Below are 114,965 nucleotides of genomic sequence, written 5' to 3' on the forward strand. Positions count from 1 at the left end.
TGTATTCGGCGATGGAGGATTTCAGCATAGACCTGCTGGTTGGAGAGGGGCCTTCGGCGCGGTCAATGAAAATCAATCTGGAAAAATTCACCCTTATCGGCGCGACCACGCGCACAGGACTTATAACTTCGCCTCTTTATTCGCGCTTCGGAATGGAATTGCGCCTTGAACACTACGAACAAAGCGAAATTGAGTTGATAGTCAAACGCTCGGCAAAAATAATGGAAGTGGAAATAACAGACGGTGCCGCCTCGCACATCTCACAAAGGTCGCGCGGAACCCCGCGCGTGGCAAACCGCCTTCTGCGCAGAGTCAGAGACTATGTGGAGGTTAAAGCGGACGGAAAAATTGATGAAACCCTCGCGCTTGAATGCCTTGATATGCTTGAAATTGACAACTTCGGACTTGAGGGAATGGACAGGGCAATCCTTGAAACCATTATACTGAGATTCGGCGGAGGACCCGTCGGGATTGAAACCATCGCCGCATCCGTAAGTGAAGACAAAGAAACAATTGAACAGGTCTATGAGCCGTTTTTAATCCGCAAAGGACTTATTGAGAAAACCCCCAAGGGCAGAAAAGCCGCCCTGCTCGCGTATTCACATCTGGGGCTGGAGAATCCGGACAAAAACCGAACCCTGCTCTAATCGCTACTGTTTGAGCGGAATCTCACGTATGAACTCGTCCCAGTGCTTGTGCCCGACGTGCAGGGCGTCCACTTTTTTGCGCGCTCCCCTGTATCCGCCCTCTCCGGGAAAAAGACGCTCATAGACGCCATCACGGATTTTCAACCACTTATCGACGGATTCATAGTTTGAAAAATAGACCACCGTTTTGTAAGTCCAAACAGGGCTCGCGGTGTGAAGACGCTGAGAAAACATTCTGTATCTGCCTTTTATAATTCCCATCTTGCGCATCTCTTCCCAGAACGGAAACAGCCGCATTCTGTAGATTTTCACAAACTCGTCCCCCTTGTCGTGCGGAACAACGTAAAAACTTTCTTCAATAACCGAGCGCGGGCTGTAATCAAACGCGTCCGCCCGAGCGTCTGAGCACAAAAGCAAAACAAGCAGCATCGCGGCAATTTTCTTCATAATAGTTACCTCCGGGATTTTCATAGTCCCAGCCTATAGTGTAGATTGCTCGGCGCGGGGCTTCAAACCCGATTCACTGATAAAATGCTTCTGACACTGGTAAGACACGGCGAGACAGAATGGAACAGGCTGCAAAAGTGTCAGGGCATCAGCGATATTCCGCTTAACGAAACCGGAATTTTTCAGTCAAAAAAACTCGGTAAAAACCTGAAGAGTGAAAAGATTGACGCGATTTTTTCAAGCAAACTCCGCCGAGCCTCCGACACGGCGAAGGAAATCGCGAAACATCACAACATTGAAGTGGACGTGCGCGCGGATTTACACGAGATGGATCAGGGGGATTTTGAAGGCGTTGAGTTCTCGGAGATAAGGGAAAAACACTCGGACAAACTCAAAGAGTGGACGGAAAACCCCGAACAGTTTCGCATTCCGGGCGGGGAAACCTTCACGAAAGTTCAGTCAAGGGCGATGAACGCCATAGCGCTAATTCAGGAAAAATGGGCGGACGGGAACGTTGTGGTCGTGAGCCACAATTTGACGATAGTGGCGATGCTTTGCAAATTCTGCGAGATTCCAATTTCACGCTTTCGGGAGTTCAAAATCAGCGAATCGTCAAAAACAGTTGTCATGTGCGAGGGCGGAAAATACACGGTCCGCAAACTCAATGACACCTCCCATCTTGACGCGGCGGCACCATGAAGGAAGATATAAAAGAGCGGGTTTTGGACGCGACTAAAGCCGTCTGCCCGGATGTGTCTTCGGGCGTGGAGTTTGAGATTGAAACCCCTAAACAAAAGGAGTTCGGTGATTTTTCAACAAACGCCGCGATGGCGCTCGCAAAAATCGCCGGAGAGCCCCCGCGCGACCTTGCGGCAAAGTTGGCGTCATTTCTCGCGGTGAACAATGCAGACATTTTTGAAAAGGTTGAAGTCGCGGGACCGGGATTTGTCAATTTTTTTATAAAGCCCGTAGCGATTGTGTCCAAACTGCCCGGAATACTGAAAGCGGCGGAGCGTTTTGGCACGGGGGAACGGAACGGAAAAAGCGTGCTGATTGAGTTTGTGAGCGCTAACCCGACCGGACCTCTTCATTTCGGGCACGCACGCAACGCGGTTGTGGGAGACGTGCTGGCAAATCTGCTTGAATTCGCGGGCTGGAAGGTCTTCAGAGAGTTTTACATTAATGACGCGGGCAGACAGATGGAGATGCTCGGCGAATCCGTCAGGGCGAATTTGCTGGGGTTATTAGGAAAAGAAGCGGAAATTCCCGAAGACGGCTACAAAGGGGAATACATAGCCGAAATCGCCCGCGAAATCTTTGATGGCTCCGATGCCGGAAAAGTGAAAACGGATGCTGATTTTTGCGCGGAGCGTGCTTATGAAAAACTGCTCGATGCGATAAAAAAGGATCTTCAATTCATAGGTGTGGAGTTTGACAACTGGGTTAGCGAAAAGGAGTTGCTTCACTCAAAAACCGGCGGCAAGAACATGCTTGACGGCGCGATGGAGAAACTGCGCGCGGTGAACGCGGTTAAAGACGAGGACGGGGCGCAGTGGTTCAAAGCAACCGAATACGGCGATTCTCAGGACTGGGTTCTGATAAAAAAAGACGGCTTGCCAACTTATTTTCTTGCGGACATTGCATACCACTCTGAAAAGTTTTCGCGCGGTTGCGACAAACTCATAAACATCTGGGGGGCTGACCACCACAGCCATGTGGCGAGAATAAAATCCGCAATCGGGGCATCGGGGCTGGACAATTCCGCTCTTGAGGTTCTGCTCATCCAGTTTGTTCGTCTTGTGCGTGACGGCAAAGAGGAATCAATGGGCAAACGCACGGGCAGTTACGTTACTTTGCGCGAAGTGTCCGAAAGGGTGGGAGCCGATGTAACGAGGTTTTTTCTTTTAATGAGAGCGGTGGAAAGCCATCTGGATTTTGACCTTGAACTCGCCTGTAAAAACTCAAACGAAAATCCGGTTTATTACGTCCAATACGCCCACGCGCGGATAGAAAGCATCAGACGCAACGCCGCTGAAGCGAAGGTGAGCGCGAACGGTGGGCAAGCTGCCCTGCTTGTTCTTGAGCCGGAAATTGAAATTGCCAAACTGTTGCTGGCTTTTCCCGATGTCGTGCGCGACAGCGCCCGCACCCTTGCGCCGCATAAAATCGCTTTTTATCTTCAAGGTATCGCCGCATCTTTTCACTCCTATTACAACGCCAACAGGGTTATCACGGACGATGAAGAATTGTCTTCCGCCCGACTTTTTCTGTGCGAATGTGTAAGAATAGTTATCAGAAATGGATTGGGTATTCTTGGCGTGTCGGCGCCGGAGAGAATGTAACAATGTTTCGGCTTCTTTTAAGCATTCATACGGCTGACGAAGCGGAGTCTGTAGATGCCGAAGTTGTGAGTGTGAAGAAGGGGGCGGATTGACATGACTGCATTCACCGGTTTCGTGTCCGACGTGATTGCTGTTGCTACGATTGGCGCGCTGTTTTTAGCCTTTTTTAGGATTCCTTGCAGACGTTTCAGGCAAAAGTAAAGACGACAAAAGAGAATGAACGAAGAAATAAACAACGAGATTTTCGACAGAAGCAAGGACAAAAAGGGTCCCGAAGGAACGAAGATTCTGGGGCGCGATGTCAAACTGCTGTGGCTTATGCTCATCAAACCCATTGAGGACTACCTCATCGGGAAAAAATGCCACCCGGACGCGCTGACCTACACCACGCTTATCGTTTCGGCTTTCACGGGACTGCTGTTTTCATTCGGATGGGTTTTTCTCGCGGGCGTTTTTCTGCTCGCCGGCTCAACGGCGGACATATTTGACGGACGGCTTGCGCGCGCGCTGGGCGTGTCATCGGCAAGGGGCGCGTTTCTTGACTCCTCAGTGGACAGGGTGGCGGAACTGTTTATCTACATCGGAATTATGAGCCACCTGCGCGATTCGGTTTTTATCTATGTAATTCTTCTCGTGGTCGGATCATCGGTTTTCGTAAGTTATATGAGGGCGCGCGCCGAAGCGCTTGGAATAGACTGCGCGGTCGGCGTTATGCAGAGAACCGAACGGGTTGTCTATCTGGGAGTCGCGTCTCTTTTGAACTTCTTTGTGGACGCGCTGGCACGGATGGCGGGATTTTACGGCGGGGACTACGGGCTCAAAATTGCGCTTGTCGCCCTGCTTGTGTTCTCCTCATACACGGCGTTTGAACGCTTGCGCCACACACTTAAAGAGATTGAAACTATGGAAGAAAAAACGCCGAAAGACAGCCCGTGGAAAACTCCCAGCTCTTAACCTTTCGACCTTTCCTTTATTCTGCTCGCTTTCTTGGAAAGTCCGCGCATATAGTAGAGTTTGGCTCTTCTGACCTTGCCCGGACGTTTGACTTCAACTTTGTTTATAAGGGGCGAATTGACAGGAAAAATCCTCTCAACCCCAACTCCGTAGGAAACCTTTCTGACCGTGAATGTGCGCCGTACGCCGCTGCCTTTGAGGCTGATGACCCTCCCCTCAAAAACCTGATTCCTTCTTTTGTCGCCCTCAAGAATGTTGTAATGAACGGCGATAAGGTCCCCGGAACGGAACGCGGGGACATCGTCCCTGATTGAATCTTTTTCAAACTGACTGGTTACTTCGCTCATTTGCGCGCTATCCTACCATTGTTTTTTTCAACTATCAAAACTCGCACGAGAAAAGCCTGTCCATTATCGCCGCCGCCGCGCACCGCACCGAAAGATGGTTGTAATTACCGTAGCTTCTGACGGGCTTGAGCGTGTGGTCCGCAGAGTCAAGAACTTCGCGCGCAATTCCCCATCCGGTTCCCAGAAGAAGAAGCCACGGGCGGTCTGCCTCCATAATCTTTTCCCTCATTTCCCCGTATCCGGTCATTTTTTCCACAATTCTCGCGTCTGTCGCAATAATTTCCGGTTTCTTCCCTTCCAGTTTTTCTATCTCCGCCGTAACATCCTCAAGCGAGTTTTTTATCTCCACAAGTCTCATCGCTTCGGAACGGGTTTCGTTGAAGCCCGCTCCGGCTCCAACCGTCCAGTGTTTAATGACCCTCTGCGCGAGCTCTCGTTGCCCTTTAACGGGACTGACCGGAAAAAACTTCCTCACTCCGTAGGTCCTGCACGCCCGCGCTATATCGTGGATATCAAGATTGGTAAAGGCGGAAGAAACTTTTTCAAGCCGGCTGTTGTAAACGGGATAATGAAGCAACGCGACATACGCCCTGTAATCGGGCGCGGCGGTTTCCCGCCACTCGCAAAGCGCGGCGGTTTCGTCTTTCGTGAGCGCCGCCCGGTCAAGAATGTCGGGGCGTTTTTTCAGGGTGTTCTTTATTCTCGCCTCCCTTCTCCACCGCGCTATCTCTCCATGATTGCCTGAAAGTAGCGCTTCGGGCACCGAAACGCCTTCGTATGTTTCCGGACGCGTGTATTGCGGATGACTCAAAAGACTGTCCGAAAGAGACTCATCTTCGGTGGACGCGCTGTTTCCCACAACGCCGGGAACAAGACGCGATACCGAGTCCGTTATGACCGCGGCGGCGTATTCCCCGCCCGAAACTATGTAGTCACCGATTGAAACCTCCATGTCTATATGCATGTCGCACACCCGCTCGTCAACGCCTTCGTATCTTCCGCAGACAATCACAATTTTCTCGTAATCCCGTAACTCGCGCACGAGTTTGCCGTCAAGGGGACGCCCCTGGGCAGAGGTGAGCAGAACAACGGTTTTTTCGTCACCCTCCTTCGCCGCCCCAATCGCTTTTCCAAGCGGTTTGGGAAGAAAAAGCATTCCCTCTCCGCCACCGTAAGGCTTGTCGTCCACAACTTTGTGTTTGCCTTCGGCAAAATTTCTGAGGTCGCGGATTTTGATATCCACAAGCCCCTTTTCACGCGCTTTGGACAAAATCCCGCACGAAAAAACCGAATCAAAAAACTCCGGAAAAATTGTGATGATTTCGTATTTCATAAGAGGAAATGAGTTTACTACAAGGAACTGTTTAGCCGAAATGTTGGCGAACTTGCTTCTCTATTTTCTTATAGTCGCTTTCAAAGGTTGAGGGGATCATCCTTTGAAGTTTTTCCCTGCCAGAAGAAGCCCTGTTTTTAACATCATTCAGAATTTTCGTCCTGTCTGAACTCGCTAGAAAACTCTTCCAAAGAAACGCAAAAATTCGTTAACAATCTTCGGTTTGTGTTTTTCATCAAACCTATACTTCGGTATAAAATCGCCATTCATGATTTCCTTAACCGGGAATTTTTCCGGCAAGTAAAACCACTGTTGAAAATTCTCCTTTTCTTTAATCCGTTCAAGTCCCGCTTTATAGTTTGCCTCGCGTCTTAACCAGAAGCCAACGGTTGAGCCGAGAACCCTAGCAAGCATCCTTCTCTTTAAGCGCTTCGGTATTCTGAACCGCCACCGTCCCTTTTTCAATGTCAACGCCCGCGATAAATTTTTCCACCATCGGAACAAGAATTTCTCCACCGTCCGGCAGGGAAATCACAAGCACGGACTGCATTCCGCTTTGCACAAGAGATAAAACACGGCCGATTTTTTCGCCGTCTTCGCCCACGGCTTCAAGACCTATGAGTTGAAAATTGTAGTATTCTCCCTCACCGGTTCCGGGCAGGTCTGATAAGGCAACCATCACCGTTGAACCCGCAAACTTTTGCGCGTCATCGCGGGTGTTCACACCGGAAAGTTTCAAGACCACGTCTTTTTCGCGCACAATTTTTCCGGTTATCTCAAAACTGTGTGGCTCGGAAGAGTCAGAGGATTTTATAAAAACGCGCCGGAGTTTTTTCAGCGAAGAGGTTTCGCCGCTGAACGGAATCACCTCCAAGCCGCCCTCAAGCCCGTGGCTTTTAGCAATTTTCCCGTAATCAATGAGCCTCATCGCATTTGCGGGAGGAGAAAAATTAATCAACTATGTCCAACGAGAACCAGATTCCCCGCTTTGCGGCGGCGGCGGAAAGCAAACCTCTAAGCGCTTTGGCAGTCTTGCCCTGTCTGCCGATGACCTTTCCCATGTCGGGTTGCGCAACCTTGAGGCGCAGAACGGTTTTTTCTTCATTCACAACCTCTTCTATTTCAATCTTGTCGGGATCGTCAACGATTGAAGAAACGAGGAACTCCAACAGGTCCTTCAAGCTTCCCATTTTTCAAGCCCAATCAGTTTCTTGACCGTGTTTGACGGCTTGGCGCCCTTTGAAAGCCATTCTTTGATTTTTGCCTCGTCGAATTTCAGTTCGTGCGGACGCTTGACCGGATCGTAGTAACCCAGAACTTCAAGAAATTTACCGTCCCGCGCACGCCGTTTTTCGGCGGCGACAATCCTGTAAAACGGCTTCTTCTTTGCGCCCAGTCTTGTGAGTCTTATTCTTACCAAAACACCTCTCCTCCCAGTCCGGCGAGCTTGCCCGCACGGCTACAAATCAAGTCTATATGACTCCGTCCGCAGTTCCAACCTCTCTAAGCAAGTCCGCGCGGAAGACCGGCGAGTTTTCCCATTTTGCCCTTGCCACCCTTTTTCATCATCGACTGCATCTTGATAAAATTTTTAATCGCCCGGTTCACTTCGGCGACCGTTGTTCCGCTTCCCGTTGCTATGCGTTTTCTTCTGCTTCCGTTGAGAATTCTGTGATTGCGCCTTTCTTTAGGCGTCATTGAGTCCACAATGGCGACCGTTGTTTTCATCGCCACGCGCGCCTTGTCCGTGGCTTCGGGATTTTTCAATAGCGAGCCCGAGCCCGGAATCATCGCCCCGATGCTTTCAAGCGGGCCCATTTTGCCGACCGCAAGCATCGCCTGCTTGAAGTCTTCAAGCGTGAAACGGTTTTTCATCAAGTTGCGGGTCATCTTCTCGGCTTCGGAATCCGTTACGGCAGTTTGCGCCTTTTCAATAAGGGTTAGCACGTCTCCCATGCCGAGAATGCGAGACGTTATCCTTTCGGGATGAAAAATCTCAATGTCCGAGGGTTTTTCGCCGGTTCCTAAAAACTTGACCGGCTTGCCGGTTACGGCGCGCATTGAAAGAGCCGCGCCGCCGCGCGCGTCTCCGTCCATTTTTGTAAGAACGACCCCGCTTATGTCAAGCGCGTCATTAAAGCCCTCCGCCGCTTTCACGGCGTCCTGTCCGGTCATCGCGTCCGCAACAAGCAAAATCTCTCCGGGGGCGGACGTGGTTTTTATCCGTTTCAACTCCTCCATGAGTTCTTCATCAATGTGAAGGCGTCCGGCGGTGTCAAAAATCACCGTGTCAAAACCTCCCTTGCGGGCGAAATCCACGGAGCCGGAGCAAATTTCCTCCGGACGCGCCCCTGCGGGCGGCTCATAAAAACCTGTGCCCGTCTGCGAAGCAAGTGTTTTTAACTGCTCGGCGGCGGCGGGTCTGTAAACATCAGCGGGAACAAGAAGGATTTTTTCTGTTTTCCCCGCGAGATTTTCTCCTGCGAACCAAACCGCGAGTTTCGCGCAAAAAGTGGTTTTTCCCGCGCCCTGAAGCCCCACCGCCATTATTGTAAAAGGCGGAGAACCCCTGCGAACAAGCCCCTCGTTTTGTCCGCCGAGAAAAGCGGTCAGTTCATCCTTGACCGCTTTTATGAAATGCTGTCCGGCCGTTATGTTCTTTTCCCGCTCCGCGCCGACGGTTTTCTGTTTTACAGACTCAATAAAATCCTTTGCGACCCGGAAATTCACATCGGCTTCAAGAAGGCTCATGCGCACTTCCCGAAGCGCGGAATCTATGTTTTCCTCCGTCAGGCGCGGCGTGCCTTTGACCTTGCCGAGTATGCCCGCGAATTTTTCGGAAATTCCCTCAAACATTTCCATGATTCTAACAGAAGAGAATTGGACAATGCAGACTTTGGGCTTAAAATAAGAAAATGTCCGAAACAGTGCTCTATCTGAAAAACGCTCTTTTCCATCCTCTCAAAACCGGAGCGGTGCTACCGTCTTCGGAGCGGCTGTCCAACAGAATTGTGGATGAGGCGCATGTTAGTAGCGCGGATGTAATCGTTGAGTTCGGGCCCGGAACGGGAGCGCTCACGCAAACAATTATTGAAAAAATGAGCCCCGAAGCCACGCTTGTGGCGATGGAAATCAATTCCGATTTCGCCAAGCGAATAAGAAAAAGGTTTCCGACCGCACGGGTGTTCAACGCCTGCGCGGGAGACACTTTGAAGTGCCTCAAAAGTGTTGGAATTACAGAGTGCGACAGCATAGTTTCCGGTCTGCCGTGGTCTGTTTTCTCTGACGCTTTGCAAAAAAAATTGCTCGGTTCGGTTTATGAAGTGCTCAACCCCGGAGGAATTTTCACCTCTTTTGCCTACACGCCCATGCACATGCTTCCGGGCGGAAGAAAATTCAAAAAAAACCTTGAAGCGGTTTTCGGCAAAATTAAAAAAACCGAAACTGAATGGCGCAATGTGCCGCCCGCGTTTATTTACCGCGCCGTCAAAAAAGACTGAAAACTCCCCTTTGACACCCCGCGCACAAAATCCTACAATTTCAGAGTATGCCCCCTCTCTATCTTATAGACGGCAGTTCCTACGTTTTCAGAGCCTACTACGCAGTTGACCGTAGTTTCTCAACCTCTTCGGGTTTTCCTACAAACGCAGTTTTCGGTTTTTCCAACATTCTGCGCAAGTTTATTAAAGACTTTGAGCCGCAGTTTATGGGGGTGGTTTTTGACTCAAAGGGAGAAACTTTCAGAAAGAAAATCTATTCCGAATACAAAGCCAACAGGGACGCGCCGCCGGAGGATTTGAGCCCGCAGATTGAAAAAATCATGGAACTCACCGAAGCGATGGGCGCACGCATGGTTCAAAAGGAGGGCTTTGAGGCGGATGACCTTATGGCCACAATCGCGGTGGCGGCGGAAAAACGGGGCGAGGAAGTGGTTCTGGTTACCGGAGACAAGGATTTCTGCCAGTTGGTTTCTGAAAAAATCACGATTTACGACCCGATGAAGGAGTCTAAAACCGGTGTTGCAGGCGTGGAGGAAAAATACGGTCTGCCTCCCGGAAAATTCGTTGATTTTCTCGCCCTTGTGGGCGACTCTTCGGACAACATCCCCGGAGTTGAGGGCGTGGGTCCAAAGGGCGCGGAAAAACTGCTCGCCGAATACGGTTCATTGGAAAACCTTTATGAAAACACCTCCGCGCTTAAGGGAAAGCAGAAAGAGAGAATTGAGCGCGACAAGGAAAAGGCGTTCCTGAGCCAAAAACTCGCGACCCTGAAAATTGATGTGGAAACGGAAATAAAACGTGAGAAATTCGCGTATAACGGCGCAAACACTGAAAGGTTGAATCTTCTCTACAAGGAACTTGAATTCGGTGGAAACGCGACCGAAGAGAAAAACGCCAACACCGCGCAATACGAACTTTTAACGGAAAGTGAAAAAATTGACTCGCTGTTTGCCGAAATCAAAAAAACCGGCGTTGTGTCTATCGATCTTGAAACCACTTCAAAAAATCCGACCGAAGCGGAAATTGTCGGCATCGCGCTGTCAACCACTCAGGGCTCGCACGGTTATATTCCGGTCGCCCATTCGTCGGGAAACGCCGATGCCGATACGGTTTTTGAAAAAATAAAACAAATCGCCGAAAATCCGGAAATTAAAAAAATAGGACAAAACCTGAAATACGAACACATCGTTCTGGCGGGGCGCGGAATTGAGTTGAAAGGCATTTTCTTTGACACAATGACCGCCGCGCATTTTCTGGACTCGTCGGGCTTGAGTTACGGGCTCGGCGAACTCGCGCGCAAACATCTGGGGCGTAAAATGACCACTTATGCTGAGGTTACTACCGAAGAAAAAAAACGCATTCCATTTGCCGATGTGCCTCTTGAAAAAGCCAAAGACTACGCCTGCGGAGATTCGGACGCGGCGATGGAGATTTACAAAAAACTGAGCGCGGAGATTTCCGGCGCGGGCGTTGAGGAAAATTATCGCGAATGGGTTCTGGAAATGACACGGGTTTTGTCCGCAATGGAGCGAAAAGGCATTTGTGTTGACACGAAGATGCTTGGGGAAATTTCAGTTGATTTCGGTGAAAAAATAAACGCCATATCATCGCAAATATATTCCGCGGCGGGTTTTGAACTGAACATAAATTCCACCGCGCAACTCAAAGACCTGCTTTTCGGAAAACTGGGGCTTGAGCCGGTCAAACGCACCGCGAAGGGTGAGCCGTCAACCGATTCCGAAGTGCTGAAAACCCTTGCGCCTCTCCACCCGATTCCGAAAATGATTCTTGAATACAGGGAAATTTCCAAACTCAAGTCCACCTACGTTGACGCTCTTCCGAAACTGGTCAATCCCGCGACCGGAAAAATTCACACCTCATACGGGCCCACCGGAACCTCAACGGGGCGGCTCAGTTCGAGCAATCCGAACCTTCAAAACATTCCGATAAAAAGCGAGGACGGAAGAAAAATACGGCACGCCTTTGTGCCGGCGGACGGATTTATTTTTCTGTCCGCGGACTATTCTCAGATAGAACTGCGCCTCCTCGCCCATTTTTCGGGAGACGAAAAACTGCTTGCGGCTTTTGAAAACGGCGAAGATATTCACTCCTCAACCGCGTCCGAAATACTCGGAGTGCGTGAAGCAGAGGTAACATCCGATATGAGGCGTCTGGCGAAAAATATAAATTTTGGAATTATTTACGGCATCAGCCCGTTCGGGCTGTCAAAGCAATTGGGCTCAAGCATGAAGCAGGCGCGCGATTACATGGAGACATATTTCAGCCGCTATCCCAAGGTCAGAACATATATGCACGAATACGCGGACAAAGCCAAAAACGCAGGATTTGCCGAAACAATTATCGGGCGCAGGCGTTTTATTCCCGAACTCGCGTCAAAAAACAAACTGAAAATCAAAAACGGCGAAAGAGCCGCCATCAACACGCCCATTCAGGGCTCGGCGGCGGACATAATAAATGTCGCGATGATAAAAATTCACGGAAATCTTGAAGAAATGAAGTCGTCTATGATTCTTCAAGTGCATGACGAGTTGATTTTTGAGACCGCTCTTGATGAAAGGGAAAAAGTCGCGGAGATAGCCCGCAATGAAATGGAAAACACCTCGTTTGATTTAAAAACGCGAATGAAGGTTGAAATAACCGAAGGAAAAAACTGGGGCGAACTAGCGTGAGAACAAAATCTCTTCAATCGCGGTTTTGACCTTTTCCCTTATAAAGTCCCTGACTTCCCGCGCCCGCTCTTTATCCATCGCTTTGGGGTCGGGAATTTGCCAGTCTTCGGTTCTTTTTGAGCGCACATGCGGACACGAATCCCCGCAACCCATCGTTACCACAAGGTCGTATTCAACATCGGAAATTTCATAAATGGACTTGGGACGGGCGTCTTTCATAGAAATTCCCAACTCCTCCATCGCGGCAACCGTGCCCGAGCCTACAGAGTCCGCCGGTTTTGAACCCGCGCTGAAACTTTTTATTTTTCCGCCGCAGAAATCATTCGCAAATCATTCCGCCATCCGGTTGCGGTTGGCATTTTCAACAACAAAAAAGAACAAACACTTCTCAACCTCTCCCTTTCCTTATTTTCGCAGGATGTAGTCAACCAGCAGCCTGACGCCAAAACCGGTCGCCCCTTTGGGATACCAGTCATTGCCCCTTTCCAGATAGGCGGGCCCAGCGATGTCCAAATGCGCCCACGGAACGCCGGAGACAAAATGCTCAAGGAAAAGAGCGGCGGTTATGGCTCCACCCCAGCGGTTTCCGGTGTTCTTTATGTCGGCAAAGTCGCTTTCTATGTCTTTACGCATATCGTCCGCAAGCGGAAGTTCCCATACCTTTTCGCCCGCCGACAGCGAAGAGCGTTTCATGTCTCGCGCGATTTTTTCGCTGTTACTCATAAGCCCCGCCGTGTGAACTCCGAGAGCCACAACGCACGCGCCCGTGAGAGTGGCGAGGTCTATAATCTCTTTTGAGCCTATCTCCACCGCGTAACTGAGCGCGTCCGCAAGAACAACACGCCCTTCGGCGTCCGTATTTACAATCTCTATGGTCTTGCCGTTCATCGCGGTTACGATGTCGTCAGGTTTGTAGGCGGACGGTCCGGTCATGTTTTCCGCCGCCGCCACTATTCCGTGAACGGTAACGCCGGGCTTCGCCACGGCGATTGCCTTCATCGCTCCCACCACGGCGGCCGCGCCGGACATATCCATCTTCATTGTTTTCATTGCCTCGGCGGGTTTGAGACTCAAACCGCCGGAATCAAATGTTATACCCTTGCCGACAATTGAGACGGAACGTGACCGGGCGGCTTTGGGAGAGTAGGTCATATGGATAAGACGCGGAGGGTTTGAACTGCCCGCACTGACCGCGAGCATTCCGCCCATTCCCCTCTCTTTCATCTCGTCCGGCATAATGACGGAACAGCTAAGCCCCTCTTCCAAACATATGCTTTGAGCGTAATCCGCGAGAACCGAAGGCGTGAGATGCGCAGGCGGCTCATTAACCATATCCCTGCAAAGACGCACCGCGCTTGCGACACTCTGCGATGCTCGCGCGGCTTTTTCGAAAGAGGTTTCGGACAATGTGGAATAAACCGCAACAGAGGAAACCGCACCCTCTTTTTTTGAACCGCTTTTGTATTTTGAGAAAACATAGGGACCGCAAAGAGCACCTTCCATAAGCGCACGCAACGCGTCCGCGCCGGATGCGGGAAAATCCATAACGATTTTTTTCACATGAGAGCCCGCGTTCTTCGCGGCCACCGAAGCGGCTTTGAAAAAATCAGATGGCGCGGAGAAAGATTTTTTATCTCCAAGCCCGACGATCATAATTTCAGAAGCGGGTAGTTTCCCCATTGTGTCCACCGTAAAAAAACTGCCGAGACGCAAGCCGCTCGCTCGCTTGCTTGCCCGTGAAATCGCACCGCCCAGTTTTTTGTCAATCGCGGAAAACCGCCGTTTTTCCCCTTCGTACGCTCCTATGGCGAGCAAATCCGCCTTTGTGCGATGAGGGTTGTTTACGCGAATAAAATCTGTCATTGAAAACTCCCTTTAGTCGTTTTTATCCAAGTAACTCAAACAATCTATCCGAAATTGCGCGGAATTCTTCAAGACTGAGCGTTTCAGCCCTGCGCGAACCGTCAACTCCCGTATCTTCAAGCGCGCGCGCGACATCGCGGGACGGAAACGCTGAAAACAGCGAATTTTTTACCATTTTTCTGCGCTCCGAGAAAGCGGCACGGACGGTTTTACGGTAAAACTTCTCGCTTTTGAGAGGCAACCGGGTTCCTTTGAAAGGAACAAGGCGCACAACCGAAGAAGTAACAGCGGGGCGGGGATTGAAAAGCACCGGGGAAACGTCAAAAAGTTTTTCCGCCTCAAACACCATCTGAATAACCGAGGACAGCGCGCCGTAGGATTTTCCGCCCGGAGGGGCAACAAGGCGCATGGCGACTTCCTTCTGGAGCATAATCACCGCGAGTGAAAAAAGGTCGCGGTTTTCCGTGAGTATTCGTAAAACTCCGGAAGATATTCCATAGGGCAGATTGCTTACCATTTTCAGAGAGCGCCCACGGGAAAAATGTTCAAACCCGATTTTCATCGCGTCTCCGTGGGTGAGCTCAAAGTTTGGGTCGGAAACAATGTCTGCGGGGAATGCTTCAACAAGCCGCCGGTCTTTTTCAATGGCACGGACTTTTGCGCCGGCCGCAAGAATGAAACGGGTCAAATCTCCACGCCCCGGACCGATTTCAACAACCTCGTCCGAGCTGTCAAGACGCGCGGCGGCGCAGATTTTTTCAAGAGTTCCCTTATCACGAAGGAAATTCTGTCCGAGTTTTTTGTTCGGCTTGAAGTCCGGCTGCATGTTACTGACGACGGAAGATAAAAATCTTTTCGCCCCTCTTTATAAGACCCAGTTTTTCCCTTATGAGTTGTTCGGCATGCTTTTCGTCCGCCTCGCCTGTCCGCACGGAGTTTGAAAACGCGTTCAGGCGATCGCGGCGTGCGGCGAGACGCTCTATTCTTTTCTCCACTTCGGTTCTTTCGTGCTTCAAATCAAGAAACTGTTTGAATTCAAGGGCGAAAAAAAGTGCGGAAACCACAATGGCTGAAAGAGCAAAAACTATAAAAATGCGGCGGTTTTTCATGGCGTAAACCGATTTTTTCTTATGATACTTGTTCGGAGTTTGAAAACCAAAGATACGGGGGCGCGTCGCTCTGATTGTCAAACAAAACCGCCTGTTGTATTATGGACTCGTATTCAGCGTCCGCACGGAAAATCTCGTAAGGTGTTGCCAAAATGAAAAAAACCGCACTTGTAACAGGAATAGCCGGACAGGACGGAGCCTATCTGGCGAAACTTCTGTTGGAAAAAGGCTACCGCGTTATCGGCGGAGACCGTAGAAACTCACGCGGCTCTTTGTGGAGACTGGAAGAAATCGGCATTCTGGACGATGTTGAAATCGTCTACCTTGAGATGGCGGAGCTTACAAACATCTATAGAACAATTGAGAAGTTTGAACTGTCTGAAATATACAACCTCGCCGCGCAATCTTTTGTCTCCGCGTCATTTGAACTGCCGCTTTTAACCAGCGAAGTAAGCGGTACGTCGGTTTTACGCATGCTGGAAGCCGTAAGACAAATCAACCCCGAAATAAAGTTTTATCAGGCGTCGACTTCCGAAATGTTCGGCAAAGTGGAACATTCTCCGCAGACGGAAAAAACCCGCTTTTATCCACGCAGTCCTTACGGAGTGGCAAAACTTTTCGGACACTGGATGACGGTAAACTACCGCGAGTCATACGGAATGTTTGCGGTATCAGGAATACTTTTCAACCACGAATCTCCCATGAGAAGCAAAGAGTTTGTAAGCCGCAAAATCACCTCGGGCATGGCGGAAATGAAGAACGGCGGGAAGACTCTTGAGCTGGGAAATCTCAACACAAAAAGAGACTGGGGTTTTGCCGGAGACTACGTTGAAGGAATGTGGCTTATGCTTCAGCAGCAAACGCCGGACGACTATGTGCTTGCCACCGGCAAAAACTATTCGGTGAGAGATTTTGTGAACATCGCCGCGCCATATTTCGGGTTTGATATTGAATGGGAAGGCGAAAACACCGAAGAAAAAGCGATTGACAAAAAAACCGGTCGGGAAATCGTCAGAATAAATCCGGAATTTTTCCGTCCCGCCGAAGTCTTTGAACTTCTGGGTGATTCGAGCAAAGCAAAATTGGAACTGGGATGGGAACCGAAAGTTTCTTTTGAAAAACTGGTGGAAATTATGTGCGTCAGTGAACTACGGAGAAATTCCTAGGAAATTACGGCGAACCACCGGAGACACTAATAAAAACTCAAAAACGGGTTTGATTCCCTTTCAATGCCGATTGTCGTTTCGGGACCGTGTCCGGAAAGCACTCTGTATGAATCCGGATAGACGAGCAATTTTTCATTTATTGAGCCCACAAGCTCCTCCATTGTCGTTCCGCCGGTCAGGTCAACCCTTCCTACACTTCCCGCGAAAAGCGTGTCGCCCGAAATAATCACATCCTCCACAACAAAGCAGATGCTTCCCCATGTGTGCCCCGGCACAAGAAGCACATCGGCTTGAAGTCCGCCTATGGCGATTTTCCGCCCCTCCTCAACATACTCCTCAACTTCGGGTGTCTCAACATCGCCGAATGCGGGATATCTCCGGCACGCCTCGGGAAGAATGTCCAGAACGGGCTGCTCTTTTTCGTGAATGCTGAAAGGAACGCCGAGAATGTTCTTCGCGGTCTGCACTCCGGCAACATGGTCTATGTGCGTATGCGTGTTGATTATGCGTTTTATTTTAAGGCCGGTCCTCTCAATTTCCGCCATTATTTCAACTATCTGCTCGCCGGGGTCTATTAAAATACCCTCGCCCGAATCCTCATCGCCAAGTATGTAACAGTTTGTGAGAAACATACCCCCTGGTACGCATTTGATTATCATATGACCGCTCCGTTTGGGGTCTAGACTACACTTGCGGCAGGGGCGCGTCAAAACTACGGGGGTCGTCAGGGCGAAATCTCAAAAAGAGCCCACTTGCCGTTGCGGACCACACTGTGGAACGGCCCCAGAGAGCTAAAACGGCTTATCCTCTCCCCTCTTGTGAGCAGGTACCTGTAACAGCATTTGTAATCCGCCGGGTTGTTTGAGCGGAGAACCGCAAGCATTTTCCGTGTTCGCTCCGAGTCGTTGTAGTGGATTGGGAACGCCGGCAAATTGTCTATGAAATACGGGAACACGCCGCCGCCAATAAGGAAGTGGTAGTATTCGGGAACATGATTGTGGAACTGATAGAAATAGACGGGGTCAAGGTGGGCGCTTTTCCCGTCCTCAACAACGGGTAACACGGCGGAGTTTTTTTCCATGCGCGAAATAACCGGGTGGGCTTCGGCTATTTCGTTTGACAGCTTGTAGTGTAACGCCCCCTGCCACAAAGCCGTCGAGACAATCAACACGGCGAAAACCCTCCCCGCGAAACGGCACATCGGCAGGCTTGAAAGAACAACCGCGCCGAGAAAATAAACAACTGCGACCAAGCGGATGTTGAAATACGTGTAAGGAGCGCCGGGGCTAAACGGAAGCGCAAGAAATCCCGCCGAAACAATTAGAAAAAGCGTGAGGTCGCGCCGAGAAAAACGTGTTTTTGAACCCGCACGCGCTAAGGCGTAAGCAAGAAAAACCCCCACGGCACCCCACAAGACAACAGAAATCCAGTCGGGTCCGTCCGTGATTTTCATCCCGGTGAACATGAGAAGGAAAAATTTTATGGTTGCGGAAAAAGACCACCAGTGCGGCTCAAACTCAAAGCCGCTGCGCGAACTTGAAAACAGATACCAGAGCGCGAAAAACAGCGCGAAGCCGCCCGTGAGAAAAACAGCGCGCAAAAACTCCCACCCGCGCTTGAACAGGCAGACCGCTCCCGCAAGAACAATGTAAATTGCGCAAGCAAACGGATGACAGAAGAAAATAACCGCCTGAAAAAACAGATGGCGCGAAAGGTTGCGCGGAGTAAGCCGCTTTTCCGTCACGGAATCAAAATGCCGCAAAGCGAGCATAAGAACCGGAACGGAAATGAAATATCCCATCAGCCCGATTATGTACAACTGGTTGAAGGAGAGCGGAAAAAGCGCGAGCAGAACCCACGGAACATTCTCCCGTGCGCGGGATTGTGACAGCACAAACGCCGTGACCAGACACACGTAGAGCGAGAGAAACAACCGTCCCGCCGCCTCTATACCGACATACGGCTCAAAAGCGCGGAGAAACCAGAAAGTGAAAGAGTATGGGCCGTAGCTGTTACGGAGTTCAAAAAAATCAGCCCAGTTGTAAGCCGGATTTTCAAAGGTTGAAGCGGCAAAACCAACCAGCATCCTCATCGGGTAGTCCTGAAGCGCCGGAAACTCCGGCAACCAAACAAGCGCAAGATAAAATGCCAGAAGAGCAAAAACAAAAACGCGGAAATCTTTCAGGCCTTCGCGGGTGGGCGCGAACGCGTATTTGAAAGCCGAATCAGGCAACTTCTAATTGCCCCATGTTTTTTTCAAATAGTCTTCCCTGCCCGACCCTTTCTTATATCTCCCGTAATGAACAGGGTTTTTCTTGTAGTAATCCTGATGATATTCTTCGGCGCGCCAGAAAAGGGTCGCGGGAACAATTTGAGTTACCACGGGCCGCGAAAACTTGCCCGAATCGGCAAGTTCCTGTTTTGATTTTTCCGCAAGGCGTTTCTGCTCATTGTCGTGATAAAAAATCGCCGTTCTGTATTGCTTTCCCTTGTCGGCAAACTGCCCGGTCGGGTCAGTGGGGTCTATGTTAATCCAGAAAATCTGAAGCAACTCCTCATATGAAATCTTTTCCGGGTCGTAGAAAACTTCAACCGCTTCGGCGTGTTCCGTGAGCCCGTATGAAACCTGTTCGTACGTGGGATTTTCCTCCTCGCCTCCCTGATAGCCGGCATGGACGTAAACCACTCCGTCGGCACGTTCAAAAGGCGGCTCCATGCACCAGAAACACCCGCCCGCAAAAGACGCACGGGAATAATTTTCAGAAAGTGAGACTAATTCACTCCGGGTTTTTTCCTCTCCCATTTTTTGTTTCTCTTCGCGGTCCGCGCCACAGGAAATAAAAAGCAGAAAAACCGGGGCAACGAGAAACACACTGAGAAAGGAGTTTCTCAAAATCCCCCCTAGTCGGGCTGCTGGGTGTAGCGCAGATACGGCTTTTTCGCGTCCCAGCCGTTTGGAAACAGTTTTTCCGCCTCTTCGTCCGAAACTGCCGGAATTATGATGACATCGTCCCCCTGTTTCCAGTTTGCCGGAGTCGCCACCTTGTTTTTGTCGGTCATCTGCATGCTGTCAAGAACGCGCAAAATCTCATCAAAGTTTCTTCCGGTGCTTGCCGGGTAAGTCAAAGTCAAACGGATTTTCTTGTTCGGGTCTATGATGAAAACGCTACGCACGGTCATCGTGTCATTGGCGGACGGATGGATCATTCCGTAAAGGTCGGCAACCTGCCTGTCCGCATCCGCAAGCATCGGGAAATTAACCGCCGCCCCTTGAGTTTCTTCAATGTCTGACTGCCAGTTTTTATGATCTTCAACACTGTCCACGGAAAGTCCGATAACCTTGACCCCCCTACGCTCAAACTCCTGTTTGATGCGGGCGACCTGACCAAGCTCGGTCGTGCAGACCGGAGTGAAGTCTTTGGGGTGTGAAAATAAAACCCCCCAACTGTCTCCAAGCCATTCGTGAAAATTGATTGTTCCTTCGGTTGATTCCTGAGTAAAATCAGGCGCTATATCTCCAAGCTGTAGTGACATGCCACACCCCCCTCTATTCAATCTGAAAATGTTAAGCGACTGTTACACTTTTTTCAAGGTAAACGTCCTGAACCGCGTGAAGCAGGGCAACGCCCTCTTTCATCGGTTTTTGAAACGCTTTTCTGCCGGTTATAAGCCCCATTCCGCCCGCTCTTTTGTTTATAACGGCGGTTCTGACCGCCTGTTGCAAATCGCCCCCGCCCGATGACGCGCCACCCGAATTTATGAGCCCTATCCTGCCCATGTAGCAGTTCATAACCTGATAGCGGGTAAGGTCTATGGGGTTTTCCGAAGTGAGCCGCGAATACACTTTGGAACTTGTTTTGCCAAATTTCAAAGCCGTGAAGCCGCCGTTGTTTTCGGGTTGCTTCTGCTTAACAATGTCGGCCTGTATGGTGGCGGCGAGGTGGTTTGCCTGCCCCGTAAGGTCGGCGGCAAGATGGTAGTCGGTTTTGTCTTTTTTGAACGCGGAGTTTCTCAAATACGCCCACAAAACCGTAACAAGCCCAAGTTCGTGAGCGCGCGCAAACGCGCCGGAAATCTCTTCAATCTGCCGTGCGCTCTCGTCTGAGCCGTAATAAATTGTCGCGCCAACCGCGACCGCTCCCATATCAAAAGCCTGCTCAACGCTTCCGAAAAGCGTTTGGTCGTATTTTTCGGGATAGGTAAGAAGTTCGTTGTGGTTGATTTTGACTATAAAGGGGATCTTATGCGCGTATGTTCTTGCCACAGTGCCCAGAACGCCGAGAGTTGAAGCGACCGCGTTACAACCGCCCTCAATAGCGAGGCGTACGATGTTTTCAGGGTCAAAATAGTCCGGCGCGGGCGCGAAAGACGCTCCGGCGGAGTGCTCAACCCCTTGGTCAACGGGCAGGATTGACACATAGCCCGTGCCGCCGAGCCGTCCGGAACCGAGAATCTGCGATAAGTTCCTCATAACGGCGGGCGAGCGGTCCGTACGCGAGAAAATCCTGTCAATGTAATCGGGACCGGGCAGATGCAGACCGGATTGCGGAACCTTGCATTCGTGATTGAGAAGCGCGTCCGCTTCGGAGCCGAGAAGTTCTGTTATGCGGTCTATTTGCGACATAGGGATAGGGTCGGAAACTGAACAGAGGTTACCACAATCACCCTTACTTTTCATCCAGAATGGAGATACCCGGCAGGCTGTCGCCGCCGAGGAAGGTTAGAGACGCTCCGCCGCCGGTGGATACGTGGCTGAGTTCGCTGCCGAGAACCTCGGCTTTGCGTATTGCGGCTATGCTTTCGCCGCCGCCCGCAACGGTTGTCGCTCCGCGCCATGTTGCCAGCGCCATTGCACGCGCCACCTGAGTTGTGCCGTTTGAAAATCCGTCAAACTCAAAAACTCCCATGGGTCCGTTCCAGAATATGGTTTTTTTACCCTTTATATGCGAAATGAACTGGACAATTGCCTTGGGGCCAATGTCAAAACCTTTGAGGTGGTCCGGAATATCGCCCTCAATAAGAACGGGGTTTTTTGAAATCTCTGTGTCCTCGACGGCGACATGGTCGCACGGAAGAGCTATCTTGTTGCCAAAATCCTTTATGGCGCTCCGCGCCCAGTCAACCATTTCATCCTCAACAATTGACTGCCCGATGCTGATTCCCTGAGCCTTGAGAAATGTGTAGGCGACTCCGCCGCCGATAATAATCTGGTCGGCTTTCTCAAGCAGGTTTTCAAGAGCTCTTATCTTGTCTTTGATTTTCGCCCCGCCCACAATAACCAGATAGGGTCTTTCGGGATTCTCAATCAATGTGTTGAAAAAATCCACTTCTTTGTCCACGACAAAACCGGCGAGCTTTTTCTCGAAATATTCGGCAACGCCGTAGGTTGAAGCGTGTCTGCGGTGAGAAGTGCCGAATGCGTCATTGACATAGATGTCGGCAAGCCCGGAAAGTTTGCGACAAAACTCCTGATCACACTGTTTCTCTTCGGGGTGAAACCTCAGGTTTTCAAGAAAAAGAACCTCGCCCTCTTCCAGAGACGCAACCTGCTTTTCCACTTCGCCATTGACAACCTTGCCCGGAAACTTTACGGGCTTGCCAAGCAACTCACCAAGCAATTCCGCCACCGGAACAAGCGAGAGGGATTGCGAAAATCTGCCCGCCGGACGCCCCAGATGAGACGCGAGAATAACTTTCGCACCGCGTTCAATTAGGTAGTCAATGGTCGGCAGAGAGCGCCGGATTCTGTAATCTTCGCTGATTTTTCCGCCTTTGATGGGAACATTGAAATCAACTCTGACGAAAAATCTCTTTCCCCGTATTTCTGAATCGGACAGGTCGGAAACGACCATTTTTGACTTCAATTTCCGCGCTCCGCAATAAGTGCGACAAGGTCGTTTACTCTTGAAGAATAGCCATACTCATTGTCATACCACGCAATAACCTTGACCAGATTTCCGTCCGTAACGGATGTGAGGTATGGGTCAAAAGCCGCAGACTCAGTGCTCCCGACCAAATCCGTTGAAACAAGTTCGCTCTCAAGATAGCCGACAAATCCCGCGAGTTCGTTCTCAGATGCTTTTTTGAACGCGCCGTTCACTTCCTCTGCGGTGGTCGGGTTTTTTACTTCGCATGAAAAATCCACAAGTGAAACGTTGGGAGTTGGAACCCTTATCGCCATCGCGGACAGTTTGCCTTTTAGTTCGGGAAAAACCACCTGAATCACTTCCGCCGCTCCCGTTGAGGTGGGAATGATTGACTGCGCGGCGGCACGCGCGCGGCGCAAATCGGAGTGCGGGGCATCATGTATGCGCTGGTCGCTTGTGTATGAATGGACGGTCGTCATCTCCCCTTTTTTGACGGTGAAATTTTTGTGAAGAACTTTCACGAGCATGCTGAAGCAATTTGTCGTGCATGAGGCGTTTGAGATAATGTGGTGTTTTTCGGGGTCGTAACTGTCGCCGTTGACTCCGAGCACGGTTGTGAGGTCAACCTCGCCCTTTGCCGGAGCAGTTATAACAACTTTGCCAACGGTTTCGCCGAGGTGGGCGGCGGCTTCGGAGCGGCTTCGGAATATACCCGTTGATTCAACCACGATGTTCGCTTCGCACTCGCTCCAATCTATGTCGGACGGGTTTCTTTCCGAAAAAATCCTTATGAATTTTCCGTCCACTTCCATTCCGCCGTCCCGCGCCGTCACTTCGCCGGGATACGTGCCGAAAACCGAATCGTATTTGAAAAGATGAGCCAGCGTTTCCGGCGGGGCAATGTCGTTGACGGCGACAAAATCAAGATTTTTGTTGTGCAGACCCGCTTTCAGAACGCTACGACCTATTCTGCCGAATCCGTTTATTCCCACCTTGGTTTTCATTGAAAGTATTCCGACCCGTGAAGAGTTCCAATATTATCACCCGCCACGCAAACTCTCAAATAATGGGAGCGCTTAGGATTTTCACTTCGGGCTTCCTCATGTAGTATCTGCTTTTATGAAAACAGTAAAAACAGCGGTTTTTGGAGCGAGCGGATACACGGGCGGCGAACTGTTGCGCCTGCTCGCCGGACACGCAAGCGCGAAAACCGTGTGGGCGACGGCGGATAAAAACGCGGGCAAGCGCGTCTCGGAGATATTTCCGTCTCTTGCGGGCGCGGCTGACCTCAAACTGCGCCCTTCGGACCCGAAACTTCTGCCAGACGGAATTGATGTGATTTTCACCGCGCTTCCGCACGGAAATTCATCGCGGATAATGAAGCGGCTTTTGAAAACCGGCGCCAAGGTTGTTGACCTCGGCGCGGATTTCAGGATTTCGCCCACGAACTACAAAAAATGGTACGGCTCGCACCCATGCCCCGAACTCATAAAAACCGCGTGCTACGGAATGGCGGAGCTCAACGGAGAAAAAATCGCGCGCGCGTGCCTTGTGGCAAATCCGGGCTGCTACCCGACAGGCGCGACTCTGGCTCTTGCGCCGTTTGTGAAAATGATGGCTGAAGACCGCGTAACCATAGACTCAAAATCCGGAGTGAGCGGAGCGGGCAGAACTTCTCAGCCTGAACTTATGTTTGGAGAGGTGAACGAATCCGTAACACCCTACAAAGTGAACTTCCACAGGCATATGCCCGAAATTGAGGAAACCCTTGCGTCCTTGCGTGGAAAGAAAACGGTTGTGGACTTCACTCCGCATCTTATCCCTATGGACAGGGGAATTCTTACAACCGCGTATATCCGGCTCAAAAACAAAACCACCGCGAACGCGCTTGCGGCGGCGGCGGAAAAGTTTTACAAAAACAGCCGTTTTGTGCGAATCTGTCTGGCGGGCAAATACCCTTCAACCGCCGCTGTGCGGGCGTCAAACTACTGCGACATAGGAGTCGCGGTATCGCGCGATGGCAAAACCGCGACCGTAATCTCCGCCATAGATAACCTCACCAAAGGCGCGGCGGGACAGGCAATTCAGAATATGAACCTGATGTTCGGTTTAGACGAAAACGAAGGGCTCAAAGGCGTACCGGTTTTTCCGTAAGAATTCAGCGTCTTTCCATTCTCGCAAGACACTTTTCAAGCGCATTTTTGAGTTTTTCAATATCGGCGTTTTTCGTAAATCTGCCCATGCTGACGCGCAGGCACGAAGCGGCTTTTTCCTCTCCGAGCCCCATCGCGAGCAAAACCTTGGACGGATCAACGTTGCCCTCGGAGCACGCCGAGCCATTTGAAACCGAAATGCCCTCAATATCAAGAGCGATAACAAGCGCCTCGCCGTCAATTCCGTCAATTCCAAAATTTGAAGTGTTGGCGACCCGCTCCACCGACTTTCCGTTTATCCAACTCCCTTCAATCCGGGAGAGAACAAAACTCTCAAAATCATCTCTCATCTCCGCGACTCTTTTCATATCCGCCGTGCTTTCACCGTGCGCTATCTCGCAAGCCTTGCCAAAACCCGCGATTGCCGCCACATTTTCCGTGCCGCTGCGCCTGCCCCTTTCCTGCCCGCCGCCGTGAATGAGCGGCTCCGGCACGACGCCCTTCCTCACAAAAACCACGCCCGCACCCTTGGGACCGTAAAGTTTGTGGGAAGACACCGAGGCTAAATCAACAGACAGGGTCGCCAAATCAACCGGTATTTTCCCGGCCGCCTGAGTGATATCGGCATGAAAAAAAGCGCCGCATTCTTTCGCGATTTCCGCAGCGCTTTCAATCGGCATAACCACACCGGTTTCGTTGTTCACATACATACATGAAACAAGCGCGGTCTGTTCGCTGACACAATTTTTTAGCACGTCCATATCGGCAACGCCATCCGAATCAACCGGAACAACAGTCACTCCAAACCCGCGCGCGCGCAGAAACTCAAACGCTTCGCGGCAGGACGAATGCTCAACCGCGGTGGTTACTATATGCCGCCGTTCTTCGCGCGCCAAAGCCGCGCCTTTTACGGCAAAATTATTGCTCTCGCTACCGCCGCTTGTGAACACGAAATCTGACGGTGCGCCGCCGAGAAAATCCGCCACTCTTTCCCGTGCGGCGTCAAGAGCGGCTCTCGCCTCGCGCCCGTGCGAGTGAACGCTTGACGGATTGCCAAAAGATTGCGCGAAAAAAAATTCCATCTCCTTCCGCACGCGCGGTTCAAGCGGAGTGGTCGCATTGTAATCAAGATATACAGAACCCATTTATCTGAACAGGTCTTCGGACGGCTTCCTCAAAAGCTCGCCCGCGCCGATGCCTTCCGGATTGAATTCAAGTCCTCTCACAACAACGACAGGAAGTCCCGAATCCTTTTCCATCAGGATGCCCGCCGCCGCCGCAATTTGGTCTGCGACAGCCATTTCCGTCGCCACGAGGGTCGCGCCGCGCATATCGCTTTTGCCCCTGTAATCCTCAAGCGCTTTGATTCCCGAACATCCTATTGCTATGTCAACAAGACCTTCCCTCCACGGCCGTCCGGCGGTATCGGAGATGATTACCGCGGAGCGAACCCCGGTGGCTTCGCGCAGTTTTGATGAGATGGAGTCCGCCGAAGCGTCCGAATCAACCGGCAGAAGAGTGGCTATGTCATCACCGCCGGTGTTTGAAAGGTCCACGCCCGAATTTGCCATAATCATTCCCGAAGCGGTTTCAGTTATAAGCCTGCCCTTGCCCGGCTCCCTGCCCCCGTCGCGCACAACACCTTTACGCACAACCCTTCGCGCCTCACTAAGTATGACTTCCACAAGGCGCGGGTCTTTGTCAACCTCACGCGCGAGTTCTTCGGCGGCGGCAGACGGCGTGACTTCGCGCAGATTGACCGCGCGCGCCTCGGATTTTGAAACTATTTTCTGGGCAATGACGAAAACATCGCCGTTTTGGACTCTCTCGCCCGACTGTTCAAGAGATTGTGTTATTAAACCCACGACACAATCGCCGGATTTGACCTCAGGTATGCCCTCAAGGGCGAACAAAGCAACTTTTTCAGAAGACAATTGCGGGAACCGGCGGCGCGCCAAAAGCTCAGTAGTAGTATCTGTACGTCTTGACTACTGTCTCTCTGTCGCCTTTTTTCTTACCCCATATCACAACCTTGCGTGAGCCACCTTCGTCTTGGGGCTTGGAACTGATAGCCCGGACGGTGAACGCGTTGCCGGTTTTTTTGTTTGTCCAGTTTGCTTCGCCTCCTCTTTCCAGACTGATTATCTTTTTTCTGAGATACGAAGTGTCGTCCGAATCCATAAGGAGTTTCACAACGTCAGCGCGCACATCTTTTGTGGTTGACAGCCCCGAAGAAGACAGTGGAACCAGACCTTCAAGTCCGGGGGGGCTTTCCTTTCCTAGAAAAGGAATTTTAGCGGAACAGGAAGCAACAAAAACAACGGCAATCAACAGAGCCGCCATTCTGAAGAAAGCAAAAAACCCGTTCATCTGAAAACCTCCTGAGAAAAATCTTTTGTAATAGTAGCATTTTAACGGAAAAATACAAAAGGTTACCGATGGAAAACGGCTATATATACCTTGACAACAATGCGTCTTCCCGCGCTTTGCCTGAAGTCGTGGAAAAAACGGTTGAGGTTTTGAAGCTTGCCGGAAACCCTTCAAGCCCCCATTCCTGCGGAAGAAACATCAGAAAAACCATCGAAGACGCCCGCCGCAGTTTCGCGGCGTTTGTGGGCGCGGAGACCGAATCCGTTGTGTTCACAAGCTCCGGCACCGAAGCAAACAACATGGCCCTAATCGCGCGGGCGAAAAAACCCGCGGGCGGAAAAACAAGAATTGTAACAACGCCGGTTGAGCATTCATCGGTGAAGAAAATGTGCGCAAGTCTCGAAATTGGAGGCGCGGAAATTGCGCGGACGCGGGTGGACAGCGGCGGGCTTGTTGATATACGGGAACTTGAAAAACTGATAAAAGACGGCGCAGAGATGGTTTCGGTTCAGTGGGTCAACAACGAAACCGGGGTTATTCAGGACATTGAAAGCATCTCCGCGCTGTGCGAAGAAAACGGTGTTCTTTTCCATACGGATGCGGCGCAGGCGGCGGGCAAAATGGCGGTTGACGTGAGTGCTCTCGGCGTTGATTTTGCCACTTTTACCGGACACAAATTCAACGCTCCGCTGGGTTGCGGCGCGATTTTCGCCAAAGACATGCTCAAACTCAACCAGATGCTGTTTGGAGGGTTTCAGGAGAGTGGTTTCAGACCCGGAACGGAGAACATGGCGGGAATAGCCGGAATTGGCGCGGCGGCGGAAATAAGAAGTCGCTCTCTTGCCGCAGACATAAAAAGGCTCGCGGAAATGAGGGATTTTTTTGAAAACGAAATCCTGTCCGCTATTGCGGACACCACAGTCAACGGAGACACGGAAAGGCGGGTTTGCAACACCTCAAACATAATGTTCGGCGGAGTGGACGGCGCGCAATTGACCGCCGTTCTTGACTCAACAGGCGTCAAATGCTCTCAAAGTTCCGCGTGCACCACTTCAGACCCTTCCCCGTCTTATGTGCTTACGGAGATGGGGTTTTCTCAGGAGCGGGCAAATTCAAGCATCCGGTTCAGTTTCGGCGTGGACAACTCAATGGATGAAACGCGGCGTGCGGTGGAAATAGTGATTCAAGCCTGCGGCAAATGCGCGTGAGTTTTTACCGCCCCGCGAAACGGCGCGCGGCGCGAAGCGCGGAGCTTGCCGAAACGCGTGTAACGATGAAGCTTTTCGCGTCATCAAGAAGAATGTAAAGCACCGGCACAATGAACAGCAGAATGACCGTGCCAAAAAGCAGTCCGAAGCCGAGCGCAATTGCCATCGGGGCCAGAAAAGAGGTTTCCCCCCGCGTCTGATACATGAGTGAAGAGAGACCGCCGAAGGTGGTCAGCGAGGTTATAATGATGGGCCTGAAACGGTATTTCGCCGCCACGGCGACCGCGAAAATCCTTTTCATATTGCGGCGGCGGCGGTTTATAAAATCCATTAGAACAAGACTGTCATTGACAACGACGCCCATAAGCGCAATCGTTCCTATTATCGCCGGAAGCGTGAACGGCTCTGCTCTGAGCAACACTCCGAATAAAACACCGATGAGCGCAAAAGGCATAACGCTCATGATTATGAACGGCTGGGAATACGAGTTTAGAATGGAGGCGAGGACGATGTATATGAGCATAAAAGCGATGATGGAAGCGCGGACAATGTCTTGCAGAGCGGCGGCGAAATCCTCTTCCTCCCCGCCGAATTCAAACGAGTATCCCGGATAGTCACCCAACAAGCCTGAAAGAAATTTTCCGGCTTCGGAGTTGGCTCTGTTTGAAGTTGTAATCGCCTGATCCACTTCGGCGGTAACGGTTGCGGTTCGTCTGTAGTTCACCCTTCTTATGTCAAGAAGAGCGGGTTGAACCTCAATGTCCGCAACGCTACCGAGGGTTATTCTCCCTCCCTGCGCGGTTTTTATCTGATGGGTGTTCAGCAGAGACACAACATCCGCCGGCGGACTTCTGTATTTAAGACGGATACTCGCCTCCTCCTTTCCCACGCGTGTGAGGGCGGCGTCAACACCGTCTCCAAGCGCCCTGACCTCTCTCGCTATTTTCGTCGTGTTGAGTCCCAGTTCGGAAGCTTTCTTCTCATCCACGTTGAGGTTGACCTCGCTCTTGCCCCAAATAAGGTCGCTACTGATACCGTAAACGCCCGGAACGTCCGCGAGAAACCTCTCCAGCCGCATGGAGATTTCTTCCAGAACCCGTGAATCCCCGCCCATTATCCGCACGTTAACGGGCTTGCCCACCGGCGGACCGACTTCCGCCACAAAGTCCGCAACCTCCGGCGCGGCAACCGAGTGCGCCACCCGGCCTCTGACCTTGTTCATAATCTCCTTGCCATTTTCGGAGCGTTTCTCAAAATCCTCGTATTCAACAAAAATAGTCGCCACGTGGTCGCCCGTAGTTGTTACGTCATCTCCTCCGCCCGAATCCACCCCCACAACGGACAAAATGTTTTTGAGAACATGCGGCGGCGTTTCACTTCTTGTGATTTCTTCAATGTGCTTCACCGAACTTTCGGTGTAGTCAAGGTTTGACTGCGCGGGCATCCTGACACGCACAATGTATTCCATCGTGTCGCGCAGATAGAAAATGACAACCGGCATCCTCGCCGCCACCGCGAGAGATACAAACAGCACAGCGAACATCACGGTCATTGCCGCATAGCGTTTTCTGAGAACGAAAACCAGCGCTTTCATATAGGTGGCGCGAAGCGCTATAACCCATTTCCGCGATTGGTTTTTCGTAACCGGCTTGAGAAACTCCGCGCAGTGCGAAGGCATTATCACAAACGCCTCTATCAGTGAAACCAGAAGAGCCAGAATCGCCACTTGCGGAATTATGGAGAGAAACTTGCCTATGAGCCCACCGGCTATAAGAAGCGGCAGAAACGCCGCGAGGTTGGTCAGCACGGTTGCCATAACCGGAACCGCGACTTCGCGGGTTCCAATGAGCGCGGCTTTGCTCGCTTTCATGCCGGAGGTTACGTATCTCTGCACGTTTTCGACCACCACGACCGCATCGTCAACCACTATTCCGATGACAAGAACCATGCCGAACATCGAGATTAGGTTGAGCGTTATGCCGAACATTTTCATAAGCACCAAAGCACCGAAAAATGAAATCGGTATGCCGGCGGCGGTGATGGCGGCGGCACGCGGATTGAGAAAAAGCGCGAGCACCACAAGCACAAGGACGAGCCCTATGGAACCGCTCTTGAGCATCGTGGAAAACCGTTTCTGCGCGACCACCGACTTGTCGTTTGTGATGAAAACCTCAATACCTTCGGGAAACTCGCCACGGGCGGCGTCTATTTCTTTGTGAATCCGTTTGACGGTCTCAACGGCATGGGCGTTTTTCTGCTTGTTGATAAGAAAAGAGACCGCCGGTCTGCCGTTGATGCGCGAGCGCGTAACCTCTTTTTCCGTCCCAATCCTCACCGTGGCTATACTGCTCACGGGCACTTGCCCGTTTCCGGTCGGGAGTGGAATGGATAGAATTTCGTTCTCCGAGCGCAATTTCCCCTTTGTCCTTATCAGATACTCAAACTCACCCTGACGCATTTTGCCGGCGGGCAGGTCTATGTTTCTTCCCTCTATCGCCTCTTTTACCTCTCCTATTGAAAGGTTGTGCTGGCGCAGTTTCAGAGGATCTATTTCAACCCAGAACACGGGGTCGCTCATGCCCGAAGTGGTTAGAGAGCCGACTCCCTTGACGAGACGGATTTTGTCCCTGAGTTTCAGCGCTTCCGCACGCAGAATAAGAGGGTCAACCGTGCCACCTATTGAGACGTTGATAAGCGGGAAGTTCGGTTCAAACTCTTTAACAATCGGCTCCTCAATGCCTTCGGGAAGCCGCGAGCGCACTTGGGAAACGCGGGATTCAACATCCTGCGCGATCTTCACAGGGTCTTCGCCGGGACGCAGTTCAATCACGATTACCGACGAACCCTCCGAAGAAACCGAGCGCACCTTGTCTATCGCGGACAGATCGCTTATCTCCTCCTCAATGGGAATGGTTACAAGACGTTCAACATCCTCGGCGGTCGCGCCTTGGTAGGAAGTGCGAACTGTAACGATTTCAAGCCCCACCGAGGGAAAGGTTTCAAGCGGAAGAGAGAGGTAGATGAGAAATCCCGAAATAATCACTCCGACCATTAACAGGTTGGAGAAGACCGGATTCCTAATTGAAAATCCTATCAAGTTCATGCTAACGGTCTTTCAGGATTTGAACGGCGCGACCTTCTTCAAGGCGCGAGCCGCCCTCTATTATTATCTGCGAGCCGCCGGAAAACAGCGAAACCGGAATGGCAACTGTGCCCGAATCCACCCGAACCGGCTCGGACTTGAGAAAAACTTCCAGAGCTTTGCCTCCCCGCGCGACGAAAATTAACGGCACCCTGTCTTTATAAAGCACGGCAGTTATAGGTATGCGGACAACATCGGCAAGCAAGCCCGCCTCTATCTTCAAATTCACGAACTCCCCAGACCATAACTCTGTCCATACGTCCTTATCGTCCACGGAAATCTCAAGTGAGTAGGTGGTTGAATATGCGTCGGTTTCCTTGCTGACACCCGCAACCGTTCCGGCGGCGGAGCGCGTTTCGCCCGGGGTTTTGTATTCAATAACAACCTTCGCGCCGCGTCTTGTTCTTTTCGCAATTGAAGAATCAACGCCCGCGATCACGCTGTTTTTGCGGTTGCCCGCAACTCTGGCAACCGTTTCGCCCTGCATAACCTCCTGTCCGGTGTCCGGCGGAATTTCGGTAATCGTTCCGGAAATCGGCGAGCGGATTTTGAGCCTGTCGTAATACCATTTCGCCTTTTTGTATGAAGCCTCAAACGCTTCCAACTGCGCCTGCGCTCTGTTCACCGCGCTGAGCGCTGAGTCAAGTTCATCCCGCGAAACTACGCCTTTGTCAAAAAGTTTTTTGTATTGAGAGTGTTTTCTGCGCGCCTCGTCAAAATCCGCGCGCGCCAGAGCGTGCCGCCCCGTCGCTTCCCTGAGTTCGTAAAGCCGCCCGCTGTCTTCAAGAACCATAATCACTTCGCCCTCTTTCACGCTGTCTCCGCGCGACTTTCCGATGTCAACAACAAAGCCCGCAACTCCCGAAAGAACCTTGACGCTCTGTTCCCCCTCAATCCTGCCTATAACCGTGTCATACAGTTTGATCCGTTCGGCGCGGATGGGGACAACTCTTACCGGCACAGGGATTTCGGCAATTCCTTCCACCTGCCGCGAAGAGGTGAATCTGAAATAAAGCAACAACACAAGAGCGAGAAAAATCCCAACTATCCAGAAAAATCTTTTCCACTGAAGGCTGAAATCTCTGCTCTTTCCACTCATAAGAAACCTTTGGCGCGGGTGGAGACTCACCGGAAAAACCTTCGAACACCGCAAAACCGCTCCGGAGATTTTATTAGTCTACACCTATAAAGCAGGGTTGAAATAAAGATTTGTTTTTAATACAATCGCCGAAAATCACCGTAGTTAACAGGAGGTTTACTATGACAAAGTCTGATATAGCGTCTCACATCGCAATGAAGTGTGACATTTCCAAGAAGGCGGCCGGTGAGGTCCTTGATGAGATCGCATCCGTTGTTTACAAAGGAACGAAGAAATCCAAGGAGTTCACTCTGCCCGGACTTGGAAAATTTGTTGTGAGCAAACGCGCCGCACGCATGGGGCGCAACCCCGCGACGGGCGCAACAATTAAAATCCCCGCCAAGAACGTTGTGAAGTTTAAGGTGGCGAAAGCCTGTAAAGATGCTGTCGTCGGCTAACAGTCGTTTCAGCATCAAACAAGACTAAAAAAACCGGAGCCTTCAAATGCTCCGGTTTTTTTAGGCGTTTTCAGGAGACAGGCAAAAAACCATCTTCTCTCCGGTGCGCCCCTCTGCCTGTTTGAGCAGTTGCGCGTTTGAGTCAAACTTATCCCCACGCACCCGGGTAAAACCGATTTCAAAACTCAAATCCTCACCCCGCGAAAAGGGCCACGGGCTTGCCGAATAAATGTTTTCATCCGTCATTGTAAGGCGGACCGTTTCCTCTCCGCCGTTTTCAAGCGGCACGCCACTCATCTCAAAACTTTCCCATCCGTGGCACAAAACAAGCGAAAGCGCGTCTCCGGTTTGAAGCAGTCTCAAATCCCTCTCCACACGGGCGGGAATGTCTTCCACGCTCTCCACGCAGAGTGAACGGGCAACAAACTCATCTATCTCTCTCCTCAGGGCGAGAGACCACTTGTTCTCTCCGCGCGACAGCACTCTGTCATTGAATTTTTTGAAGTGAAGCGCGATAAGAGCGCACGCTTCGGGGCGCGCTGTGCTGTGAGCGTTGAAAGACCGCCTCCATATATCGCACTGTTTTTGTGGCGGAACTTCAGTAAAGGATTCGGGCACGCCGTCCGGATTGAGAACGGGCGAGGAATCCGCTTCCTTCCATCCGCAGTCATGCTCGGAAATGGCGAAAAGCAAATCATCGGACGGAGAGGTAAAGAAAAAACCGCCACCCCATAAACTCATTATTTCGGCGGAAAGCCGCGCGTGGTCGTCCTGCGCAAACAAAAGCCAGCCACCGCCGGTTTTTCTGCGAATCATAATCCGCAAAGGATAACACAACACCTGTTTCCCAAGGCAGTCAGAAACAGGCTTCTGCAAACGGCGTGCCTAAATAAATCAAGTCAGCACAAAACGGGCATAATAAAAACTGTTGTGGAGCGTGTTGAGACCAAAATTGTGAAGGCGTCCGACCCCGATGCGGCGCGAAAAGCCGCCGAAGTCGTTCTTTCGGGCGGAATAATCGTCTATCCGACTGAAACCCTTTACGGGATTGGCGGGCTCGCTCTCAGGTGCGGCGCGGCGCAAAGGGTGTCGGAAATCAAGCAAAGACAAGAGGGCAAGCCCTTTTCCGTTCTTGTGGGCGACATGGAAATGCTTCACCGCCATTTTTTCATTTCGGAAAAACAGGCGGACGCCTACGGGAAAATGCTGCCCCTGCCCCTGACCCTCGTGCTTCGCGGGAAAACTTCTGGCGCGTTCCCTCCCGAAGTTTCAAAAGACGGGCAAACCGCCGTGAGAATATCGGGCGGAGAATTCGTGCAGCGGCTTTTTGAAGTTCTCAAAGAGCCGTTGATATCGTCCAGCGCGAACATAAGCGGCTCTGAAAACTTACTCTCCGGCTCCGAAGCGGCGCGGATTTTCAGCGGCAAAGTTGAACTAATAGTCGATTCCGGTAATCTACCGTCGTCTCAAGGTTCCGCGATAGTAAGTCTCGCAGGAAAAACACCGGAAATTCTGCGCGATGGCGACCTTGAACCCGAACAACTGAAAGATTTTCTGCAATGGCTGTCGTAAAAGGTTTCCACGCGATTCTCTACAATTCTGAAAAAACGGGCGACTTGTCCAATATTGTCGCTCCACCTTACGATGTTATTGACTCTGCGGGACAGGAATCTCTTTATGAAAAACATCCGCTCAATTTTGTGAGGTTGATTCTTTCAAAAGAGCCCGGCGAAAAACGCTATATCTCGGCTGCCGAAACCTTGAAAAAATGGCTTGACGAAAAAATTCTTCAAAGAGAGGAAAAGCCAGCGATTTTTCAGTATTTTCAAGACTTCGAATTTGAAGGAAACCGCTTTACGAGAAAAGGTTTCATAGCGGCGGTAAAAATAGAGGGTTTTAAAAACGGGGTTGTTCTCCCGCACGAAAAAACCTTTAAAAAACACAAAGACGACCGCCTTAAACTAACCGAGGCGTGCGAAGCGAACCTGAGTCAGGTTTTTTCAATTTATTCCGATCCCGAAGGTCTAGTTGAAAAAACAATTGAAAATTCGGCGCGGGAGCCGTTCGCGGAAATAGATTTTGAGGGAATAAAAAATACCGTTTGGAAAGTAAACGATGAAGAAACGCTCGCCCGGGTTTCAGATTTAATGAGCGACAAAAAACTTCTCATCGCGGATGGTCACCACCGCTATGAAACGGCGATTAACTACAGAAATAAACGCGGGGGGAACGGTCTCCATGAATATGTGATGATGTTTCTGTGCCGCGCCGAAGGAAACAGCCTCGTTGTGGGACCAACTCACCGAGCGGTGAAAAACTTTAATGGAATATCGGGCGCGGAACTCGCCGTGAATTTGAAAAAAGAGTTCGAATGCGCGGAAATATCAGCGATGAGCGAAGAGAAACTGCGCCGTGACCAAATTATTTTTGTCTATGATAAATGCGAAAAATCCCTTGTTTTTTCCCCGGAAAACAAAGAGAAAACCTATAAAACAATGGGAGTGATAACCTTACAAAACACTATCATTGAAAAAATTATTGAAGGAAAAATGAGTGCTCCCGCGCCGGAAATTATTTTTATAAAATCACGCGCGGAAATCCTTAAACTCATCAAAACCGGAGAATGTGAAGCGGGCTTTATAATGCCGGACCCGCTGATAAAAGACGTGATGGACGCGGCGGAACAAGGAGTCAGAATGCCGCAAAAAACCACCTATTTTTATCCGAAAATCCTTTCCGGAATTGCGATAAACCCCCTGTGGAACTAATAAAACACCGGTCGGAGAAATGAATCCGCGAAACATACGCAACTTCTCAATAATAGCGCATGTGGACCACGGCAAGTCCACGCTTGCCGACCGCATACTTGAATTTACGGGAACTTTGAGCGAGCGCGAAAAAAAAGACCAGTTTCTTGACCAGATGGAGCTTGAGCGTGAGCGCGGAATTACGATCAAAGCCCAGGCGGTCAAAATCAATTACACCGCCGATGACGGCGAAACCTATGAATTAAATCTGATAGACACGCCCGGACACGTTGATTTCAGTTACGAGGTTTCCAGAAGCCTAATGGCGTGCGAGGGGGCGCTTCTTGTTGTTGACGCTTCGCAGGGGGTTGAAGCGCAGACGTTGGCGCACACATATCTCGCCGCGGATTCGGGGCTTGAAATTCTTCCGGTGATAAACAAAATTGACCTTCCTTCCGCCGAGCCCGAAAGAGTGAAGGCGGAAATAGAAGAAATTCTGGGAATTGACACAAGCGACGCGATTCGGGCAAGCGCGAAAGACGGAACGGGCGTAAAAGAAATTCTTGAAATGGTCATAAAAAAAATACCCCATCCGTCGGGAAAAAGTAGCAATCCCCTTAAAGCGCTGATTTTTGACAGTTGGTTCAGTTCGTACGAGGGCGTGGCGATGCTCGTAAGGGTGTTTGAGGGAAAACTCCGAATTGGCGGACGAATAAGACTTATGTCAACCGGCAAACAGTATTTTGTGAAAAAACTCGGCGTATTCAGTCCGAATCTAATTGAAACTGAAGAACTGGAAACCGGCGAAGTCGGTTTTGTAACAGCCGCGGTGAGGGAAATTAACGAAGCCCATGTCGGGGACACCATAACGGACACGGAAAATCCGTCTTCGGAGCCGTTTGAAGGTTTTAAGGTGATGAAACCGATGGTTTTCAGCGGCCTGTATCCCACAAACACGGGAGAGTATGAAAAACTGCGCGAGGCGCTTGAAAAACTGATACTCAACGACTCCTCCTTTGTTTACGAGCCTGAAACCTCCGCCGCGCTCGGTTTTGGATTTCGTTGCGGATTTCTCGGACTGCTTCACATGGAAATAATAAAAGAGCGTCTTGAAAGAGAGTTTGATCTTGAATTAATTACGACCGCGCCGACTGTAATTTACAAAACCGTTCATGTTTCGGGGGAAGAAAAATTCATAGACAATCCCGCCGATTTTCCGATGGGCGACAAAAGGATGTCGGTTGAAGAGCCGTTTGTTCTGGTTTCAATACACATGCCCTCGAACTCTCTGGGGCAGGTTATCGATCTGTGCGAAAAAAGGCGGGGGGTTCAGAAAAATATGAGATATGTAACGCCCGAGCGGCTTATTCTTGAATACAGTTTGCCGCTTTCGGAAATAGTTTTTGATTTTTACGACCGCTTGAAATCAGTTTCACGCGGCTACGCCTCAATGGACTACGAACCCGCCGGATACGCGCAGTCAAACCTCACGCGGCTTGACATTCTCGTCAACGGCGATCCGGTTGACGCCCTTTCACTGATTGTCCACAAAGACAAAGCGTATGAGCGCGGACGGGATTTAATTGAAAAATTAAAGGAATTAATTCCGCGCCAATTATACGAAGTCGCAATACAGGCGGCGATTGGAAGCCGCGTAATCGCAAGGGAAACCGTCCGCGCGATGAGAAAAGACGTAACCTCAAAATGTTATGGCGGCGATGTTACAAGAAAAAGAAAACTGCTTGAAAAACAAAAAGAGGGGAAAAAACGCATGAAGCAGGTCGGCAGCGTGGAAATACCTCAGGAAGCGTTTCTCGCGGTTTTGAAAACTTGAAGGTTTTTAACCCTTCATCTTCTCCCGCATCGGTTCGGTAATAAAATAAGTTGCGGGGCTTATCGCGTCCGGATCGGTGCGGACGTTAACAACATAAGGTTTTTTTGAATTAAGGGCGCGCTTAATCGCGGGTTCAAGTTCCAGCAATTCCGAAACAAACTCACCCCCGCCCCCCATTGCTTCGGCGATTTGATGAAAACCCACCTCTCCGAGCATAACGCCGTCAAGCGGGGCTTTTTCGCCGTATGTAATGCGGATTTGATTTCTCGTCATTCCCCACGAAGAGTCGTTGCAAACCACAATCGCTATGGGCAAATTGTGTTTTACCGCGGTTTCAAACTCCATAAAATTCATCCCGAACGCGCCGTCTCCGGTTATTAACACAACGGGATTTCCCGGACGCGCCGCCTTCACTCCAAGCGCGAACGGAAGCCCCACTCCCATGCAACCGAGCGGGCCGCCCTTCACATATCCGCCCGGAATTTCCACACGGCACGAAGCGTCAGTCCATGCCTGACAGTCTCCGCCGTCCGGCACAAAAATTGTTCGGGTCGGAGCAATTTTATTAACCGCCTCAACAACTGAAACCGGATGAATCGCGCCTTTTTTTGAAGAGACGTTTTTCTCCGAGAAAAAAGCGCGGGATTTTTTATCGGAAATCTTTTTTAATTGCGCGGTCCATTTGTCAAAAACCGGAGAGGATTTTTTCAGTTCGCGATTTAATTTTTTCAAAACAGCCGAAACATCCGCCGCGACTGGAATGTCAACGTTTCTGTTTCTGCCTATCTCGGTTGGCTCTATGTCAATCTGCGCTATTTTCGCTTTTTTATTAAATGTTTTTCCAAAGCCCATAAAAACGCCCATGCGGACTCCCGCAAGCAAAATAAAATCCGCCTTCTCAGTCGCGTCTGAAAAACCGAAAGGTGAAGACGGGCCCGCAGGACCGAAACAGAATTGCGAGGAGTCCGGAATTATCCCCCTGCCCAGATGAAGAGTAAAAAACGGAGCGCGGACAGTTTTTGAAAGTTTCGCAATTTCATCTCGCGCGCCGGAATAATACGCCCCGCTTCCGGCTATAAACAACGGTTTTTTTGCCCGGCGAATATTTTCCGCGATTTCTTTTATCGCCTCATCGGAGGCTTCGGGATTTTCAATTTTCGAAAAATCCGCCTTTTCTATTTCGCTTTCCGCGCAAAACGGATAAAGAACCTCATACGACATTCCGAGATAAACGGGTCCCGGTCTTCCCGTTTTCGCCGCACGCCACGCATCCGTTACGTAATGCGGAATCCTTGAAGCTTCATAAACCGTTCTCACCCATTTCGCCACCGGGCGCGCGATGGCTTCCTGATCAATTTCCTGCAATGAAAGCCGGTCATTCTCCTCAATTCCGGACCTGCCGGAAATAATAACCAGCGGCGAATTTGCCAGAAAAGAAACCGCCATTGCCGTCAAAGTGTTTGTGAATCCGGGCCCTGCTGTTACAAGACACACCGCCGGCACTCCGGTTGAACGCGCGTAAGCGTCCGCCGCCATTGCCGCGCCCTGCTCGTTGTGAGTGTCAAGAAGCCGTATTCCAAGTTCTGAACACGCCTTGTAAACCGGATTTATATGCCCGCCGCCGAGCGTGAAAACATCCTTTACACCCAGTTTTTTCAGGGTTTGAGCAAGTAAAAAACCGCCCTGTTTCTTTTCCATGCCGATTATTGTACTGGCAACGCGCGTTTATGGGCAATTTTTCAAAAAAAAACGCGAAAACCTCTTGAACGGCGGAATACCGTTTTTATATTGAGAACGCCAAAAACAAAAAAGGAGGTAAGTGGCAATGAACACATTAAGACTTTGGGAACCGTTCGGAATGCTAAGAGAGTTTGACGACGTGTTTAGAAACTTCGGCGCGTTCGGCTCCGCGACAAGAGACGGGAAGGATTTGCTCGCAAAAACCGATATAGCGGAAACGGACAAATCGTACGAAATCGCACTGGAAGTTTCGGGAATTGAAGCGAAAGACCTGACCCTTGAAGTAAAGGACGACGTTCTTTCCATCAAAGGCGAAAGGAAGTTTGAGGAAAAAGCAGAAGACGGGAAAAAATACATAACCGTTGAAAGACGCTACGGAAAGTTTTCCCGCAGTTTCGGTCTTCCGGAAAAAACGGACAAAAAAGGGATAAAAGCCGACTGCAAAAACGGCATCCTGACCGTAACGGTTCCGAAAACCGAAGTTGAAGAGAAAAAACCTCTGAAGATTGAGGTGAGTTAGGCGCCTGAAAAGAGGCGAACAAAAGCGTGGCATCCCAAGAATAAGTGGGCGCCGCGCTTTTTTATTCCCCGCTCAAGCGGCTCAATCTTCAGATTCGGCGGCTTGGAATCAAAACACCTGACATTAACGCTGGCTCTTACGCGCCGTCCGGCACCAGCCCGGAAACTTCACGGCTCTATGCCAAGATCCCTTCTCATTCGCGCGTCCGGAGGGCTGTTTTTGTTCCAGTAGTCTGAAAAGATTGTCTTCTTCCGCCGCGCCACAGTTTCAATCCGTTTCGCGCCCTTGCCCCATCCACTTCTGTAATTTTCGCGCCACGAGACAATTTTATGCGGAAAATCAGTTTCAAAATCCATTTCAAAAACCCTGTCCGTTTTCGGGAAAAACAGCGAGTACCGTGTAATGCCCGGTGCCGGACTTGAGATTTTTGCGTCCGCCCGCTCAACTCCGGTCGGTGTGTGGAGAAGCCTTGTTATCAGAAGCCCCGGAACAATTGAGATTCTTCCGGTGGGAAGAGATTGCGGGGCAATCCGCGCCCGTGTCCAGATTTCATCTTCAAGAAAAACACTCTCCACCTTGAAACTTTCGTCTCCCTCGCTCTCAAAGTATGAAAAAGTTTTTCCCTCGTAATACCGTCCCCTGAGATTGAATTGAGAGAAAACATGCCCGCACCACTCCTGAGACGAAAGCGTAACTTTTAGGGGGCGCAGGTCCGCTCCTGAAACCGGTGCAAACACTGATGACATTGTTGAATACCTGTAGATTCCGGTGTTGAATTTCTTTACAAGGTTCAGTTTGAGAACCTTCACAGCATCCCGTCCGGCGAGGGAGGGGTTGTCAAGTTTCACGTGTTTTGAGCGCGAAAAATCTTCGGTAACAAAAATCAAAACTGCGTATCCGGGGTGTTTCGCGCCGTAGCGCGCCTGACTCAGTTCGTAACTCGTAATCTCCGCCCTGCCCGAATACCAGTAGTCGTCAAACTGCGCGGCGAAAGCGTGTGAAACCGCCGCGACGCAGACAAAAACAAGCCCTAAAAACAGTGCGCGCATACGGATTTATGATAACCGATTGATTTCTTGAAGTTTCACCGCTTTGCTGTTATATTGCCGTTCCCGCTACAAGAGGAAGGGTTAAATAATGGGAAAACAGGGAAATCGGCTTATGGTCAAAATCAAAAGCACTGAGAGCCACCACATCTACTACACCGAGAAAAACAAGGTGAATACTGAAGACCGCCTTGAACTCAAAAAGTTTGATCCCGTTGTGAGAAAACATGTTCTCTACAAGGAGACCAAGTAATGGCGCGCAAATGCTCAATCACGGGCAAAAAGCCTCTGGCCGGAAACCATGTTTCGCACGCGAACAACAAAACCAGACGGCGCCAGTTGCCTAATCTTCAAACCAAAAGGATTTTTATTCCCGAACTCGGCAAGTTTGTGAAAATCAAATTGTCCACCCGCGCTCTGCGCACGATTGACAAAAAAGGGCTTGTTCCGTTCCTCAAAAGCGAAGGCCTTTCGCTCAAAGATGTCATCAGGTAGCCGGACGCTTCCTCACACCATATACGAAATCATAGTCGGCAGAACCAGAAACGACACCGCCGTGCTGACAGCGGTTACCGAGGCAACTTTTTCCGGCTCGGCGCCGTACTTTTCGGCAAGCACAAGGCAGGTAACGGCCGTTGGCATCGCGGACTGGAGAATCATCACCTTTGAGGTGAGTTCAGAAACGTTGAAAAACGGAATCAGCACGATAGCGGCGAAAAATCCGAGCGCAATCCGCGAGCATCCGAAAATGGACGAAACCCAGAAACTTGAAATGGAAATCTCCGAAAGCCGGTATCCCAGAATAAACATCATTCCCGGAACCGCGATGTCGGCGAAAAGCGAAATCGTCCTGTCCAGAAAAAGCGGCGTTTCATATCCGCCGAAGTTCACCCACATTCCGCCAAGCGCGGAGTAGATGAGCGGCAGTTTGAAAATTTCAGAAATTGAACCACGCGAGTTCACAAGCGCGACACCGAGCGTGTAGTGAAGAAGTGCCATTGCCACCATGCACACAACGGCAATCTGAAACCCCTGCTCGCCAAACGCGAACAGGATAAGCGGCAGCCCCATGTTACCGTTGTTGGCAAATATCATTGTTGGCAAATAGGCGGGGCGCGAAACCTTGAAGATTTTTGTGAGAATCAAGCCCGCGACAAGGCACAGCGCGGACACCAAGGCAAAAAATCCGAAAATCCGCGCCACAAAATAAAAGTCCATCGGCGGGGCGGAAAAAGACGAAAAAATCAGGCAGGGCGCGGCAATATAAAGAACAAGGTCGTTGATGGGAGAAATATCAACGCGCTTGATTTTTCCAAACAGAAAACCGACCGCGATAATAAGGAAAACAGGCAGAACAATATGCGCGATTCCCGAGTCCGCCATTTCAATTCTGAGCGGGAAATGAAAGTCGGGCATTACAGCCTCACTACGCAGGAGCCCCATGTGAAACCGGCTCCGAAAGCGGCGAGAAGCACCGTGCTTCCCTCACAAATCCGGCCTTCCTTGAGCGCTTCGTGCAGGGCAATTGGTATGGAAGCCGAAGAAGTGTTTCCATATTTATCCAAGTTCACCACAACCTTTTCTTCGGGAAAATTCATCCTTTTTCTGGTGGCTTCAATAATCCTGGAATTCGCCTGATGCGGAATGAAAAGGTCTATGTTTTCGGGCTCAAGCCCGGCGAGTTTAACCGCTTGCTCCGAAGCCGTCTCCATCGCCTTGACCGCCTCCTTGAAAACTTCGTTGCCTTCCATTTTCAGAAAATGACTCCTGTCTTTAACGCTTTGCTCGGTCGCGGGAATTCTTGAACCGCCGCCCGGCATGTAAAGAAGATTCCAGTTGTCGCCATCGGAACCCAGTTGGGAGGAAAGCACTCCGGGGGTTTCAGATTTCTGTAAAACCGCCGCGCCCGCCCCGTCTCCGAAAAGAATGCAGGTTGAACGGTCCTGATAATCAACCACCTTTGACAAGGTTTCCACCCCCACGGCGAGCACCGTTTTGCAACGCCCCGAGTCTATCATGTCACGCGCTATGTGAATTGCGTACAGAAATCCCGAACAGCCCGCGAGAATGTCAAAAGCCGTGGCTTTTTTCGCTTTAAGTTTGCTTTGCAGGATGCACGCGGTTGATGGAAAAAGGTAATCGGGCGTAACGGTGGCGACAATGATGGCGTCAATGTCTTCGGGCGAAACATTTGCCTCTTTTACCGCCTGTTGTGCGGCGACAATCCCCATATCCGACGATGCTTCGGCGTCCGTCGCAATTCTTCTCTCTTTGATGCCCGTTCTTGTAACTATCCACTCATCGGAGGTATCAACAATTTTTTCAATGTCTTGATTGGAAAGAACTTTCTCGGGAGAGTATGAGCCGATTCCCGTAATCCTGACGAAACTCATTTGTGCCATTATCATTTCAAAAAATAGCGATGTCAAACCCCTTTATTTTTCGGGACAGTTGTGTCATTACAGATTGAAGAAAAATCCGCGTAGTCACGCAGATTACTCGAAGGGGGAAAACATGAACTTGGCAAATGGAAAATTTTTCCAAACATTTACCGCATGCCTGCTGGTTGCGGCTTTTGCCTTCCATGTTCAGGCAAGTTACTGGTCACACCTGTTCGCGGGCGGAAACTGCGGGGACTACAACTGCACTCAAAAGTACAACGGCAAGTTCTCTTTTGACACCGAAGTCAGAACCGATTTGCGTGAGGGCGGAACCTTGGCAATTGGAGCAATCAACATATTTGACGCCTACCCCGACAGGATGGACGGAGCAATTGGTGGCAATGCGCGGCTTATAAACAGAGGATTTTTTACGGCTGGGAAGCCCGTGGAGCGCATCCAATTGAAGACGGTTTTACTACGCGCGGCTGACGACCGATTTGCAAGCGCTTTCAATCCGCGCCGTTTCGTTTGAGTCAAAACCCGCGCTCACGCCCGCGCTCACGTTTCCGTCGCGGTCCGTGAACCAGATTTCCGCGCGCCGCTCATGCTCAAGAAGTGCGAGGTTCTCCATATCCTTTTCTGATTCCAGAGAGAAAAAATATTCGTAACTGAATTTGCCTCCGCCTGTTTCAATAAACACAAACGCGCAAACGGCGGGAAACTCCTCCTTATCAACAAATTCAAACTGAAAATTCACGGACGGCTCAAAATCATTTTCAAACAAAAAAGCGAGCGCCAAATCCTTGACGGCGAAAACAACGCCGTTCAAACCCGAAAACGCAATGCAACCCGCATCCACAATGGAAAGAGCCATCGCGGTTTCGGAATCAATCTCCGGGGAGCGTGTGATTTTTTTGCTTTCCGCCATTACTATTTCTCGTTGAGCGACCAATCGTAACCGCCCTCAACCAGTCCGGATGTCCTTTTCACGGTCGCCGCAAGTTTCGGAGCGGCGTATTTTGCTATGTGCTCACGCACGCCGCCGAAGTCTTCGGCGAACCAGAAATATATGGAAGAAATAACAAGTTTTCCGTCCTTGACCTTTACACCGCGAGGGTGGTTCGCAAAATCTCGCGCGCCGTTTTCAAGAAGTTGTTCGGTGTTTTCAGCCGTGTAGGCGACGGGCGCAAGGTCGGGACAACCTATGGAAGCACAGTTCACCGCGTAATGAATTCGCGCGTCTTTCCACACGGGGCGCAAAATCCCATGCTCAATGTCGTCAAGTGAAAGCAGCACGCCTTCAACGGAAACAATCTTTTTGCCCCACGGCCCGTCCGTGCCCGGGGGCGAGGTGTCAATATCAAGAATGCTTGAAACCGGATAGGCGTTCAAAATCGTTTGCACGGTCAGCGCGTTGTAGAGATTTATCCAAAATGCCTTTTGCTCCGCACGGTTTAAGCCGGACACCTTCACGCGCCTCAGAGTGGAAATGTAATCGTCAAGCGCGCGGGCGTCCGCATTCGTTACGCCGCGGTAATTAACCAGATTCGCTCCGCGCCGCACGTGGACGTAAACGCGCAGAAAATCGTTCCACGCCTTGTGGGAAACGGTCCCGGAACTGCGGGGATTGTGCGTGCGGCGCAAATCCTTAATACCGCTCCGGGCGTCCGCCGTGAACGGAAAAAAAAACAGGCAGAGGAAAAACAACACCGCAAGCAGTTTCAGGTTGGCTCTCACATCTTTCATTATGCGTGATGGGCGCGCGGACTGACAAACGCGGTTTGATGAGATAATACGGGCTTGACTGATTTCGCAATCCCACTGTAATATAGGGATTATGGATACAACAACTTTAGTATTGGTTCTGGTTGCAATTCTTGTCGTTGTTCTTTTCGTAGTCAAAGGCGAAAGCGGCGGAGACACTTCCTCCGGTTCGGACGCTCCGACGCCGCCCGAAGACAAAAGCACTGGCAACGAACAGGATTCTTTTCGCAGCCCGAAATCTTGAACTGAACACAGCGCAATTGTTCTGCTTTGGTAAGATGCGGCCCCGGCTTGAGGAGACCGCTTCTGTGTTTTTTTGACCGCGCCGCCGGACCTATTTAAAAGACGGAATAACTTCGGAGCCGAAAAGTTCAATACAGCGCGAAATCTCTTCCAGAGGCGCTTGAGGAAACACCATTCGGCAGACGATGTTCTCTATGCCGGTTTCCCGGCGGTATTTTTCAATCTCTCCGGCGCAATGCTCCGGGGTTCCTATCATAAAGCGGTTTTCAGCCATATGCTCAAGCAGAGGATCTTCCGGTCCCTTCACCTGCTCGCCCCTTATAAAAATCTTGATGCCGAGAGTCAGGTAGAACCTGTACATGTTGATTATGTATTTCTCTCCGCCCTCAAGCGCGCCTTTTTCACCTTTGCTCACAAAGGTTTCTCTGAGAAGAACGTGCCCGGCGAGAGAGGGGTCGCGCCCGGCCTCCCGTGCCGCTTCGTTATACCAGCCGAGAGTGTCGCGTATCATGTCAAGCGTGCGACCGGGACCAACGAGAAGCGGATATCCGAGCCGCCCCGCACGTTTAACGGCAGGTTCCTCAAAAGCGCCAATGTATAACGGAATGTGCGGTTTTTGAACGGGTTTGGGCGTAACGTCAATGTTCTCGAAAGCAAACCTTTTGCCCTTGTATGAAAACTGCCCTTCGCCCCACGATTTAAGCAGAACGTCTATGCCTTCCTCAATCAGTGACGGACGGTTTTTGATTGACAGCCCGAAGCCGTCAAACTCCTCTTTTCGGTAGCCGATGGCGACTCCCAGATCAAATCTGCCTTCTGAAATGTTGTCCACAACGGCGGCGTCTTCAGCGACCCGCACGGGATTGTGAAGCGGCAAAATCATCGCGGCGGTGCCTATGCGTATTTTCTCTGTAACCGCCGCCATTGCCGCCGCAGTGGCAAGCGGCGACGGGCAGTAGCCGTCTTCAAGAAAATGATGCTCCGACAGCCAGACCGAATCAAAACCGGCCTTTTCCACGAGTTTTGTCTGTTCAAGCGCCGCGCGGTAGAGAGTTTTGTGGTCGGCGGCCACATCAGCGTGGGTCTGCATGCTGAAAAGTCCAACTCCAAAATTCATTTTGACACCCTCCAAAACTTGCTGATAGGGTTATATTAACACAGATACGGGCGGGACGCCCCGGAGGTAAAATCAAAAATGGCGAAAAATATACAATTCGGGCTTTCCGCTCCCATGCCGGGAACCGACACGAACGGACTGCTTGAATTTTCAAAAAAGGCGGACAAACTCGGTTTTGACACAATATGGTATCCCGACCACACGGTTTTTGTGGCTCCGGGAGCGATTGCTCCCGAAGCGTGGACAATCGCTTCGGCTGCAGCGGGAATAACCTCAAAAATACAACTCGGAACCGTTTCCGACCCGCACAAAATCCAGCCCGCGACCTTCGCCCAGAGACTTGCCACCATTGACCATTTGTCGAAAGGAAGGGTAACAATCACTATGGGTGTGGGTGAATCAATGAACCTTGACGCGTATGGAATTCCCTGGAACAAGCCGTTCACGAGAATGAGAGAGGCGGTTGAAGTGATGCAGATGCTGTGGAAAAACGACGAGGAAACTCCGGTGAATTACGATGGCGAGTTTTTCAAACTGAAAGACGCTTTTCTGCAAATCCGCCCGTTTGAGCGCGACAGAATTCCGGTCTATTTCGCGACTCACACGCCAAAGGGTCTCGCGCTGACCGGAGAAATGGGAGACGGCTGGCTGCCGATTGATTTGAATCCGTCTCTTTATGAAAAATATCTGGGCGACATCCATTCCGCCGCCGACAAAGCCGGAAGAAACAGAGACGAAATTGACCCCGCGCTGTGGATTTTTACCTCGCTCGGAGAGAACGAGGACGAGGCGTATAAAACTCTGGAGCCGTTCAAATACGTGCTGGTTATGCAGGAACAGCTGAAAGCGGCTGGCTACGATGTAAAAATCCCCGATGAATACAAAGGGCTGAACTATTTCAACATAGTTCCGCAGGACACAGAAGGCAGGGCGCGTTTCCGCGAAATAGGGCAGTTTTTCCCGCGCGAAGCGATTATGGACTTCACAATCACGGGCTCAAAAGACGACTGCATAAAGCGGATTGAAACCTTCATAGATAAAGGCGTGAGAAACTTTGTTCTGTTCTACCGATTCAGTCCCGACCCTGAAAAAGCGCTTGAAACCTACGCGAAGGAGATAATTCCGTATTTTAAATGAGAATGTGGGGAGTAAATCCCGCGCTTTTGTGCGACAAACACCTTCTCGGCGAGCATGTGGAGATGCATATGTTCACGGGAACCATTAAAAAAGGCATAAGCACAAAGGGCTATGAGGAAAGCGGACTTGTAAATCTGTCCAAAATCCGCGCCCGGCACGACAAAATCGCCAAAGAAATGAAACGGCGGGGAATGAACCACAAATCGCCCATAGACCCGATAGCGGACGGACTCAAAGGCGGCTGGATTGACATTAAAGCGAATTTGAAGGAGTTAAAGCGGAGATGTAAGGGGTGCGGGAAAAGGATTGAAAAATCTTGATTTCCCCCTCATTCCCCTTCAAGCACAACCAAAACCGCGCCGCCTTCCACGGCATCGCCTTCTTTCACTTTAATTTCTTTTATTTTTCCGGCAACGGACGCTTTTAATTCACTTTCCATTTTCATTGCTTCAACAACAACCACGCCTTCGTCCTGCGCGACCGAATCGCCTTCGTTTTTGAGTATTTTCACAACCCTGCTCGGCATGGGCGAGGAAATCTGCAATCCACCGTCCTCTCCGCTTGCGGAAAGTTCCCTTTCGGTAACGGATTCAAACTCATAAAGAGTTCCCTCGCTGAACACCTGAACTTTTTTGCCTTTTTTGACCACTCCGGCGGTAAAAGAGCCGTGTTTGTCGCAAACAATGGAAACAAGCGCGGGGTCAAGTCTTGCAAAGTCAACGGTTGAAGAAAAATCGCCCGATTCAACAACCGCGCGCCCATTTTCGTCTTCAACGTTGACGCGAAACTTCTCATCGCCGAGTTTTAAAATGTATTTCATCAGCTTTCGTATCCGCCTCTCACAACGCCCGTCTTGCGGGCAAAATTCTTCCAGCGGGAAACCGGCGCGGCTTTTCCGCCCTGTTCAGTCTGGGCGGAACCAAAATGCAACGCCAGCGCCGCGGCAACCGCCGCTTTGTTCCTGCCTTCCTCTCCGGGCGACAGAAGTTCAGGGTGCCTTTCTATAAATCCGGTGTCTATGTCGGCTTTCATAAACTCCTCATCGCGCATAATGCGGATGAGAAAACCGATATTGGTTTTTGTGCCGAGAACCATGTATTCACCGAGCGCGGCTTCCATCTTTTTTATCGCCTGCTCGCGCGTTTCAGCCCAAACCGCGAGTTTGGAAAGCATCGGGTCGTAGAAAGAGGTAACCTCGCAACCGCTGAAAATCGCCGAATCGTCTCTGATGCCGGGCCCATCCGGAGTTTTCACATAATCAATCGGTCCCGGCGCGGGAAGAAAATTCATCTCCGGGTCTTCGGCGTAAATCCTGCACTCAACCGCGTGCCCGTTTATTTTGAAGTCGCTCTGCTTGAAGGGAAGTTTCTCACCGTCCGCGATGCGTATCATCCACTTCACGATGTCAAAACCGGTTATCATCTCCGTTACGGGATGCTCAACCTGTATGCGGGTGTTCATTTCAAGGAAATAAAAGTTTTGCTTGGGGTCCATTATAAACTCAACCGTGCCCGCGCCCCTGTAGGAAACCGCTTTGGCGATGTCAACCGCCACCTCGCCCATTTTTTTGCGCGTTGATTCGGAAATAAATCCGCTCGGCGCCTCTTCAATCACCTTCTGGTGCCTGCGCTGAATTGAGCATTCGCGCTCAAAAAGGTGCAGAACATTGCCGTGTCCGTCCGCGATAATTTGAATCTCAATGTGGCGCGGCTTTTCAACAAAACGCTCTATAAAAACCGAATCATCGCCGAAAGCCGAAAGCGCTTCACTTTTAGCCATTCTGAGAGAGCTTTCAAACTCCGCGGGGTCTTGAACAAGCCGCATTCCCTTGCCGCCGCCGCCCGCGGACGCTTTTATCATAAGCGGGTAACCGATTTCCTTCGCCACTTTCTCCGCTTCAGAATCGTCCACCGCGCCTTTGGAGCCTGGAACAAGGGGAACCTTCGCTTTCATGGCGATGTTTCTGGCGGTGATTTTGTCACCCATCTGCCTGATGGTTTCCGCGGAGGGCCCTATAAAAACTATGGAGGCTTTCTCACAAGCAGCGGCAAAGTCCTCTTTTTCCGAAAGAAATCCGAAACCCGGATGAACCGCTTCGGCGCCCGTTTTTTTACAGGCATCTATGATTTTTTCAATATCCAGATAGCTTTCAGCCGGTTTTGAGCCGCCGATGTGAACGGCCTCGTCCGCAAGGGAAACATGCGCCGCGCTTCTGTCCGCGTCAGAGTAAACGGCAACCGTGCCGATGCCCATTTCACGGCAAGCCCTGATTATCCTTACCGCGATTTCCCCCCTGTTTGCTATCAGTATTTTGCCGAACATTTGAGAAAACCGCCCGTCTAAAGAGGAATGTTCCCGTGCTTTCTCGGCAGATTCACTTTCCTTTTTCCGTCAAGCGTCTTGAACGCGGAAACAATGCTTTTCCTTGTGTCTTCGGGCATGATGATGCGGTCAATAAATCCAAGTTCCGCCGCACGGTAGGGGTTTGCGAAGTTCTTTTTGTATTCCTCGGTCAGTTTGGCTCTCTCCGCGTCAGGGTCTTTGGCTTCGGCAATCTGTGAGCGCGAAATGATGTTCACCGCGCCCTCAGAACCCATAACCGCTATTTCCGCGTCAGGATAAGACAGATTTATGTCTCCCCCTATGTGCTTTGAAGACATAACGTCATACGCGCCGCCATACGCTTTGCGCGTTATGAGCGTTACTCTCGGCACGGTCGCCTCGCAGTAGGCGTAAAGCAGTTTTGCGCCGTGCCTTATGATTCCGCCCCATTCCTGATTTGTTCCCGGAAGGAAGCCCGGAACATCAACAAGTGACAAAAGCGGAATGTTGAAACAGTCGCAAAACCGGACAAACCGCGCCGCTTTTTCCGAAGCGTCCATGTCAAGACAGCCCGCAAGCATAAGCGGCTGATTGCCCACAACACCAACAACCTTGCCGTCCACACGCGCAAAGCCAACAACTATGTTCTGTCCGAAATGCTCCTGAACCTCAAAAAAGCGCGAGTCATCAACAATACGCTTTACAACCTCTTTCATATCGTAGGGCTTGTTGGGATTTTCGGGAATCATGTCCGCGATTTCGCCGGTGGCTCTGTCAACGGGGTCGTCACACGACTGTTCGGGGGGGTCGTCCATGTTGTTTGACGGCAGAAAAGAGAGCAGTTCCTTGATTACTTCAATGGATTCCTCGTCATTTGCCGAGGCAAAGTGCGCGACTCCGCTTTTGGAGTTGTGAACCATCGCGCCGCCGAGCTCTTCGGAATTAACTTCCTCATGCGTTACGGCTTTTATAACATCGGGACCGGTGATGAACATATAACTCGTGTCTTTTGACATAAGGATAAAGTCCGTCATCGCGGGCGAATAAACCGCGCCGCCGGCGCAGGGACCCATAATGGCGGAGATTTGCGGAACAACGCCTGAAGCGCGCACATTCCTGTAGAAAATCTCGCCGTATCCCGCGAGTGATTCAACGCCTTCCTGTATGCGTGCGCCGCCCGAATCATTCAGCCCGACCACGGGCGCGCCGGTTTCGACCGCCATGTCCATAATTTTGCAAATCTTTCTGCCCTGAACCATTCCGAGCGAGCCGCCAAAAACGGTGAAATCCTGCGCGAAAACAAAAATCTTTTTGCCGTTTACCGTTCCGTAGCCCGTAACAACTCCGTCTCCGAGAAACTTTTTGTCCTCCATTCCGAAGTCTTTGCAACGGTGGACAACAAACTTGTCCATCTCCACGAAACTTCCCTTGTCCAGCAGAAGAGCGACGCGCTCTCTGGCGGTCAGTTTTCCGCTCTCATGCTGGCGGTCAATTCGCGCTTGGCCGCCGCCGAGTTCGGATTCCTGCTCCTTTCTTTTCAGTTTTTCAAAACTTTTTTTGGTGGTTTCTTCGCTCATTTATTCAGTTTCCAGCGGTGGAAATCGTGAGCGCTTACTATACCGAAAGCGAAAAATCGGCGCAAGCATTGAGCACGGCGCAAGCGGAAAGAGGTTTCAAGAATTGTTTGTCCTCAACAACCGCGGGCTTTGGTTTTGGAACCAATCGTAAAAGCGTTCCGCATTAGAAAACAACCCTCTCCCACAAATCCTCAACCCGCGCTCTCAAATCTTTCAAATCTCCGTCATTTTCAATCACAAAATCAAAATCGGGGTTGCGTCCTTGCTGCGATTTCAGACGCTTTTTCGCCTCGGTTTCATCAAAGCCGTCCCGTTTTGCCACTCTTTCAATCTTTTTTACCTCGCTCGCGTTAACAAGAATCAGGTGGTCTATGATTTCGCCCAGAACGCCGCCGCGAGCGAGCAAAGCGGCTTCTATCACAACCGCCTTCGCACCGTCTGCGGACGCCTTTTCCGTGCGAGCGGCAATCTCGTCTCTGATTTCGGGGTGGGTTATGGCTTCAAGCGCCCTGCGTTTTTCAGAGTCTGAAAAAACCGCAAGACCGAGTTTTTCGCGGTCTATCTTTCCGTCCGCGCAGACAATGCCGGAACCGAATTCGCGGATTACGCGCTCAAACGCCGGTTTGCCGGGTTCGGTAATAAAACGCGACACCTCATCGGCATCTATGACGCGCGCGCCGAGTTCTGACAAAATTCCCGCCACGGTGGATTTACCGGAGCACAAATTTCCGCAAAGTCCTATAACAACCGCCAACTTTCACTCTCCCGCCTTTGCGATTTTTATCGCGTTCTCCAAGCGCGAAACTGTTTTTTCCCTTCCGAGCGCGGACACGGTTTCATAAATTCCCGGACTTTCAGTCTTTCCCGTAAGCGCGACCCGGAGCGGCTGCGCTATCTGTTTCATTTTGAGTCCGGTTTCTTCCGTAATGCCGGAAAAAATCCCCTTCAAGCCGTCCTCATCAAACGGAGCGCCGGGTTTTGACAGAGCGGAAAAAACCGCTTCAAGCGCGGGCAGGGTTTCAGGATTTAGAAACTTTTTCTTTGCGTCCTCATCAAACTTCACTTCTTTCGCAAACAGAAAAACGCTTTTCTCCGCCATCTCATTTATCGTTTCCGCCCTCTCTTTAAGCAGTTCCACCGCCTTTTTCGCATCTTCGGGAGAAACATAAAAACCCATTTCTGAGAGTGTTTTCCGAAGCGGTTTCGCTACATCCGCCTTGTCCTTGCGTATGTGAACTCCGTTTACCCAGCGCATTTTTTCCTCGTCAAAATTGGATGGCGAAATCCCGAATCCGCGTATGTCAAACTTCTCAATCAGTTCGGAAATTGTGAAAATCTCCTCGTCTCCGTGCGACCAGCCGAGCCGCGCGATGTAGTTGGCAAGCCCGGACGGAAGTATTCCGGAATCGCGGAAATCGGCGACCGAAACCACGCCATGCCGTTTGCTCAGTTTTGAGCCGTCCGGCGCGAGAATGACCGGAAGATGCACAAAGGCGGGAATGTCAAGCCCCAGCGCTTTGAGGAGCAGAATCTGCTTGGGCGCGTTCACAAGATGCTCATCGCCCCTTATGACATGCGTGATTTCACAAAGCGCGTCATCTATCGCGCAGGCGAAATTGTAGGTCGGCATACCGTCCGGACGCATAATGACAAAATCTTCCACTTCGTCCGTGGAAAAACCCATATTGCCGCGAAGCAGGTCGGTAAAAATAATTTCACCCGAAGAATCCGCAAGCGGGTTGTCCTCTCTGTTCTGAACGCGCGGAACGGCAAACCGCACCGCGAACGGCGCGCCGTCTTTCTTTCCGCGCTCCGCCCACTCCCTTTTGTAGCGGAAATGCCCGCCGGACGCTTGGGCGGATTTGCGTTCGGCTTCCAAATCTTCCGGCGTCATATAGCACTTAAATGCCGCGCCGGTCTCAAGAAGTTTCCGGACGTATTCCCCGTAGATATCAAGACGGGCGGACTGGCTCAGCGGCTCGCCGTCCCATTCAATTCCGAGCCACCGGAGCGAATCTATTATTTCGGAAAGAAACTTTTTTTCCGAGCGTTCGGCGTCCGTGTCTTCAACGCGCAGAATAAACTCGCCGCCTTCGTGGCGGGCAAAAAGCCAATTGAAAAGAGCGGTTCGCGCTCCGCCTACGTGCAAAGAGCCGGTCGGGCTCGGGGCAAATCTGGTTTTTACGCTCATCAGGAGCCGTCAAGACCGCCTTGCCGGGCAAGTTCCTCTAATTCATTGAAACCGCCGATCAGTTCGCCGTTTTTGAGAATAAGCGGAACCGTTCTCCAGTTGTATTGTTCGGAAACACTGACCCTCAGTTCAGAATCCTGCGTGAGGTCTATCTCCTCATATTCAATGCCTTTGGAATCAAGCAGGGACTTTGAGGCAATGCAGTAGGGACAGGTTTTTGTTGTGTAAATCTTAAATGCGGCCGGCATTGTTTGCGCCTCTGAAATGGATTTCAATCAATATACTTGGCTTTCGATGAGCGTGAAAGTATGTTGTTGGGCAATTATCCGGGAAAACAAGGACTGAAATTGCCTGCTACAAAGTTCAAAAAACTCTCTCCTCCCCCGCGGATATTGCTCGGACCCGGTCCGAGCAACGTGAGCAAGGCGGCTTATGACGCGCTCGCAACGCCGATTATCGGGCATCTTGACCCGGATTTTCTTGCGATGATGGACGAAATCGGTGAGATGCTGCGCACGGTTTTTCAGACCCGCAACCGGCTCACAATTCCGATGTCGGGCACGGGAAGTTCGGGAATGGAAACGGCTTTTGTGAACGTGATTGACCCCGGAGACACAGTCGTTATAGGTGTGAACGGGGTTTTTGGTGAAAGAATGTGCGATGTGGCGGAGCGTTGCGGAGCGAAAACCGTCAGGGTGGAGGCGCCGTGGGGAGATATCATCGAGCCAGACGGATTCATTTCCGCGCTCAAAAAAAATCCCGAAGCAAAAATCGCGGCAATAGTTCACGCCGAAACCTCAACCGGCGCGCGCCAGCCGCTTGAAGAGATTGGAAACCATCTGCGCGACACGGACACGATTTTTCTCGTGGACGCCGTAACCTCGCTTGCCGGATGCGATTTGAAGATTGACGACTGGGGCGTGGACATTTGCTACAGCGGAACACAAAAATGTTTAAGCATTCCGCCGGGAATATCGCCCGTAACCTTCAGCGAGAAAGCTGAAAACGCCCTTTTTTCCAAAAAAAACAAGGTTCAAAGTTGGTATCTTGACCTCTCAATGATTTGCAAATACTGGGGAAGCGAGAGGGTTTATCACCATACCGCGCCGGTCTCAATGCTTTTCGCGCTGAGGGAGGGTTTGAGGATTGTGCTTGAAGAAGGGCTTCAAAACCGGTTTGAACGACACGAAAAACTCGGGCGGATGCTTTCGGAAAAATTGTCCGCGCTAGGGTTTGAGCCTTTCGCCCGCGAGGGTTTCCAGCTACCGATGCTTGCTTCGGTGATACTGCCCGAAGGGCTTGATGACGCCGAAACAAGACGGACTTTGCTTAACGAATACAAAATTGAAGTGGGTCCCGGGCTTGGGGAAACAAAGGGCAAAATCTGGCGAATAGGGCTTATGGGCGAAAGTTGCTCGGCGGAAAATGTGGAAGCGCTCTCAAGCGCTCTCAAGAGTTTGCGGGGCGGTTGATTAAAGCGCGCGCGGTTTGACTTGTTTTGTGTTTTCGTTATAATCGCAACCCTGTAATCCTCATGAAAACTTACGTTGAGAAATCCGCCGCGGGCGGGAGAAAATGGCGCGTTGTTGACGCTGACGGAAAAACTCTCGGGCGGCTTGCGACAAAGCTTGCCACAATTCTGCGCGGCAAGGATAAACCTGAGTTTACTCCTCACGCGGACACGGGCGATTTTGTTGTTGTGGTCAACGCGGAGAAAGTTCACCTGACGGGCAACAAACTCGCGGACAAAATGTATTATCGCCACACGGGCTACCCGGGCGGCTTGAAGTCAACTTCGGCGCAAACCCTGTCCGAGACAAAACCCGAAGAGGTTTTGAAAAAAGCGGTTTGGGGAATGCTCCCGAAAAACAAATCACAGAAAAAACTGATTAGCAGGCTCAAGGTGTATGCCGGAGAGTCTCATCCGCACGCCGCTCAAAACCCCAGCCCGGCGGATTTGTAATTTTCAGACGGTAGGAAGCAATGGCTGCAAGTGAAACAAACATCTTTAATGGAACGGGAAGAAGGAAAAACTCGGTCGCGTCCGTATGGGTAAGACCGGGTTCGGGAAAAATCACAATCAATAAAAAGGACGTTGAGCAATACTTTCCGCGCCGCACATGGCAGATAAAAGTGAATGAGCCGCTTGAGATAACAAACTCAGCGGGGCAGGTTGACGTGTCGGTTAATGTAAGAGGCGGCGGGCTGACCGGGCAGGCGGGCTCAATAAGCCACGGGCTTTCCAGAGCTCTTTTGAAATATGACGAGACTTTGAGAAAAAAATTGAAATCCGCCGGGCTTTTAAGACGTGACTCAAGAATGGTGGAAAGCAAAAAATACGGCAGAAAAAAGGCGCGGCGCGGACAGCAGTTCTCAAAGAGGTAACATTCTTGCCCCCTAAAAAGACTCCCAAAAAAGGGAAAGGGAGAAAAATTTCCTCCCCTGAAGGAAAACTCGGCGTTCTTCTTCCGGGTATCAGCGGGGCGGTAAGCACAACATTCATAGTCGGAGTTGAGTCTTTCAACAAAGGCGTGGGCGAACCCATCGGCTCACTCACCCAACTGGGAACCATACGCTTGGGCAAGCGGACGGCGCGCAAAAGCCCGAAAATAAAAGATCTTTTTCCGCTCACAGATTGCAAAAATCTGGTTTTCGGCGGTTGGGACATAGCGGATGAAAGTTGCCGTGACGCAGCAATCAGATCGGGAGTTCTGGATATGCCGACCCTTGACGAAGTGAAAGATGAAACCGGCGGCATAAGGCCGATGAAGGCTGTTTTCAACAAAAAATATGTCAAAAATCTTTCCGGCTCCCATGTGAAGAAAGGAAAAACAAAGATGGAGCTCGCCGAGCAGTTGATTGACGACATAGCGGAATTCAAGAAACAAAACGGTTTGCGGCGCGCCGTTATGGTGTGGTGCGGAAGCACTGAAACATACATAAAGCCATCCGCCGTTCACGGTTCCGTGCAAAAGTTTGAAAAGGGACTCAAAAGCAACCATTCTGACATCGCGCCGAGCATGATTTACGCCTACGCGGCTATAAAATCGGGTGTTCCATACGCCAACGGAGCGCCTAACCTTTCGGCAGACATTCCAGCGCTTATTGAACTCGCGAAAAAGCACAAAGTTCCAATTTGCGGAAAAGACTTCAAAACCGGTCAAACGCTGATGAAAACCATCATCGCTCCGGGGCTGAAAGCCAGAATGTTGGGCTTGAACGGCTGGTTTTCAACAAACATTCTCGGCAACAGAGACGGCGAGGTGCTTGATGACCCCGGCTCGTTCAAAACGAAAGAAGAAAGCAAGTTGAGCGTGCTTGAACACATCCTGCAACCCGAATTCCATCCCGAACTTTATTCGGACTACTATCACAAGGTCAGAATCAACTACTATCCGCCGCGCGGAGATGAAAAAGAGGCGTGGGACAACATAGATATCTTCGGGTGGCTGGGCTATCCGATGCAGGTAAAAATCAACTTTCTGTGCCGCGACAGCATTCTTGCCGCCCCAGTCGTGCTTGACCTTGTGATGTTTCTGGACCTCGCACAAAGGGCGGGAATGAGCGGAATACAGGAATGGCTTTCGTTCTATTTCAAAAGCCCGATGGTTGCTCCGGGACTTTACCCGGAACATGATGTTTTCATTCAACTTACCAAACTGAAAAACACCCTCCGCCACATTGCTGGCGAAGAGCAGATTACGCATCTGGGATTGGAATACTACGAGAAGTAGGTTCGGGTTAGAAACCAATCAATTCTGCATAAAACTGTAAAGGTGGTCTCCGATTTCGGAGTTTTTGAGTTTATTGAGCGAGTGTTTTTCAATCTGTCGGATTCTTTCGCGGGTCAGGTTGAATTTCTTTCCTATCTCATCAAGGGTTGAAGTACCGTTCTGGTCTATTCCGAAGCGCAGTTTTATTATCTCTTCTTCCCTCTCGTTGAGATGCTGTTTGAGCGCCTCGCGCAATTTTTCCGCAAGTGCTTTTTTCGCGATTACAAAATCAGGAATTGAGTCCCCCTGATCGGGAACGGAATCAAGCAGTGTGGCGTTTTTGCCCTCTAAAATAGGGGTGTCAAGACTTACCGCATCGTTTGTGGAATTCAAAATCCTTTTAACAACCTCAACCGTTATGCCGGATTCAAGCGATATTTCCTCAGGCGTGGGTTTTCTGTCCGTAGTTTTGGACAGTTTGGCGACCGTTTTGTATACGCGGTTTGCCTGTTCAAGCAGATAGACGGGCACCTTAATTGTTCTGGTCTGTCCCTGAAGCGCTCTGAGAATTGCCTGATGTATCCACCACGAGGCGTAAGTTGAAAACTTGTACCCCTTTGTGTGGTCAAACCTCTCAACGGCGCGCATAAGACCGAGGTTGCCCTCCTGAATCAAATCGGGCAGGGAAAGCCCTCTGTTTGTGTATCTCCTTGATATTGTTATGACAAGCCGCAGATTCGCCTTGACGAATTTCTGCTTCATACGCTGCGCTTTTTTCTCCTGAGAAATCCGCGCGAGTTTCCTCAACACCTCCGTGCGCCCTTCGTATTCCGATTTTTTGCCGGAACTTCTCGCCATTGCGCTCTTTTTTTCCAACCGCTCAATTCTAGTGGGAACGGCGTATTTCTTTTCCTGATTTCTGTATTTCCGGTCCGTATCCTCGGCAACCGCCTCGTATTTTTTTATCTTGGACGATATTTCAACTTCCTGCTTTGCCGTGAACAAGTCTTCCGAAGACATATCCTTGAAATAAACATAGAGAAGCCTCATATGTTCGTCAGGATTGAAATCACCCTTTTTCTTTTTCGCGTTGTTTGACGCCTCAATAAAATCCTGAGGCGGGGGCGGTTCGGGAAAATCAGAGTCGGTCGAAGCGGTTACGGTTTCTTCGTTAGGCTCAAGCCCCGCATCCTTTCCATTTTCGGAAACCGGAAAAGACTTTTCCCCCGCGCTATTTTCATTGAGAGCTTCGGGTTTCTGTTTTTTTTCTTTTTTTGCCATAAACCACTCTTGAGTTAGTTAAACGGACAGAAATTAAATATGGCTAGATCTCAGACCGCGGAGAATCTCTTTTCCGCCTGTTTCCAGTCGACGACGTTCCACCACGCCTTGATATAGTCCGGACGTTTGTTTTGATAGTTCAAGTAGTATGCGTGCTCCCAGACATCAAGCCCCAGTATTGGGGTGAGTCCGTCTGATATGGGGTTGTCCTGATTGGGTGTTGAAGTAACAACAAGTTTGCCGGAATCCACACAGAGCCACGCCCAGCCGCTTCCAAAACGGGTCGCTCCCGCCGCCGCGAACGCATCCTTGAAAGCGTCAAAACCTCCAAAAGCCGCATCTATGGACTCGGCGAGCTTTCCTGACGGAGCGCCGCCGCCATCAGGCGACATGCAGGTCCAGAAAAAAGTGTGATTGACGTGTCCCCCGCCGTTGTTTCTCACAGCTCCCCTGATATCTTCGGGAACAGAGTTCAAATCCTTTACGAGGTCTTCCGCGCTTTTGTCTCCCAGTTCGGGGTGTTTTTCCATCGCGGCGTTCAGGTTTGTAATATAGGTGTTGTGGTGCTTGGAATGATGTATTTCCATCGTCCGCGCGTCAATGTGCGGCTCCAGAGCGCCATAGCCATACGGTAGTTCAGGTAAAGTGTGCGCCATTCCTATCTCCTTGGTATCAATGCGAAAAACAGGCTTCGCCTCTCACCAGGAAGCACATTATAACACAAAACTTTTCAACATTAAAGCGGAATTCACGTTAGCGGAGATTTTGGAGAAAAACTAACCGCCGCGACGGGTTTCAAGAAGGTCGGGAACGAGTCCATCCAGTTTGATTCTGAGGTTTTGAGCCCCTTTGACCGCTTTGTGAGAATCGCTTATAACCACACCGCCCGCCCATATTATTTCGCCTTTGCAGGTGAATATCGGTAGTCTGGTTCTCAGAAATGAGGGGATTTTTCTTTCAGTAAAAACGGATTTGAGTTTTTTCGTGCCGCTCATTCCAAGCGGAACGGTTCTGTCTCCGGGTCTGAAATTCCTGACTTCAATGGGAAATCCAGTTTTTTCAAGAGAGAAATGGCCCACATCTCTCCTTTCCCACAGGGAGATATCGGAGGTTTTTTCAAAAAACGCACTGTTTCCGTCCGGAAGGTCTTTCGCCCCTTCGCCCTTTACCGTCAGTTTGTAGTCGTCCGCCGCGCCACACCGGAGAACAAGGCAGAAAAAACCGTAACTTTTCTCCATAGCCGCGCCACGAGGAAGACTCACCGCTCCGGACCGCGCAGGCGACATCAAGAGCGCGTCCATCTCTTCAAGGTGTGAAAACTCCAACCTCTCCAGTCCCCCCGTTGCAGTCGCGTAAGCCGTCCTTAAAAGTTCAGACCTGACCGCTCTGTGAACCGCGCGAAATTCGCTAACCGAACCGGCAAGCAAGCCTTTCGTGCCAGGGCTGGTAAACACTTGTGGAAAAATACGGGAGGCTTGAAGTGATATGTAGGAGGACTGCCGTCCCGCCGTGTCAGCAAGGCGGTTGAGCGCTTTTTTCATCTGCGGATTGAAGGTTTCAAGTAGCGGAAGCAACTGCTTTCTCACGCGGTTTCTCGTAAAAATCGTCAAATCATTGCTGCTGTCCTCAACCCATTTTTCGCCCGCGTCCGCAAGATATTCCATAACCTCTTCGCGGGAAACATTGATGAGGGGTCTGATAAGATTGTCCGAGCGCGGCTTGATTGAGGAAATGCCGAGAGTTCCGCTTCCTCGAAGCATTCTCATCAAAACCGTCTCCGCCCTGTCGTCCGCGGTGTGAGCGGTTGCGATCCTCTCCGCGCCCGTTTTTTCGCAAACCTCGGCGAAAAACTCATATCTGAGCTCGCGAGCGGCGCTCTCTATTGAAAGTTTTTTCTGTTTTGAAAACGCTTCGGTGTCGCACGAACTCACTTCAAACCGCAAATCCAGTTTTTCGCAAAGACGTGAAACAAATTCCTCGTCCCGTTCAGACTCCCGCCCGCGCAAACGGTGATTGAAATGGCAGACAATAATCTCCGGCGCGTTCTCTTCAAGACGCGTGAGCGCGTGGACAAGCGCGACCGAATCCGCTCCCCCGGAAACTCCCGCGACCACTTTCATCGCGGGGCGCGGAAGCATATCAAACTCTTTGAGAGCCGCCGTTAGTTTTTCTTGTAAACTCACTCTTTTGACGAAGAGGAAAGCCCGCCGGAGATAATCACGTTAAAAGCCTGCTCAACGGAAAGGGGAATTTCCCTGACTTTGGATTCGGGAACCATCAGATAGAAACCGCTTGTGGGATTGGGTGTTGTCGGCACAAAAATGTTCACAAGCGTTTCATCAAGCACATTATGCGCCTCGCCGGGCTTCATTCTGCCCATCACAAAACCGATTGAATAGATGTCTTTCTTCGGATACTCAAACATCACAACCCCTTTACCCTTCTGATGTGAATGGCCGAGAAGTGTGTTCAAAATCTGCTTTGAGGCGTTATAGACGGTTCTAATAACCGGAATGGAAAGAATTATGGACTCTATAAAACTGACCAAGCGGTTGCCAAGTATGTTTCTAACCACATATCCGGCGACCAGAACGAAAATTACCGTGCCGGAAATACCTATTGAGAAAGAGATTAATTTCACAACCCCTGCCGGAAAATGCATGGCCGGGAACCAGTGTTGGAGAGCCATTGAGGGCACGGCGCTGACAAGCGAATAGAGCCAGCCCGAAATTACGTAGACAAAAAACAGCGCGAGCCCGAACGGAACAATCACCGCGAGTCCGGTTAAAAAAGCGTTTCTGATGGAATTGAAAAAACTCATATCAATCCGTTTTTGAGTTCGCCTTATCACGCAAAATCCTGCTGGGCTTGAAAACAACGTCGTTTCTCGGAGGGATGAACACCTCTTCACCGGTCGCGGGATTTCTGCCTTTTTTGGGCTTTCTCTTTTTCACATGCAGGGTGCCGAAACGGGGCAGTTTTACGGAATTGCCCTCTTTTAGGGCTTCTTTCACAGTTTGAAAAAAGTAGTCCACAATGTCGGCGGACTCCCTTTTTGAAAGCCCGAGGTTTGCGTGAATTGAGTCCGCCATGTTTTTTTTCGTCACGGCCATTGCTTCACCTGATTTGAGCCCCGAAAAGGTCGCCCAGAGTGCGGGAGGCTTTTTCGCAAACCGAGTTCGCCTCTTCATCGGTAAGGGTTTTTTTCGCCGAGCGCAAAAGCATTGAAACACCCACGCTTTTCATATCTTTTCCGACTGATTTGTCCTCAAAAAGGTCAAAAATCCATACGCGCTCAACAAGGGGGCTAACCCCTTGTACACCCGATATTACATTTCCTATTTCCAAATCCTTTTTCACAAGAAACGCCAAATCGCGCCTGAGCGAAGGGAACTTGGGTAAAGGTGAAAAAACCACCTCGCCGCCACCGTTGCAAGAATAAAGTTTTTCAAGACTCAGTTCAAGCGCGACCGCGCCCGCAATCTCAAATGCGCGGGCGGTGTCGGGATGAATCTCGCCAATGTCTCCAATTTCCGTGCCGCCTGCGAAAATCCGTGCGCTTTTGCCCGGATGAAAATGCTTTTTGTTAGAACCCGGCTTGAACTCCACCGAAAAGAGAAAATCCTCATCGCCGCCCGCGAAAAGCTTCAGGATTTTTTCAAACAGCCCCTTCATATCAAAGAAATCAAAGCCCCCGCTTTTCCATAAATCCGGCTCGCCCTCTCCCGCCGCAACCGCGGCAAAAACCCTTTCCTCTTCAGGCAATTCTCCGTTGCTTTTCGGGAAAAACACCCTGCCTTCCTCAAAAAGCCGCGCGTCCGCACACTGCCTTGAAAGGTTGAATTTGAGATTTCTCATGAGCCCCGTGAGCAGAGTTGTTCTCATTGCCGACATCTCGTTTGAGATGGGATTGTTAATTCCAAGCGCGGCCTGAGAACCAAAAATCCGTAAAAGTTCGGGGTTGTCAAAACCGTAGTTCACCGCTTCGCAAAAGCCGGATAGAAGAAAAGCGTTTTTTATCGCGTTTTCCCGTACGGCGCGTCCGCTCACCTTTTGCGCCGTTACGGTTATGTTGGGCTCGGTCTGCGGGATGGCGTTGTATCCGATAAGGCGTGCCATTTCCTCAAAAATATCGGCTGCGCGCGAAACATCGGGCCTGAAAGAGGGAATCTTCACGCTAATACCTTCCGAGCCGGACTTTGAAACCTCAAAACCCAAAGAGGTAAGAAGCCGCTCCGTTTCGTCTGAGGGTAAAGAGGTTCCGAGAGTTTTCCACATTTTTTCAAGAGAGACTTCCACCTCGCGCGGCTCTTCCTTGATTGAATAAACATCGGAAAATCCGCATGGTTCGGAGCCGCCCGCAACCTGATTTATTATCTCCGCGACCCGTTTGAGCGCGGCCGGAGCGGCGGTTGGGTCAACCCCTCTTTCAAACCTGTAAGACGCCTCGGATGACAGTTTAAGCCGTTTGGAAGTCCGCCTGATTTGCGAGGAATTGAAGCACGCGGCTTCAATCAGTATGTTTTTTGTCGATTCGTTCACGCCGGAATCCTCTCCGCCCATCACTCCCGCGATTGCCACCGGTCCGTTCGCATCCGCTATGACAAGGTCTTCAGCGTCAAGATCATATTTTTCCGAATCAAGCGCCTTTATTGATTCGCCCGCGACCGCTCGCCTCACGGTTAGCCCGTTCTTTATGAGGTCCGCGTCAAACGCGTGAAGGGGCTGTCCGAATTCAAGAAGAACAAGATTTGTAGCGTCAACAAGGTTGTTTACAGGCCTGATTCCGCAGGCGGAAAGGCGGGCTCTCAGCCACAGCGGAGAGGACTCAATGCGGACACCGTCCATGCGGACACAGCAGTAGCGCGGACAACCGTCTTTGTTTTCAACATTCACCTTGGCGCCGCCCGTTTTGCCTATTCCGTCCGCGCCGTTTGCAAGAGAGGGCGGAATTTTCAAAGCCCCGCCGGTCGCAACCGCTATTTCGCGCGCGATGCCTATGATGCTCAGGCAGTCGGGACGGTTCGGCGTAACGGCAATTTCAAGCACGGTGTCCTCAACACCCTCAATATCAGCGAGCCGTGTTCCCGGGACGACTGAATCCCGCAGTATCATAATCCCGTCCGATTTGACCGGAGAAAGCCCAATCTCGTTTTCACTGCAGAGCATTCCGCCCGATTCGCTCCCGCGGATTTTCGCGCGTCTGATTGTCATTCCTTCCGGATTTGAGGCAGTTTGAGGCATCTCCGCTCCCGGAAGCGCGAGAACGACCATGTCGCCCGCTTTCATGTTTGACGCTCCGCAGACAATTTCGTGAGAGGTTGCGCCGTCCGTAACGGAGCACAGAGACAGACGGTCTGCATTGGGATGCGGACGGACTTTCTCCACCCGCGCGGAGACGATTTTATCGTGGGCAAGCGGAGTAATTGAATCCACTTCAAGACCCGCCATCGTGAGAATCTCCCCGAGTTCAAAGGGGAAAAGGTCAAAATCAACGTATTCTTTAAGCCATTTTACAGTCGTTTTCATTAAAAACCGTCCGCTAAAACCGGTATTATTGTAAAATCAGTTGAGATATAAATCAAACCGTCGCCCCCGCCGCTTATGAAAAAAACATCTTCTCGGAACCGCATAGCGCACCGCATAGAGGAAGAGATAAAAAAACACGGTCCAATTACCTTTGAGAAATTTACCGGGCACGCCCTCTATGATGAGGATGACGGATACTACCGGTGCGGAAAGGCGGAAATAGGAAAAAAGGGGGATTTTTACACAAACCCGGCGGCGCATCGGGCTTTCGGGGAGACGCTTGCGCGGGTTATCAGCGATTTGAGAAACAAAATCGCGCCCGGCGCTGATGAAAAAATAACTGTTCTGGAAGTCGGCGGCGCGAACAGTGTTCTCGCGTCTGATATTCTGGACTCCCTTGCAAGAACTGACCCCGAAACTTACGGCGCGGTTCAATACTCTCTACTTGACCTTTGCGAGCCGCGAAAATGCGCCGCCTCGGGTGTTCATCCAAATTTCCGCAGAATAAAAAGTCTTGCCGATGCGGGTCATACAACGGGAATTATCCTTTCAAATGAGTTGTTTGACGCGATTCCGTTTCATCGGCTCGTGTTCAGAGGCGGAAAAATACGGGAGATTTTCGTCTCGCTCGGGGAAGACGGATTTACTGAAACCGAGAGCGTTCCTTCAAGCGCGGATTTACTGAAATACTTTGACCGGTTCGGCGGTGCTGAGGAAATGGGGTTTTTAGAAGGACAACAGTTTGAAATACGCCCCGCGGCGGCAAAAATGCTGAAACAGATGGCTGATACGCTCGTCAAAGGCGTGATTTTGACCATAGACTACGGCTTCCGGGCGCGTGAACTGTTCAGTCCGGACAGGGTGGGTGGAACATTCAAGTGCGTTTCTGAGCATAAAATCAACGAATCCCCATACGAAAACATCGGAAATCAGGATATAACGGCGCATGTTGACTTTGAAAACCTTGAGAAAGCTGGAGAGGTGTCAGGTCTTGCAACGCTTAAATACACAACACAGGGACAATTTCTTGTTGACTGGGGAATAATAGATGTCGCCGGGCAAAATCCGGACGAAATACTCGCCATCAAAAACCTTTTCATGCCCACAATGATGGGAGACTCTTTCAGGGTTCTTATGCAGTCAAAGAACGCGCCGGAACTCGCGCAGGGGTTTTATCCCGAAAGCCCCCTCAGGATTTCATTCGGCGTGGATTGAGATTGCTTGACACTCTCGCTTCTGTCGTTAGAGTAAAGCCCATCTTCAAAGTGTGAGGTTCAGACAAATGAGCGACTCAATCTACAAAAACAACATCGGGCCCGAGATGGGCAAATTCAAAGAAGCAAACCCGGAAATGCTTGATGCGTGGATGGCATACCACGACAGCGTTTTTACCGACGGCGCGCTTTCAACGAAGGAAAAACAGCTTGTTGCGCTCGCGGTCGCGCATATCACGTCCTGCCCTTACTGCATAAGGTCGCGCACAACCGCTTCTCTCAAAGCCGGAGCGACTGACAAAGAGATTGTTGAGGTGATTTACGTGGCGATGCGGCTCGCGATGGGCGCTCCCTACGCCTTCTCAAGCATAGCATTTGAGGCCTGGGACCACATGGAACAGAAGGTTAATCTCGCCGAAGGGCATTTTTTCAAAAAAAACATCGCACACGAAATCACCACCTTCAAAGAGCAGAGCGGAGACATTAAGGAGCCGTTTGAAGCGTTTCATGAAAAAACCTTTGAAGACGGCGCGCTCACGAAGAAATTCAAGCGCGGAATAGTCGCTCTCGCCTGCGCTCTGGTAACAAAATGCCCTTACTGCATAAGGTCATGCGTCAGAGACGGAAAAGCCGAAGGCGTGAACCCTCAGGAAATAGCAGAAACCGTTAACGTTTCAATGGTTATGGCCGCAGGCGCGTGCTGGGCGCATTCGTCCATAGCGATGGAAACAATCGCGAAAGCGGAAAAATAGCCGCCTCTTCAACGCTTTTTGACACGATCCTGCAAAACAGCAACGGTAGCGGAAGACACCATATCCGCAATCTCCACACCGCCCGGCAAAGGCGGAATATGTGTTATCCGAATAAGCGGCGAACGCTCACTCGCGGTAATCCGCGAGATTTTTATGTTTCACGGGAAACATAGGAACTTTGAGCCGCGCATAATGTATGCCGGAAACATCGTTGACCCCTCGGATAAAACCCTTGTTGACAGCGCGATGTGCGTTTTTATGAAGGCTCCCAATTCGTACACGGGAGAGGATTCGGCGGAAATTCACTGCCATGGCGGAACCGCATGTTCGGAGAAGGTAATGGAACTCACTCTGAAACACGGATGCGCTCCCGCCGGACCCGGAGAATTCACACAGAGGGCGTTTCTTAACGGCAAAATGGACCTTGCGCAGGCTCAGGCAGTCGCAGACATCATAAACGCGCAGACTGAACTGGGGCTCCGACAGGCGGGGCTACAACTCGCCGGAGGGTTGTCTGAGCGGATAAACAGGACTAAAACACGTCTTCTTGAGCTGCTTGCGGAAATTGAAGCCCGAATAGATTTTCCTGAGGAGGAAACGGGTGAAGCGGTGGCGGAAAGTCTAAAAAAAGTGGCTGAAAGCGTCCGTGAAAATCTCCACTCCCTGCTGTCCACATACGCTGCGGGCAGTCTTATACGTGAAGGCGCCGGAGTTACCATAGTTGGTAGGCCCAATGTAGGCAAATCCAGTCTTATGAACGCCTTGCTTGGCAGAGAGCGCGCAATAACAAGCCCTGAACCGGGAACAACAAGGGACTACATTGAAGAGCAAATCTCTATCAAAGGCATAACAGTAAGACTCACGGACACTGCGGGAATGAGAAACGCCCAAAGCTCGGCGGAAAAAGCCGGAATTGAAATGGCTCAAGACAAAGCGCTTGGCGCGGATTTGCAGATTCTTGTGTTAGACGGAAGCAAACCACCCTCCGGTGAAGATGTGAAAATGGTTGAAAAAGCGCCCGAAAACACCGTTGTCTCAATCAATAAAGCGGATCTGCCGCAGGATGACGGTTTCAAAACGGACAGGTTCGGTGAGAAAAAGACCGTTCACACATCGGCAAAAACGGGTCAAGGTGTTGAAGAACTAAAAGAAGCAGTAAGAAAAACGCTTATGGAAAACACCGGAACCGTTGAGAGCAATGAAGCGGCTCTGACGGGCATACGCCAGAAACAGGCGGTAGAAACCGCGCTTGAAGCCGTAAACGTTTTTTTTGCGCTTGTTGAACAGAAAGAATCGCTGGAAATACTGTCAATAAAGGTCAAAGAGGCGATGGATTCACTCGGCGAGATAACCGGCGAAACTACGACCGAAGAGATGCTCGGAGTTATTTTCGGGAAGTTTTGCATAGGGAAGTAACGGGGAAATTGCAATGCTTTTGATACTTTTTTGATTTCAATTGTGGTTGCGCAGGGAAGTTTTCTTTGGGTGGCGAATTCTTATTCCATAAACCACTATCGCCGCGCCGCATGGAAACTCCGAGTTTGGGTTTTATTTGCGCTTGGGCTTACATTGAGGGGGTGCCTCTAATGACTGAACGCCACATTTATTTTTCAAGTACACGGAAAAATCATTTCCGCCCAATCGAGCGGACGACACGAACTTGGAGCGCGCCCCGAAAACGGCGGAATACGGACGCTCCGGGACATGGCGGAGATGGAAAAATATACACATGGCTTGCGGCGGCAAACGCGACCGTCAATGCCAACAAGCACCTGCGCTTAAATGTGGATGAACTGTTGAACCCTTAAGTCTGAAGCGAATGTTTCACGGGAAACATTCGCATTTCTTCAAAAAAATTATCAGGAGGTGTGGAAAAGCTAAGGGTCAGGTCTTGCTTGTTACCATTGAAACGCCTTCAACAAAAGGGCTGTCAGTTGTTTGTACGAGTTATCCACAGATGTGGAAAAGTTAAGGGTCAGGTCTTGAAGACTAATTTTTTCCACAGGAGTTATTCCCGAAACGGAATTTGTGGCAAAAACAAAGCCCGCCTGAGCCAAATCCCCGGGATTCAGACGGGATTCAGATACAGAAAAGCCGTTACGGGCTGCTATATCCATCAGAACGCCTCTTGTGATACCGGGAAGTATCCCGCAGTCGGTGGAAGGGGTGAAAAGTTCGTTTTTTTCTCCCCAAAAGATGTTACGGCATGTTGTTTCGGAAACACAGCCGTCCGCCGAGGAAAAAAGGGCATCATCAAAACCGCTTTCCCGCGCCTCTCTCATTGCCACAACGTTTCCAAGATAGTTCAGAGATTTTATTCCTGCAACAGGGGAACTGCTTCTTGAATATCCGTTAAAAACTATTTTCAGGGAAATATCCGCCGGGTTGTCCGTTATTTCGCTTATGGAAATCACGGTTTGAAAATCATCCGGTACGGAAAAAAAAGGCGCGAAAGAACCTCCGGAAACAAGACAGACTTTAACGGCACAATCGGAAAAACCGCTTTTTTCAACGCATTCGTTAATTTCTTCAACAATTTTTTTACCGTCCGGGGCGGGCATTTTTAGAATAAGCGCGCCGTGAGTAATTCTTTCAATATGTTTTTGCAGAAAAACGGGAGATGATTTTTTCCACCTCATTGTTTCAAAAACTCCGTCTCCGTAAAAAAACCCTCTGGGGAAAATTCCGTTAATATCGGGAACCTGTTTTTTTTCAATGTAAATTCGCTGATTTTTCATAAAACTTTTTAAATATTCATCGCCGAAGCATTTTTTAACGCTTTGAGTTTTAATGCCGTTTCCTCAAACTCTTTTTCGGGATTTGAATCCCATACAATTCCCGCTCCGCTCCAACAAACCGCCTTCTGCGGAAAAAATTGCAGGCACCTTATTGAAACACTCAGGCGAAAATCACCGTTTGGATAAAAAATTCCCGCCGCGCCGCAATAAGGCCCGCGTGAATGCTCTTCAAGGGAATCAATAATTTCAAGCGCTTTTGTTTTCGGCGCGCCCGTTACCGAGCCGGGCGGAAAAGTTTTTTTAATTATTTCCGACGCGGAAATATTTTTTCTAAGCATTCCCTCTATTTCAGATTCCATGTGAAAAAGGGTTTTATACGGTTTTATATTAAAAATTTCCCGGGTTCTAACGGTTGACGGAACGCATACTCTGCTTAAATCGTTTCTCATAAGATCCGTTATCATCAAGATTTCCGCTTTTTCCTTTTCGTCAACCGTAAGCGCCCGGCGTAAACGGCGGTCCTCTTCGGCATTTTTTCCTCTTTTTATTGTCCCCTTTATGGGACGCGAAACAATTTTGTCATCGGTTTTTTCAAGAAACAATTCCATTGAACCGCTCAAAAATTGAAAACATCCGAAATCCAGATAAATCGCAAACGGAACCGGCTGAGAATCAAAAAGACTCATAAAAAGTTTCAGGGGATTTTCCTTCGGGGAAAAATCCCACGCCTCTGATATGTTTACCTGATACACATCGCCTTTTTTTATGTGTGATTTTATTTTATTCACGTTTTCAATAAAACGCCTTTCACGCAAATTTAAATTAGAGGGAAAACCGCTCGGGGGTGGGGCACCGCCGTTAATAAAAGGCGCCTTTGCGGCAGAAATCTTATCTGTGTGTGTGATTGCTTCGGGGCGGTAAAAATGAAAACTCAAAAGCGGCGCGTCAAGACCGCCGGATTTTTCGCTCATTTTTCCAGCAAGGCGGCGTCCATCATCGGTTTTTTCCAAATATTCATACGAAAAAAAACCGACAGCCAAATATCCTTCAGCGGTTTTTTTTTCTATTTCACAAATGGGGTCGCCTTTTATTTGACAACTTGTTTTTCCGTCTGAAACAACGGCACCGGAAACGCCCGATGAAAGAGTGAAGTCCGGCTTTGAAAAAGTCATGCTTCCGCCCGAAGTGTCTCCGAGCCAGCCGCCTCCGGAGTCAAGAAGCAGGGCGGACGGAAATTCATCTCCGGTCGGCATGGGTTGAAAACCGCCTAATCGGTCTTGTTCACGGAATCCCTGAGAATTTCGGCGACGTCTTTCACTTTAATGTCTTCGGATTTGCCTTTGAATTTTGCCGCGTCCTCAAACATGGTGTTGCAGAAATAACAGGCTGTCGCCAGAGTGTCGGGGTTCATTTCTTCAGCTTCTTCAAACCTGTTCCAGTTAACCCTCGGCGCCTCTTCTTCCGCCCAAACCTTTCCTCCGCCCGCACCGCAGCAGAAACTGTTGCGTTTTGAGCGTTTCATCTCAACGAGGTCAATGCCGGATATGGATTTCAAAATCTCCCTTGGAGAGTCGTAAATCTTGTTGTATCTACCTATGTAGCAGGAGTCGTGGTATGTGATTTTCTCTGAAATCTCTCCCTGAGGGGTGATTTTCCCCTGCTTTACAAGATCAAGCAGAAAATCGGTGTGGTGAACCACCTCGTATTCGCCGCCGAACTGCGGATATTCGTTCTTTATGGTGTTGAAGCAGTGCGGGCAGTTGGTAAGTATTTTCTTCACCTTCAAATCGTTCATCGTCTCAATATTTTGACCGGCAAGCTCCTGATAGAGAGCCTCCTCGCCGAGCCGTCTGGCAGGGTCGCCGCTACATGTTTCCGAAGGTCCCATAACGGCGAAATCCACGCCCGCCTTCAAGAGAAGATCCACAACGGCTTGAGAAACCTGCTGTCCACGCGGGTCAAACGCGCCGAAACAGCCCATCCAGTAAACAACATCAACTGGTTCGGCGCTTTCAAGGTCTTTTCCGAGAACACGCACGCCATCCATTTCGGAAATCCATGACGCCCTGTCCGCTCCGTCAAAACCCCACGGATTGCCGTGAGTTTGAAGTTTTTGCAAAGTTCGGGTCGCCGGGCCCGTCAGCCGTCCCTCAAGAGTCAAAAATCTGCGCATTTCAACAATTTTGCCCATCTGGTCTATGAACAGCGGACACTGCTCAACGCAGGCGTTACAGGTTGTGCAAGCCCATAGTTCATCGGGAGTTATCCATTCCGTGGACGCTAGTTCCGCTCCTTCTCCGGCGGCGATTTTTCCGTCCGCGATGTCTTTGCCTTCGCTTGAAACGTAGTGCCTCAACTTCACGACAATATCGCGCGGGGAAAGAACCTTTTCCGTGTTCCAAGCCGGGCAGTTGTCCGTGCATCTGCCGCATTCAGTACAGGTGTAGGAATCCATCAAGTCTTTCCAACTGAAATCCTCAATTTTGCCCGCTCCAAAGTGGTCAATGTCTTCGGGAATGTCCTCAAAATCTATCTTGGGAAGCGCGCCGCGCGGGTTGAGATTCTGAAAGAAAACATTGAGCGCGGCCGTGAAAACATGGCTGTGCTTTGAGTAGGGCAGGTAGTTGAGAAAACCGAGAAGTATCAGAACGTGGAACCACCAGAAAAACTCGCGCCAGAACACCTGGCCGGTTGCGGACATCGTAGAGAAAAGCCCCGCGAAAAGCGACGAAACAGGCAAAAACTCCGCGGGCGCTCCGCCAAGAGCGATTCGCGCTCCGGTGTAGAGGAACGCCGTCATCACAAGCCCGAAAATAAGTCCCAGAACAACAACCGCGTCCGGTCCGTTCACCTCCCTTCTTTTACCAAAAGTGAGGCGGTTCGTAACTCCCATGCACAGCGCCAGAATCACAAGCGCCTGAGTTATGTCCAGAGCATATTCGTAGTAGTCATGCCCGATTCCGGGAATGAGTTTGAATCCGCTTTCGGGAAAGAAAAGCCCGCTCACGAAAATCTCAAAAGTGCCAATGGAGATAATGATAAATCCCCAGAAAATCATAAAATGCTCAATTCCCGCAAAGGTGTAGTTCTGCCACAGCCGCCGCTGTCCGAAAACATAGATAAAAACGCGTTTTAGCCGCTCGCCGATTTGGTCAAACCGGTTGTCTTCTTTTTTTCCAAGCCGTAAAAGGCGGGTCAGGTTGTAGATGTTGTAAAAGAAAAAGCCGAAAGAGGCAACAAGAACGACTGTCATTATAAGCGGTTTCATAACTCACTCTGCATGCGGACTCGCCGCGAACTGCCAGACTATATTAAAGAGGCGGCGTGAAAGGTCAAGAAACAGAAACAAGTTGAACCGCTCGGGCGGTTTGTCTTATGCAGGAAGCAAAAGTCCGCTACAACGAACAGAAAAACTAAATCCCGTCTTTGACCCTTTCCTCTTTCCGGCTTCTGCGCCACCTGAGACGGTTAAGCGCGTTCACAAACGCCTTTGAGCTCGCGACTATTATGTCCGTGTCCGAGCCCCTGCCGCGTGAAAAAACGCCCGCATCCTCATCGGCGATGCGAACTGTAACCTCTCCCTGCGCGTCCGTGCCGCCCGTTATGGCGGAAATTCTGTAACTTTCCAGTTTCGGAAACTCCCCGGTCGCCTCTTTTATCGCCTTGTAAGCCGCGTCAACCGGACCGCCGCCCGTGTTGGTGCCGGAAATCTCTTTTCCGTCCGCGAGAAGTTTCACGGTCGCCCCCGCGGTCGCGCTTGAACCACCCGTGAACTCCACATCAATAAACTCGTAGTAATCGGATTGCCCCATAAACTCCTCGCTTATGAGTGCTTCAATGTCTTCGTCAAACACGTATTTCTTTTTGTCGGCGAGGTTTTTGAACTTTAGAAACGCCTTTTCAAACTGATTGTCATCAAGATCGTATCCGAACTCATCAAGACGGTCTCTGAATGCGTGCCGTCCCGAATGTTTTCCCAGAACAATGGAGTTTGAGGATATGCCCACGTCTTCAGGCTTCATAATCTCATAAGTGATTCTGTCGCTCAAAACGCCCGCCTGATGTATGCCCGCCTCGTGAGCGAAAGCGTTTGCGCCCACAACAGCCTTGTTCGGCTGAACCGCCACACCTGTAACCTGCGAAACAACCTTGCTTGACGGGTATATCTGCTCGGTTGAAATACCAGTTTTGTAAGGATTTTTGTCGCCTCTGACCCTGATTGCCATAACGATTTCTTCAAGCGAGGCGTTTCCGGCTCTTTCTCCGAGCCCGTTTATTGTGCATTCCACCTGACGAGCTCCGGTGGCGACCGCGGCAAGCGAGTTCGCGACCGCGAGTCCCAAATCGTTGTGGCAGTGGACGCTCAAAACAATATCGTCAATCCCTTCAACATTCTCCCTTATCTGTCTGATGACTCCGGTGAACTCTTCGGGCACCGTGTAGCCGACCGTGTCGGGAATGTTGATTGTGGACGCGCCCGCTTTTATGGCTAGAGAGACCACTTCGCAGAGATAATCAATATCGGTTCGTGTGGCGTCTTCGCATGAAAACTCAACGTTGGAGGTGAATTTCCGCGCGTAAGCGACCGAATCCGAGGCAATTTTCGCAACTTCGGCGTGCGATTTTCTGAGTTTGTGTTTCAGATGAATATCCGAAGTGGCGATGAAGGTGTGAATTCTGGGGTTTTCCGCCTTTTTCACCGCTTCCCAGCCGCGGTCTATGTCGCCTTTGGCGGCTCTGCACAAAGCGGCAATTTCGCAACCGCGCACCCTTTCCGCGATTTGGCGCACGGAGAGAAAATCCTCCTCCGAAGAAATGGGAAAGCCCGCCTCTATAACGTCAACGCCCAGCCGTTCAAGTTGAAAAGCGACCCGCAGTTTCTCCGAAGCGGTCATTCCGCATCCGGGCGCCTGCTCACCGTCCCTGAGGGTGGTGTCAAAAATCTTCACATAGTTATCAGGCATTGTTCTGTCTCTTTCGGGCGCGGAGTGGCTGGGGGACTGGGATTCGAACCCAGACTAGCGGTTCCAGAGACCGCGGTACTGCCGTTATACTATCCCCCACCTTAGCAGGTTAATATTACATAAACCGCCGTCAATTTGAACAGTTTTGCTGTAGGAAGTAAAATCCGCCTGATTGCGATTCCGGAAAACTTATGATTAAACCTCTTTTTCTCCGCACCGTGCTCGCGGCGACATTTTTATTTGTTGCGCTTGTTCCGACTTGCGAAGCGCAAAACCCCGGGCGGACGGTTGCGGTGAAAAAACTCCGGGCGGCGAATGAAGACGCGGACAACGCGGGCGGTCCCGGAAAAGCGCTTTCACTGCTTTATAATCTTGAAAACGAAATTCCGGAACTCCGGGAGTATGTCTTTTTCATCAGGGGAAACGCCCTAGCCAAACTGGACAACTTCCTTGCCGCAGACATGTATAGAATCGCGGCGGAACTTGAAACGCTCAAACCCGAAGCTCTTGAAAAACAGGCTCAAATACTTGAAACAAAAGGACTTTTGGTTGAAGCGGAAAGGGTTTACAACACGCTTTTTAATTCAGACTCCGCGACACGCAAAGGGTTTTACCTAAAAAAAATCGCGGAACTGGCGGAGAAAAACGGCCGCGCGGACGTTGCGGCGGAAACGTGGAAAACGCTTTGGAGAGACTATCCGGCAAGCGTTCACGCGGGCGCGGCGGCGGAAAAAATCTCTCCTTCCGAACAAGACCGCGTCCGCAGAGCGGACACGCTGTTCGACCTCAAAAAATGCGCAAGCGGCGCGGCGGCGGCTTACGTGTCTCTGCCCAAAACGGAGGAAAGAAATATCAGGCGCGCCATATGTATGCGCAAAACCGGATGGAAAAATGAGCGGCTCTTGAAAAATGCGCTTTCGGTTCTCGGCTCGGCAAAATCCGCTCACGCGGCGTATGTCAAAGGAACGGTTCTTGAAGCGATGGCTAAAATCCGGCGCGGGAAATCGGGAGAGCGGAAAGCGCTCCGCAAAGCGCAAGCCGCTTTCAGGGCGGTAAACAAGTTGTTTCCCAAAACCGAATGGGCGGGAAAAGCCCTTGTAAAAGAGCAGAAAATCGCTCTGAAACTCGGCAAAACCGGCAGGGCGGAGGAGATTTACGCTCTGGTAAAACAGTCTCATCCGCAAAACCGCACGGATGTGGCATGGAATCTAGGCTGGAATTATTACAAAAAGGGGGAATACCTGAAAGCCGCGCGCGTTTTCGCGGAAAACGAAAGAAAAGAAAAATCCTTTCTCGCAGGGCAGTTCGCGTATTGGAGGGCGAGAGCCATTGAAGAAACGGGGGAGCGCGAAGAGGCGAAACAGTTTTTTATTGAAGCCGCTGGCAGAGAGTTCAGCTATTACTCTTTTCTCGCGGAGGAAAAAATCGGAAAGAAAGACGCCCATCGCCGCAACGGCTTCCGTATCTCGAAAAAATCCAGAACGTCGCCCGCGATTAAAAGAGCGCGATTTCTGCTTGAAGCGGGCATGGAAAAATGGGCGGCAAAAGAAGCCGTTGCGGCGGGGAGAGGAAATCCCGCCGCGGCATGCGAAATTCTCACCGCCGTCCGGAAGTTCAATTCGTGCATAAAACTCATCGGAAGCAACCCGCCGTCCAAAAGAATGCGGCTCGCTTTCCCTAGAGGGTTTAACAACGAGGTAAAAAAGTTTTCGTCAAAATACGGGCTTGATGAAAACCTTGTCTATTCCCTCATACGCGAGGAGAGCAGATTCAAAATGGACGCCGTTTCGCACGCAGACGCGTTCGGGTTGATGCAGCTCATAATGCCAACCGCGAAAGATATGGCGGCGGGGGCCGGAGAGGAGGAAATCATACGCGAAAAACTTTTCTCGCCGGAAGTGAACATAAAACTCGGTTCGCGCTATCTGCACCTGATGTTGAAAAAATTCGGCGGTGATACCGTTGCCGCGCTTTGCGCCTACAACGCGGGACCGACAAGGGCGGCGCGGTGGAAAAACGGAGCGCTCAAAGGTCTTGAACAGGACGAGTTCACCGAAGAAATCCCGTTTAACGAAACAAGAAATTACGTGAGGCGCGTATTTAGAAGTTACGGCGTTTACAGAGCGGTTTACGGAGACGGCTGAAAACCGGCGAAATTGCGCAGGACTTCCAAGCCCGCGTCCGAACTTTTTTCAGGGTGAAACTGGCAGGCGAAAACATTGTCTTTTTCCACCGCGGCAGTGAACTCGCTTCCGTAAGAAACCCTCGCGGCTATAATTGACGAATCCTCCGGCTCAACGTAGAACGAGTGCGCGAAGTAAAACCAGCTTTGGTCGGAAACGCCGGTGAAAAGTCCGCCGCCGGACAGCGACACGCGGTTCCAGCCCATGTGCGGCACTTTGAGTTCGGGAGACGTGCGTAAGCCCTTAACACCGCCTTTGAAAACGCCGAGCCCCGTCTCTCCGGGACTTTCATCGCTACTCTCGAAAAGTATTTGAAGCCCGAGGCACATTCCCAGATACGGTTTTCCTTCGTCTATGAAATCGCGCAAAGCCGTGGCAGCTCCGGATTTTTCAATCTCTTTGGCGCAGTCGCCGAAAGACGCGACTCCGGGAACGACAATCTTTTCCGCCTGCGATATTTCGCGGGGAGTGGAAATTGCCTTTACGTTGAAGCCGAGAAACTTAAAAGCGCTCAGAACGCTTCGCTGGTTGCCCGCCCCATAGTCAAAAACGGCTATTTCGGGGTTGCGGGCGGAGCTCATAAAGCGCCTTTTGTGGAAGGAACGCCTGTGTAGCGTTCGTCAATCGCGGTCGCCAGATCAAACGCGCGGCCGCACGATTTGAACATCGCCTCAATGTTGTGGTGCAGATTGTCGCCACTGTGGAGGCGGATGTGGAGGTTGCATCCCGCATTGTTTGAGAGAGATTTAAAAAACTCGCGCGCAAGCTCCGAGTCAAAATCTCCCACTTTGGACTTGGGCATTTCGGCGTCAAACACAAGACACGGTCTGCCGCTTATGTCCACGGCGCAAAAAACAAGCGTGTCTTCAAAAGGCACAAAAGAGTGCGCGAAGCGGACTATGCGACTTTTCTCGCCGAGCGCCTCCTTGAAAGCGTTTCCAAGCACAATGCCCACATCTTCAACTGTGTGGTGAAAATCAACCTCGGTGTCGCCGACGGCTTTTATTTTGAGGTCAAAGCAACCGTGCCGCGCGAACTGGCTGAGCATGTGGTCAAAAAAGGGTATGCCGGTCTGGATGTCAAACTTCCCTGAACCTTCAACATTCAATTCAACGCTGACTTTTACCTCGCTGGTTTTTCTTTCAGCTCTCGCTTTTCTGGATTCGGGAGGCATGAGTGTTTTCCAAGGCTATCATAACAAGCCGTTTTCAACAAAACTGTAATGGTCGTGCGAGCATACAATCAGGTGGTCAACAAGCCGTATGTCAAGCGATTTGCAGATTCTTGCGAGTTCCCCGGTGATGTCTTTGTCGCTGTCGGACGGTTGCGGGTGGCCGCTCGGGTGATTGTGAACAACAATGATGCCTGAGCATCTTTTTACATCAATCGCCTTTTTCACCACGTCCCTTATGTTCATATTCACGCTTGCGACTCCGCCTTCGGACACAACCTCGTGCTCAATAAACTGGTTTTTAGTGTTGACGAAGACCAAAAGCATAAACTCCCTGCTTTCGCGTCCTATTCTGGATTTACAAAAATCTATGACCGCCTGCGGAGAAGTCAGATAGTCCTCTTTTTCAATCCGCGTCTCCATATAGCGCCAGTTGATTTCCCTGACAAGCGGTATGAAAGCGGCGGTTGAGACGCCTATGCCGGCAACTTTCCTTAGTTCGGACGGGGAAGCGTCCAAAATGGCTGAGAGCGAGCCGAAGGTTTTAAGCAGATTTTTCGCGACGGGTTTCACGTCGCTGCGGGGAATTGAATAAGTCAGAAGCAGCTCCAGCGCTTCGTAATCCTCAAACACGCCCAGCCCCTCTTTGAGAAATTTTTTTCTGACGCGCTCCCTGTGACCGGCGTAGTGGGGGGTACTCGGCTGGCGGCTCATTGAGCGTTAGTTTAACTTGCCGTGTGGAAAAAAACCTATTTTTCTGTAGTGTTTGTGAAATGAAAGCCGTTGTTGTTCCGGTAAAAAGATTTTCAGCCGCAAATGAAAGGCTTTGCGAAAGCCTGTCGCCGTCCGAGCGCAACGGGCTCGCGCGCGTGATGCTTGAGGATGTTCTGTCCAATGTGGCGCGGTGCGAACGCACGGACGGGGTTTTCCTCGTAACCGCCGAACCGGACGCCATGAGCATGGGGCGCGAATTCGGAATGGAGATAATTCTTGAGCATGACCAGCAGAGCGAAAGTTCGTCCGTTGATTTCGCGATGAAGAAATGTTTTGCGGCTGGCGTGGATTCCGCGCTTGTGATTCCGGGCGACATACCCGCCGCGCAGGCTTGGGAGTTTGACGCCGTGCTTGAAAAAGATGACGGGGAAAAGCGCATTATCATTGTTCCCTCACGGGACGGAACGGGAACAAACGCGCTTTTTATGAGTCCGCCGGGCGCGCTGTCTCCGCATTTCGGCGAAAACAGTTTTCCACGCCACAAGGAAACGGCTCGGCGGCGAGGTCTGGAGTTTTCCTCATTAACGCTCGGCGGCATAGGGCTTGATATTGACACGCCAGAGGATTTGGAGATTTTTATGAGCGGGGACGGCACGAGAACTCACGACTATCTGCGCAAACTGGGCTTCGGAAAAACGGAGAAAACCGCATAGGCAATTCGGAATGGGCTTTGAGTTGAACTTTCTGGACCTTGACCCGTCCGAATCAAATCCCGATAGCGCGCAAACGGTTGTGCTTCCGGTGCCGTACGAGAGAACGGTGTCGTTCCGGGGTGGCTGCTCGCGGGGTCCAATGGCGATAATTGAAGCGTCCCGCTCAATTGAACTCTACGATGAAGAACTTGGAATCAACCCGGCGGAGGGAGGCATCCACACCGCGCCTGAAATTGAATGCGACATTGATCCGGCACAGATGGTCAAAACCGTTAAAAACTCGTGCCTTGATTTTGCGCGGGAGGGCAAATTTGTTCTCACACTCGGCGGTGAGCACTCCGTAACGGTTGGGGCTTTCGCCGCGCAAAAGGAGATTCATTCTGAAATTTCGGTTCTGTCCATAGACGCCCATTGCGACCTCAGAGACAGTTACCAGGGCTCAAAATTCAGCCACGCGTGCGTTATGAGAAGGATTGTGGAAGCGGGCGCGTCGCACATTGTAATCGCGGGAGTGAGAAGTATGTCGGCTGAAGAAGCCGGGTTCGCGGTCGGCAGAGAGGATTTGAGTATTGTTTCCGCAGAAAAGATTTTAGAGGAAAAACTTCTTGTGAACGCGCCCGGGCAAATTATGGAAAAACTTGGGCGCAAAGTTTATTTGAGCATAGACGCCGACGGACTCGACCCTTCAATTATGCCTTCTGTCGGAACACCGGAACCCGGAGGAATGGGCTGGACGGACGTTATCTCTTTGCTCCGCGCGGTGTTCGAGAGCCGTGAAGTGGTGGGAATGGACATCGTTGAACTCGCGCCAATTCCGGGCTTTGTCGCGCCCGATGTAACGGCGGCGAAAATGGCATGTAAAGCTATTGGATACAAGCTCGGACGGTCGCGCCAATCTTGATAAGACTCAGGCTTGTGTGTTAAACTCCGCCTTCCTCAAAGGGCGGCGTAGCTCAGAGGCAGAGCAGGGCTCTCATAAGGCCCCCGTCGGAGGTTCGAGTCCTCCCGCCGCCACTCAATCCCTAATCCTTTTTCTTGAAATCCAGAGACGCGGAGTTAATGCAGTATCTTGTTCCGGTGGTTTCGGAGGGGCCGTCCGGAAAAACATGCCCCAGGTGGGCGTCGCACTTTGAGCACATAACCTCGGTCCGGCTCATTCCCGCAGAGTTGTCCTGTTCGGTCTTGACATTGTCCCGCTCCATCGGCTTGTCAAAACTGGGCCATCCCGTTCCGGAATCAAACTTTGAATCCGAATTAAAAAGCGGCTGTCCGCAACAGACGCAGATATACCGGCCTTTTTCCTTGTAATCATTGAACTTTCCCGTAAAGGGCTTTTCGGTTCCCTTCCGCCGGGCGACGTGGAACTGCTCTTCGGTAAGTTCGGCTTTCCACTCCTCGTCAGTTTTCTTTATCTTTCCAGTCATCGAGAAAACATTAACAAACCGCACGGCGGTGTCAAAAATTGCGTTCGTTCTTGATGAAAAGCTCTTTCGCCGCACGCCCTTTTTCAAGCAGACGGGCGAGTTCTTCCCTGTCTCCGGCTTCCACCGCACGCGCAATTTTGGAAATTGAGCGCGAAAACCCTTTGAACGCTTCAAGAACATTCTCCCCGTTCTCAATAAGTATGCCCGCCCACAGGTCCGGGTCACTCATTGCTATTCTGGTTGTGTCCTTCAATCCGCCTCCTGAAATGGAGAAAGCGTTTACTTTTTCCGTGGTCGCAGTTCCGGCAACCGAAGACAGAGAATACGCGCACGCGTGCGGAAGGTGGCTTATGAGAGCGAAGATCCGGTCATGCTCACGGGCGGACATTTTCAAAATCTTCGCGCCCGTCTTTTTCCACATATCCTCAACTTTGCTCAATGCGTCTCCCGAACCGCTGGTGATTATCACGGGTTTTCCTTTGAAGATGGTTTTTTTATGCGCCTTCGCTCCCTGTTTTTCGCTTCCCGCAACCGGGTGCGCCGGAACAAAAAACACATCCGGCGGCAAAACACTCTCAATGCTTCGGGCAACGGATTCTTTAACGCTTCCAACGTCTGTTATCACCGCGCCGGGGCGCGGAGTGGAAAAAAGAGCGTCCGCCGCCGTGCGCATGCGGTGAACAGGAACGGCAAGAACGTATATGTCTGTATCGGGCGGAATTTCCGCCGCATCCTTAAAACCCCGGTCTATAAGCCCTTCGGAGACGCAGTAATCAACCGCCGCGGAGTTTGTGTCCGCGCCTGTAATTTCATCCGCCGCGTCCGCTTCTTTAAGCGCCGCGCACAGAGACGCGCCTATTTGTCCCAGCCCTATAATGGAGATTTTCATTTTTCCATTGCCTTACTCAGAGCGTTGATAAAAGCGGCGTTATGCTCCGCCGTGCCGACCGTAACCCGTATGTGATTTTCAAGCCCGTAAGCCGAAACGGGGCGCACTATAATCCCTGCACGCAACAACCTCTCGTACACTCCCTCGGCATCGCGCCCGACTTCCGCGAGAACGAAGTTTGCCTTTGAGTCTGTGCGTTCAACGCCCATTGAGTCAAGAAAGGAATGCAGATACTCAAGCCCTTCCAGATTCACTTTGCGGGAAACGGCGCAATGCCGTGAATCTTCAAGAGCGGCGAGCGCGGCCGCCTGCGAAACAGAGTTGACATTGAACGGCTCTTTGGCGCGGTTCAAAAGAGCCGCCACACGCTCGGACGCAATCGCGTAGCCGATTCGGGTTCCCGCAAGCCCGTGGATTTTTGAGAAAGTCCGGACGGTTATAAGTCCCTCCCTCTGTGAGTGGTACTCAAGCGTGTCGGGATATTCCGGGTCGTCCACATACTCAAAATACGCCTCGTCAATCACAATGGCCACGTGTTCGGGAACCTTGCCGAGAAAATCCTCAAACTCGCCGCGCGAAAAAATTGTGCCGGTCGGGTTGTTTGGATTGGCAAGAAAAATGACTCTGGTTCTAGGAGTTATCCGCCGCGCAAAATCTTCAAGTTCGTGTTTCAGACCGGGCATGTGGGAAACAACCCCTTTTGCCGCGGCGGCGGCGGTAACGATGGGATAGACAACAAAGCCGTGAGCCCCGTAAATCGCTTCATCGCCGGGACCGAGAAAAACCTTCGCTATCAAATCAAGCACCTCGTTTGAGCCGTTGCCGACCGCGAGGTTCTTAGAAGCGACGCCGAGTTTTTCAGACAACTTCTCTTTGAGACGCGAGCAGTCCCCGTCGGGATAGAGGTGGATTTGAGAGGAAAAAGAGTTCACCGCTTCAACCGCCGCGGGCGAGGGCCCGAGAGGGTTTTCGTTTGACGCCATTTTGACGGCGTTTTTTATTCCCATCTCTTTTTCAATCTGCTTGGAGGTCTTGCCCGGAACATAAACCGGAAGACTCATTATGTTTTCTTTCGGAGTTAGCATTACGAGTCCGCTCTGGTCTCGTCGCCCGAAAAATAGCATCCGAGCACTTTGAAAGAAGAACTCCCGGACTCAATTTCCCTTATAAGTTTGTCGGTTTTCCGCTTGCCGAGACTTCCTTCCAAATCAACAAAAAACACGTATTCCCACGCCTTTTTACCGGACGGGCGGGACTCTATTCTCGTAAGGTTGACTCCGGCGGACGCAAGCGGGGAAAAGAGCGTTTTATGTAGCGCGCCCGGCTCGTCTTTGATGGAGAACATTATGGATATTTTATTTCCATCACGCTTTTGTGTGGCGATGGCTTTTTCCACAACCACAAAACGCGTAGCGTTGAGCGGGGTGTCTTCCACGCTTTTAGCGGCGATGCGCAGTTTGTATATGGAGGCGGAGTGGGCGCTTGAAATTGCGCCGACCGTTTTGTCTTTTGCCGCCATTACGGCGGCCGCGGCCGTGCTGGAAGTTTCCACCGGACGCGCGGCGGGCAATTTTAAGGCAATCCACTTTCTGCACTGTCCGAGAGCCTGCGGATGTGAAGCGATCTTTTTTAAATCCTTCAAACTTCCGGTTTTGGACAAAAGAAGGTGGCTTATTTTCTCGTAGTGCTCACGGGTTATATGAAAATCATTCTCGGCTATTATTTCAAGAACCCTTCCCACCGATCCCTCCGTTGAGTTTTCTATCGGAATCGCGCCCATAGAGACCGAGCCGGTTGCCACACTTTCAAAAACTTCCTCAATGGTTTTGCGCGGAACCATTTCCGAGGAGTAACCGAACATGTTTGAAGCCGCCTGATGTGAGAAACTCCCCTCCGGACCGAGGTAGGAAACCCTGCCTTTTGATTGAAGGGTTCTGCACGAGCGGATTATCTGCCTGAAAATTGAAAGCGCGTCCCCGTCCGCAAGAGGTCCCTTGTTGAGGCTAACGATTTTTTTCTCAACCTCTCTTTCCCTCTCCGGATCATAAACGCTTTTTGCCAGCCGTTTCTTCTCTTCCATAACCTCAAACGCCACTGCCGCTCTTTCATTTATGGCGGCGAAGATTTTGCGGTCAACGGAATCAATCTCGGCTCTGAGTTTGGAAAGTGTTTTTGAACCGCTTTTTCTTACTCTTTTTACAGGCATTTCGGAAGTACTAAACCTTGTTAAAAACCTTTTTAGTATGCGGGTTGAGACAAAAAGAGGCAAGGGAGAGGCGTTTTTGCCCGCGCGACGGGACATTAAATCGGGGTTCTAAAAACAGTCAGCGCCTTAACTTCGGCGGCACCGCCCGAAAGTAGTGTTGCCGAACACTCATCAAGGGTTGAACCGGTGGTGAAGATATCGTCAAAAAGCAGCACTTTTTTGTTTTTTACCGCCTTTTTTCCCTCATCCGTGATGGCGAAAGCGCCGCGCATATTCGCTTTTCTGTCGCGACTTTTAGAGAAAGACACCTGTGGAGTTGTGTTGATAACTCTTTTGAGCGCGGAAGGCGCGTGCTTTTTTCCCAAGCGGGAAGCCACTTTTGAAGAAATCACCGCGGACTGGTTGAATTCCCTCTCCCTGATTCTGTTCAAATGAAGCGGGACGGGGATAACAACCTCAAAATCGCCCATGTCTGAAGGGAAAAAATCAACAACAAGCGAAGAGAAAAAGGTTCCCAGGGAAAAACGTCCGTCATATTTGAAAATCTTTGCCACCCGCGCTGCGGGACCGGAAAAAAGAACAATTGAGCGGGCGATGGAAAAATGCTTTTGCGATACAAAACATGAACCGCACGGGGAATTGCTGTGGTTTTCCACAAGTGGGTTCCCGCAAAGCGGGCATATATCCGGCGGTGAAAGAGGGATAAAACCTTCCGCGCAGGCTTGGCAGAGAGAAACGCTTAAATCTGGGGAGTTCTCAGCATGGGGAGGTTCTGAAAAAACTGAATCACAAACAACACACGATTTGGGAAACAGTAAAGAGATTAGAAAACTGGCAAGATTCCGCACAAACCCCATAAAAATTCAGGAAACCACCGGCATCAATATACAGACAAAATCTGCGGAACCGGTAAGGGTTAACACACCGGGTGTTGCTCCGTCCCCGGGGCGAAAATCAATCTCTTCACCATCAAGAAAGCTCAGAGAGTCAACAAGGAATCTAGGGTTAAAAGATGTTTTTAACTCGTCTCCGCCGAATTTTACCGGAACGGTGTCCACAGCATCTCCCTCATCCGTTTCCACACTCGAGATGGAAAGCGTGGAGGGAACAAGGCTCAAATCCACCTTTTCGTGTTTTTCGCAAAAAACACTTACCCTCTTCACCGCGGCAAGTATGGCGTTTTTATCAACAACGGCTGGTTCCAGAGCGGAAAAATCCGGCACAACCCTTTCGTATTCAGGAAAGAGGGAGTCTATAGGGTTTGAGATAACCGTTGTTTCCCCCGTGGAGCAGAAAACCATATTGTTCTCAAAAGAGAACGCGGTTTCGGAATCCACTTTGGAATCCTTGATTGTTTTCACAACTTCACCAAGAGCTTTTTTTGACAATATGAATTTTTCAAAATTGCCCGCGCCGGAGATCTCTTTTTGAAAATAGGCAAGCCGGTGGCTATCGGTAGCGACAAGTCTGATTTTTCCGCCAATTTTCTCAAAATACACACCGTTGAGGTTGCGTCTCAAAGAGTCGTCCGCGGCAAAGTTTAGAAGTGACGGGAGAATTGTCGACACGGTTTGTGAGGAAAACGAGAAAACCGCCTTTGTTGGCGAGGCGGGAATTTTTGGAAAACTTTTCCCGGAAAGAAAGGGAAATTTAAAAACACCTGATGTGGTTTTTATCTCCATCCAGTTGTTTTTGTGAATATTAACGACCACATCATCGTCTTCCATACGCCTTATTATTTCAAGAAATTTGCGTGCGGGAACAAGGATGTCAAAATCAGCATCGGGGGCATCTTCCGGGTTGAAGTAACTGGCTATTGTCGATTCAATATCCGTGGCTGCGACAAAACACTCTTTTTTCTTGCCAAACCCTCTTAAAAGTATATTCCGCAGTATATCGTTTGGAGATTCGGATTCCGCCAGCCCTGCGACCAATTGCAATTTGTTAAGCAGGGGTTGCCTTTTGAACTTTATCTTCAATTGTTTTCCACCTTGTCTATTCGTTTCTTCTATTAGTCTTTTTATTATACATAAAAATATAGTAGTCGTAGTAGTAGGGGGTGTGGATTTGTGGATAAGTTTAAAACCCTTATCAAAACTCCAAAACACATAAAGAATTCTCATTGTTGAGTAAGTGTTGAAAACGATGTTTATGTTTTTGTTTTTTCCACAATGTTTTGTGGAAAACTTTTTCAAGGTGTGGATTTGTTGTGTTTTTCCACAGGTTTTCCACAGGTTTGTGGGTTAAATTCCAAGCCTGTCTTCTATCTCTTCAATGGCTTTTACGGTGAGTTCATCACCCTGTTTGATGTTTTCCTCTATTTTGTTGACAGCGTGAATCACGGTTGAATGATCCCTTTTGAAAAACACCCCAATTGAGGGATATGGCGTGCCCAGATGTTTTCTTATAAGGCTCATCGCGAGTTGTCTGGGGAAAACAACCCCCCTTTCCCTGCTCAGGGAAACAAGTTGTTCTTTTTCAAGGTTGAAAACGTCTTTAACACTCTCAATAATGAGCTCAACCGACATGTTCCTGCCAATTGCGGAAATGTCTTTCTCCGCTTTACCGTTCTGGTTTATGGAGCGCTCATCGATAATCTGGTGGGCGGTTCTTATATCTATGGGTCTTCCGTCTATCTCAGCCATAATTATAAGTTTTGCAAGAACGCCTTCAAGCTCCCTGACGTTCCCCTTCACTTTTTCCGATATTATCTCAATAACACCCGGCGGAATTTCAATCTTTCTAGCCTCCGCTTTTTTCTTAAGAATGGCGGCACGCGTTTCTATGTCGGGGTGCCTTATGTCCACCGTAAGTCCCCACATAAACCTTGTCTTTAATCTCGGCTCAAACCGCAGGTTCCCCGGTTCCTCGTCGCTTGTTACAATAATCTGTTTTCCTTTTTCATGAAGAGTGTTGAAGGTGTGGAAAAACTCTTCCAGAACCTTTTCTTTTCCCTCAAGGAACTGAATGTCGTCAATCATGAGAAGATCGCACTCGTTGCGGAGCTTCTTCTTCAGAATGGACATTCTTTTCCCCCCGATGTGTTCTATAACAATGTTTGTAAAATCCTCCGAGGGCATACAGCATATTTTCAAATTCGGGTTGTTTTTCTCGAACTCGTTTCCCACGGCGTTCATAAGATGTGTCTTTCCAAGTCCGGAAGAGCCTCTGATGAATAAAGGGTTGTGGCGTCCGGGTTGTTTGGCGGCCGTACTTGCCGCGGTAAAGGCCAACTGGTTGCTCTCGCCCACAACGAAACTTTTGAAACTGTATTTTGAGTTCAGGTGACCCAAAAGAACCTCTTTTCTCACGTTTTTCTCGGGAGGTATTAAAACATCTTCAGTGCTCTCGCCTTTAGGGTTTGCCACCTCAACCTTTTTTACACCGTAAAACTTTGTGAAATAGTCGGAAATTTCCGCCAAAGAGTTTCCAACATTGTTGGTGAGGCAGTTCATCCCGATTCTGTCCGGAGGCAGTATCTCAACAACACCCTCCTTGTCATCAAAACCGGATATCTGTGATTTGGAAAAAATTTCTATGGTGTCTCGGTCAACATTGCCGCCCTGTTCAACATGACCCAGAAACCCCTGCCAGATCTGACTTAAATCTTCTCTCTGCATCAAACCATAAGACCGAGAGGGCGTCCGAAGAAGTTACAAAGCGAACAAGACCCTCACCACTACCAAAGCCGTTTTCAATCTAAACACTAAAAACCCGCTCTGTCAAACAGCTTCTCAAAAACCCTTTGTTGTGTTGTGTAAAATAGCCCGCATGACTTCAAATATTCAAAGTTGCGCCGTGCTGGGTGTGGATGGCTATATAGTGGAAGTTGAGGTTGACATGAGCACCGGACTCCCCGTTTTTACGACGGTCGGTCTGCCGGAAGGAGCCGTGAGGGAAAGCAAGGAGAGGGTGCGCTCAGCCATAAAAAACAGCGGTTTTAAAATCCCGCCGCGAAGGATTACGGTGAACCTTGCCCCAGCCAACATCAGAAAAGAGGGATCTTCGTTTGACCTGCCCATATCGGTCGGAATTCTGGCGGCGGCGGGCATCATCGTGCCGGGGGAAAAACTCAAAGACTTTCTCGTAATGGGTGAACTCTCACTTGACGGCAGAGTGAAAAAAGTCGGAGGGATTCTGTCCATGGCGATTTGCGCGAAAGAGAAAGGACTAAAAGGAATCGTGGTTCCCGAAGCCAACGCCGCTGAAGCCTCGCTTGTTTCCGGTTTGGAGGTCATCGCCGTGGATACACTCGCCCAGTTTGTGGGACATATTGACGGAAAAAATGAAATCGCGCCGCAAACCTTCTGCGCGGACGTATTCTCCTCAAAAGCGCAATACGGAGTTGATTTCAGCGAGGTCAAAGGTCAGCATCAGGAAAAGAGGGCTGTTGAGATAGCCGCGAGCGGCGCACACAACATTCTCATGGTCGGTCCGCCGGGTTCGGGAAAAACCCTCCTCGCCCGCAGAATTCCCACAATCCTTCCCGATATGCATTTTTCAGAAGCAATGGAAACCTCAAAAATCTACTCCGTTTCGGGACTTCTTAAAGATGAACAGCCCTTCGTTACCGAGCGTCCGTTCCGCTCTCCGCACCACACCGTAAGTGACGCGGGCCTAATAGGCGGCGGCTCCGTTCCGCGCCCCGGCGAAATCAGCCTCGCTCACAACGGCGTTTTGTTTCTTGACGAAATGCCCGAGTTCAAAAGAACCGTGATTGAAGCGATGCGCCAGCCGCTTGAAGACGGCGAAGTGGTTATATCCCGCGCCGCCACAACACTCACCTATCCGGCGAAATTTATGCTTGTCGGCGCGATGAATCCCTGCCAGTGCGGGCATCTGGGCGATACTTCAAAGCCGTGTTCCTGCCGTCCCGAACAGATAAGAAAATACCGGGCAAAGCTGTCGGGACCGGTTCTTGACAGGTTTGACATAAACATAGAGGTTCCCGCCCTTGAATACCGCGAACTTTCGGATGAAACCGCCGCCGAGAGTTCCGCGGATGTGAAGGACAGAGTCAATTCCGCGAGAGGGATTCAGAACGAAAGGTTCGGCGGCGCGGGTGTTTTCTCCAATTCTCAGATGTCGCCCGAGATGCTGAAAAAATTCGCCCCGCTTTGCGACTCTTCAAAAAAAATTCTTGAAAGAGCGGTTGAAAAACTCGGGCTTTCAGCGAGAGCGTACGACAGAATAATCAAAGTCTCGCGAACAATAGCAGACCTTGCGGGCTCGGACGCCATAGAGCCCGAACACATTGCCGAAGCTGTGCAATACAGACGTCTTGACAGGTATTTTCAGTAGATTCCGATTGACAAACCGCGCCCGTTCTGAAACAATTTTGACGCGAAAATGAATGAAGATATTGATTCTTCCGACCATACGGATTCCCCACACAAAAAGACCGCTTTTGCGGATGAGGAGTTTGTTGTCTCCCGTGCGCTGAGGCGGTTCGCCTCAAAAGAGACGCGCGGACGCCTTGTTGTGGGTCCCGGCGATGACGCCGCCGTGATTGATTGCGGCGCGGACGAATTTATTGTGGACAGTTGTGATTGCGTGGTTGAGGGAGTTCATTTCAGAAAACAGTGGCTCTCGTTGCCCGAATTCGGCGCGCGCGCGGTTGGTTCAAGAGCGGTTCTGTGTGCTGCGAGCGACATCGCGGCGATGGGCGCTTCTCCGAAATCGGTTCTCGTGAGCGCGGGTGTCAATCCCCGCACCGATTCACAAATCATTGATGAACTTTTACAAGGCATTGAAGACGCCTGCGCAGAGATAGGCGCGGCGGTCGCGGGAGGCAACACATCGTCCGCGCCCTTTATGTTTCTTGACATAAAAGTCAGCGGTGAAACCTCCGCACGCAGCTTCGCACGCAACAGCGGAGCGAAAAGCGGAGACGCCGTTTTCGTTACCGGGCGTCTTGGCGGTTCGGACGCGGCGGTGAAAATTCTTGACGGTCTCACATCCGGCGCTCACTCCGCCGCGAGCGAGCTCGGAACTCTTGAGCGGTTCCGTTTTCCTTCTCCGAGGATAGACGCAGGTCTCGCGCTTGCGGGTATGGTCTCGGCAATGACGGATATAAGCGACGGGCTTATAGCCGATTTGAGGCGGGTGGTTTCGCTGTCCGGTTGCGGCGCGCGCCTGTCGCTTGAAAAGATTCCCGTCCATCCGGGTCTGGCCGGAGGCGCGATGGAGGCCGTGACCGCCGGAGGCGACTACGAACTTGTGTTTACCGCGTCCGCGGACCGCACTGGCGAAATCGCGGGCGTTTCAAAGAAAACCGGACTGGACATAACACAAATAGGAAGCGTGGACGGCGGCGGGGCTTTAAGCGTTTTTGACGGAGAAACGGAAATTCCCGCTTCGGAGTTCGGTCCGGGCGGCTACGTTCACAACGATAAAAATGGGTGAGATTCTGATAAGTACACTGATTGCCATCGCGCTTTTGGGTGCTTCGGCATTTTTCTGTTTTTCCGAAGGCGCGCTTTTTTCGCTCGGAAGACACCAGAGGGAGAGAATAAAAAATGAGGGTGGAGGAAAAGCCAGACTCATAGAGAAACTTCTCCAAAAACCCGGAGATCTCATCGTTACGGTTCTTTTCGCGGACGAGGCTGTAAACATCGCGTATTCGGCCGTGGTCGCCATGGTGGTCGCGAGCCTGATGGGCTCGTTCTCGTCCGAAACTGTAACCTTTGTGTCGATTGCCGTCGCTTCTCCGCTTCTTCTGATATTTGGCGAGACGGTTCCCAAAACCCTTGCCGTGCGCTTTCCGGCTTCCATCGCCAAAGCGGTTGCGCCGTCACTCAATGTTTTTCACGACGCCATAACTCCGCTACGCTGGCTCATAATAAAGTTTTCAAATGTTTTTATTCCGCGCGGCGACGGCGAAGCAACCGAGGGGCTGGCTCAGGAATTTAGCGAGGAAGACATAGAAACCCTTGTGCTGATGGGCAGGGAAGAGGGTGTTGTGAATGAGATTGAAAGCCGCCTTGCCGACCGTCTTTTCCGTCTGCGCGACACTTCGGCGCGCCAGATAATGACGCCCAATGTGAACTGCCTCACCATCAGTGATTCGCTCTCCGTTGAGCAGGTCATCTATGAAATCAAAAAGGCGGGATATTCAAGAATTCCGCTTTATTCGGATGACAAAAACGACATCACGGGCGTTATCTTCGCCAAAGACCTTTTGCTTAAATCTCCCGACAGCGATTCTCTGAAAAACCATATCCGCCCGCCGTACTTCATACCCGGAAGCAAAGACGCGTTTGATCTTTTTAGGGAGTTCCGGCGGCGCAGAATTCACATGGCAATCGTGGTTGATGAATACGGCAGGTTTGACGGGCTTGTAACAATGGAGGACATCCTTGAGGAGATAGTCGGCGAAATAGAGGACGAAAGGAGCGTCGGCAGAGACCAGCCCGCAACTGAATGGGACGGAGGAAAACTGATTGTGCCGGGCAGTTACAGGGTTGACGAATTCAATGACATTATGCTTTTTCCGCTCATCAAGTTCGTTGGAATTGAGAATTTTTCGCAAGCTCTTTCCGAGTCCGCGATTTCGCAGAGCACAGGCGAAGGCGAGACGCTCGCCGGTTTTGTTTTCAGCAAATTCGGCGCGCTTCCTTCCGAAGGGCAGACCATATCGCACGGAAGTCTTGAGTTCACGGTTACTAAAATATCGGGAAAGAGAATAAGCGAAGTAACAGTTGAGGCGCTTAGCACGCTCTCCGGCGCGGAGGAAGAGCATGAGTCTTGAAGCCACAATAACGGCGGTTGTTTTATGCCTCGCCGTTCAGGCGTTTTTCGCGGGCTCGGAAATCGCCCTCATATCATGCGACAAGATACGCATGAGGATGCTCAGCGGCAGAGGGTCGCGCGCGGCGCGGCTTGTGCTTGAATCCTATTCCGAAGTGGACAGATTTCTCGGAACAACACTCGCGGGAATAAACATCTCGCTTATAACAAGCACCATACTTTTGACCTTTTATATGGAAACCCGTTTCGGCGCTGGAGAGTTTTACGCGGTAGTGATACTTTCCCCTCTCGTAGTGGTTTTCGGGCAGGTGGTTCCGAAATCTATCTTCCGCAGAAGCAGCGACTCCATGATTCTATGGGCGATATATCCTCTGTGGGTCGCAACACGGCTGTTCTATCCGCTCACATGGATTGTCAATTTTTTCACGCGTCAGGCGTTGCGCCTTGCCGGGCACCGCTCTTCAATCACAAGGGAGGAAATTATGGACGCCATCAGAGCCCACGCGCGGGGAAGCGCGGATTCAGGCAAACGGCGGATGTTCAGCAGGGTGTTTTCATTCTCCGAGGTTCAGGTCTCAGACGTTATGGTTCCGCTCTCTTCGGTGAAGGCTCTTTCCGAGTCCGCAACCCTGTCCGAAGCCGCCGGGATGGTCGGGGAAACGGGATACACGAGGATACCGATTTACAGCGGCAGGGTGGATAAAATAACCGGCGTTCTTCACTCGTTCTTTCTGCTGGGCAATGATGAAAACGGCTCTCAAAAAACCGTCGGACAATACGCGAGTCCGGCTTTTTACGTTCCGAGACGAAGGCCCATAAATGAGCTTCTTGAAGAGATGAAAGCGGGCGCGTCAATGGCGATTGTGGTTGACGAATACGGAGGCGCGGTCGGAATCGTAACCCTTGAAGACATACTTGAAGAGATAGTGGGCGAGATAGAGGACGAACACGACAAGGGCGAAAACCTCTGGACACGGACGGGCGCGAACAAATATCTGATTTTTCCGCATATCAGCGTTGAGCGCGTCAACGAAGACCTTGGCACGCGCATACCGGAGAGCAAAAATTACGAGACGCTCGGCGGCTTTCTGCTTTTCAAATTCGGACGCATACCCGCGCGCGGCGAAACGGTTGAGTCAAGCGGGGCGATTTTCACGGTTGAGTCTTCCACTCCGCGCTCAATCCAGCGGGTGGAAGTTACAACGACGGGTTGATATTGGGGTTTTTCCGTATAATAATTGCGTTGGTTTTTGTAACGGGGATGTAGCTCAGTCTGGGAGAGCGCTGCCTTCGCAAGGCAGAGGTCGGGGGTTCGATTCCCCTCATCTCCATTAAAGAAAGCAAAAGAGTTTGATTTTCACAATCCTCACATATAAAATCAGAATTCCGTTTAAGGCGGCTTTGAATGAGAATTTTCCTGCTTTCAGCGACATTTTTTTCACTCGGAACCTCAAATGTTCTTGCGCATCATCCGTGGGAGGGCGCGGCTCTTACCCACTGGCATCAGGGCTTGCTTTCGGGATTCGCGCACCCCGTGCTCGGGCTTGACCACCTTGCGTTTCTCGCCGCGGTTGCGTTTTTCTGCGCCATGTGTTTCAGAAGCAAAAAGACGCTTTTGGCTTTTATTCCCGCCACAATCGCGGGCGTTTTTGCGCATCTGTTTCTGTCCGGTCGCGGATTTGAAATTCCGTTTTATGAAACTGTGGTCGCCGTGTCGGTTGCGCTTGCGGGTTTTGCCATTTTCACGGGCGCGGTTTCAAAAGCATTCGCCACTGCTCTTTGCGCCGTTTTCGGGCTGTTTCACGGCTACGCCTACGGCGGCGGGATAGTCGGTTCTGAAGTGTCCCCGCTTGTTTTCTACCTCATCGGTCTCGCGGTTGTTCAAACCGCGCTTGTTGTTGCCATGGCGTTTTTATTCCCGAAACTTTCCGGCTTTTTCCGCATTCCGCGGGCCGGCTTTTCAAAAATCACCGGGTTTATTCTGTTCGCCGCCGGAGCTGTTATTTCAATCACTTCAACCTCTCTTTGATAAAGACGGCAATTTCAATATAATTTCCCTTTTATGAGCGAATCAAGCACACCGATGCTTGAACAGTATAAAAGCATCAAAAGCCGCTACCACGATTCCATACTTTTTTTTCGGCTCGGTGATTTTTACGAGATGTTTTTTGAAGACGCGCTTGCCGCTTCGGAAATTCTCGGCATAACCCTCACGGCGCGCAACAAAAAATCCGCCTCGCCTGTTCCATTTTGCGGCGTTCCGTTTCACAGCGCGGAGAGGTATGTGTCAAAACTGCTTGAATTTGGGCTCAAGGTCGCCATATGCGAGCAGGTTGAAGAAGGCCAATCCGGCAAACTTGTGGAAAGGCGGGTCGTCAAAGTTCTCACTCCGGGCACCGTTCTGGGCGATGAAAGCCTTGATTCAAAAACAAACAACTACATAGCGTCAGTCAGTTCGGACTCTTCGGGCTATCATCTTGCGCACTGCGACATTTCAACCGGGGATTTCGCCGTCTGTTCGCTCAAAACAGAAGTCGCGGCACGCTCCGAACTTCTCAAACTTATGCCGTCCGAAGTTGTCATCGCGGTGGAGAACGGCCTGTGCGCCGCGGAGTCGGCCGTTTCATGGAATCCGCTTTTCACCATCAGACAAGATCTGTTTGTTTCAAGCGAGCCGGGCTCGGCTGTTATGAAACACTTCGGGATTTCGTCTCTCGCGGCGTGCGGATTTGACGAAACTTCAGGCGCGGCTCTTGCCTGCTCCGCGTTGCTTGAATACATGCGCGAAACCCAGATGGACTATATGCCTTCCATAAAACTGCCGGTTTTATACGGTGCGTCCTCCTGCGTTCAGATTGACGAATCCACAAGAAAAAACCTTGAACTCGTGAAGTCCATGACTTCCGAAGACGGACCCACGCTCATCAAAACAATTGACCTTACGCTGACCCCGATGGGCGGGCGGCTTTTGAGAAAATGGATGGACTACCCGCTCACGCAAATCGACGAGATTGAAAGCCGCCTTGATGCGGTTGAAAACCTTTGCGCCGATTCCGACCTGACGGATTCAATCCGAACCGAACTCAAAGGTGTGAACGACATTGAGCGACTGATTGGTAGAATCTCCACGCCGTCTTCAAAGCCGAGAGACATGACTGCGCTAAAGGATTCGCTTTTGCGGACATCGGAGTTGAAGAAAATTGCGCCGCGCGCGGCCGCGCCTCTTCTTCGTGGCGCCGGGGAAAAGATAGACGGTTTTGACTCTGTAACCGGGCGCATAGCCGCGACAATTTACGATGAGCCGCCCGCCACTCTTGCCGAAGGTGGGGTCATAAAGGAGGGATGCGACCCCGACCTTGACGAATTCAGACGTCTGCGGCAGGAAGGCAGAAACTGGATATCGGGCTTTGAGCAACAACAGAGGGAAAAAACCGGAATTTCCTCTTTGAAGGTCGGATACAACAGAGTGTTCGGCTACTACGTTGAGGTTACAAAAACAAACATTGACAAGGTTCCGCCCCAATACGTCAGAAAACAAACTCTTTCCTCAAGCGAAAGATTCACAACTCCCGAACTTTCCGAATGGGAGGAAAAAATCAAAATTGCTGAAGACGAGATGTTGCGACTTGAAAGAGAGATATTTGAAGGTTTGAGACGCGAGGTTTCATCTGTCGCGGACAAAATCAGAGAGTGCGCGAGGCTGATTGCCGTTTTTGATGTACTGTCGTGTTTTTGCGCCGTCGCCGTGCGCAACGGATACACAAGGCCCGTCATAAACGGAGGAGGAGAAATAGACATTACGGACGGACGGCATCCGGTTGTGGAGCAGATACGGGGTGCGGGCGCGTTTGTCGCGAACAATGTCAAAATGGATGACGGGGAAAACAGATTTCTGCTTATTACCGGACCCAACATGGCGGGAAAATCCACCCTCATAAGACAGGTCGCGCTCACGGTTTTGATGGCTCAGATGGGAAGTTTTGTTCCGTGTTCAAAAGCGGTTGTGGGGATTACGGACAAGATTTTCACACGCGTGGGTGCGTCCGACAATCTTGCGAAAGGGCTTTCAACCTTTATGTCCGAAATGGTTGAAACCGCCTACATAATACGAAACTGCACCCCGCGCAGTCTTGTGATTCTGGATGAAATCGGACGTGGTACGGGCACCTTTGACGGAATGAGCATCGCGTGGGCGGTCGCCGAGCATTTGCATCAAGTCGGCGCGAGGTCTCTTTTCGCTACTCACTATCACGAACTTGCGAATCTCTCCGCGTCAAATCCGGGAGTCAAAAACTACAATGTCGCGGTCAAGAAAAGCGGAGAAGAGATTGTTTTTCTCAAAAAACTTGTTCCCGGCTCATCAAGTCACAGTTACGGAATTCAGGTTGCCGCGCTCGCGGGCGTTCCGGAATCGGTTCTTGTGTCCGCGCGCAAAATACTTTCCTCTCTTGAAAGCATGCGCGCAAAAATGACCGAACTTATGGGCGCGGAGCAGATGACGCTTTTTCCCGATGCTGAACCCGAACAACCCGCCGAGAACAGCTCGTTTGGCAAACTCGCCGAAGACCTTTCCCGCATAGACACAATGAACCTCACGCCCGCCGAAGCGATAAAAACCATTGAGGAATTAAAAAAGAAACTTGAAACTGATTGACGAAATCGCGAGCGTGGCGGCGCGGCTTGTGAAAAAACCCGAACCCGCGAAGACCGAGAGCGGCGAGCAGATTGCCGCGGATTTTCTCAAGGAAAAAGGTTTTTTAATTCTTGAAAGAAACTTCCGGTGCAGAGAGGGGGAAATAGACATTGTTTGCTCTGACGGCGGCACGCTGTGCTTTGTTGAAGTCAAGTCGCGCTCAAACTTCGCGCACGGATTTCCCGAAGAGTTTGTTGACCGGCGAAAGAGAAAAAAAATTACGATTGCCGCGTCCAGATATATCAAAAAACATCGCGTTGAATCTAAACCGATGCGCTTTGACGTTGTCGCGGTGGATCTTTCGAAAGGCGATGTGAGGCTTCTGGAAGGGGCTTTTGAGGCGGATTTTAGTATCTGAAAAAAGTACTTGACGTTTAACCGGAAAGTCTTTACTATATGGATGTAAGTTAGGGAATTTCCTTAACTTCCTCCTCCTCCTGATTTATGAAAAGCCGTGCGATACCCGCGTGGCTTTTCTTTGTTTCTTCCGCCGTCTTATTGCCGCCCGCTCTTGTACCCTGAAATCTTGGAAAGTTGTTCAAGTGTTTTTGCGCCCTTGTGAAAGGAGCCCTTTATTTCCCATGTTGGAAAAGCCCCTATGTTCTTTTCCCTGCACAGGTCCGGCTTGGCGTTTTTCCCTTCGGGGTGGCACTCAACATAGTTCAGTTTTTTCGCGTCCGCGCCGAAAATTTTTTTCTGCATAATGCACGCCGGGCATTTGAACGAGCCATACATAACCGCGCCGGTCTTTTTCAAGTGCTGCGCCAGTCCTTTGCTCATCATAACGTTTTGGACGTTTTGCGAAACGCGCGGCGAATCCTCACTCATCTCCGCCGACACATATCCCGCCACCGCCGCGACAACGGCGATAACAACGCCCGCGCCGATTTTAGCCCCGTCCGCCCCGCGCACGGATAGTATCCATATCACAAGAATTATTACGGCGGACGTCACGCAGAACGGGCAGATTTGCCGTATCACAAAAAACTCCGCCCATGACAGATAAGCCGACACTCCGACCCCCGTGCTTGCCAGCCCGATTATAAGCGCGCGGTTTTTCCTCAAACCCCCGAACGCGCCCGCGACTGACAAAAACGCATATCCGATTGCTCCGGCGAGCGAGGCCGGATAACCGAACATTTTTGAAAACTTGCTGTTGAGAACCTCGTTGCACTGCCACCCGCCCGAGCAGTAAGCACCCGCGCCGTCCGTTGTGTAGTATATCGCGGTAAGGTAAAGACAGATTGCGAGACCTGTGACTGAGAGGGCTGTTATCGCGACAGATGAACCGTTTTTTTTGGTCTCACTCATGGGCGGGATTGATTTTAACAGCAAATCAGGGATTTTTGAGTTTCAGTGCAAACTCTTGTTGCAAAAAAGATGAAATACAAAGGTGCTGTTAAGCTTTGAGAACAAGCATGTATTCGCGCGGCGCGGCGGTTTTTCTCTCGGTGGTTTTCTCCCCGCCTCTTGTTGCCCTGTACGCACTGACTCTTCTCTATGAGCGTTTCGGGTTGCAATGGCCCGCCGTAATGGCGGCTTTTTTCGTTATGGGTCCCGCCCTTTACGTGCTGTTTCTGCTCGGCAGGGGATCGGTTTCGGACTTTCATATGACAAACGGTTCGGAGAGAATCGGCCCCCTCAAACTGACGGTTTTAAGCGTCGCGGTCGGGCTCGGACTTATGATCCACTTCGGCGCCCCGGCCGCCGCCGTTGACTTCACTCTCGCCTGCCTCGTGGCGGTTTTCGCTTTCTACGCCGTAACTCTTTACTACAAAGTCAGCGCCCACTCCGCAACACTGGCGGCTTTTTGCGCGATGCTCACTTTTTTCCACAACTGGGATGCCGGTGTGGCGTCTGCCGCGCTTCTTCCTTTTGTGTCGTGGGCTCGCGTGCGCCTCAACCGGCACACAACAATGCAGACGGTTACCGGCTGCCTGCTGGGTTGGTTCGCGGTATTCGCGCTTCTGAAAATCAAAGGATATTAAGCGGTTTCGCCGAGCGCGCTTTCAAAGATCTTATCAACTATGTCGTCCGAATTATCGCGATATTTCACCGCGCGCGGACTTGGGGAATTGACAAACTTTTCAAGTTTTTTAGCAAGGCGCGAAGCAACCGGTTTTTCAACAATCGCGCCGATTTTTTCAAGCGCGGCGGCGTTGCATTTCTGTTCGTACTGCCCCTTCATCGGAGTTACGAAAAGTTTTTTACCGAGAAAAAGCGCTTCAGACGGGGTTTCAAAACCGCTGTTGCACAGCACTCCCTCGCACGCGCAGATGGAGTCCACAAAGGTGCCGTCTTCCACCGGAAAAATCGAGACATTTCCTTTTTTCTCTTTTCTTGACGTGTGCTTTGAAAACACATGCCATTCCACATCAACATTGCGCAGATGCGGAACAATTTTCTCCGGCGCGAAAGAGGGCAGATAGACCGTGTAGTGTCCTTTGTTCGAACGGTCACGGTCACGAATCTGCTTCCTTATAACAGGCGTTTCTATGAAAGAGTCATATTTCTCAAAGTGGAGTCCGAGCGGAATTGAGACCGGCGCGTACCATTTCAAAACCGCCTCTGACAGACGGTCAACTTTTTCAGGTCTCGGTGTTTTTTCTGACGCAAAGGAGGTCTGGTGCGAAAGCGAAACGCATTTCTTTCCCTTAATAAGACACGCCCACGAGGAAACGGGTTCAAAATCGCTCACGACCACGTCGTATTTTTCAACGGGCAGTTTCGTAACGTTGGAAAACAACTCATGCGGCCGCGCTTTTTTGATTGAGGAAACAATATCAATTCCGCCCTTTTTGCCGAAAACAAAGCCCAGCCCGCGCGGCTTGAATTTTATTTCCGTTCCTATGTCTATTTCACTGTGAGACTCGCTCAGGCAGATGTCAACTTCAGCGCCCCGGAGTTTTAAAAGCGACACAATCTCTCGTGACCGGACGATATGTCCGTTTCCCGTTCCTTGAATGCCGTAAAGAACTTTCACTTCAAACCATAATATTTTCAATTCTCACAAAATCAAAGTAGAATGGCGTAGCGCGCCTTTCGGCGGCGGGGTTCTTAATGGAAATAAAGTGGTCTGACAGAATATCTGAACTGCCGCCCTACCTTTTTGCGGAGATAGACAAAAAGAAGGCGGAATGTATTGCCAAAGGGGTTGATGTGATAGACCTCGGAGTCGGCGACCCGGACATTCCCACGCCCTCTCATATAATCGGCGCGGCGGCAAAAGCTCTCAAAGACCCCGCGAACCACCGATACCCCTCTTACGCCGGAATGGCGGAATTCAGAGCCGCGGCGGCGGGATGGTTTGAAAAAAGGTTCGGTTTGAAACTCAATCCCGACACCGAGGTTCTCGCGCTTATCGGCTCAAAAGAAGGTGTCGCCCACGCACCGATGGCGTTTGTCAATCCCGGTGACCCGGCGCTTATTCCCGACCCCGGCTATCCCGTGTATCCGGTTTCAGTCGCGTTTGCCGGCGGCCGTCCGCATGTGATGCCGCTTTTGAAGGAAAACGGCTTCCTGCCGGATTTTGACGCCATTCCGTCTGAAGTCGCCTCGCGGGCGACCATGATGTTTTTGAACTATCCGAACAACCCGACCACCGCGATAGCGGACGGCGCGTTTTTTGAAAAGGTCGTCCGGTTCGCGCACGATAACAACATAGTCGTCTGCCACGACGCCGCCTACACCGAAATCGCGTTTGACGGCTTTTCGCCTCCCAGTTTTCTCCAGACGCCCGGAGCCAAAGAGGTTGGAATTGAGTTCCATTCTCTCTCCAAAACATTCAGCATGACAGGCTGGAGAATTGCTTTCGCGGCGGGCTCGGAGCGGGCGATTGCCGCGCTCGGCAAGGTGAAAACCAACATAGATTCCGGCGCGTTTCAGGCGGTTCAAATGGCCGGCATTGAGGCGCTCACGGCTGAGGACCCCGGTTTTAAAGACAGAGCGGACACATACCGCCTCAGAAGGGACATTTTCTGCAAGGGGCTCGACAAGGCCGGACTGCCGTATCACAAACCGCTTTCAACCTTTTATGTCTGGTTTGAAACGCCACCCGGCGTTACATCAGAGCAGTTTTCATCTATGCTTCTTGAACAGTGCGGCGTTGTGATAACGCCCGGAAACGGCTTCGGTGAATTCGGGGAAGGCTATGTGCGCGCCTCAATAACATTTGACACGGAAAGAATAAGAGAGGCCGCGGACAGATTGGCGTCTCTGTCTCTCTAGGGCTTCGCTATGCTGTCTGATATTCTTCGCCTGTCGGTTTTTTCCGTTGAGATTTTGTATTTCGCCTCCCTGCTGCTTATTTCCATTGTGGGTTTTCACTGGTATCGCCTTTGCTGGCTTTATATAAAAAACCGCAAACGCTCATCATTGCTTCCCCCTCCGCCGGACGTTTCCCCCCTTCCGTCCGTAACCGTTCAGATACCAGTCTATAACGAGGTCTATGTCATCAAAAGGGTCATAGAGGCGGTTTGCGCCATTGACTATCCCGCTCATCTGTTTGAGATTCAGGTGCTTGACGATTCAACCGATGAGACTTCCGAAATCGCCGGCGAGGTAATTGAGCGCGAAAAACAGCGCGGCGTGAACATAAGTCACATCCGTCGCCGGACGCGGCGCGGGTTCAAAGCCGGCGCGCTCAAAGACGCGTTCGGGTCCGCGCGCGGCGAGTTTATCGCGCTTTTTGACGCTGATTTTGTTCCGCCTCGCGACTTTCTACGGAGCATTCTGGGCTGTTTTTCAGACCCGCGCGTGGGCATAGCGCAGGCGTGCTGGGGGCATACAAATATGGAACAGTCTCTGCTTACGCGTCTGCAATCGGTTTTTCTTGACGGGCATTTCGTCATTGAGCAGGCCGGTCGCTCCGCTTCGGGGCTGTTTCTCAACTTCAACGGAACCGCTTCGGTAATAAGGAGGGAGTGTCTGGTTTCATCGGGCGGCTGGCACGAAGACACGATGGCGGAGGATCTTGACCTCAGTTGCCGCGCTCAATTGAAGGGGTGGAAAATACAGTATTTAAAAGCCCTTGTATGCCCGGCGGAAATTCCGTCCGACATCGCGGCGTTCAAATCACAGCAACGCCGCTGGACGGGCGGGGGAGTGCAGAACGCGAAGAAGTTTTTCGCCGCGCTTATTTCAAACAAGGGGTTTTCCGCCGCTTTCAGGATTGAGGCGGCTTTCCACCTGTTGCGCAGTTTTTTGAGTCCGCTTTTTCATTTCTACCTGTTTTCAGCGGTCGTCATAGCGATTGTGGGAGGCGGTTTTCCGGCGTCCGCCTACAATATTGTGGGCGCGACCGCTTTCGCGGCAAGCGGTGGAATTTTTCTGTTCTACACGCTCGCGGTGTTGGAATCTTCTCCTGAAAGAAAAATCTGGAGATTTGCGGCTGTGCCGTTTGTCATTGTTCTGCTTTCGGGAATATCAATAAGCAACGCACAAGAGGTGTATCGCTGCCTCGCGGGAAGGGGCGGGGGTTTTGTGCGCACTCCGAAAACCGCTTCGGTGGCTCAGACGGGGCATATTTACGGGCAGAAGTTTAATTTTACCGCGTTTTTAGAGTTGGCGGCGGCGGGCGCGCTTCTGTTCTGCGCTTTCGCGGGCGGAGTGAAGGACCCGCTAATGAAGGGAATTCTGACCGCCTTTTCGGGCGCCTTTTTGTATGTCTTTTTCCTTTCGGTAAAAACCCACATTGGAAGGTTTTTTCGCGGGTCTTGACAAAACAAAACCTGAATTTAGTATATGTCCTGATTTTAGGTGAGGTAGCAGTTTCCCGATACGGGAGTCCTTCTGGAGGTTTTTATGTCAGAGTACAGGTTCAGTTCAAGAACGAAGCATTTTGTTCAACCCAGACAGTGGGCGAGCATGAGGGTGGCAAAAGATATTGAGAAAAAGACGGGCAAGACCATAATCCATTTTGAAAAAGGGGATTATCAGGGACCCGATTTTGACACTCCCCAACACATAATTGAGGCGACAACCGAAGCGGTTGAACAGGGCTATGTACGCTATGACCCGGGTCCGGGACTTCCGGAACTCAGAGAGGCAATCGCGGAAAGAACAACCTCTCAGGGTCGCAAAACCGACCCTGAAGAAGTAATCGTAACCGCCGGAGCGAAACATGCGCTCACCGCGTCTCTGAACATCTTTCTTGAAGACGGCGACGAGGTGATATTCCCCAACCCCGGTTATCCGCCTGACGAAGTGTGGGCAAAGTATCTGGGAGCAAAGATAAAACACACGCCGCTTACCGACCCCGACTGGCAGTTTAATGTTAAGGAACTTGAATCCCTTATAACCCCGAAGACGAAGCTTCTCATAATAAACACTCCCCAGCGTCCCAACGGGCATTTGGTTGAAAACCCCGAAGAGATAGCCGAAATGTGCCAGAGGCACCCGGATCTGGTTGTTATATCGGACGAGATTTTCTCTCAAGTAACCTTTGACAAGCCGCACAAAAGCATAAGCGCGGTTGACGGAATGGCGGACAGAACAATCGTCATTGACACATTTTCAAAAACATGGGCGATGACCGGATGGAGAATTGGCTGGGCGGTCGCGCCGAAGCCGATAGTGGAGAAGATGTCAATCTTCCTTCAGGACTCCATAACAAATGTTGCCGCTTTGATACAGCGCGCCGCGTATTCCGCCCTTACGGGACCGCAGGACTGGGTTCACGAAAAGCACGGTCTTCTGCAAAAGAAAAGAGACAGAATGATTGCCGCTCTGAATGAGGTTCCCGGAGTCAAATGCGACACGCCGGACGGGGCGTTTTACGCTTTTGCCGACATAACGGGAACGGGACTTACTTCGCAGGAATACACAGATCGCCTTGTTGAGCGCGCCGGAGTCGCAGTTGTCGCCGGAACCGCTTTCGGAGACAGGGGCGAGGGTTTTATACGCGTAACCTATGCGTGCTCTGATGAGGACATAGACGAGGGAACGCAAAGGATGAAAGACGCCGATTTGAAATAGCGGCGTTTTCTCCATTTTCCCTTCCTTCAACCTTAACTCTCAGTTAACGGATTTTTAACATTTCGCGGGTTTACTCCATAGTAATGCGGGACAATTTCCCGCCAATTTTCTTTGGAGGAAAAACAAGAAATGTTGAGAAAAAGTTTTTATGTGTTTCTCATAGCAGTTTTCGTGTTGCCTTTCTCCGCTTTTCCGGCTTCCGCCGTGGTGGAAGTTGACCGGAACCTTCCCGTTTACAAAAAGACGAAAAAGATGGTTTCCGGGCAGATAAACAGCGTTGGTTCGGACACGATGAACAACCTGATGGCTTTGTGGTGCGAAGGATTTAAAAAACGCTATCCCAGAGTCAAATGCCAGATAGAAGGCAAGGGTTCAAGCACGGCGCCGCCCGCGCTGATTAAAGGAACTTCACAGTTCGGACCCATGTCGCGGAAGATGAAGTCAAAAGAAGTCGACGCTTTTGAAGGGGAGTTCGGATACAAACCGATTGCCATACCGACAGCGGTTGACATGCTCGCGGTTTTCGTGAACAAGCAGAATCCGGTTAAGTGTCTTTCCATAAAACAGATTGACGCCGCCTTTTCACAGACCCGTCGTTGCGGAGCCGAAACAGCCGCTACGAAATGGGAAGACATCGGCGTCAGTGGCTCGTGGGGATCACGCCCGATAACGCTTTACGGAAGAAACTCGGCTTCGGGCACTTACGGATACTTCAAGAAGACAGCGCTTTGCAAAGGCGACTACTCCGACTCAGTCAAGGAGCAGCCCGGTTCCGCGTCCGTTGTTCAGGGCATAAGCAATGACAAATACGCGATAGGCTACAGCGGAATTGGCTACCAGACTTCCGGAGTCAAAGCCATAAAGCTTTCCAAAAAAGGCGGGAAATGCATTGAGCCGTCTCCCGACAAAAAGGGATATCCTCTGGCGAGGCATCTGTATCTTTACATCAACAAGCCGCCCGGCAAAAAACTTGACACTCTGCGCAAAGAGTTCCTCAAGTTTGTTTTGAGCAAACAGGGACAGAGAGTTGTTGTCAAAGACGGATACATTCCTCTGGACGACAAAACAGCTAGGAAACTCAGGAAGAAATATCTCGGAAGCAGATAATTCTCCGACATGGAATCTCGCCCCGTGTGACTTGATTTGAATACAAGAAAACTTTACGACAAAGTCGCCAGTTTCTTCATAGTGTTGGGAGGGGTGGCGATAATTACCGCGATAATCGCGGTTTTCGCTTTTATACTCCTTGAGGTTCTGCCTCTTTTTTCAGACCCGTCATACGGTCCCCAAAAGAAATCCGTTGAGTCCCCGGTGTTTGCCGGGGCTCTCGGTATTGGGCTGGACGAACACCGCCAGACCGCTTACGCGGTTTTCCGCGACCGCGGCATACGGGTCTTTTCCGCGCAGACCGGCGAGGTTCTGAAAACCGTTCCGTCTTCCGCGCCCGCTTTGTCATTCGCGCTCTCATCGGATGCGGGCGAGTTTGTTATCGGCGGCGCGGACGGAAAAGCGCGGATCTTCTCCGTCTCCTCTGAAGACACATATCCGGACGGCGTCCAAAGGCGGGTTGCCGTTACAATTGAACCGGCCGCTGAAATTCCGGTCGCGAGTTCGGGACTTGAAACCGTCTCTTTCGCCGGAGACGGGGAGGGAGGATTTTCAGTCGCCGCGCTTTCGGCGGACGAAGGACTGTTTTTCGCTTCCGTTTCGGGTTTGGAAGAGGAGGAGAGTCTGTTTGCCGATGAAGAGCAACCCGCCTCTCCCGTTGAAGTTTTCGCGAGTGAAATAACGGGCGATGCGCGGGGCGAAACCGTTACCGCGCTTGCCTTTCTTGAAGGGACGGATTTTCTTTACGCGGGTACGGATTCGGGACGAGTTCTGCAGTGGGACGCGTCCGGCGGGGGCGCGCCCGTTTTTCTCGGCTCGGTCCAAACCGGCGGGGGCGCGCCCGTTACGATGATGGGCGTTATTAACGGAGGGCGTTCAGTCGCCATAGGGGATTCCGAAGGCAACATTTCAGTCTGGTTCCGCCCCGTGGGCAAATCCTCCATTGAGCGCGTCCACAGTTTCCCCAAATTTGAGGGCGCGGTTAAAAGGTTTTCAAACTCGCTTAGAAACAGAGGTTTGACGGCGGCGGATTCTCTGGGAAACATAGGCGTTTTTCACGCCACAACGGCAAAGAGGCGTTTGCTGATTGAGGGTTCACCGGTCTCCGCTCTGGTTATGACGCCCAAGGCGGACGGTCTCGCGGCGGTGGAGAACGGCGCGCTCGTGCAGTGGGACATATCCAACAACTTCGGCGAAATCAGTCTCAAATCCATCTTCTCGCGCATGTGGTATGAGGGGTACGACTCGGCGATTCATATGTGGCAGTCAACCGGCGGAACCGATGAGTTTGAACCCAAACTCGGTCTCGCGCCCATAATTTTCGGCACTTTCAAAGGGGCGATATACTCGCTTCTTTTCGCCGTGCCGCTTGCCGTTCTCGCCGCGCTTTGCGTCTCGCAGTTTATGCATCCGTCTTTCGGAAAGGTCATCAAGCCCGTCATTGAAATTATGGCGGGGCTTCCGAGTGTTGTAATCGGATTTTTCGCGGGTCTGTGGCTGTCGCCCGTTCTTGAAAAGATATTTCCCGCGCTTGTTGTGATGCCCTTTGTAATGATAGCGTTCGCGCTGTTTTCGCTCTATCTGTGGAAGAGATTTGGCGCTTCGCTCGCCGGCGGTTTCAGGCACGGCGCGGAATATCTGCTTCTCATTCCCGTTCTTGTCGCCGCGGTCGCGGTTTCGCTGTGGCTCAACTCTCCGGCGGAGGCGTTTTTCTTTCAGGGCGACTACAAGCAGTGGCTCGCCGCGATAGGTCTTGATTTTGACCAGCGCAACGCGCTTGTGGTCGGGTTCGCGATGGGGTTCGCGGTCATACCGATAGTTTTCACAATCGCCGAAGACTCAATGTCCGGCGTGCCGAAGTCGCTTGTCGCCGGGTCCCTCGCGCTGGGAGCAAGCAGATGGCAGACAGCCGTAAGAGTGGTTGTGCCGAGCGCGAGCCCGGGCATTCTTTCCGCCATTGTAATCGGCTTCGGCAGAGCGGTGGGGGAAACAATGATAGTCCTTATGGCAACCGGCAACACCCCTCTGCTTGATTGGAACATCTTTAACGGTTTTCGCGCGATGTCGGCGAACATCGCGGTTGAACTGCCCGAAGCCCCGCACGGCGGCGGGCTTTACCGGCTCATATTTTTCACAAGTCTGCTTCTGTTTCTGTTCACCTTCTGCCTTAACACGGCGGCGGAGATTTTCAGAGGCAAGCTGGGAAGGAAATACGGCTCATCATGAAACAGGGCGCGAAATCCGGAAGGTTCTCTTTCGGCGGCGAGGCGTATTCTTGGCTCACGGGAATCGCGCTTATGATATCGCTTCTGATGATAGCGGGATTGCTGTTTCTGGTCGCCTCAAAAGGGCTCGGATTTTTCTGGCCTTCTCAGGTAGCCAAGGCGACACTGGCGGACGGAAGCGCACTTTTCGGGCAGTTTGCCGGAAGCAAACAGACTGACTCCGGCGACCTCACAAGGTTCAAGGTCGGCAACAGAGACATTTACGGGCTCGCGTTCCGCTGGGTTTCGGATGACGAGATAACCGCCGTTGAGTATCCGGCTTCGGTGTTCGTTATTCAGAGGTGGGAATGGGGAGACATGATAGGCGAAGTGAAGGAGATTCGCGAGAATGGAAAAACGGTTGCCACGGCGGCGGACATGGAAATTCTGAACCGTTTTCTCGCCTCCGCGCGCGATTTGCGCAACAAGGTTGCGCATATAGCGCTTTCGGAAGTTGACGACATAATCCATGAGACTGAAAAAATTGAGAAGCGCGTAAGACGGAAAGGCGAAACCCCGGAGCTAATGGCGCGGCTTTCAAAACTTGTCGGGCAATACCGCGAAAAAGAGGCGGAGCTGGAAACGCTTTACGCCCGTATGGATGAAAACACGGTTGTTATTGTTACGGCGGAGGGGCATGAAAAAGAGGTTTCATTCGGCGGCATAGAGCGGATGTACGCCCCGAACTCAATGGGATTTTTCTCAAAAGCCGGGCTTTACGCCAAAAAATTCTGGACTTTCGTCTCCGCCGAGCCGCGCGAGGCCAACACCGAGGGTGGAGTCGCGCCCGCGATTTTCGGCACCGTGATTATGGTGATTCTTATGAGCGTGATGGTTATGCCGCTGGGCGTTCTCGCCGCGCTCTATTTAAGCGAGTATTCAAAGAAAGGGACTTTTGTAAGAATTGTAAGAATTTGCGTCAACAATCTTGCGGGGGTTCCGTCAATTGTTTTCGGTGTTTTCGGGCTCGGATTTTTTGTTTACGGAATCGGAGGACTCATAGATTCGGTCTTTTTCTCCGAAGCCCTTCCCGCTCCCACCTTCGGCACGGGAGGGGTTTTGTGGGCGTCCCTCACGCTTGCCCTGCTCACCGTTCCGGTCGTTATAGTTTCAACGGAAGAGGGGCTTTCACAGGTTCCCAAAAACATGCGCGAGGGTTCACTTGCGCTCGGGGCGACAAAGTTTGAAACCATCTGGAAGGTGGTTCTGCCCGCCGCCCTGCCGGGCGTTATGACGGGGCTCATACTCGCGGTCGCGCGCGCCGCCGGGGAGGTTGCCCCGCTTATGCTTACCGGTGTTGTCAAACTCGCGCCGGACGCCATAATTGACGGCAGGTTTCCGTTCCTTCACGCTGAAAGAAAGTTTATGCATCTGGGGTTTCACATATACGACGTGGGCTTTCAGTCTCCCAACGTGGAGGCGGTTAAAGACGTTGTTTACGCGACCGCATTTCTGCTTATAATTATTGTGGCGGTCTTAAATCTGGCTGCGATTTTCCTCAGAGGCAGAATTAGGGAGAGAAGATTTGGTTCCGGAATCTGACAAAGGATTGGAGAATATGGAAGAGAAGTTTGAATCGTTGGACAACACGAGCTTTGATTCGGTAATTGCCGAAACTAAAAACCTCTCGCTCAAATACGGCGAGGTTTTTGCTCTCAAAAACATATCAATGCGCGTTCCCCAGAATATGACAACCGCGCTCGTCGGTCCTTCGGGTTGCGGAAAATCAACCTTCCTGCGCTGTTTCAACCGCCTGAATGACCTCATAGACGATGTTTCCATTGAGGGCGAAGTTCTTGTCTCGCGCGAAAACATTTACTCTCCCGCCACTGAAATCAGTGATTTGCGCAGAAGGGTGGGAATGGTTTTTCAGAAATCAAACCCGTTCCCCTCGTCCATCTATGAAAATGTCGCCTACGGGCCGCGCATATCGGGGGTCAAGAAAAAGAGCGACCTTGACGAAATTGTGGAATCAAGTTTGCGGCAGGCGGGGTTGTGGAAGGAGGCGCGCGACCGCCTCACCGAATCCGCTTTCGCGCTTTCGGGCGGTCAACAGCAACGTCTGTGTATAGCCCGCGCGGTGGCTGTGCGACCCGAACTTCTGCTTATGGACGAGCCGTGCAGCGCGCTTGACCCCATCGCCACCGCGAGCATTGAGGAACTTATCCGCAAACTCAAACTCAAATACACGGTGGTCATCGTAACCCACAACATGCAACAGGCGGCGCGCGTTTCCGACTACACTATGTTTATGTATATGGGCAGAATGGTTGAATACGATGAGACGGAAAAGATATTTTTGAACCCCGCCTTGAAACAAACCGAAGATTACGTTTCAGGTAAATTCGGATAATGGAGAACTCATGACAAGTTTACTTGGCAAAGAAATAGAGGATTTGAAAAAAACGCTTCTTGATATGATGGAGGTGGTTGATTCCATGCTTGAAAAAAGCATCGGTCTCATCCGCGACCCATCGGACTCCAAGTCCAGAATTGCGGAAATAAAGAAGATGGACGATGACGTTGATTCCAAAGAGGTGGATTTGGACGGAAAATGCGTCCGCCTGCTCAGTCTTTACGCGCCCGAAGCGGAGATGCTCCGCACCACAATCGCGGTTATGAAAATCAACAACGATGTGGAAAGAATCGGCGACCACGCGGTCAATGTTGCGCGGCTTGTCGGCAAAAGTTCGGACTTTCCGCCGCTTGCGATTCTGAATGAGGCGGCGGAGATGGGGGAAAAAGCGCTTGAGATGTTCAGAATGAGCGTTGACGCGTTCATAAACAAACGCGAAGACCTCACGCTTGAAGTGTCAAAGAAAGACGCCGAGGTTGATATGATGGAAAAGGAAATCGTGGAAGGCACGCTCCGGCACGCGGAGATGGCTCCCGAAGCCACGCCCGCCGCGACCTGCGCGATTGTTATTGCGCGGAATCTGGAAAGGGCGGCGGATTTGTCAACCAACATCGCCGAAGACACTCACTACCTCATAACCGGCAATGTTATAAAACACTCCTGAATTTCTCAGGCGGACGCGTTCAGGTTTTCGCGCCGAAAGAAACCGTAAAAACGCTTCCGCTTCCGGGCTTGCTCTCAACTGTTATCGCTCCGCCGTGAATTTCCACCGCCTCCCGCGCTATGCTCAAACCCAGCCCGTTGCCCGCTTCGGCTATCGCGCTCTTGCCTCTGTAAAACCGCTCAAATATTCTGCCTTCCTCACCGCGCTCAATTCCCCTGCCGCTGTCGCTCACGGAAACACGCGCCCCGCCCGCCCCGCCGCTCACGCTCACGCGAACACGCGAACCCCCCGGCGAGTATTTGACCGCGTTTTCAATCAGGTTCACAAACATATTTTCAATAATCAGCCGGTCGCCGTTTATAACAATGTCCGGCTCTTCCTCAGTTTCTATGGCGATGTTTTTTCTCTCCGCCGCCGCGCTCATCAAATCCACCGCGCTCATCACCGCGTCATTCAGGTTGAACGGCAAAAAACTTTCCCTTCCGCCGCGCCGCTCCTCCAATTCAGACAGGCTTATAATGCGTCCGCACAACTTTGCGAGCCGTCCGGTGTTTCTTTCCAAAATCTGTGCGAATTTCTCCGTCTCACCGTCCGCGCCGCCGGTTATCCGCTCAACCGCGCCCATTATTGAAGTGAGCGGAGTGCGGATTTCGTGGGAAGCGTTGGTGATAAAGTCCCTTTGCGCTTTTTCAAGTTTTTTCATCTCGGTTGAGTCAAACAGAACAAGCGTTACTTCGTCATTCCCTTCGCCGCGCGCCGCGGACGCCACATAAAAATTTTCCGCCGGATAGAGGTTTGCCACCTCGCGCCGCAGGGGCTCGTCGCCGCTTTCAAGCGCATCTTTTATAAGCCCTCTGATTTCAGGGCTGAGGATAACCTCCCAGTAGTTTCTGCCGACCATCTCACCGCTCGCGCCCAGCATTGTTTGAGCGCTTTTGTTTGCGGCGGTAACGCGTCCTTGCGCGGAAACGCACAAAACGCCTTCTCTTATCTGATTGAGAAAGACCGAAAGCCGCGCCCTTTGCTCATCGCCCGCGCGAACTCGTTTTTGAAACTCCCGCGCGGCTGTGTTGAGCGCCTTTGCCATTTCGCTTTCCCCGCCGTGTGAAAGCGGGTCGTAGCGTGCGAACTGTTTTGAAAGAAGCGTCCGGGCAAACTCGGTAACATTGCGCTCAATCGCGTCCCCTCTTCTCCGCGCCGCGATTGCAGCTCCCAGAGCCGCAAGAGCCGTGATGCCGGCGATTACAACCGCTCCGCCGCCGGAGTCTGAATTAATGTAGGAAACCGCGCCCGCAACCGCGCACAGAAAAACTGCGCCTGCGGGAATTCTCAATGTTCAGCCCCGGCCGTATCAAGTTTGTAGCCCACGGCGCGAACGGTTTTTATTTCAACGCCGCTGTCCGTGATTTTTTCCCGCAGATGTTTTATATGAACATCAATTGTGCGGTCATACGCGAGGCGGTCATCCGATTCGCTTTTCTTTTTGACTATCTGATCCCTGCTGAGCACCCTGCCCCGGTTTTTCGCAAGAAACTCCAGAATTCTGAACTGTGTCGCCGTAAGGTCAATGGGTTTGCCCTTCACCGAAGCAACAAAACTTTTTCCGTCTATTTTGAGTTTTTCGATTTCAATGGCTTCGTCATCTTCGCCCGCGCTTTTTCCCCTGCGCAGAACGCTTTTAATTCTCGCGACAACCTCGCGCGTGCTGAACGGTTTTGTTATGTAGTCATCGGCTCCGATTTCAAGCCCCAGCACAACATCAATCTCGGTTGCGCGCGCGGTAACCATAATTACGGGAATGTCCGCCGTTTTTGACGAACTTTTGAGTTGTTTGCACACCTCAATTCCGTCCATTTCGGGCATCATCAAATCAAGAAGCGCCAAATCGGGCTTCACCGAACCCGTGGAAAGCAGAAACTCCCTGCCGTTGCGGAAGGTTTTTGTTTTGAATCCCTCGCTTTTGAGCGCGGAGGATAATATCTCCAGAATATCTTTTTCATCATCGATGATTGCTATTGTTTTGGACATGGCTCTCATCCGGCAAGTCAATATATCCGATTAACGCTTTCTTAATGAGAATTTTGTGCGATGTTAACTTTCCTTTGCCACAATAACCCGCAAACGGGAGGACGTTTATAAAATGAATTTTTCAAAAATTTTCTCCGCGGCGATTTTAGCCTTGTTGTTGTTGGCAATTCCCCGGCATTCATTTGCCGAATCTAAAATTGAGGGCGAAATCGGATACAAAAAAGGTCTGTATTACCAGAGCGCGGACGGAAAGTTCAAAATCAAACAGAACTTCCGCATTCAGTTCCGTGGCGACGTAATGAGCGACAATGTTGCCGGTTCAGATACCACAACCGATTTGATGGTTCGCCGTGTGAAAATGAAACTCGGCGGACACGCTTACGAAAAGTGGATTAAATGGGGCCTTCAACTTGCCGGAAGCGCGGGTCGCAGCGGCAAAGGGGAAGAGATGAAGGTTGAAGACGCCTTTATTGTTATCGCCAAAAATAAGGCGGCGGACCTGAAAATGGGAAGATTCAAGGTTTCGTATGGCCGCGAGGTTCTTAACTCCTCGTCCGCGTTGCAGTTTGTTGACCGCTCTTTTGTAAAAGAGTTCATCATTGACACAAGCAGAGGGGACGGAATTTCAGTCGGCGGAATTATGGGCAACATGATTGCCTACCGCACCGGACTGTTTCAGAGAGACGGCAAAACTTTTGACGGCGGGCGGAATGTTCTCTGGACGGGACGCGTTCAGGCGAACATCTGTTGCGGAGAGTTGAAATACTCAAGCGGAACTTTCACCGCGAGCGGCGATTACAAAATTTCGCCAAACTTCGCGAAGGTTCCGGTTTTCGCGCTAGGATTCGGCGGTTTCTACGACAGTGGCACGGACGCCGCGATTGACCGTATCGGAGCAACGGATTTAGTTGCTGGAACAACGAGCAACGCCACGGGCGGATTCACGCTTGACCTGATTGCGAAAATACAGCGGGCTAATTTTGAAGCCGCTTTCTACTACGGAAGCACAAAAGACGTAACTAACGCGACTTTGGGAGACGACAACACGGTCGGCGGAACGGGCGTTAATACGGACACCGCCGCGTCAACCGGCACTTTGACTCACACGGCGTATCGTATTCAGGGCGGATTTATGATGACCCCGAATTTTGAAATCGCCACGCGCTGGGCATACGCCGATTACGACACCGGCTACTCCAACAACGAATGGCGGTGGACAACGGGTTTGAACTGGTATATCGCCGCCAAGCACCGCACGAAGGTTCAACTTGATTACACATACGGAAATGAAAAGGACGGCATTTCAAGCGGCGCGGACAAGAAGGAAAACATTTTCAGGGGACAGATTCAGATTGATCTTTAAGAGAATTGTGAATTTATAATTCACCGTTCAAAAATTTTCCTTGAATTTTTCACCAAGTTATTATAGTTTTAACGTGAAATTGAATTGAGGTTGGTTTTGGGGAGTCGGTTTTCCCTTGCATGTTTTAAAATTGCTTGACACTTTTTCGGTGTTGACCTATAATGTGCGAGGATTGCGGACTCATAACAGAGCCCGCCAATTCTTTTTCAAAGGAGGTAGGAGACATGAGAAAAGCTAATTGGCTAATAATGTTTCTTTTAGCTGTGACGGTGGCTGTTCCGGCATCCGCTGTTGAGCTTAACCTGGGAGGATTTCCCAGTTATATGTCCACTAAGGCGCGTTATATTGAAAACGCGACTTACAAGAGTGCGTCCGCGACACAGCAGGACGACAATATTTTCTTCGTGGACACAACCCTGCGAGTTACCCCTCAACTTGTTTTGAGTGATACGGTAACCATCAGGGCTCAAGTTGACATTCTTGACAACAACATTTGGGGAGGCCAGACCGATCAATTGCTCGGCGGCGGCTCCACACTTGTAAACTCAGGTATTTCAGCAAGTGACAAGTTCAGAGGCACGATTCTTCACGGAAACACGAGCACGAACTGTCTTACTTTCGGTAATTTCTGTGCGGTTGAGCAAGACGCGGGATTTTTTAATGTCCGCATGCTTCACGCCGACATTGTTCTGCCGAATAATCTCGGATTTGTAAGAATCGGTCGCCAGCCTTTTGACTGGGGACTTGGCATTCTTGCCAACGGCGGATGGGACCCGCACAGCGACGGGGGATTTCTGGTTGACAGATTCCTGTGGCTGAAAGGTTTCTCGCTTGCGCCTGATGTTTCGCTGACGGCGATATTCGTGTCCGACAGAATTACGCAGGGCACGGGTCTTAACACTGGCAGCGGAGACGGCTGGGACGGCGGCGCTGTTGCGTTTGTTCTTAACCACGCCAACATGGGCGGCATCAACGCCACCTTCGGCGCATATGTGTTCCCTTACATTCATCAGGACGCTTTCATCGGCGGGTTTGGTGATCTTGACAGATTCACGCTTTACTCAGGTCTTATTGACCTGAAAGGCGACTCCTGGAAGCTCACCGGTGAGCTTCAGGGCGGATTTGGTGAAATTACGAACATACTTGGTGCGGCTGATTCCAAAATCAAGAACGCTCTTCTGTTTGCCGTTCGCGGTGAATACATGGCTCCGACCATTGAATACCTCAATGTTATCGGTGCTGAGTTCGGATGGGCTGACGGCGACAAGAACGACGGCAGTTGGATTGCCGGAGATGACATTGAGGGCGGAGTTATCGTCTTCAACCCGGCTTACAACCTTGACAACCTGTTGTTCAAGCACGTAATGCCGTCCATCTATCAGGACGCCAACAGCAACATTCTCGCTAGAGCGGACGCAAGCGTTCAGAACGCTTACTACACGCGTGTTTACGCGGACATTCCGGTTTCGCCGAGAGTTTCGTTCAAACCGCAGATTCTGGTTGCCTGGAATCAGGAAACCTCCGGTCTTATAGGGGACGGAGCGGTTGTTGGAAGCGTTGAGAACGCTTTCAGTGACGCAGTTTCCGGAGCCACATACGGCGAGGATGATTCATCTGGAGAGGGCGCCACTGGCAGGAAAACAGTTACGGCAACCCAGCCCAATAGCGATGCAAACTCCTACCTCGGAACCGAGGTTGAAGGAACGGTTACGGTTGAAATCTATCCGGGTGTCAACCTTGACATTATCGGCAGTCTTATGGTTGCCGGTGAAGGTTTGACCGACCTTCTTGAAGCGCAGGCTTTTGCGCGGGACAACGCCGTTGCCGGCACTGCAGAACTTGCAGATGCTGACGGTGTTGCAGGCGCGATTAACACGGGTCAGAAAGCCGAGGACATCCTCTGGGGCGTTCAGACTCGCTTGGTTGTTTACATAGACGAGTTCTTCAAGAGCTAAGAACTGAAATAAATAAACTTTCCTTCAACTGACAAAGTAGAGGGAAAAACAGATTAAGGCGGCGTTCTTACAAAGAGTGCCGCCTTTTTTTGTAGCTTGACGGCGCGGGGAAAGAGAGGTTTGGAGCCGTGAATTTTGAGAGCGCGCGAAAGCCGGAAAACGATTTCTTGAAAAGTTGGCGTTTCTTTAGTAGAATAGACGGAAAGTTGGTGGCTTTCCGACTATCTAAACTTGTATTGTTAGAACGGGTTCTGGAGGATTTATAATGCTTAAGTTGTTTTCAAGATGGATGATTTTTGCTTCAATGGCTGTTTTTACCGCCTCTGCGGTATCGCACGCCGTGGAGATAGAATTGGATTCCTATCCGAGTTATTTCAGAACAAGAGCAAAACTCTTGAACAAAGCCACATATCTTGACCCCTCTTATCTGGCGGGCGGCACAAAAGACAGAATCTTTTTTGTTGACAGCACTCTTCGCGTAACCCCGAGACTGCAACTTGGCGATAACGCCGCGCTTGTTGTTCAGGTTGACGTTGCGGACAACGTAATCTGGGGTGGCTTGACGGACCAACTGCTCGGCGGCGGCTCCACACTTGTAAATTCAGGCATTTCCGGCTCCGACAGATACAGAGGCAACCTGCTTACGCCCGTGTATGACCGGGTCGCCTATCTTGACAGCATCGGAGGGAGCGGAGGGTTCGCTTCTGCGGACGAAAGAGCGGCATCAGACAACGGAACCCCGACTTTACTGCGGGACACCGCCGTTGAACAGGATGCCGGCTGGCTTAATCTGCGTTTCGCCTATCTTGAAATAGACCTTCCTTACAACTACGGCTATGTGCGGGTTGGGCGCCAGCCGTGGAACTGGGGACTTGGAATTGTCGCAAACTCCGGAACGGACCCGTCTTCGGACGGCGGGAAGATGTTTGACCGGATTTTGTTTGCGAAAACAGCGGAACTCAATTCCGGTTCAACTGTAACGGGAATGCTTTTTGCCGACTTGTGGGCGGGCGGAACGGAACTCGAA

General features: G+C 50.9%; 110 protein-coding genes and 3 tRNA genes (2 of these 113 cut by a window edge). 51 read left to right on the forward strand and 62 right to left on the reverse strand.

What is annotated here, in order from left to right:
• Positions 1-647 carry the 3' portion of a Holliday junction branch migration DNA helicase RuvB gene (gene ruvB, locus GKS04_00580; GenBank protein QMU56660.1) on the forward strand. The gene continues 328 nt to the left of window position 1, outside the view, so the window shows 647 of its 975 coding nt (coding positions 329-975); its start codon lies off the left edge, out of view; the stop codon is at positions 645-647.
• Positions 648-650: 3 nt separating this feature from the next.
• Here the strand turns inward: ruvB and GKS04_00585 are convergent, their stop codons facing one another.
• A complete protein-coding gene (locus GKS04_00585) occupies positions 651-1,094 on the reverse strand; it encodes a hypothetical protein (GenBank protein QMU55693.1) in 444 nt (147 codons plus the stop codon).
• An 84-nt stretch (positions 1,095-1,178) separates the two neighbouring features.
• On the opposite strand from GKS04_00585, the gene GKS04_00590 reads away from it, so the two are divergent.
• From GKS04_00590 to GKS04_00600, 3 genes are all read left to right on the forward strand, one after another.
• The gene (locus GKS04_00590) at positions 1,179-1,793 is read left to right on the forward strand and encodes a hypothetical protein (GenBank protein QMU55694.1); all 615 of its coding nucleotides are present in this window, start codon (positions 1,179-1,181) and stop codon (positions 1,791-1,793) included.
• Positions 1,790-3,436 carry an arginine--tRNA ligase gene (locus GKS04_00595; GenBank protein ID QMU55695.1) on the forward strand — a complete coding sequence of 549 codons (1,647 nt, stop codon included), beginning with the start codon at positions 1,790-1,792 and terminating at the stop codon, positions 3,434-3,436. Before GKS04_00590 ends, GKS04_00595 begins: the two co-directional genes overlap by 4 nt.
• A 216-nt stretch (positions 3,437-3,652) precedes the next feature.
• Positions 3,653-4,390, forward strand: coding sequence for a hypothetical protein (locus GKS04_00600; GenBank protein QMU55696.1), 738 nt, complete (start codon positions 3,653-3,655; stop codon positions 4,388-4,390).
• Here the strand turns inward: GKS04_00600 and rplS are convergent.
• From rplS to GKS04_00630, 6 genes are all read right to left on the reverse strand, one after another.
• The gene (gene rplS / locus GKS04_00605; protein QMU55697.1) at positions 4,387-4,737 is read right to left on the reverse strand and encodes a 50S ribosomal protein L19; all 351 of its coding nucleotides are present in this window, start codon (positions 4,735-4,737) and stop codon (positions 4,387-4,389) included. The genes GKS04_00600 and rplS overlap by 4 nt on opposite strands.
• A gap of 34 nt (positions 4,738-4,771) precedes the next feature.
• Positions 4,772-6,070, reverse strand: coding sequence for a tRNA (guanosine(37)-N1)-methyltransferase TrmD (gene trmD / locus GKS04_00610; protein QMU55698.1), 1,299 nt, complete (start codon positions 6,068-6,070; stop codon positions 4,772-4,774).
• 403 nt (positions 6,071-6,473) lie between these two features.
• The gene (gene rimM / locus GKS04_00615; GenBank protein ID QMU55699.1) at positions 6,474-6,998 is read right to left on the reverse strand and encodes a 16S rRNA processing protein RimM; all 525 of its coding nucleotides are present in this window, start codon (positions 6,996-6,998) and stop codon (positions 6,474-6,476) included.
• Between the two features lie 22 nt (positions 6,999-7,020).
• Complete coding sequence (locus tag GKS04_00620; GenBank protein ID QMU55700.1) at positions 7,021-7,260, reverse strand: KH domain-containing protein; 240 nt, start codon at positions 7,258-7,260, stop codon at positions 7,021-7,023.
• Positions 7,248-7,490, reverse strand: coding sequence for a 30S ribosomal protein S16 (rpsP, locus tag GKS04_00625; protein ID QMU55701.1), 243 nt, complete (start codon positions 7,488-7,490; stop codon positions 7,248-7,250). Before rpsP ends, GKS04_00620 begins: the two co-directional genes overlap by 13 nt.
• A gap of 83 nt (positions 7,491-7,573) precedes the next feature.
• Positions 7,574-8,926, reverse strand: a complete 1,353-nt coding sequence (locus GKS04_00630; protein QMU55702.1) for a signal recognition particle protein — start codon at positions 8,924-8,926, stop codon at positions 7,574-7,576.
• A gap of 59 nt (positions 8,927-8,985) precedes the next feature.
• Here GKS04_00630 and GKS04_00635 point away from each other — a divergent pair, with 59 nt between their 5' ends.
• Positions 8,986-9,570 (forward strand): methyltransferase domain-containing protein, encoded by a 585-nt coding sequence (locus GKS04_00635; GenBank protein ID QMU55703.1) that lies wholly within the window; start codon positions 8,986-8,988, stop codon positions 9,568-9,570.
• Between the two features lie 47 nt (positions 9,571-9,617).
• Positions 9,618-12,260: a DNA polymerase I gene (gene polA / locus GKS04_00640; GenBank protein QMU55704.1), complete on the forward strand. Its 2,643-nt coding sequence runs from the start codon at positions 9,618-9,620 to the stop codon at positions 12,258-12,260.
• On the opposite strand, the gene GKS04_00645 is transcribed toward polA, so the two are convergent.
• The 4 genes from GKS04_00645 to GKS04_00660 all read right to left on the reverse strand — a co-directional run bounded on the left by GKS04_00645 (position 12,252) and on the right by GKS04_00660 (position 15,232).
• A complete protein-coding gene (locus GKS04_00645; protein ID QMU55705.1) occupies positions 12,252-12,563 on the reverse strand; it encodes an arsenate reductase ArsC in 312 nt (103 codons plus the stop codon). The two genes, polA and GKS04_00645, sit on opposite strands and share 9 nt — an antisense overlap.
• A 102-nt stretch (positions 12,564-12,665) precedes the next feature.
• Positions 12,666-14,123: a leucyl aminopeptidase gene (locus tag GKS04_00650; GenBank protein QMU55706.1), complete on the reverse strand. Its 1,458-nt coding sequence runs from the start codon at positions 14,121-14,123 to the stop codon at positions 12,666-12,668.
• A 22-nt stretch (positions 14,124-14,145) separates the two neighbouring features.
• The gene (gene rsmA, locus GKS04_00655) at positions 14,146-14,949 is read right to left on the reverse strand and encodes a ribosomal RNA small subunit methyltransferase A (protein ID QMU55707.1); all 804 of its coding nucleotides are present in this window, start codon (positions 14,947-14,949) and stop codon (positions 14,146-14,148) included.
• 1 nt (position 14,950) lies between these two features.
• Entirely contained in the window at positions 14,951-15,232 is a 282-nt protein-coding gene (locus GKS04_00660; protein QMU55708.1) for a hypothetical protein, read from the reverse strand.
• Positions 15,233-15,384: 152 nt separating this feature from the next.
• Between GKS04_00660 and gmd the strand changes: the two genes are divergently transcribed.
• Positions 15,385-16,398, forward strand: coding sequence for a GDP-mannose 4,6-dehydratase (gmd, locus tag GKS04_00665; GenBank protein ID QMU55709.1), 1,014 nt, complete (start codon positions 15,385-15,387; stop codon positions 16,396-16,398).
• A 26-nt stretch (positions 16,399-16,424) separates the two neighbouring features.
• On the opposite strand, the gene GKS04_00670 is transcribed toward gmd, so the two are convergent.
• The 7 genes from GKS04_00670 to gap all read right to left on the reverse strand — a co-directional run bounded on the left by GKS04_00670 (position 16,425) and on the right by gap (position 23,269).
• Positions 16,425-17,057, reverse strand: coding sequence for an MBL fold metallo-hydrolase (locus tag GKS04_00670; protein QMU55710.1), 633 nt, complete (start codon positions 17,055-17,057; stop codon positions 16,425-16,427).
• Positions 17,058-17,122: 65 nt separating this feature from the next.
• Positions 17,123-18,631 (reverse strand): hypothetical protein, encoded by a 1,509-nt coding sequence (locus GKS04_00675; GenBank protein ID QMU55711.1) that lies wholly within the window; start codon positions 18,629-18,631, stop codon positions 17,123-17,125.
• A 3-nt stretch (positions 18,632-18,634) separates the two neighbouring features.
• On the reverse strand, positions 18,635-19,201 hold the full coding sequence (gene msrA / locus GKS04_00680) for a peptide-methionine (S)-S-oxide reductase MsrA (protein ID QMU55712.1): 567 nt from the start codon (positions 19,199-19,201) through the stop codon (positions 18,635-18,637).
• Positions 19,202-19,299: 98 nt separating this feature from the next.
• Positions 19,300-19,932, reverse strand: a complete 633-nt coding sequence (locus GKS04_00685; protein QMU55713.1) for a peroxiredoxin — start codon at positions 19,930-19,932, stop codon at positions 19,300-19,302.
• Between the two features lie 31 nt (positions 19,933-19,963).
• On the reverse strand, positions 19,964-21,022 hold the full coding sequence (locus GKS04_00690; protein QMU56661.1) for a class I fructose-bisphosphate aldolase: 1,059 nt from the start codon (positions 21,020-21,022) through the stop codon (positions 19,964-19,966).
• A 43-nt stretch (positions 21,023-21,065) separates the two neighbouring features.
• Positions 21,066-22,250: a phosphoglycerate kinase gene (gene pgk / locus GKS04_00695; GenBank protein QMU56662.1), complete on the reverse strand. Its 1,185-nt coding sequence runs from the start codon at positions 22,248-22,250 to the stop codon at positions 21,066-21,068.
• 8 nt (positions 22,251-22,258) lie between these two features.
• Positions 22,259-23,269, reverse strand: coding sequence for a type I glyceraldehyde-3-phosphate dehydrogenase (gap, locus tag GKS04_00700; GenBank protein QMU55714.1), 1,011 nt, complete (start codon positions 23,267-23,269; stop codon positions 22,259-22,261).
• A 115-nt stretch (positions 23,270-23,384) separates the two neighbouring features.
• Here gap and GKS04_00705 point away from each other — a divergent pair, with 115 nt between their 5' ends.
• Positions 23,385-24,419, forward strand: a complete 1,035-nt coding sequence (locus GKS04_00705; protein ID QMU55715.1) for an N-acetyl-gamma-glutamyl-phosphate reductase — start codon at positions 23,385-23,387, stop codon at positions 24,417-24,419.
• Positions 24,420-24,423: 4 nt separating this feature from the next.
• On the opposite strand, the gene GKS04_00710 is transcribed toward GKS04_00705, so the two are convergent.
• The 3 genes from GKS04_00710 to GKS04_00720 are packed head-to-tail and all read right to left on the reverse strand — an operon-like array spanning position 24,424 to position 26,788.
• On the reverse strand, positions 24,424-25,563 hold the full coding sequence (locus GKS04_00710) for an aminotransferase class V-fold PLP-dependent enzyme (protein QMU55716.1): 1,140 nt from the start codon (positions 25,561-25,563) through the stop codon (positions 24,424-24,426).
• Complete coding sequence (gene cofE / locus GKS04_00715) at positions 25,564-26,376, reverse strand: coenzyme F420-0:L-glutamate ligase (GenBank protein ID QMU55717.1); 813 nt, start codon at positions 26,374-26,376, stop codon at positions 25,564-25,566.
• A gap of 4 nt (positions 26,377-26,380) precedes the next feature.
• The gene (locus GKS04_00720; GenBank protein ID QMU55718.1) at positions 26,381-26,788 is read right to left on the reverse strand and encodes a hypothetical protein; all 408 of its coding nucleotides are present in this window, start codon (positions 26,786-26,788) and stop codon (positions 26,381-26,383) included.
• Positions 26,789-26,856: 68 nt separating this feature from the next.
• Between GKS04_00720 and GKS04_00725 the strand changes: the two genes are divergently transcribed.
• Positions 26,857-27,996 (forward strand): aminotransferase class V-fold PLP-dependent enzyme, encoded by a 1,140-nt coding sequence (locus GKS04_00725; protein ID QMU55719.1) that lies wholly within the window; start codon positions 26,857-26,859, stop codon positions 27,994-27,996.
• A gap of 4 nt (positions 27,997-28,000) precedes the next feature.
• On the opposite strand, the gene GKS04_00730 is transcribed toward GKS04_00725, so the two are convergent.
• Both GKS04_00730 and GKS04_00735 read right to left on the reverse strand, forming a co-directional pair.
• Positions 28,001-31,099, reverse strand: coding sequence for a hypothetical protein (locus tag GKS04_00730; GenBank protein ID QMU55720.1), 3,099 nt, complete (start codon positions 31,097-31,099; stop codon positions 28,001-28,003).
• 1 nt (position 31,100) lies between these two features.
• A complete protein-coding gene (locus tag GKS04_00735) occupies positions 31,101-32,237 on the reverse strand; it encodes an efflux RND transporter periplasmic adaptor subunit (GenBank protein QMU55721.1) in 1,137 nt (378 codons plus the stop codon).
• A 161-nt stretch (positions 32,238-32,398) separates the two neighbouring features.
• On the opposite strand from GKS04_00735, the gene GKS04_00740 reads away from it, so the two are divergent.
• Positions 32,399-32,674, forward strand: a complete 276-nt coding sequence (locus tag GKS04_00740) for an HU family DNA-binding protein (protein ID QMU55722.1) — start codon at positions 32,399-32,401, stop codon at positions 32,672-32,674.
• Positions 32,675-32,734: 60 nt separating this feature from the next.
• On the opposite strand, the gene GKS04_00745 is transcribed toward GKS04_00740, so the two are convergent.
• Positions 32,735-33,490, reverse strand: coding sequence for a DUF3891 family protein (locus GKS04_00745; GenBank protein QMU55723.1), 756 nt, complete (start codon positions 33,488-33,490; stop codon positions 32,735-32,737).
• Between GKS04_00745 and GKS04_00750 the strand changes: the two genes are divergently transcribed.
• From GKS04_00750 to lepA, 3 genes are read left to right on the forward strand one after another with little or no spacing between them, the layout of a single operon-like run.
• A complete protein-coding gene (locus GKS04_00750) occupies positions 33,437-34,246 on the forward strand; it encodes a threonylcarbamoyl-AMP synthase (protein ID QMU55724.1) in 810 nt (269 codons plus the stop codon). The genes GKS04_00745 and GKS04_00750 overlap by 54 nt on opposite strands.
• The gene (locus GKS04_00755) at positions 34,234-35,442 is read left to right on the forward strand and encodes a DUF1015 family protein (GenBank protein ID QMU55725.1); all 1,209 of its coding nucleotides are present in this window, start codon (positions 34,234-34,236) and stop codon (positions 35,440-35,442) included. The genes GKS04_00750 and GKS04_00755 overlap by 13 nt, the downstream gene beginning before the upstream one ends.
• A gap of 19 nt (positions 35,443-35,461) precedes the next feature.
• Entirely contained in the window at positions 35,462-37,255 is a 1,794-nt protein-coding gene (gene lepA, locus GKS04_00760) for an elongation factor 4 (protein QMU55726.1), read from the forward strand.
• Between the two features lie 6 nt (positions 37,256-37,261).
• Here the strand turns inward: lepA and GKS04_00765 are convergent, their stop codons facing one another.
• On the reverse strand, positions 37,262-38,953 hold the full coding sequence (locus GKS04_00765) for a hypothetical protein (GenBank protein ID QMU55727.1): 1,692 nt from the start codon (positions 38,951-38,953) through the stop codon (positions 37,262-37,264).
• Positions 38,954-39,080: 127 nt separating this feature from the next.
• Between GKS04_00765 and GKS04_00770 the strand changes: the two genes are divergently transcribed.
• On the forward strand, positions 39,081-39,515 hold the full coding sequence (locus tag GKS04_00770) for an Hsp20 family protein (GenBank protein QMU55728.1): 435 nt from the start codon (positions 39,081-39,083) through the stop codon (positions 39,513-39,515).
• A gap of 167 nt (positions 39,516-39,682) precedes the next feature.
• Here the strand turns inward: GKS04_00770 and GKS04_00775 are convergent, their stop codons facing one another.
• Entirely contained in the window at positions 39,683-40,564 is an 882-nt protein-coding gene (locus tag GKS04_00775) for a hypothetical protein (protein ID QMU55729.1), read from the reverse strand.
• Between the two features lie 88 nt (positions 40,565-40,652).
• On the opposite strand from GKS04_00775, the gene rpmG reads away from it, so the two are divergent.
• Positions 40,653-40,814, forward strand: coding sequence for a 50S ribosomal protein L33 (gene rpmG, locus GKS04_00780; GenBank protein QMU55730.1), 162 nt, complete (start codon positions 40,653-40,655; stop codon positions 40,812-40,814).
• Complete coding sequence (gene rpmB, locus GKS04_00785; GenBank protein QMU55731.1) at positions 40,814-41,056, forward strand: 50S ribosomal protein L28; 243 nt, start codon at positions 40,814-40,816, stop codon at positions 41,054-41,056. The genes rpmG and rpmB overlap by 1 nt, the downstream gene beginning before the upstream one ends.
• Before the next feature lie 12 nt (positions 41,057-41,068).
• Here the strand turns inward: rpmB and GKS04_00790 are convergent, their stop codons facing one another.
• Together GKS04_00790 and fabH are read right to left on the reverse strand one after the other, a co-directional pair.
• Entirely contained in the window at positions 41,069-42,004 is a 936-nt protein-coding gene (locus GKS04_00790) for a hypothetical protein (protein ID QMU55732.1), read from the reverse strand.
• A complete protein-coding gene (fabH, locus tag GKS04_00795) occupies positions 41,977-42,954 on the reverse strand; it encodes a beta-ketoacyl-ACP synthase III (protein QMU55733.1) in 978 nt (325 codons plus the stop codon). Before fabH ends, GKS04_00790 begins: the two co-directional genes overlap by 28 nt.
• A gap of 127 nt (positions 42,955-43,081) precedes the next feature.
• On the opposite strand from fabH, the gene GKS04_00800 reads away from it, so the two are divergent.
• The gene (locus GKS04_00800) at positions 43,082-43,474 is read left to right on the forward strand and encodes a hypothetical protein (GenBank protein ID QMU55734.1); all 393 of its coding nucleotides are present in this window, start codon (positions 43,082-43,084) and stop codon (positions 43,472-43,474) included.
• Here GKS04_00800 and GKS04_00805 read toward each other — a convergent pair.
• The gene (locus tag GKS04_00805) at positions 43,418-43,870 is read right to left on the reverse strand and encodes a hypothetical protein (protein ID QMU55735.1); all 453 of its coding nucleotides are present in this window, start codon (positions 43,868-43,870) and stop codon (positions 43,418-43,420) included. The two genes, GKS04_00800 and GKS04_00805, sit on opposite strands and share 57 nt — an antisense overlap.
• A 2-nt stretch (positions 43,871-43,872) precedes the next feature.
• On the reverse strand, positions 43,873-44,688 hold the full coding sequence (locus tag GKS04_00810; protein ID QMU55736.1) for a DUF547 domain-containing protein: 816 nt from the start codon (positions 44,686-44,688) through the stop codon (positions 43,873-43,875).
• A 91-nt stretch (positions 44,689-44,779) separates the two neighbouring features.
• Here GKS04_00810 and GKS04_00815 point away from each other — a divergent pair, with 91 nt between their 5' ends.
• Positions 44,780-44,950 (forward strand): hypothetical protein, encoded by a 171-nt coding sequence (locus tag GKS04_00815; protein QMU55737.1) that lies wholly within the window; start codon positions 44,780-44,782, stop codon positions 44,948-44,950.
• Between the two features lie 90 nt (positions 44,951-45,040).
• Here the strand turns inward: GKS04_00815 and GKS04_00820 are convergent, their stop codons facing one another.
• A complete protein-coding gene (locus GKS04_00820; GenBank protein ID QMU55738.1) occupies positions 45,041-46,066 on the reverse strand; it encodes an LLM class flavin-dependent oxidoreductase in 1,026 nt (341 codons plus the stop codon).
• A gap of 78 nt (positions 46,067-46,144) precedes the next feature.
• Between GKS04_00820 and GKS04_00825 the strand changes: the two genes are divergently transcribed.
• Positions 46,145-47,203 (forward strand): LLM class flavin-dependent oxidoreductase, encoded by a 1,059-nt coding sequence (locus GKS04_00825; GenBank protein ID QMU55739.1) that lies wholly within the window; start codon positions 46,145-46,147, stop codon positions 47,201-47,203.
• A complete protein-coding gene (locus GKS04_00830) occupies positions 47,200-47,523 on the forward strand; it encodes a hypothetical protein (protein QMU55740.1) in 324 nt (107 codons plus the stop codon). The genes GKS04_00825 and GKS04_00830 overlap by 4 nt, the downstream gene beginning before the upstream one ends.
• Positions 47,524-47,531: 8 nt before the next feature.
• Here the strand turns inward: GKS04_00830 and GKS04_00835 are convergent, their stop codons facing one another.
• From GKS04_00835 to GKS04_00860, 6 genes are all read right to left on the reverse strand, one after another.
• Positions 47,532-48,023, reverse strand: a complete 492-nt coding sequence (locus GKS04_00835; protein ID QMU55741.1) for a biotin/lipoyl-binding protein — start codon at positions 48,021-48,023, stop codon at positions 47,532-47,534.
• Positions 48,023-49,525, reverse strand: coding sequence for an acetyl-CoA carboxylase biotin carboxylase subunit (gene accC / locus GKS04_00840; protein QMU55742.1), 1,503 nt, complete (start codon positions 49,523-49,525; stop codon positions 48,023-48,025). The genes GKS04_00835 and accC overlap by 1 nt, the downstream gene beginning before the upstream one ends.
• Positions 49,526-49,542: 17 nt before the next feature.
• Positions 49,543-51,102: a methylmalonyl-CoA carboxyltransferase gene (locus GKS04_00845; GenBank protein ID QMU55743.1), complete on the reverse strand. Its 1,560-nt coding sequence runs from the start codon at positions 51,100-51,102 to the stop codon at positions 49,543-49,545.
• A 163-nt stretch (positions 51,103-51,265) separates the two neighbouring features.
• On the reverse strand, positions 51,266-51,856 hold the full coding sequence (locus GKS04_00850; GenBank protein QMU55744.1) for a dephospho-CoA kinase: 591 nt from the start codon (positions 51,854-51,856) through the stop codon (positions 51,266-51,268).
• 3 nt (positions 51,857-51,859) lie between these two features.
• Complete coding sequence (locus GKS04_00855) at positions 51,860-53,293, reverse strand: glutamate--tRNA ligase (protein QMU55745.1); 1,434 nt, start codon at positions 53,291-53,293, stop codon at positions 51,860-51,862.
• Positions 53,293-53,541, reverse strand: a complete 249-nt coding sequence (locus tag GKS04_00860) for a glutaredoxin (protein ID QMU55746.1) — start codon at positions 53,539-53,541, stop codon at positions 53,293-53,295. Before GKS04_00860 ends, GKS04_00855 begins: the two co-directional genes overlap by 1 nt.
• A gap of 60 nt (positions 53,542-53,601) precedes the next feature.
• Between GKS04_00860 and GKS04_00865 the strand changes: the two genes are divergently transcribed.
• From GKS04_00865 to GKS04_00880, 4 genes are all read left to right on the forward strand, one after another.
• Positions 53,602-54,765 carry an aminotransferase class V-fold PLP-dependent enzyme gene (locus GKS04_00865; GenBank protein ID QMU55747.1) on the forward strand — a complete coding sequence of 388 codons (1,164 nt, stop codon included), beginning with the start codon at positions 53,602-53,604 and terminating at the stop codon, positions 54,763-54,765.
• Between the two features lie 62 nt (positions 54,766-54,827).
• Positions 54,828-55,256 (forward strand): 50S ribosomal protein L13, encoded by a 429-nt coding sequence (rplM, locus tag GKS04_00870; protein QMU55748.1) that lies wholly within the window; start codon positions 54,828-54,830, stop codon positions 55,254-55,256.
• A gap of 20 nt (positions 55,257-55,276) precedes the next feature.
• Positions 55,277-55,678: a 30S ribosomal protein S9 gene (gene rpsI / locus GKS04_00875; GenBank protein QMU55749.1), complete on the forward strand. Its 402-nt coding sequence runs from the start codon at positions 55,277-55,279 to the stop codon at positions 55,676-55,678.
• Positions 55,679-55,725: 47 nt separating this feature from the next.
• Positions 55,726-57,027, forward strand: coding sequence for an inositol-3-phosphate synthase (locus GKS04_00880; protein QMU56663.1), 1,302 nt, complete (start codon positions 55,726-55,728; stop codon positions 57,025-57,027).
• Between the two features lie 18 nt (positions 57,028-57,045).
• Here GKS04_00880 and GKS04_00885 read toward each other — a convergent pair whose 3' ends face one another.
• The 6 genes from GKS04_00885 to GKS04_00910 all read right to left on the reverse strand — a co-directional run bounded on the left by GKS04_00885 (position 57,046) and on the right by GKS04_00910 (position 63,816).
• Positions 57,046-58,287 (reverse strand): sigma-70 family RNA polymerase sigma factor, encoded by a 1,242-nt coding sequence (locus GKS04_00885; protein QMU55750.1) that lies wholly within the window; start codon positions 58,285-58,287, stop codon positions 57,046-57,048.
• A 50-nt stretch (positions 58,288-58,337) separates the two neighbouring features.
• Positions 58,338-58,943: a superoxide dismutase gene (locus GKS04_00890; GenBank protein ID QMU55751.1), complete on the reverse strand. Its 606-nt coding sequence runs from the start codon at positions 58,941-58,943 to the stop codon at positions 58,338-58,340.
• Between the two features lie 120 nt (positions 58,944-59,063).
• Complete coding sequence (gene tilS / locus GKS04_00895) at positions 59,064-60,470, reverse strand: tRNA lysidine(34) synthetase TilS (GenBank protein ID QMU55752.1); 1,407 nt, start codon at positions 60,468-60,470, stop codon at positions 59,064-59,066.
• Positions 60,467-61,108 (reverse strand): DUF502 domain-containing protein, encoded by a 642-nt coding sequence (locus tag GKS04_00900; protein ID QMU55753.1) that lies wholly within the window; start codon positions 61,106-61,108, stop codon positions 60,467-60,469. The genes tilS and GKS04_00900 overlap by 4 nt, the downstream gene beginning before the upstream one ends.
• Position 61,109: 1 nt before the next feature.
• Positions 61,110-61,478 carry an integration host factor subunit alpha gene (locus GKS04_00905; GenBank protein ID QMU55754.1) on the reverse strand — a complete coding sequence of 123 codons (369 nt, stop codon included), beginning with the start codon at positions 61,476-61,478 and terminating at the stop codon, positions 61,110-61,112.
• The gene (locus GKS04_00910; GenBank protein ID QMU55755.1) at positions 61,405-63,816 is read right to left on the reverse strand and encodes a phenylalanine--tRNA ligase subunit beta; all 2,412 of its coding nucleotides are present in this window, start codon (positions 63,814-63,816) and stop codon (positions 61,405-61,407) included. Before GKS04_00910 ends, GKS04_00905 begins: the two co-directional genes overlap by 74 nt.
• 75 nt (positions 63,817-63,891) lie before the next feature.
• On the opposite strand from GKS04_00910, the gene GKS04_00915 reads away from it, so the two are divergent.
• The 3 genes from GKS04_00915 to mnmE all read left to right on the forward strand — a co-directional run bounded on the left by GKS04_00915 (position 63,892) and on the right by mnmE (position 67,198).
• Positions 63,892-65,031: a hypothetical protein gene (locus GKS04_00915; GenBank protein QMU55756.1), complete on the forward strand. Its 1,140-nt coding sequence runs from the start codon at positions 63,892-63,894 to the stop codon at positions 65,029-65,031.
• A gap of 67 nt (positions 65,032-65,098) precedes the next feature.
• A complete protein-coding gene (locus GKS04_00920; protein ID QMU55757.1) occupies positions 65,099-65,782 on the forward strand; it encodes a hypothetical protein in 684 nt (227 codons plus the stop codon).
• A gap of 18 nt (positions 65,783-65,800) precedes the next feature.
• Positions 65,801-67,198: a tRNA uridine-5-carboxymethylaminomethyl(34) synthesis GTPase MnmE gene (gene mnmE, locus GKS04_00925; GenBank protein QMU55758.1), complete on the forward strand. Its 1,398-nt coding sequence runs from the start codon at positions 65,801-65,803 to the stop codon at positions 67,196-67,198.
• Positions 67,199-67,680: 482 nt separating this feature from the next.
• Here the strand turns inward: mnmE and GKS04_00930 are convergent, their stop codons facing one another.
• The 5 genes from GKS04_00930 to GKS04_00950 all read right to left on the reverse strand — a co-directional run bounded on the left by GKS04_00930 (position 67,681) and on the right by GKS04_00950 (position 73,583).
• Complete coding sequence (locus GKS04_00930) at positions 67,681-68,520, reverse strand: hypothetical protein (protein QMU55759.1); 840 nt, start codon at positions 68,518-68,520, stop codon at positions 67,681-67,683.
• Between the two features lie 8 nt (positions 68,521-68,528).
• Positions 68,529-69,773 (reverse strand): hypothetical protein, encoded by a 1,245-nt coding sequence (locus GKS04_00935; protein ID QMU55760.1) that lies wholly within the window; start codon positions 69,771-69,773, stop codon positions 68,529-68,531.
• 14 nt (positions 69,774-69,787) lie between these two features.
• Entirely contained in the window at positions 69,788-71,788 is a 2,001-nt protein-coding gene (locus GKS04_00940; GenBank protein QMU55761.1) for a 4Fe-4S dicluster domain-containing protein, read from the reverse strand.
• A gap of 145 nt (positions 71,789-71,933) precedes the next feature.
• Positions 71,934-73,484, reverse strand: coding sequence for a 2-isopropylmalate synthase (locus GKS04_00945; GenBank protein ID QMU55762.1), 1,551 nt, complete (start codon positions 73,482-73,484; stop codon positions 71,934-71,936).
• 25 nt (positions 73,485-73,509) lie between these two features.
• Positions 73,510-73,583: transfer RNA gene (locus GKS04_00950), tRNA-Gln, on the reverse strand.
• A 92-nt stretch (positions 73,584-73,675) separates the two neighbouring features.
• On the opposite strand from GKS04_00950, the gene GKS04_00955 reads away from it, so the two are divergent.
• Complete coding sequence (locus GKS04_00955; protein ID QMU55763.1) at positions 73,676-75,628, forward strand: transglycosylase SLT domain-containing protein; 1,953 nt, start codon at positions 73,676-73,678, stop codon at positions 75,626-75,628.
• On the opposite strand, the gene hisH is transcribed toward GKS04_00955, so the two are convergent.
• Genes hisH through radC form a run of 3 tightly spaced genes read right to left on the reverse strand, consistent with a single transcriptional unit; the run spans position 75,613 to position 77,552 of the window.
• Positions 75,613-76,248, reverse strand: a complete 636-nt coding sequence (hisH, locus tag GKS04_00960) for an imidazole glycerol phosphate synthase subunit HisH (protein ID QMU55764.1) — start codon at positions 76,246-76,248, stop codon at positions 75,613-75,615. The two genes, GKS04_00955 and hisH, sit on opposite strands and share 16 nt — an antisense overlap.
• On the reverse strand, positions 76,245-76,841 hold the full coding sequence (gene hisB / locus GKS04_00965) for an imidazoleglycerol-phosphate dehydratase HisB (protein QMU55765.1): 597 nt from the start codon (positions 76,839-76,841) through the stop codon (positions 76,245-76,247). Before hisB ends, hisH begins: the two co-directional genes overlap by 4 nt.
• 18 nt (positions 76,842-76,859) lie before the next feature.
• Positions 76,860-77,552: a DNA repair protein RadC gene (gene radC, locus GKS04_00970; protein ID QMU55766.1), complete on the reverse strand. Its 693-nt coding sequence runs from the start codon at positions 77,550-77,552 to the stop codon at positions 76,860-76,862.
• Between the two features lie 59 nt (positions 77,553-77,611).
• Here radC and cofC point away from each other — a divergent pair, with 59 nt between their 5' ends.
• From cofC to GKS04_00985, 3 genes are all read left to right on the forward strand, one after another.
• Positions 77,612-78,265: a 2-phospho-L-lactate guanylyltransferase gene (gene cofC, locus GKS04_00975; protein ID QMU55767.1), complete on the forward strand. Its 654-nt coding sequence runs from the start codon at positions 77,612-77,614 to the stop codon at positions 78,263-78,265.
• A gap of 10 nt (positions 78,266-78,275) precedes the next feature.
• A complete protein-coding gene (speB, locus tag GKS04_00980; protein ID QMU55768.1) occupies positions 78,276-79,166 on the forward strand; it encodes an agmatinase in 891 nt (296 codons plus the stop codon).
• 41 nt (positions 79,167-79,207) lie between these two features.
• Positions 79,208-79,279: transfer RNA gene (locus tag GKS04_00985), tRNA-Met, on the forward strand.
• Between the two features lie 8 nt (positions 79,280-79,287).
• Here GKS04_00985 and msrB read toward each other — a convergent pair.
• From msrB to dnaA, 7 genes are all read right to left on the reverse strand, one after another.
• Positions 79,288-79,689, reverse strand: coding sequence for a peptide-methionine (R)-S-oxide reductase MsrB (gene msrB / locus GKS04_00990; protein QMU55769.1), 402 nt, complete (start codon positions 79,687-79,689; stop codon positions 79,288-79,290).
• Between the two features lie 31 nt (positions 79,690-79,720).
• The gene (locus GKS04_00995; protein ID QMU55770.1) at positions 79,721-80,578 is read right to left on the reverse strand and encodes a prephenate dehydrogenase/arogenate dehydrogenase family protein; all 858 of its coding nucleotides are present in this window, start codon (positions 80,576-80,578) and stop codon (positions 79,721-79,723) included.
• Positions 80,575-81,663 carry a histidinol-phosphate transaminase gene (locus tag GKS04_01000; GenBank protein ID QMU55771.1) on the reverse strand — a complete coding sequence of 363 codons (1,089 nt, stop codon included), beginning with the start codon at positions 81,661-81,663 and terminating at the stop codon, positions 80,575-80,577. The genes GKS04_00995 and GKS04_01000 overlap by 4 nt, the downstream gene beginning before the upstream one ends.
• A complete protein-coding gene (gene pheA / locus GKS04_01005; GenBank protein ID QMU55772.1) occupies positions 81,663-82,880 on the reverse strand; it encodes a prephenate dehydratase in 1,218 nt (405 codons plus the stop codon). The genes GKS04_01000 and pheA overlap by 1 nt, the downstream gene beginning before the upstream one ends.
• Complete coding sequence (locus tag GKS04_01010) at positions 82,880-83,641, reverse strand: hypothetical protein (GenBank protein ID QMU55773.1); 762 nt, start codon at positions 83,639-83,641, stop codon at positions 82,880-82,882. Before GKS04_01010 ends, pheA begins: the two co-directional genes overlap by 1 nt.
• Positions 83,642-83,647: 6 nt before the next feature.
• Entirely contained in the window at positions 83,648-84,907 is a 1,260-nt protein-coding gene (gene dnaN, locus GKS04_01015) for a DNA polymerase III subunit beta (GenBank protein ID QMU55774.1), read from the reverse strand.
• Positions 84,908-85,027: 120 nt separating this feature from the next.
• Entirely contained in the window at positions 85,028-86,404 is a 1,377-nt protein-coding gene (dnaA, locus tag GKS04_01020; GenBank protein ID QMU55775.1) for a chromosomal replication initiator protein DnaA, read from the reverse strand.
• Between the two features lie 151 nt (positions 86,405-86,555).
• On the opposite strand from dnaA, the gene GKS04_01025 reads away from it, so the two are divergent.
• The 8 genes from GKS04_01025 to GKS04_01060 all read left to right on the forward strand — a co-directional run bounded on the left by GKS04_01025 (position 86,556) and on the right by GKS04_01060 (position 95,584).
• Positions 86,556-88,085: a YifB family Mg chelatase-like AAA ATPase gene (locus GKS04_01025; GenBank protein QMU55776.1), complete on the forward strand. Its 1,530-nt coding sequence runs from the start codon at positions 86,556-86,558 to the stop codon at positions 88,083-88,085.
• Between the two features lie 48 nt (positions 88,086-88,133).
• Positions 88,134-89,189, forward strand: coding sequence for a thiamine-phosphate kinase (gene thiL / locus GKS04_01030; GenBank protein QMU55777.1), 1,056 nt, complete (start codon positions 88,134-88,136; stop codon positions 89,187-89,189).
• Positions 89,182-90,534 (forward strand): DUF21 domain-containing protein, encoded by a 1,353-nt coding sequence (locus GKS04_01035; GenBank protein QMU55778.1) that lies wholly within the window; start codon positions 89,182-89,184, stop codon positions 90,532-90,534. The genes thiL and GKS04_01035 overlap by 8 nt, the downstream gene beginning before the upstream one ends.
• Complete coding sequence (locus GKS04_01040) at positions 90,524-91,747, forward strand: DUF21 domain-containing protein (protein QMU55779.1); 1,224 nt, start codon at positions 90,524-90,526, stop codon at positions 91,745-91,747. Before GKS04_01035 ends, GKS04_01040 begins: the two co-directional genes overlap by 11 nt.
• 43 nt (positions 91,748-91,790) lie before the next feature.
• Positions 91,791-91,864: transfer RNA gene (locus GKS04_01045), tRNA-Ala, on the forward strand.
• A gap of 74 nt (positions 91,865-91,938) precedes the next feature.
• Positions 91,939-92,562 carry a hypothetical protein gene (locus tag GKS04_01050; protein ID QMU55780.1) on the forward strand — a complete coding sequence of 208 codons (624 nt, stop codon included), beginning with the start codon at positions 91,939-91,941 and terminating at the stop codon, positions 92,560-92,562.
• A gap of 33 nt (positions 92,563-92,595) precedes the next feature.
• Positions 92,596-95,187 carry a DNA mismatch repair protein MutS gene (mutS, locus tag GKS04_01055; GenBank protein QMU55781.1) on the forward strand — a complete coding sequence of 864 codons (2,592 nt, stop codon included), beginning with the start codon at positions 92,596-92,598 and terminating at the stop codon, positions 95,185-95,187.
• Between the two features lie 28 nt (positions 95,188-95,215).
• Positions 95,216-95,584 (forward strand): YraN family protein, encoded by a 369-nt coding sequence (locus GKS04_01060; protein QMU56664.1) that lies wholly within the window; start codon positions 95,216-95,218, stop codon positions 95,582-95,584.
• Positions 95,585-95,721: 137 nt separating this feature from the next.
• On the opposite strand, the gene GKS04_01065 is transcribed toward GKS04_01060, so the two are convergent.
• Positions 95,722-96,537, reverse strand: a complete 816-nt coding sequence (locus tag GKS04_01065) for a hypothetical protein (protein QMU55782.1) — start codon at positions 96,535-96,537, stop codon at positions 95,722-95,724.
• Between the two features lie 95 nt (positions 96,538-96,632).
• Between GKS04_01065 and GKS04_01070 the strand changes: the two genes are divergently transcribed.
• Positions 96,633-97,214, forward strand: a complete 582-nt coding sequence (locus GKS04_01070) for a hypothetical protein (protein ID QMU55783.1) — start codon at positions 96,633-96,635, stop codon at positions 97,212-97,214.
• On the opposite strand, the gene GKS04_01075 is transcribed toward GKS04_01070, so the two are convergent.
• Positions 97,211-98,230 (reverse strand): glycosyl transferase, encoded by a 1,020-nt coding sequence (locus GKS04_01075; protein QMU55784.1) that lies wholly within the window; start codon positions 98,228-98,230, stop codon positions 97,211-97,213. The genes GKS04_01070 and GKS04_01075 overlap by 4 nt on opposite strands.
• 56 nt (positions 98,231-98,286) lie before the next feature.
• On the opposite strand from GKS04_01075, the gene GKS04_01080 reads away from it, so the two are divergent.
• From GKS04_01080 to phoU, 8 genes are all read left to right on the forward strand, one after another.
• Positions 98,287-99,453, forward strand: a complete 1,167-nt coding sequence (locus GKS04_01080) for an aminotransferase class I/II-fold pyridoxal phosphate-dependent enzyme (protein ID QMU55785.1) — start codon at positions 98,287-98,289, stop codon at positions 99,451-99,453.
• A 9-nt stretch (positions 99,454-99,462) separates the two neighbouring features.
• Complete coding sequence (locus GKS04_01085; GenBank protein QMU55786.1) at positions 99,463-100,944, forward strand: glycosyltransferase; 1,482 nt, start codon at positions 99,463-99,465, stop codon at positions 100,942-100,944.
• Between the two features lie 84 nt (positions 100,945-101,028).
• Positions 101,029-102,201, forward strand: coding sequence for an aminotransferase class I/II-fold pyridoxal phosphate-dependent enzyme (locus GKS04_01090; GenBank protein QMU55787.1), 1,173 nt, complete (start codon positions 101,029-101,031; stop codon positions 102,199-102,201).
• Positions 102,202-102,330: 129 nt separating this feature from the next.
• A complete protein-coding gene (pstS, locus tag GKS04_01095; protein QMU55788.1) occupies positions 102,331-103,308 on the forward strand; it encodes a phosphate ABC transporter substrate-binding protein PstS family protein in 978 nt (325 codons plus the stop codon).
• Between the two features lie 36 nt (positions 103,309-103,344).
• Positions 103,345-105,534: an ABC transporter permease subunit gene (locus GKS04_01100; GenBank protein ID QMU55789.1), complete on the forward strand. Its 2,190-nt coding sequence runs from the start codon at positions 103,345-103,347 to the stop codon at positions 105,532-105,534.
• On the forward strand, positions 105,531-107,114 hold the full coding sequence (gene pstA, locus GKS04_01105) for a phosphate ABC transporter permease PstA (GenBank protein ID QMU55790.1): 1,584 nt from the start codon (positions 105,531-105,533) through the stop codon (positions 107,112-107,114). Before GKS04_01100 ends, pstA begins: the two co-directional genes overlap by 4 nt.
• A 16-nt stretch (positions 107,115-107,130) precedes the next feature.
• The gene (gene pstB / locus GKS04_01110; protein QMU56665.1) at positions 107,131-107,925 is read left to right on the forward strand and encodes a phosphate ABC transporter ATP-binding protein; all 795 of its coding nucleotides are present in this window, start codon (positions 107,131-107,133) and stop codon (positions 107,923-107,925) included.
• A gap of 10 nt (positions 107,926-107,935) precedes the next feature.
• Positions 107,936-108,592, forward strand: a complete 657-nt coding sequence (gene phoU, locus GKS04_01115; protein ID QMU55791.1) for a phosphate signaling complex protein PhoU — start codon at positions 107,936-107,938, stop codon at positions 108,590-108,592.
• A gap of 19 nt (positions 108,593-108,611) precedes the next feature.
• On the opposite strand, the gene GKS04_01120 is transcribed toward phoU, so the two are convergent.
• Both GKS04_01120 and GKS04_01125 read right to left on the reverse strand, forming a co-directional pair.
• Positions 108,612-109,925 carry a PAS domain-containing protein gene (locus tag GKS04_01120; protein ID QMU55792.1) on the reverse strand — a complete coding sequence of 438 codons (1,314 nt, stop codon included), beginning with the start codon at positions 109,923-109,925 and terminating at the stop codon, positions 108,612-108,614.
• Positions 109,922-110,620: a response regulator gene (locus tag GKS04_01125; protein QMU55793.1), complete on the reverse strand. Its 699-nt coding sequence runs from the start codon at positions 110,618-110,620 to the stop codon at positions 109,922-109,924. Before GKS04_01125 ends, GKS04_01120 begins: the two co-directional genes overlap by 4 nt.
• A 112-nt stretch (positions 110,621-110,732) precedes the next feature.
• Between GKS04_01125 and GKS04_01130 the strand changes: the two genes are divergently transcribed.
• The 3 genes from GKS04_01130 to GKS04_01140 all read left to right on the forward strand — a co-directional run.
• Positions 110,733-111,983: a hypothetical protein gene (locus GKS04_01130; protein QMU55794.1), complete on the forward strand. Its 1,251-nt coding sequence runs from the start codon at positions 110,733-110,735 to the stop codon at positions 111,981-111,983.
• A gap of 323 nt (positions 111,984-112,306) precedes the next feature.
• On the forward strand, positions 112,307-113,938 hold the full coding sequence (locus GKS04_01135) for a hypothetical protein (GenBank protein ID QMU55795.1): 1,632 nt from the start codon (positions 112,307-112,309) through the stop codon (positions 113,936-113,938).
• 265 nt (positions 113,939-114,203) lie between these two features.
• Positions 114,204-114,965: the 5' portion of a hypothetical protein gene (locus GKS04_01140; GenBank protein ID QMU55796.1), read on the forward strand. It continues 1,323 nt past the right edge of the window; only the first 762 of its 2,085 coding nucleotides appear in the window; it begins with the start codon at positions 114,204-114,206; the stop codon falls past the right edge of the window.

The organism is Candidatus Mycalebacterium zealandia, from assembly GCA_014075295.1.
Classification (GTDB): domain Bacteria; phylum Desulfobacterota_D; class UBA1144; order Nemesobacterales; family Mycalebacteriaceae; genus Mycalebacterium; species Mycalebacterium zealandia.

Bases quoted from the DNA above. Each gene is read 5' to 3' on its own strand.
- GKS04_00585 (QMU55693.1), bottom strand. From the start codon at position 1,094: ATGAAGAAAATTGCCGCGATGCTGCTTGTTTTGCTTTTGTGCTCAGAC.
- GKS04_00590 (QMU55694.1), top strand. From the start codon at position 1,179: ATGCTTCTGACACTGGTAAGACACGGCGAGACAGAATGGAACAGGCTG.
- GKS04_00595 (QMU55695.1), top strand. From the start codon at position 1,790: ATGAAGGAAGATATAAAAGAGCGGGTTTTGGACGCGACTAAAGCCGTC.
- GKS04_00600 (QMU55696.1), top strand. From the start codon at position 3,653: ATGAACGAAGAAATAAACAACGAGATTTTCGACAGAAGCAAGGACAAA.
- rplS (QMU55697.1), bottom strand. From the start codon at position 4,737: ATGAGCGAAGTAACCAGTCAGTTTGAAAAAGATTCAATCAGGGACGAT.
- trmD (QMU55698.1), bottom strand. From the start codon at position 6,070: ATGAAATACGAAATCATCACAATTTTTCCGGAGTTTTTTGATTCGGTT.
- rimM (QMU55699.1), bottom strand. From the start codon at position 6,998: ATGAGGCTCATTGATTACGGGAAAATTGCTAAAAGCCACGGGCTTGAG.
- GKS04_00620 (QMU55700.1), bottom strand. From the start codon at position 7,260: ATGGGAAGCTTGAAGGACCTGTTGGAGTTCCTCGTTTCTTCAATCGTT.
- GKS04_00630 (QMU55702.1), bottom strand. From the start codon at position 8,926: ATGTTTGAGGGAATTTCCGAAAAATTCGCGGGCATACTCGGCAAGGTC.
- GKS04_00635 (QMU55703.1), top strand. From the start codon at position 8,986: ATGTCCGAAACAGTGCTCTATCTGAAAAACGCTCTTTTCCATCCTCTC.
- polA (QMU55704.1), top strand. From the start codon at position 9,618: ATGCCCCCTCTCTATCTTATAGACGGCAGTTCCTACGTTTTCAGAGCC.
- GKS04_00650 (QMU55706.1), bottom strand. From the start codon at position 14,123: ATGACAGATTTTATTCGCGTAAACAACCCTCATCGCACAAAGGCGGAT.
- rsmA (QMU55707.1), bottom strand. From the start codon at position 14,949: ATGCAGCCGGACTTCAAGCCGAACAAAAAACTCGGACAGAATTTCCTT.
- GKS04_00660 (QMU55708.1), bottom strand. From the start codon at position 15,232: ATGAAAAACCGCCGCATTTTTATAGTTTTTGCTCTTTCAGCCATTGTG.
- gmd (QMU55709.1), top strand. From the start codon at position 15,385: ATGAAAAAAACCGCACTTGTAACAGGAATAGCCGGACAGGACGGAGCC.
- GKS04_00670 (QMU55710.1), bottom strand. From the start codon at position 17,057: ATGATAATCAAATGCGTACCAGGGGGTATGTTTCTCACAAACTGTTAC.
- msrA (QMU55712.1), bottom strand. From the start codon at position 19,201: ATGGGAGAGGAAAAAACCCGGAGTGAATTAGTCTCACTTTCTGAAAAT.
- GKS04_00685 (QMU55713.1), bottom strand. From the start codon at position 19,932: ATGTCACTACAGCTTGGAGATATAGCGCCTGATTTTACTCAGGAATCA.
- GKS04_00690 (QMU56661.1), bottom strand. From the start codon at position 21,022: ATGTCGCAAATAGACCGCATAACAGAACTTCTCGGCTCCGAAGCGGAC.
- pgk (QMU56662.1), bottom strand. From the start codon at position 22,250: ATGGTCGTTTCCGACCTGTCCGATTCAGAAATACGGGGAAAGAGATTT.
- gap (QMU55714.1), bottom strand. From the start codon at position 23,269: ATGAAAACCAAGGTGGGAATAAACGGATTCGGCAGAATAGGTCGTAGC.
- GKS04_00705 (QMU55715.1), top strand. From the start codon at position 23,385: ATGAAAACAGTAAAAACAGCGGTTTTTGGAGCGAGCGGATACACGGGC.
- GKS04_00710 (QMU55716.1), bottom strand. From the start codon at position 25,563: ATGGGTTCTGTATATCTTGATTACAATGCGACCACTCCGCTTGAACCG.
- GKS04_00720 (QMU55718.1), bottom strand. From the start codon at position 26,788: ATGAACGGGTTTTTTGCTTTCTTCAGAATGGCGGCTCTGTTGATTGCC.
- GKS04_00725 (QMU55719.1), top strand. From the start codon at position 26,857: ATGGAAAACGGCTATATATACCTTGACAACAATGCGTCTTCCCGCGCT.
- GKS04_00730 (QMU55720.1), bottom strand. From the start codon at position 31,099: ATGAACTTGATAGGATTTTCAATTAGGAATCCGGTCTTCTCCAACCTG.
- GKS04_00735 (QMU55721.1), bottom strand. From the start codon at position 32,237: ATGAGTGGAAAGAGCAGAGATTTCAGCCTTCAGTGGAAAAGATTTTTC.
- GKS04_00740 (QMU55722.1), top strand. From the start codon at position 32,399: ATGACAAAGTCTGATATAGCGTCTCACATCGCAATGAAGTGTGACATT.
- GKS04_00745 (QMU55723.1), bottom strand. From the start codon at position 33,490: ATGATTCGCAGAAAAACCGGCGGTGGCTGGCTTTTGTTTGCGCAGGAC.
- GKS04_00755 (QMU55725.1), top strand. From the start codon at position 34,234: ATGGCTGTCGTAAAAGGTTTCCACGCGATTCTCTACAATTCTGAAAAA.
- lepA (QMU55726.1), top strand. From the start codon at position 35,462: ATGAATCCGCGAAACATACGCAACTTCTCAATAATAGCGCATGTGGAC.
- GKS04_00765 (QMU55727.1), bottom strand. From the start codon at position 38,953: ATGGAAAAGAAACAGGGCGGTTTTTTACTTGCTCAAACCCTGAAAAAA.
- GKS04_00770 (QMU55728.1), top strand. From the start codon at position 39,081: ATGAACACATTAAGACTTTGGGAACCGTTCGGAATGCTAAGAGAGTTT.
- GKS04_00775 (QMU55729.1), bottom strand. From the start codon at position 40,564: ATGCGCGCACTGTTTTTAGGGCTTGTTTTTGTCTGCGTCGCGGCGGTT.
- rpmG (QMU55730.1), top strand. From the start codon at position 40,653: ATGGGAAAACAGGGAAATCGGCTTATGGTCAAAATCAAAAGCACTGAG.
- rpmB (QMU55731.1), top strand. From the start codon at position 40,814: ATGGCGCGCAAATGCTCAATCACGGGCAAAAAGCCTCTGGCCGGAAAC.
- GKS04_00790 (QMU55732.1), bottom strand. From the start codon at position 42,004: ATGGGGCTCCTGCGTAGTGAGGCTGTAATGCCCGACTTTCATTTCCCG.
- fabH (QMU55733.1), bottom strand. From the start codon at position 42,954: ATGAGTTTCGTCAGGATTACGGGAATCGGCTCATACTCTCCCGAGAAA.
- GKS04_00805 (QMU55735.1), bottom strand. From the start codon at position 43,870: ATGGCGGAAAGCAAAAAAATCACACGCTCCCCGGAGATTGATTCCGAA.
- GKS04_00810 (QMU55736.1), bottom strand. From the start codon at position 44,688: ATGAAAGATGTGAGAGCCAACCTGAAACTGCTTGCGGTGTTGTTTTTC.
- GKS04_00815 (QMU55737.1), top strand. From the start codon at position 44,780: ATGGATACAACAACTTTAGTATTGGTTCTGGTTGCAATTCTTGTCGTT.
- GKS04_00820 (QMU55738.1), bottom strand. From the start codon at position 46,066: ATGAATTTTGGAGTTGGACTTTTCAGCATGCAGACCCACGCTGATGTG.
- GKS04_00825 (QMU55739.1), top strand. From the start codon at position 46,145: ATGGCGAAAAATATACAATTCGGGCTTTCCGCTCCCATGCCGGGAACC.
- GKS04_00830 (QMU55740.1), top strand. From the start codon at position 47,200: ATGAGAATGTGGGGAGTAAATCCCGCGCTTTTGTGCGACAAACACCTT.
- GKS04_00835 (QMU55741.1), bottom strand. From the start codon at position 48,023: ATGAAATACATTTTAAAACTCGGCGATGAGAAGTTTCGCGTCAACGTT.
- accC (QMU55742.1), bottom strand. From the start codon at position 49,525: ATGTTCGGCAAAATACTGATAGCAAACAGGGGGGAAATCGCGGTAAGG.
- GKS04_00845 (QMU55743.1), bottom strand. From the start codon at position 51,102: ATGAGCGAAGAAACCACCAAAAAAAGTTTTGAAAAACTGAAAAGAAAG.
- GKS04_00855 (QMU55745.1), bottom strand. From the start codon at position 53,293: ATGAGCGTAAAAACCAGATTTGCCCCGAGCCCGACCGGCTCTTTGCAC.
- GKS04_00860 (QMU55746.1), bottom strand. From the start codon at position 53,541: ATGCCGGCCGCATTTAAGATTTACACAACAAAAACCTGTCCCTACTGC.
- GKS04_00865 (QMU55747.1), top strand. From the start codon at position 53,602: ATGTTGTTGGGCAATTATCCGGGAAAACAAGGACTGAAATTGCCTGCT.
- rplM (QMU55748.1), top strand. From the start codon at position 54,828: ATGAAAACTTACGTTGAGAAATCCGCCGCGGGCGGGAGAAAATGGCGC.
- rpsI (QMU55749.1), top strand. From the start codon at position 55,277: ATGGCTGCAAGTGAAACAAACATCTTTAATGGAACGGGAAGAAGGAAA.
- GKS04_00885 (QMU55750.1), bottom strand. From the start codon at position 58,287: ATGGCAAAAAAAGAAAAAAAACAGAAACCCGAAGCTCTCAATGAAAAT.
- GKS04_00890 (QMU55751.1), bottom strand. From the start codon at position 58,943: ATGGCGCACACTTTACCTGAACTACCGTATGGCTATGGCGCTCTGGAG.
- GKS04_00900 (QMU55753.1), bottom strand. From the start codon at position 61,108: ATGAGTTTTTTCAATTCCATCAGAAACGCTTTTTTAACCGGACTCGCG.
- GKS04_00905 (QMU55754.1), bottom strand. From the start codon at position 61,478: ATGAAGAGGCGAACTCGGTTTGCGAAAAAGCCTCCCGCACTCTGGGCG.
- GKS04_00910 (QMU55755.1), bottom strand. From the start codon at position 63,816: ATGAAAACGACTGTAAAATGGCTTAAAGAATACGTTGATTTTGACCTT.
- GKS04_00915 (QMU55756.1), top strand. From the start codon at position 63,892: ATGAAAAAAACATCTTCTCGGAACCGCATAGCGCACCGCATAGAGGAA.
- GKS04_00920 (QMU55757.1), top strand. From the start codon at position 65,099: ATGAGCGACTCAATCTACAAAAACAACATCGGGCCCGAGATGGGCAAA.
- GKS04_00930 (QMU55759.1), bottom strand. From the start codon at position 68,520: ATGAAAAATCAGCGAATTTACATTGAAAAAAAACAGGTTCCCGATATT.
- GKS04_00935 (QMU55760.1), bottom strand. From the start codon at position 69,773: ATGCCGACCGGAGATGAATTTCCGTCCGCCCTGCTTCTTGACTCCGGA.
- GKS04_00940 (QMU55761.1), bottom strand. From the start codon at position 71,788: ATGAAACCGCTTATAATGACAGTCGTTCTTGTTGCCTCTTTCGGCTTT.
- GKS04_00945 (QMU55762.1), bottom strand. From the start codon at position 73,484: ATGCCTGATAACTATGTGAAGATTTTTGACACCACCCTCAGGGACGGT.
- GKS04_00955 (QMU55763.1), top strand. From the start codon at position 73,676: ATGATTAAACCTCTTTTTCTCCGCACCGTGCTCGCGGCGACATTTTTA.
- hisH (QMU55764.1), bottom strand. From the start codon at position 76,248: ATGAGCTCCGCCCGCAACCCCGAAATAGCCGTTTTTGACTATGGGGCG.
- hisB (QMU55765.1), bottom strand. From the start codon at position 76,841: ATGCCTCCCGAATCCAGAAAAGCGAGAGCTGAAAGAAAAACCAGCGAG.
- radC (QMU55766.1), bottom strand. From the start codon at position 77,552: ATGAGCCGCCAGCCGAGTACCCCCCACTACGCCGGTCACAGGGAGCGC.
- cofC (QMU55767.1), top strand. From the start codon at position 77,612: ATGAAAGCCGTTGTTGTTCCGGTAAAAAGATTTTCAGCCGCAAATGAA.
- speB (QMU55768.1), top strand. From the start codon at position 78,276: ATGGGCTTTGAGTTGAACTTTCTGGACCTTGACCCGTCCGAATCAAAT.
- msrB (QMU55769.1), bottom strand. From the start codon at position 79,689: ATGACTGGAAAGATAAAGAAAACTGACGAGGAGTGGAAAGCCGAACTT.
- GKS04_00995 (QMU55770.1), bottom strand. From the start codon at position 80,578: ATGAAAATCTCCATTATAGGGCTGGGACAAATAGGCGCGTCTCTGTGC.
- GKS04_01000 (QMU55771.1), bottom strand. From the start codon at position 81,663: ATGCTAACTCCGAAAGAAAACATAATGAGTCTTCCGGTTTATGTTCCG.
- pheA (QMU55772.1), bottom strand. From the start codon at position 82,880: ATGTCCCGTCGCGCGGGCAAAAACGCCTCTCCCTTGCCTCTTTTTGTC.
- GKS04_01010 (QMU55773.1), bottom strand. From the start codon at position 83,641: ATGGGGTTTGTGCGGAATCTTGCCAGTTTTCTAATCTCTTTACTGTTT.
- dnaN (QMU55774.1), bottom strand. From the start codon at position 84,907: ATGAGAATTCTTTATGTGTTTTGGAGTTTTGATAAGGGTTTTAAACTT.
- dnaA (QMU55775.1), bottom strand. From the start codon at position 86,404: ATGCAGAGAGAAGATTTAAGTCAGATCTGGCAGGGGTTTCTGGGTCAT.
- GKS04_01025 (QMU55776.1), top strand. From the start codon at position 86,556: ATGACTTCAAATATTCAAAGTTGCGCCGTGCTGGGTGTGGATGGCTAT.
- thiL (QMU55777.1), top strand. From the start codon at position 88,134: ATGAATGAAGATATTGATTCTTCCGACCATACGGATTCCCCACACAAA.
- GKS04_01035 (QMU55778.1), top strand. From the start codon at position 89,182: ATGGGTGAGATTCTGATAAGTACACTGATTGCCATCGCGCTTTTGGGT.
- GKS04_01040 (QMU55779.1), top strand. From the start codon at position 90,524: ATGAGTCTTGAAGCCACAATAACGGCGGTTGTTTTATGCCTCGCCGTT.
- GKS04_01050 (QMU55780.1), top strand. From the start codon at position 91,939: ATGAGAATTTTCCTGCTTTCAGCGACATTTTTTTCACTCGGAACCTCA.
- mutS (QMU55781.1), top strand. From the start codon at position 92,596: ATGAGCGAATCAAGCACACCGATGCTTGAACAGTATAAAAGCATCAAA.
- GKS04_01065 (QMU55782.1), bottom strand. From the start codon at position 96,537: ATGAGTGAGACCAAAAAAAACGGTTCATCTGTCGCGATAACAGCCCTC.
- GKS04_01080 (QMU55785.1), top strand. From the start codon at position 98,287: ATGGAAATAAAGTGGTCTGACAGAATATCTGAACTGCCGCCCTACCTT.
- GKS04_01085 (QMU55786.1), top strand. From the start codon at position 99,463: ATGCTGTCTGATATTCTTCGCCTGTCGGTTTTTTCCGTTGAGATTTTG.
- GKS04_01090 (QMU55787.1), top strand. From the start codon at position 101,029: ATGTCAGAGTACAGGTTCAGTTCAAGAACGAAGCATTTTGTTCAACCC.
- pstS (QMU55788.1), top strand. From the start codon at position 102,331: ATGTTGAGAAAAAGTTTTTATGTGTTTCTCATAGCAGTTTTCGTGTTG.
- pstA (QMU55790.1), top strand. From the start codon at position 105,531: ATGAAACAGGGCGCGAAATCCGGAAGGTTCTCTTTCGGCGGCGAGGCG.
- pstB (QMU56665.1), top strand. From the start codon at position 107,131: ATGGAAGAGAAGTTTGAATCGTTGGACAACACGAGCTTTGATTCGGTA.
- phoU (QMU55791.1), top strand. From the start codon at position 107,936: ATGACAAGTTTACTTGGCAAAGAAATAGAGGATTTGAAAAAAACGCTT.
- GKS04_01125 (QMU55793.1), bottom strand. From the start codon at position 110,620: ATGTCCAAAACAATAGCAATCATCGATGATGAAAAAGATATTCTGGAG.
- GKS04_01130 (QMU55794.1), top strand. From the start codon at position 110,733: ATGAATTTTTCAAAAATTTTCTCCGCGGCGATTTTAGCCTTGTTGTTG.
- GKS04_01135 (QMU55795.1), top strand. From the start codon at position 112,307: ATGTCCACTAAGGCGCGTTATATTGAAAACGCGACTTACAAGAGTGCG.